Genomic DNA, 111,775 nt, shown 5'->3' with positions numbered 1-111,775 from the left:
GCACTCCTCCAGCAGCCACAGGCCCATGATGTTGCGCAGGTAGCGGACGGTGCCGTCGACGCCGCGCTCGTTGGTGAAGTTCGCCGCCCGGGACTCCTCGCTCAGCACCGGGGCGTCCAGTTCGAGACCGGCCAGCGACCAGGTGCCGCAGGAGATGTACGCGAAGTCGGGCTTCGTGGCGGGCACGGCGACGACGGCGGAGGCGGTGTCGTGCGAGGCGACCGTCGTCACCGGCGTACGGGGATCGAGCCCGGTATAGGCGGCGACGTGGGGGAGCAGGGTGCCGGCCGGGTCGCCGGGGGCGCGGAGCGGCGGGAACAGGGCGGGGTCGAGGGAGAGCCGGTTGAGCAGCTCCTGGGACCAGATGCCGGTGCGCGCGTCGAAGAGACCGGTGGTGGAGGCGTTGGTCTCCTCCGCGCCGATCGACCCGGTCAGCCAGTGGATCAGCAGGTCGGGGACGAGCAGCAGCGTGCGGGCGACGTCCCGCTGGACGGTTCCGGTGGTGGAGGCGAGCTGGAAGACCGTGTTGAAGGGGAGGTGCTGGAGGCCGGTGATGCCGTACAGCTCCTCGGGGGAGACCTCGGCCCAGACGCGTTCGGCGACGCCGTCGGTGCGCTCGTCGCGGTAGTGGTACGGGTGGCCGAGGAGGGTGCCGTCGGCGTCGAGGAGCCCGTAGTCCACCGCCCAGGTGTCCACGCCGATCGAGGCCACGACGCCGGCGCGGGCGGCCTCGCGGAGCCCGTCGAGGATGCCCTGGAAGAGGGCGAGGACGTCCCAGCGCAGCCCGTCGGGCAGGCGCACGGGTGTGTTGGGGAAGCGGTGGACCTCGGTGAGGTCGAGGTTGTCGGGGCCGACCCGGCCGAGGATCACGCGCCCGCTGGTGGCGCCGAGATCGACCGCGGCGAACGCGGACGCGAAGGCGGAGGACGGGGGAGTGGTGGTCACGTGGGCTTCCTCCGCGGGGGCGGCTGGCGCGTCGGGATGAGGGGGCTCGTGGGCGTGCACCCTGATGCCGGCCCCTCGGAGAGCCGGCGTCAGGGCGGATGGGGTGGGCCGTCAGCGCAGGAAGGCGGCGGCGACGCCCGCGTCGACGGGGACGTGGAGGCCGGTGGTGTGGGTGAGGTCGCCGCCGGTGAGGGCGAAGACCGCGTTGGCGACGTGTTCGGGCAGCACCTCGCGCTTGAGCAGCGTGCGCTGGGCGTAGAACTCGCCGAGCTTCTCCTCCTCGATGCCGTACGTGGCGGCGCGCTGGGCGCCCCAGCCGGCGGCGAAGATCCCGGAGCCGCGCACGACGCCGTCCGGGTTGACGCCGTTGACCCGGATGCCGTGCTGGCCGAGCTCGGCGGCGAGGAGGCGGACCTGGTGGGCCTGGTCGGCCTTGGTGGCCGAGTAGGCGATGTTGTTCGGGCCGGCGAAGACCGCGTTCTTGGACGCGATGTAGACGATGTCGCCGCCGAGACCCTGTTCGATCATGATCCGGGCGGCCTCGCGGGAGACGAGGAAGGAGCCGCGGGCCATGATGGCGTGCTGGAGGTCCCAGTCGCGGGCCGTGGTCTCCAGGAGCGGCTTGGAGACGGAGACGCCGGCGTTGTTGACGACCAGGTCGACACCGCCGAAGGCGAGGACGGCCTGGCGGAACGCGGCGGCGATCTGCTGCTCGGAGGTGACGTCCACGGTGACCGCCACGGCCTTGTCGGGACCGCCCAGCTCCTCGGCGACCGAGGCGGCGTTGTCCCCGTCCAGGTCGGCGACGACGACGCAGGCGCCCTCCGCGACCAGCCGGTGGGCGATGGCCTTGCCGATGCCCGAGCCGGCGCCGGTGACCAGGGCCACCCGGGTGGCGAGCGGCTTCGGCTTCGGCATCCGCCGCAGCTTCGCCTCCTCCAGCTCCCAGTACTCGATGCGGAACTTCTCCGACTCCTCGATGGGGGCGTACGTCGACACCGCCTCGGCGCCGCGCATCACGTTGACGGCGTTGACGTAGAACTCGCCGGCCACGCGGGCCGTCTGTTTATCTTTGCCGAAGGAGAACATGCCGACGCCGGGGACCAGCACGATCGCGGGGTCCGCGCCGCGCATCGCGGGGGAGTCGGCGGTGGCGTGACGGGCGTAGTACGCCGCGTACTCCTCGCGGTACCCGGCGTGCAGCTCCTTCAGCCGGGCCACGGCGTCGTCCAGCGGAGCGCCGGCCGGCAGGTCCAGGACCAGCGGGCGGACCTTGGTGCGCAGGAAGTGGTCGGGGCAGGACGTGCCCAGGGCCGCGAGCCGCGGGTGCTCGGCGCGGGAGACGAAGTCCAGGACCACGTCCGTGTCGGTGAAGTGGCCCACCTGCGGCCGGTCCTGGGACGCGATCGCCCGGACGTGCGGGGCCAGGGCGGCGGCCCGCTCCCGGCGCTCCTCCTCGGGCAGGGGCGCGTACCCCTCGACCACGGGGCCGAACGGCTCGGGACGGCCTCGCTCGGCGAGGAAGGTCTCGGCGGTGCGGATGATGTGCAGCGCGTTGCGCTCGCACTCCTCCGAGGTGTCGCCCCAGGCGGTGATCCCGTGCCCCCCGAGGATGCAGCCGACGGCCCGCGGGTTCGCCTCCTTGACGGCGGCGATGTCCAGGCCGAGCTGGAAGCCGGGGCGGCGCCACGGCACCCAGACGACGGTGTCGCCGAAGCACTCGGCGGTCAGCTTCTCGCCGTCGGCCGCGCAGGCGAGGGCGATGCCGGAGTCGGGGTGCAGGTGGTCGACGTGGGCCGCGTCCACCAGGCCGTGCATGGCGGTGTCGATCGACGGGGCGGCGCCGCCCTTGCCGTACAGGCAGTGGTCGAACGCGGCGACCATCTCGTCCTCGCGCTCCACCCCCGGGTAGCCGGCCTTGAGGGCGTGCAGGCGGTCGAGCCGCAGCACGGCGAGGCCGTCCTCGGTGAGGGTGCCGAGGTCGCCGCCCGAGCCCTTGACCCACAGCAGGTCCACGTCGCCGCCGGTGACCGGGTCGGTGGTGGAGCCCTTGGCGGAGGTGTTGCCGCCGGCGTAGTTGGTGTTGCGGGGGTCGGATCCGAGACGGTTCGAGCGCCCGATCAGCGCGTCGACGGCGGGGTGGGAGGTCATGGTGACGGTTCCTCTTGGTTGTCCGGGCGGAAGAGGGGGACTCGCGGGAGGCCCGGGGCGGTCAGGCGCCCCAGCCGGCCTGCTCGCCGCCGACGCGCTCGGCGGCGATCCGGTCCTGCCATCCGGAGGCGGCGTACGCGGCCACCGGGTCGGGGTGCAGGCCCTGCTCCTCGCGCACCTCGCGCAGCAGGGGTCGTACGTCGGTGTCGTAGGCGTCCATCAGGACCGCGTTGGCGGCGAGGACGTCACCGGCGGCCTGCGCGGCGGTGAGGGCGTCGAGGTCGACGAGGAGGGCCTTGGCGGTTGCCTCCTGGACGTTCATCACGGACCGGATGACGGCGGGGATCTTGGCCTCGATGTTGTGGCACTGGTCGAGCATGAAGGCCACGTTCGCGGCCCGGTCCAGACCGCCGTTCTTGGCGACCTCGTGCATGATCCGGAAGAGCTGGAAGGGATCGGCCGAGCCGACCATCAGGTCGTCGTCGGCGTAGAAGCGCGAGTTGAAGTCGAAGCCGCCGAGCTTCCCCTCCCGCAGCAGGAAGGCCACGATGAACTCGATGTTGGTGCCCGGCGCGTGGTGGCCGGTGTCCACGACGACCTGCGCCTTCGGGCCGAGCGTGAGGCAGTGGGCGTACGCGGTCCCCCAGTCCGGCACGTCGGTGGTGTAGAAGGCCGGCTCGAAGAACTTGTACTCGAGCAGCATCCGCTGGTCGTCGCCGAGCCGCTCGTACACCTCGGCCAGCGCCTCCGCCAGCCGGTCCTGCCGGGCCACGACGTCGTCCTGGCCGGGGTAGTTGGTGCCGTCGGCGAACCACAGCTTCAGGTCGGCCGAACCCGTTGCGTCCATGATGTCGACGCACTCCAGGAGGTGGTCGACGGCCTTGCGGCGCGCCTTCGGGTCCGGGTGGCAGACGCTGCCGAGCTTATAGGCGTCGTCCTGGAAGGTGTTGGAGTTGATCGCGCCCAGCTCCAGGCCGCGGTCCTTCGCGTACGTGCTCAGCACCGCGTAGTCGTCGACCCTGTCCCACGGGATGTGCAGCGACACCCTGGGCGCGACCCCGGTGAACTCGTGCACGCGGGCGGCGTCGTCCAGCTTCTCGTACGGATCCCGGGGCACGCCCGCCTGCGCGAACACCTTGAACCGGGTGCCGGAGTTTCCGTAACCCCAGGAGGGTGTCTCGATCCGCTGGCCGGCGAGTGCGGCCTTCACGGCGGCGGTGTCAGGCATGGGTCACCTCGGGATTGACGGGGAGGGCGGGGCCCGTGGGCGGGGCGGTGAGCGCGGAGACGATCGAGTGAGTGAATCGATTCATTCCGAGGAGGAAGCTAACCCCAGGCACGTGCCCCGTCAAGGCGCCGGACAGGATGACGGCGGCGCCCGCGGCCGCCTTGCCGAACCGTCTCATGCGGCTGTGAACAGCCCTGGGCGACCGCACCTTCACGCACTTCAATCGCCGTCGCCTCGCCGCAGGGGTGCCTTAGGGGTGCGATATGGCGAACACAGGCCCTAGGCCGGGCGGGGTAGGCGGGGTCTGCTTCCTGGCGGGCTTAATGAAACATTTCAGGCCAGGTGACTTCTCCGGCGCCGGCGAGCCCGAGACGAACGGCTCCCCGTCCCGCTCCCGTACGCCGGGATCGGCCGCCCGGCGCGCAGTCGTATTCTTGCCCGCGTGGAGGACGACGCCGGGCGGGAGACGTCGGAGGGGCCGCAGCAGCGGCCCCAGTCGGTCATGCTCGCCTTCTTCGGCAACCACGTGCTGGAGGAGGGCGAAGTGGGCGTCTCCTCGGGCAGCGTCATCGACGTCCTCGGCCGGGTGGGGATCGGTGAGCCGGCCGTACGCTCCACCCTCACGCGCATGGTCAGCCGCGGCCTCCTGCTCCGCCGGCGCGAGGGCCGCAAGATGTTCTTCGGCCTGACCCCGCAAGCGCGGCGCGTCCTGGACGACGGACGGACCCGCATCTGGCAGCAGAGCGCCGTCAACGACGACTGGGACGGCACCTGGACCCTGCTCGGCTTCTCCCTCCCCGACTCCTGGCGACGCGAGCGCCACGACCTGCGCTCACGCCTCGCCTGGTCCGGCTTCGGCGCGCTGTACAGCGGACTGTGGATCGCCCCCGGGCGGGTCGACGTCGCCGCGACGGTCGAGGACCTCGGTCTCTCGGCGCACGTCAAGGTCTTCCACGCCGAGGCGGCCGAGTTCACCGACGTCGAGCAGATGATCCGCGACACCTGGGACCTGCCGTCCATCGCCGGCCGCTACGCCGCCTTCGACGCCCGCTGGACCGCCCACCCCGGCACCGGCCCCGGCGACGACCCCCTCGCCACCCGCCTGCGGCTCGTCAACGAATGGCTCTGGACCATCCGCACGGACCCCCGCCTCCCCGCCCGCCACCTCCCACCCGGCTGGCCCGCCCGAGCGGCCGAGGAGACCTTCCGCCGCGTCGCCGAACAGACGGAGGGACCCGCCCGGACGATGGCACGCGAGCTCCTGGAGACCACCCGGCTTCACTGAGGGACGGCCGTGAGGGGCGGGCGACGTGATGCCGCGCACACCTGGCGGAGCCCCCGCGCCGGCCGTGTTAGCTTCCGGCGGTGATGTTCAGGGCGGCGGACGGCCGCGAAAACGGCGCGGCACCGTCCGCTCACGGCCCGGTGGCCGAGCCCGCGGGGGCCGGCACCGCAGACCCGCTGGGGCTCCCGCTGGAGCTGCTCGACCTGTTCGGTGACTCCTTCGTACGCGACCCCCACCCGTGGCTGGACCGGCTGCGGTCCGAGGCGCCCGTGCACCACGACCCCGCCACCGGGCTGTGGCTCGTCAGCCGCCACCAGGACATCCGGCACGTCCTGCTCGACACGGACACGTACCTCCCGGACAACGCCCAGAGCGCGGTCACCCCGCTGCCCGTCGCCGTGATGCGGATCCTCGTCCGGGCCGGCTTCCGGCTGCCGCCCGCGCTCGCCAACAACGGGACCCCGAGCCACCCGGGACTGCGCCGGGTGGTGGCGCGGTTCTTCGACCCGCGGAGCGTCGCCGCCGCCGTACCGGCGATCGAGCGCATCGCCCGGGAACTGCTCGACGAACTCACCGCAGGCGCCACGGACTCCGCCGACCCCGACCCCGACCTCGACCTCTTCGGCTCCTTCGCGCAGATCCTGCCCTGCCGGGTGCTGATGGAGCTCCTCGGCATCCACGGCGTCGACCCCGCCACCCTGATCGCCTGGAGCGACGCCTCCCTGGAGCTGTTCTGGGGCAGGCCCACGCCCGCACGGCAGCTGGAGCTGGCCGAGCTCGTCGCCGAGTTCCACCAGTGGCTCGCCGCCACCGTCCGCGGCGACACCGCGCCGCCCGGCTCGTTCGTCGCGGCGCTCGCCGCCCACCGGCTGCCCGACGGCACGCCCCTGGACGTCGACACGGCGGTGGCCGCCTGCTTCTTCGTGTTCGTCGCCGGCCAGTCCACCACCGGCCAGCTCCTCGCGACCGTGCTCCGCAGTGCACTCGCCGAGCCCGGCGTCTGGCCGCGCGCGGCGGCCGAACCGGGCCTGGCCGAGGCGTGGGTGGAGGAGGTGCTGCGCCGTGAGCCGCCCGTGACCACCTGGCGCAGGGTGACCGCCCGACCGACCCGCCTGGGCGGCATGGAGCTGCCGGCGGGCGCGCACGTGCTGCTGATGCTCATGGGCAGCGGCTCCGACCCGGAGCTCTTCCCGGACCCGGCGCGCATGTGCCCGGGACGCGGGAACGCCCGCAGGCACCTGGCGTTCGGCGCCGGCCGGCACCTCTGCCCCGGTGCCACACTGGCCCGTACGGAGGCGGCGGTCGCCCTGCGGGCGGCGGCGCGCCGCCTGCCCGGCGTCCGGCCGGCGGACGCGTCGGCGCAGCCGCCCATGCTCGGCCTGCTGTCGTTCCGCGCGCCCCTGCAGGTGAGGGTCGAACGGTAGGAGCCGGCGACGTCACCGGCCGGTCCGCCGATCACCACAGGATGCGGGTCTGCACCTTCCGCTTCTATGGCAAGGCGCGCCACACCTGCGTCCGCGGATGTGGTGGGACGACATGTGGGCGCGGATCCCCGCCGTTCATCAGGATGTCCGCATCTCACCCCCATCTGGAGATGCGAAATGAAGATCAGGAAGATCCTTGTCGCCGCTCTGGCGGCCGTCGGCATCGCCGCGTCGACGGCCGGCGGAGCGACGGCGGCCGTGCCGGCACCGACCGCGGGCTCGCTGCAGCGGTACGACATCAGCTCCACGTACGTGAGCGGGCTCTCGTCCGGCGGGTTCATGGCCAACCAGATGCACGTCGCCTACTCCGACGTGATCCAGGGCGCCGGCATCTTCTCGGCGGGCCCGTACGACTGCGCCCAGAACAACCTCAACACGGCCCTGTACGCGTGCATGGACACCTTCCAGGCACGCAAGACCCCCGCCCAGCTTGAGCAGGTGACCCGGGACCGGGCGGCCGCCGGCAAGGTGGACCCGGTCGCCAACCTCTCCGGGGACAAGGTCTGGCTGTTCCACGGCACCAACGACAGCACCGTCAAGGCGCCCGTGAACGACGACCTCGCCACCTACTACCGCGACTTCGGGGCGAACGTCGTGTACGACGACACGTCCGTCTCGGGCCACGCCTGGGTCAGCCCCATCGGCCCCAACTCCTGCACCTCCACCAGCTCGCCGTACGTCAACAACTGCGGCGGCGACCCGGTGAAGGACATGCTGTCCCACCTCTTCGGCAGCGTGAAGCCCGCCAGCACCTCCGCCCTGACCGGAAAGCTGGTCCGGTTCGACCAGAGCACGTACACGCCCGGCGGCAGCCCCGGCGCGATCAGCATGGGGAACGAGGGCTTCGCCTACGTCCCGCAGTCCTGCCAGAGCGGCGCCTCCTGCAGGCTGATGGTCACCCTCCACGGCTGCTACCAGTACTTCGGCCTGGTCGGCAACGCGCTCATGGACAAGGCGTACCTCAACGAGTACGCCGACACCAACGACATGATCGTCCTGTACCCGCAGGCGACCACCATGTCCGGCAACCCCCGCGGCTGCTGGGACTGGTGGGGATACAAGTCCGCCGACTACGCCCAGAAGAGCGGCCCGCAGATGACGGCCGTGATGAACATGGCCAAGGCCCTCGGCGCCGCCGGCACCACCAGCCCCCCGAGCCCGCTCCCCGCCCCCACCGGCCTGAGCGTCACGGCCACCACGGACACCACCGCCTCCCTGTCCTGGAGCGCGGTCCCCGGCGCGGCCTCGTACCACGTGTACCGCGACGGCACGAAGGTGACCAGCGCCCCCGTCACCGCCACCGCCTTCACGGACTCCGGCCTGACCGCCGGCAGGACGTACGGCTACACGGTCGCCGCCGTGGACTCCGCCGGCGCGGTCGGCGCCCGCTCCGGCGCGGTGAACGCCACCACCACGGGCACCACGGCGGTGTGCGTGACCGCCACCAACTACGCCCACACCCAGGCCGGCCGCGCCCACCAGTCCGGTGGCTACGCCTACGCCAACGGCTCCGGCCAGAGCCTCGGCCTGTGGAGCCTCGGAGTCTCCAGCACCGTCAAGGAGACCTCCCCGGGCTACTGGGTGAAGTGCTGACGCCCTGCCCCCGGCACGACGCCGTGCCCGTGGATCCCACGGGCACGGCGTCACCGCACGCCTTCCCAGAGGAGCCGCTCCTCCGCCCGCGGGTCGTCGACCGGAGCGGGGGTGGCCGCGGCGCCGAAGGTCATCGTCGTACGGCTCCACTCCGGGTCGTACGACGGCCAGCCCGGGTCGCCCGTCCTCGCGAAGGAGACCCAGGCTCCGTGGACGGCGTCCGCGAGGGCCTGGGGCGGGTCCGCGCCGAGCAGCGGCGCGGAGGACGGATCGTGGAGGCGGTCGAAGACGAAGGGCAGTTCGAGCGAGTGGCAGGCGCCGAGCGCCCCGTCGAACCGCGGGGAGCGCCAGGCGAACTCGTAGAGGTACGAGCCCGGGACGGCTTCGGCGAGACGGATGGCGGGGACCCGGTAGAACCAGTCGGTCGCCACCGCGTCGAGCAGTTCGCCCGGCGTGGCGGCGGGGCGGGACGCCCGGTAGACCGGCAGGGCTTCGGCCGGGTCGAGACCGTAGGCCGCGGTCATGGCGTGCAGAGCGGACAGCGGCACGGAGCCGAGACGCCCGGTGGGGACGAGGAAGAGGCGGTACTCCTCGCGGTTGCTGCCCACGAGGAGGTCGACACCGCAGTCCGGCCGGGGAAGGGCGAGTCCCGGGAGCACCGGTTCGAAGGGCATCAGGTTGAGCGCCACCTCGCCCCACCGCGCCGGGTCCGCGGTCACCTCCGCGCGCAGCTCCGCCTGGGCGGGGAGGAGCTCCCGCAGCGGGACGCCCGCGAACGCCTCCCAGGTGGGCTCGATGCCGAGCCTCTCCGCCAGGCGGGCCGTCACCAGCCCGGCGGTGGCCGGACGCAGGAAGTGATGGCAGGCCCCGCTCTGGAGGATCGCCCGGTGGAACAGGCCCCGCGCCGCGTCCATGGCCAGGAGCGCGCCGATGCTCATCGCGCCCGCGGACTCGCCGAAGACGGTGACCTGCCGCGGATCGCCGCCGAAGGAGGCGATGTTGTCCTGGACCCAGCGGAGGGCGGCGATCTGGTCGAGCAGGCCGCGGTTGTCGGGCCGGCCGGGCAGCCGCAGGAAACCGTCCGTCCCCAGGCGGTAGTTGAGTGTGACGCAGACGACGCCGTCGCGCGCGAAGGCGCTGCCGTCGTACGCGGACACCGAGCCCGACCCGTTGCCGAACGCGCCACCGTGCAGCCACACCAGCACCGGCAGCCCGGCGCCCGCCTCCGGAGCCGGGGTCCAGACGTTGAGGTTCAGGCAGTCCTCGCCGGGGATCACGTCGTCCGGGACGAGGGCGTCGAACGGTGGTGCGTAGGGGGCGTGCGGCGCCGTCGGGCCGTGGACCCTGGCGTCACGGACACCGGTCCACGGCTCGGGCGGCGCCGGCGCGAGGAACCGCAGGGCGCCGAAGGGCGGAGCGGCGTACGGGACGCCGAGGAACGAGGTCACGCCGGAGGGGGAGGTCCGGCCGCGGACCTCCCCCTGGCGCGTGCGGCACACGGTCATGCCGACAGGACCTCCAGCAGCGCCGTGCCGAACTCCTCGGGCCGTTCGAGGTGGACGGCGTGACCGGCGCCGGAGCGGGGCTGCGGCTCACTCGTCGTTCGGCTCACTCGACGTTCGGCTTGCTCGGCGTTCCCGTCACTCGACGTTCCAGAGGAAGCGGTGGGTGTGGATCGCGAAGTAGGGGAAGCTCTCGACCGCCGCGACGCCCTCGACCGCGCGGACGACGTCGTTGACGAAGTCGAGCAGGTCACGGGGGTGGGCGCACACCACCTCGGCGAAGAGGTCGAAGCTCCCCGCGGTGAGCACCGTGTACACGACCTCGTCGTGCCGGGACAGCTCGTCGGCGACCGCCCGGGGGTCGCCGTCGACGCGCAGGCCCAGGAGGGCCATGGTCTGCCGCCCCATGGTCATCGGGTCGGTCACGCCGACGACCTGGACCGCCTTGCTGTCGATCAGCCGCTGCAGCCGGAGCCGCGCCGCCGAGGGCGACAGTCCCACCTTCGGCCCGAGCTCGGCGTACGGGATGCGGCCGTCGACCTGCAGCTCCCGCAGGATCGCCTGGTCGATGTCGTCCATGAGGCACCTCTCTCTTCGAATCGACGGCGGCGTCAGCCGGCGTGGCGGTGGCCGTGACCGAGCTGGGTGAGGGCCAGGTCGAGCATGTCGGCGAAGAAGTCCGCGGCGGCGGTGTCGAGGCACAGCGGCGGCTTGATCTTCAGGATGTTGAGGTGGTCGCCGGTGGGCTGGACGACCACGCCGAGGTCGAGCATGCGCTCGCAGAGTTCGGCGGTCTCCTCGGTGGCGGGGGCCAGGCCGGTGCGGTCCCGGACGAGTTCCAGGCCGAGGTAGAGGCCGGAGCCGTGGACGGCGCCGACGAGGTCGTAGCGGGCGGCCAGCGCCTCGAGCCGGTGCTTCAGGTGGCCGCCGACGCGCACCGCGTTGCCCTGGAGGTCCTCGTCGCGGAGGGCGTCCAGGACGGTGAGGCCGACGACGCTGGAGACCGGGCTGCCGCCGGTGGAGGAGAAGAAGTACCCCTGCTCGCGGTAGCGGTCGGCGACCTCCTTCGAGGTGATGACGGCGCCGAGCGGGTGTCCGTTGCCCATGGCCTTGGCGACGCACACGATGTCGGGGACGACGCCCTGCTGCTCGAAGCCCCAGAACCAGTGCCCCAGACGGCCGTAGCCGACCTGCACCTCGTCCGCGACGGCCAGTCCGCCGTGCCGCCGCACCGCCGCGTACACCTCGGCCAGATAGCCGTCGGGCAGGGCGACCCCGCCGGCGTTGCCGTAGAAGGTCTCGCCGATGAAGGCCCCCGCCGGGCGGCCGGACGTGGCCAGTCCGTCGATGAACGCGGCGGCCTCGGGGCCGTAGCGCCGCGCCTCCGTCCCGCGGTGCAGGCCGCGGTAGGAGTTGGGCGAGTCCACCGTGTGCACCCAACTCGGGCGGGTGCTCAGCGCGTTCGGGTTGTCCTGGAGCGAGGTGGAGACCGCGTCGGAGGCGTACGTCCAGCCGTGGTACGCCTCGCGCAGCGCGACGACGTCGGGCCGGCCCGAGGCGCCGATGGCCAGCCGGAGGCCGAGATCCACCGCCTCGGAACCGGAGTTGACCAGGAAGACGGTGTCCAGCGGGTCGGGCAGCAGCGCGGCGAGGCGTTCGGTGAACTCCACCACCGAGGCGTAGTGGAAACGTGAGTTGGTGTTGAGGCGCCGCAACTGGCGGGCGACCGCGGCCTCGACGCGCGGGTGGGCGTGGCCCAGCGGGGTGACGTTGTTGACGATGTCGAGGTACGAGCGGCCCTCGGTGGAGAGCAGGTGGTGGCGCCAGCCGCGTTCGATACGGGGCGGGCGGGCGTAGTAGTGCTCCTGGACGGTCGCGAAGACGGCGCCGCGCCGGTCGAGCAGGTCGTCGCGTCGGTCGTACGCCACCGGGGAGGAGGCCGGCAGGCCGAGGAGCGGGGCGGGGTCGGCGGTGAGCGCCAGCCAGCCGGCGGCGTACTCGGGACGGACCAGCGGCGGGACGGCGGGTGCCCCGACGCGGCGCAGGGTGAGGTGGACCGGGGATCCGGCGGGGAGGTGGGCGAGGACCTCGCCCGCCTCGAAGGACGCGCCCGCGGCGAGTGCCGGGTGCGCGGTGGAAGGGAAGGACAGCGTCAGGGCGGCGCTCGGTCCGTACGTGACCTCCAGCCGGCCCGGCGCCGCCGCGAGGACCGTTCCGGGGGCGGGGGCCTGCGCCACGCCGCTCCGCCCCAGCCGGACGTCGACGCCGGTGGGCACGGTGGCGGCGGAGACGGCCGACAGCGCCGGCGTCCGGGTGAGGCGTGCCTGGGCGTGCCGGGTGACGGCGGCCGCCGCCCCGCCGGCGAGGACGGCGGCCGCGAGCCGGTCCTCGGCGCCGGCGTCGAGCCAGGCCCCGTGGTCCATGGCGTCGGCGCCGGTCGAGAGGTCGACGACGGTGAAGTCGGCGGCGGTGAGGCCGCGCAGCAGGGGGCGTACGGGCGCCTCGGCCCGCACGGGCGCGTCGGCCAGGCCGACCGCGTTCTTGACGAGCCCGGTCATGACCGGGAGGGGAAGCCGGGTCGCCTGCTCGAACATGCGCCACTCGCGGTCGAGCGCCGCCTTCGCGTACGCGTTGTCCGAGTCGACGGCGGCCTGCTGCCGCCCGCTGACGACGAGGCAGGCCGCGCGCAGGACGACGAGCGGCCACAGCACCTCCGCCTCCTCGGACGACAGCGGCCGAACGGCGTGGAACGCGCGGACGGCGGGCAGCACGTGGTGCGGCTCGATCCCGTCGTGGTGGAGCATCGACGTGAGCGGCACCGCGAGTTCCCCCACCGCCCAGCTCGAGGTCACGTCGCCGAAGTCGATGACGCCGTCCGGGACGGGCGGGCAGACGGCGCCGGGTGTGCGGATCAGATTGTCGTCGGTGAGGTCGAGGTGCACGGCCTGCGACGGCAGCGCGTCGGCGAACCTCCGTACGCACGACCAGGCTTCGGCGGCCGCCGCCAGGACCGCGGTACGCCGGTCGGGCTCGGCGACGTGCGCGGCGAGCCGGGCGACGACGCGGTCGGCGTGCCGGGGGTCCCACTGGAGCACCCGGTCGAGACCCGGATGCGTGAAGCCGCGCAGGGCCGCGCTCACCTTCCCGGCGATCGTGCCCATGGCCGTGAGCGTGCCGGGGGAGAGGTGCCGGGGGCCCGACAGCGTACCGCCGGGCAGGTGGCGCAGCAGGCGCGCGACGGCCGGTCCGCCGTCCGTCTCCACCGTCGCCCGCCGGGCGGTGCCGTCGGGGTGCCGCAGGACGGTGGCCACGCGCAGCTCCGGACAGGCCGAGGCGACCAGGTCGGCGGCGGCGTCCTGGGCCGCGACCTCCAGGGGCCCGAAGGCCGGGTTGGCGATCTTCAGAACCGCGAGCGGGGTCCCGTCGGCCGCACGCAGCAGGAAGTTGGCGTCCTGCTGGCTGCCCAGCTCCTCGGCCCGCCCCGGGAGGCCGAGGAGCTCGGCGGCGATGCGCTCGGCCTCCGTCCACGACACCGTCGGAGCGGGAAGCGCGTCCTCGGCGAAGAAGTCGATCGTGCGGTGCTCGTCGTGCGACATGAGGGGGTCCTCGGCTGGTGAGGGGCGGGCTGCGGGCGGCGGACGCTCGTCGGCCCGTCCCCGGGGACAGCGAGCCCTGATGCTGTTTCCAGCACGATGGCGCACCTGTACGCTCGAATCAAGAGGTGCGACGCTCGATTCGAGCGTGACATGCTCGGGGCTGTCAGCGGCCGACGGGGTCGCCGTCCGCGCCGTCGGTGCGGCCGACCAGCGTCATGTGGCCGCCGTGACGCAGCGGTGTGCCCAGTCGCACGCGCGTCGTCTCCTGGCCCGTCCTCGCGTCCACGAGGTGGATCTCGCCGTGGCCGCCACGGGTGACGGCCACGAGGTCGGAGCCCGGTGAGGCGGCGACCGCGCGGCGTTCGACGCCTTCCCAGGGGGTGCCGCCCGCCTTCGGCGCGCCGTCCATCGCGGGCAGGGGGACGCGCCGGAGGGTGTGGTCGGCGTCCAGGAGGACGAGTTCGTCGCCGTCGGGGTGGATCCGGGTGAAGGCGGTGTGGCCGCGGGCCAGGGCCAGCCGGAAGACGAGCCCGGGGCCGAGGTCGGTGAGCGACGTGCGGCCCGTCGTCAGGTCGTGGCGCCACGCCTGGTTCGTCCACTCCTGCCAGTTCAGCGGATCGGGCGAGCCGCCGCGCAGCGTGGTCCACAGGGCCGGCCGGCGGGTGTCGAGGCGGAGGTACCAGCCCCGGGCGGGGGAGTCCCACGGGATCACCGCGCCGGCCCGCAGGGTGTCGCCGTCCCGCCGGGCCGTGTGCACCCCGGCGGCCGTGGCCGCGAACACCCGTCCGGTGCCCGGGTCGTGGGCGTCGCCGTGCCCGTCGTCGGGCAGCGGCAGCAGCGCGTGGGGCGGGGCGACGGGACACCCGGGCGGGGCCGCGAGGAGGTCCGCGAACCGGTGGGCGGCCAGCCCGCCCGGCGTCCTGTGCCGTAGGACGGCGAGCGGTTCGCCGCCGCCCAGGACCGTCACGCCCGGCTCGTCGGCGCGGGTGCGGACGCGGGCGCTCTCACCGGTGGTCAGGTCGACGACCGTCAGCAGGTCCGACCACGGCACGGTGTTCTTGCCCAGGCCGGTCGTCACGGCCAGCCGGCGACCGGTGGGATCGCAGGCCAGGTGCTCCGCCGGCACGCCGACGGGGACCGCGCGTTCCACCAGCTCCTCGCCGAACGGATCCAGTACCAGGAGCTCGCCCCGCCGGTCGTCGACACAGGCCACGCGGCCGCCCGGCAGGGCCAGGAACCCGGCGTGCTCGGAGAGATGGCGACCGGTGAGGCGGGCCGTGACGCTGCCGTCGGGGACGGCCAGCACGTAGACGGATCCGGCCACATGGTCGGAGACGAGGAGCGCGGTATCGGGCAAGGGGTCCTCCAGAGCGGTCTGGTGAAAATGATTATCATGTATGTTCTGTGCGTTCCAGGTTCCCGAGAAGAAATGAAGGCACCCATGCTGAGCGCACCGTCGAGAGCCGTACGCAGCCGGCTCACCGCAGTCGTGCTGGGATCCGTCCTGGTCGGCTGCGGCGCGCCCTCGGAGGCGCCCGCGCAGGGCAAGGCCCGTCCGGTCGCCAAGGCCGAGGTCACCGTCGAACCCATCAAGGCGGCAACGGAGTTGACCGACGTCAACGGCGTCCGGATCGCCCTGGAGAAGAAGCCGGAGCGGATCGTCTGCCTCTTCGCGCTCTGCGACGACATCCTGACCGAGCTCGGCATCGTCCCGGCCGCCACCAACAACGCCCTGCTCTCCCGCCCCCGCTTCCTCGGCGAGGCCGGGGCGAAGAAGGTTCCCGTGGTCCCCGGCGGGTTCATCGCCCCGGAGGTGGAGGCGATCCTCTCCCACAAGCCGGACCTCGTCATCGGCCTGGGGGACACCCACGGCAAGCTCGCCCCGGCGCTGAAGGGCGCCACCACGTTCTGGGCCATGCAGCCCGAGACGTGGGAGGACAGCGTGGGCTACCTGCGCGACACGGCCGCCCTCACCGGCCGTACGGCGGCGGGGGAGAAGGCCGAGAAGGCGTTCCGCGCCAAGCTCGCGGCGGCCGAGAAGACTCCGAGCGACAAGACCGCGCTGATCATCTACGGCAGTGACGAGAACTTCGGCGTGGCCACCCCGGACGGCGACGTGACCGCCAGCCTGTTCCCCCGGTTCGCGGAGTACCCGTGGAAGTCGCGTGGCGTCGAAGGCAGTTACAGCCTGGAGGAGATCCTCGCCCAGGACGTCGACGTCCTGTTCGTCGAGACGATGAGCTTCGGCGGCGCCGACGGCAAGCTGTCGGAGAAGCTGGCGAAGAACCCGCTGTGGGGCAAGATCCCGGCGGTGCGCGACGGCGCGGTCCACGAGGTGGACTCCGAGGTCTGGGCCAAGGGGCGCGGCACCCGCTCGATGGGCATCGTCCTCGACGAGGCCACGGCCGCGCTGCGGTGACCGCCACCCCCTCCACGGGGACCGGCCGCTCCCCGGCGGCCGGCCCCGCCCCGGCGGACGTCACGTCCCAGGAGCCGGCCGGTGCGGCCGGCCGGCTCCCGCGCCCGGGCCGGGGCCGGGCCTGGCAGCCGGTCCTCGTGATCGCGATGCTGAGCGCCGCGTCGGTGTGCGCGCTGTGTCTCGGCACCCCCTTCGTCCCGCCGCACCGGCTGCTCGCTGCGGTCCTGGACGGAGAGTCCACGCTCGCCGGCATCGTCGTCACCGAACTCCGCATCCCACGGCTGGTGTTGGCGATCGCGGCCGGGGCCTGTCTGGGGGCGGCGGGGCTCGTGCTCCAGGAAGCGCTCCGCAACCCCCTGGCGGTCCCCGAGATGCTGGGCGTCTCGTCCGGCGCGGCCCTGGGCGTCGCGGCGCCGCTGGTCCTCGCGGTGTCCCTGCCCGCCGCGGTCCAGCCCCTGACGGCCCTCGGCGGGGCGGTGCTCGGCGGCGGGCTCACCCTGCTCGCCGCCGGGCTGGGGCGCAGCCCCTCCGCCGTGCTCCTCACCGGCGCCGCCGTCGCCGCAGCGCTCCAGGCGGCCCTGCTCGTCCTGATGGTGATGGCCGACCAGCTCGACCTCCAGCTCATCTACCGCTACCTGCTGGGCTCCCTCTCCGCCAGGACCTGGGAGGACGTCGCCGGACTCTGGCCGTGGCTGCTCGTCGCGGCCCCCGCCCTCGTGCTGTGCGCGCCGGTGCTCTCCGTCATGCGGCTGGGCGACGCCGACGCCGAGGCGCTGGGTGTGCGCGCCCAGCGGGCCCGGCTGGCGGCCCTCGCCATCGCCGTCGTGCTGATCGCGCCCGTCACGGCGGTGTGCGGGCCGGTGGCCTGGGTGGGCTTCCTCGCCCCCCACCTGGCCCGGTGGTTCAGCCCCGAGGCCGGGGCGGTGCGGTGGCTCGTGTGGTCCGCCGCGTGGGGAGCCGTGGTCGTGGCCGTCGCCGACGTCCCCGCCCGGCTGGCACTGGCCCCGGTGGAGACACCGGCCGGCGCCTGGACGGCCCTGCTGGGCGTGCCGGCCGGCGTGGCGCTGATGCGGACCCGGCGCCGGAGCCGTACGACGGGGCGCGCTTCCACGGGCGGCGGCGCCGTACGCGTACCGCCGGGTGGACCGCGTACGCCGGATTCCGCCGCGGCGACGGACGGGGCGCCCGAGGGCACGCCCCCACCGAATCCGCCCCCACCCGCCCCGCGCCCGCCGTCCTCCGTGGACACGACCGGATCGGAGGGCCCGCGATGAGCCGGCGCTTCGCGTTGCTCGTGGCCCTGGCCGTCGTGTGCGCCGGGGCGGAACTGGTGGCCGGACGCGGCATGTCCCCGGCCACCGCGTGGGAGGTGCTCGGAGGCGGCGGGGACACGACGGAGCGGCACATCGTCTTCCAGCTGCGGATCCCGCGGATGCTGGTGGCCCTGGGGGCCGGAGCCAGTCTGGCCGTCGCCGGCCTGGTCCTGCAGTCCGCGCTGCGCAACCCCCTCGCCGGTCCCGAGGTGACCGGCGTGACACCGGGCGCGGTCCTCGGCGCGGTCACCGCGACCGCCCTGGGCTTCGCCGGCTGGGACTCGCCCCTGGCCGTGGTCGTCGCCGCCTGCGTGGGCGGATGCGCCGGAGCGCTCCTGCTCTGGCTGCTCGCCGGCCGGACCGGGGGAGACCCCGCCCGCACCGCCGTGCACGGGGTCCTGGTGTCGGCGGTGCTCGGCGGGTTCACCGCCATGGTGCTGCTCGTCGAGCCGGGTGAACTCGGCAGCGTCGTCCAGTGGTTGGTGGGCACCACGGAGGGCCGGGTGTGGGAGCACTGGCGTCTGCTCTGGCCCTGGGCGCTGCTCTGGGGCGCGGCGGCCTGGCTGCTCACGGGGCCGCTGACCCTGCTGCGCTGCGGCGACGACACCGCCCGGGCGGCCGGGCTCTCCGTCCACCGGGCCCGCGCGCTCGCCCTGCTCTGCGCCGTGGCGCTGACGGCGGGCGCCGTGGCCGCCGTCGGGGCGCTCGGCTTCGTGGGCCTCCTCGTGCCGCACCTCGCCGTGGCCGTCTTCGGCGCGGACCTGCGGGCCGGCCTGCCCGGCGCGGCGGTGCTGGGCGCGGCCGTGGTGTGCGGGGCGGACGCCGCGGCGCAGCTGTCCTCGCGGCTGCTGGCCGACACGCTCGGCGCCGGGCGGCTCACGCTCCCGGTCGGCGCGCTCACCGCCTGCCTCGGCGCCGCGCTGCTGCTCGTCGTCGTGCGGCGCGCGCCGGACCGTACGTACTGAAGCCCACGGAGGACAGAACAACATGACCCAGTCCATGGGGATCCACGTCGAAGGCGTCCACTTCGGCTACCCCGCGCGCCCCGTGCTGCGGGGCGTCGACATGACCGTGCGGCCGGGCGAGCTGACCGCGCTCATCGGCCTCAACGGCTGCGGGAAGTCCACGCTGTTGCGGCTGGCGGCCGGCCTGCTGAAGCCGGACCGGGGACGGGTGCGGCTCGGCGATGAGGACCTCGCCGGGCTCTCCCGGCGGGCCACGGCCGCCCGGGTGGCGATCCTGCACCAATCCGCTCCCTCCGTACCCGGCATGACGGTCCGTCATCTCGTGCGGCAGGGGAGGTACGCGGCCCGCGGCCCGCTCGGCATGCTGCGCGAGGGGGACGACCCGGTCGTACGGCGCGCGCTGCGCGACGTCGGCGTGGAGGAATGGGCCGACCGGGACGTCGACGCGCTGTCCGGGGGTGAGCGGCAGCGGGTGCGGCTCGCGATGGCGCTCGCTCAGGACACCCGCGTCCTGCTGCTCGACGAGCCGACGACGTACCTCGATCTGCACCACCAGCTCGACGTGCTGCGGACGGTGGTCCGGCTGCGGGAGGAGCGCGGGCTCACGGTGGTGATGGTGCTGCACGACCTGGCCCACGCGGCCCGGTTCGCCGAGCGGATCGTCGCCCTGCGCGACGGGCGCGTGGTGGCCGACGGAAGCCCGAAGGAGGTCGTCACACCGGGGCTGCTCGCGGACGTGCTGAACGTGGCGGGGCGGGTCGGGAGCGACCCCGAGGGCGGCTGGCCGGTGTGTTACCCAGATCACCCTCTTCCCGGCCCGGAAAGATCTAGAAAATGAAAACCACTTCCATTAGTGTCGTCCACGGCGCTCGACCGAACGCCTCAACTGCCTTACAGAAAAGGTGAGTTCATGAACAACGAGCAGGTCTTCTCCCCGATCGTCGACCCGGGTCAGCTCGCGCACGACTCGGCCTCCCACTCCAACGCCCTCGTCGAGAACCCCTTCGAGGACACCGAGGAGTAAGAGCGGGGGACCTCGTCCCTCGACCGTGGGCCCGCCCGTTGCCGTTCGGGCGGGCCCACGCCCGTTCCACCCCCACACACGCCCCTTCCCCGCCCCCGTCGTCAGGAGATCGCCGTGACCCGCAGCCGGCTCGTCCCCGGAGTCGACGTCGTCGCCGTGCCCAGCCGCGGTCTCGCCGTCCGCACCCCCGCAGGAGAGTTCCTCAGCGTCAGGACCCGCGACGCCGACGAGAGCGCCCTGCTCGCCCGGCTCGCCGGCGCCGCCGCCCCTCCCGAGGACGACGAACTGCGGCGCGTCGTCCAAGCCTTCGAGGACGCCGGCTACCTCGCCGACGACCCGCCGTCCCCCCGGTGGCCCGCGGCCCGGCGCGACATCCTTCTGCTCGGCGCCCCGGCGCTGACCGGCCCGCTCGCCGCACACCTGACCGCCCTCGGCGCCGAACCCCGCACCGCCCCCGCACCGGACGCCGCGGAGATACCGCCCCCGGACCTCGACGCCCTGCTCGACGGGAACCCCGCCGCCGTCGTCTGGTGCCTCGACGGCCCCGTCCCCGACGGACTCTGGGACGCCGCCGACCGGCTCCCCGGCCACGGGATCGCCTGGCTGCGCTGCCACCGCGAGGGCTGGCAGGCGTACGTCGAACCGCTCGCCGCCGGCCCCGGAGACGTCACCGCCGCCCACGTCCGCTCCCGCCGCCTCGCCGCCACCCCCGCCCACCGCGAACTGGCCGCCTACTGGACCGGGCCCCGGACCTCCGGCGCCCCCGTCCGCCTCACCCTCCCCGCCGCCGCCCTGCTCGCCGCCCTCCTCGCCGACGACCTCAGGCGCTGGGCCACCGACGCCCCCGGCACCGCGGGCCTCCCCGCCCGCCGCCGCCTCCGCGCGGTCGACCTGCGCACGCTGACCGTCACCGAGCACCCCGTCCTGCCGGTGCCCCCGGTCGCCCCCGCACCGCGGAGGGACAGGTGACCACCGGAGCCGCCGGGGGCCCGCCCGCCGCGGCCCACACGGTCCGCGTCGACGGCCTCGTCACCGACGTACGCCTCCCTGAAGGCCCCGGCCCCTTCCCGACCGTCCTCATCCGCACCCCCTACGACCGCACCCGCCACTCCGCCGAGGCGCGCGCCTGGGCCCGTCACGGCTTCGCCGCCGTCGTCCAGGACGTCCGGGGCCGGCACGCCTCCCCGGGCCGGTGGCGGCCGTACGCGTGCGAGACCGACGACGGAGCCGCGACCGCCCGATGGATCCGCCGCCGGCCGTGGAGCGACGGGCGGCTCGTCGCCGCCGGAGCCTCCTACGCCGCCCACTGCGCCGTCACCCTCGCCCTCGACGCCCCCGAGGACGCCCGCCCCGACGCCGTCATCGCCGCCGTGCCCGCGCTCGGCGCCGCCGAGACCGCGCGCGAACCCAGCGGCCCGGAACGGCTCCTGGCCCGCGCCGGCTGGTGGGCCGCCCACGGCGACCGGCCGGCCTCCGACGAGTCCGCGCTCACCCGGGCCCTCGCCGAGGACCCCGCCCTCCTCACCCACCTGCCGCTGACCACCCTGCCCCGGCGACTCGGCCGCCCCCTGCCCTCCTGGCCGGGGCTGTGGCAGCGGCACGACCGCGGCCGGCTCACGGCCCGGGCCGCCCACGCCGACGTGCCGCTCCTCGCCGTCGGAGGCCACCACGACCACTTCACCGAGGACATCGTCGCCCTCTGGCGCACCTGGGGCGGCCCCGCCGCGCGACTCCTGCTCGGCCCCTGGGGACACGGGCTCGTCACCGCACCCGGCCCCGACGCCCGCCCCGCCCACCGGCTGAACCTCGGCGACCTGTACGTCCGCTGGGCCCGCCACGCCCTGAGCGGTGCCCTCGCCCCGGGCCGGCACGGCGCCCTCGCCCTCGGCGGCAGCGACCACTGGCTGCCCGCCGACGCGGCCGCGGAGCCCCACGCGCCACGGCTGAGACCCCTGCGCGGCGCCGCCTTCACCGCCGACCCCGACCACCCCGTCCGCTCCGACGACCTCACCGTCCCCACCGGGGGAGTACCCGACCGCCTCCTCCTCGCCACACCCCCGCTGCCGCGCCCCCTCGACGCCGTCGGACCCGTCCGCGTACGCCTGCGCGCCACCGCCGACACCCCCTCCGCCGACTGGGCCGCCCGCCTGGTCGCCCTCACCCCGCACGGGACCGCCGAAAGACTCGCCGTCGGCGTCCTGCGCCGTGAGCAACCCCCGGGCTGTCACGCCGAGTTCACCGTCGAACTCGGCCGGATCGCACGCCGGCTGCCGGCGGGCACACGGCTGCGGCTCGAGATCGCCGGACACCACTTCCCCGCCCACGCCCGCAACCCCCACACCCGGGACGACCCCGTCACCGCCACCCGGCTCCTCGCCTCCCGCCGCGACGTGGACGCCGAGAGCGTGACGCTCACGCTCCCCACCCTGTCCGCCCGTCCCCCCGCCACCACCGATCCCGCCAAGGAGATCCTGCGATGACGACGCTGCCGCTCGAAGCACTCGTCGACCCCGTCTGCGGCCTCGTCCGCAAGGTCAAGCCCGTCGAACACCCCCCGGGCACACCACCCCGCTACACCGCGCTCACCGCCGAGATATCCGACGCCCGCCGCCACGGACTGTGGCCCGCCGACCGGGTCTCCCTCGGCACCACCTTCGGCGACCCCGACCAGGCCCGCGTCGCCGCCATCGCCGAAGGGGTCGAGCGGTACTGCGGCAACCGCGTCCCGCCGCCCGGCCACCCCGACGCCCCGCTGCGCGCCACCGCCGCCGAACTCGCCGACAAGGGACTACGGCTCTACGGCCCCGCAGACCTGCCCGCCTACGCGCCGTGGCAGTACGCCCAGGACACGTTCCCCTACCGGCCCCTCACCCCCGACACCCCCTCCCTCTGGACGCGCGGCACCGAGCACCTGCCCGACGGCGCGACCACCGAGGTCTGGGCGCCCGTCGCCCTCACCCACCTCAACTGGCGCCAGGGCGACCTGCGGGACCTGCCCCGCACCCACCACCTCAACTACGCGGGCATCGCCACCGGCCAGGGACTCGACGACGCCTTCGAGCGCGGCCTCCTGGAGATCGTCGAACGCGACGCCCTGGAACTCTGGTGGCACCTCGACGGCCCGACCCGCGGCATCGACCCCGCCAGCGTGCCCGGCCTCCTGGACGACCTCGCCGGCTCCGCCCTCGACGTCCACCTCGTCGAGATGCCCTCGGAGTTCGCGCCCTGCGTCGGCGCACTCGTCCACGACCCCGCCCTCGGCCTGTACGCCGCCGGCTTCGCCTGCAAGTACGACCCGGCCGAGGCCGCCCGCAAGGCGGTCCTCGAAGCGGTCCACACCTGGGTCTTCACCCAGGGCCTCACCGGCCCCGACGGCTGGGTCTTCCAGGCCGTCGACGTCGGCCTGCTCGCCCGCGGGCTCTATCTGGAACACCGCGCCGACGCCCGCTATCTCGACGCGTGCGGCGACCGGTTCGAGCACGTACGCGACCTGGGCGCCCACGTCCAGGTGTGGCTCGACCCCCGGATGGCGGCCGAGGCCCGGCGGTTCACCGACCCCGCCCTCGGCACCGTACCCGTCGACGCGATCGGCACCGGCAGCCGCGCACGGCTCACACACGCCCTCCACTCCGCCGGCCACCGCGTCATGACCTTCGACCTGACCACCGAGGACGTTGCCGAGACCTCGCTGCGCGTCGCCCGGGTCCTCGTCTCCGGACTGCTCCCCAACGCCCCCGCCGCCTTCGGCTACTTCGGCTGCCCCCGGCTCGCCGAGACGGCCGTCCGGCGCGGCTGGCGCACCACCGCGCCGAGCGCCCCGGAGGACTTCACCCTCGCGCCCCCGCCGCACATGTGAGGACCGCCGTGAACCACCCCGACCCGGACGACCTCCCCACCGCGCTCGCCCTCGCCCGCTCCGCCGGCCGCCCCGGCCCCGACACCCCGGCGGGCACCCCCGTCCCGGCCTGGCCGGGACGGCCGCTCGCCCTCCCGGAAGCCGGCCCCGCCGCACTCGACCTGGACGCCCTCCTGAAACTGTCCCTGGCCGCCGCGGACGGCTCCGGACGCCTGCGGCCCGCCTCCTCGGCCGGAGCGCTCCACCCGGTGGACACCGTGCTGGTCGCGGGAGACGGCTGCTCCCTGCCGCCCGGGCGGTACGGCTACGACCCGCTGCGCCACCGCGTCCACCGCCTCGGCGGGCCGCCCGGCGGCACGCCGCCGGGCGCGACCGCCGAACTCTCCGTCACCGCACAGCGCACCGCCTCCCACTACGCCCACCGCGCCTGGCCGCTCCTGCTCCTCGACACCGGGCACGCCGCCGCCGCGCTGTACCTCGCGGCCCGGGCACTGGGCGCCGAGCCGACGCCGAGCCTGGACCGACCCGGCGCCCAAGGGACCCCACTGGCCGCCGTCCACGTGCCCCCACCGGCCGGCCCCGCAGCCCCGCCGTCGTCGGCGCCCGCCCCCGCCGAACTCCTGGCCCGCCGCAGCGACCCGCCGCCCCTGCCCGGCACCCCGCCCGCCGACGCGCTCCTGGCGGTCCTCTCGACCGCCGCACGGGCGGGCGGCGACGAACTGCGCTGGTGTGCGGCCGTGGGCGGCCCCCGGCCCGGCCTCCTCGAACCCGCCCCCGACGGCACCGGCCTGCGCCTGGCCGCCGCCGGAGAGGCCCGCCCCACCCTCGCGGCCTGGGCGGCGGGCCAGGCATGGATCGCCGGCGCGGGCGCCGTGCTGCTCGCCCACGGCTGCCCCACCGACGCCGACGCGCCGCACATCCGCCGTACCCACCTGCGCGCCGGCTTCGCCGTCCACCTGGCCCACCTCACCGCCAGGCGACACGGCCTGGCCGCCCGGCCCGTCGGTTCCTGGCAGCAGGCGGACCTCGGCGCCGCGCTCGGCGCACCGCCCGGCCGGGACTGGATCGTCCACGCACTGGCCCTCGGCACCCGCCACGCCGACGAGGAGAACACCCCATGACCGTCGTCCACCCCGAGCTGCGCCGCGCTGCCCGCACCGCCCGCCGCCCCCTGCTCGCCGCCACCCTGCTGCAGGGCGCCGTCACCCTCACCCACCTGGCGCAGGCCGTCCTGCTGGCCCTCGCCCTCGCCGACCTCGCGCGCGGACGGACCGAACGGCTGCCGTGGCTCCTCGCCGCCGTCCTCGCCGTCGTGGCCGCGCGCGCCGCCGTCGCCACCCGCCAGCGGCGCACCGCGACCCGCGCCGGGGCCGAGGTCAGGGTGGCGCTGCGCGACCAGCTCCTCGCCCGACTCGGCAGGCTGGGGCCCGCGTACCTCACGACCGCCCGCGCCGGAGCCGTCCGCACCACCCTCGTCGACGGCGTGGAGGGAGTCGACGCGTACGTCTCCCGCTATCTGCCCCAGCTCCTGATCACCCTCACCGTCCCGCCGCTCCTCCTCGCCGTCACGGCCGCCGTGGAACCGACGGCCCTGCTCGGCCTCGTCCCCGCCCTGCTCCTCGCCCTCCTCGCCCCCCGGGCGTGGGACCGCCTCCTCGCCGCCCGCGGCAAGGAGCACTGGGACACGTACGAACGGCTGGGCGCCGACTACCTGGAGGCCCTGCAGGGCATGCCCGCCCTGCGTGCCGCCGGCGCCGTCGGCCGGACCCGCGCCCGCCTGGAGGAGCGCTCGGCGGCCCTCCACCGCTCCACCGTCGCCCAGCTCCGCGTCTCCCTGGTCACCACCGGCATCACCGACCTCGCCGTCCAGGGCGGCACGGCAGCCGCCGCCCTCCTCGCCTGCTGGTCCGCCGCCGGCGGCTCCACCACGCCGACCGGCACGTACCTCGTGCTGCTCCTGGCCTCCGAATGCTTCCGGCCGGTCCGCGACCTCGCCCGCGAATGGCACGCCGGATACCTGGGGGCGTCCGCCGCCGACGGGATCGCGGCCCTGCGCACCGCCGAACCCGCCGTCCACGACACCGGAACCGCCCCCGCCGACTGGCCCGAGGCCCCCGAACTCCGCTTCGATCACGTCGGGTTCACCTACGACGGCGCCTCGGCGCCCGCCGTGGACGGCGTCACCTTCACCGCACCGGCAGGGCGCACCACCGCGATCGTCGGCCCCTCCGGCGCCGGCAAGTCCACCCTCCTCGCCCTGCTCCTGCGCCACCACGACCCGCAGGCGGGCCGCATCACCCTCGACGGGCTCCCCACCACCGCGTACACCCTGGACGCCCTGCGGAAGGGCGTCGCGGTGGTGTCCCAGACCACCTACCTCTTCCACGCCACCATCGCCGACAACCTGCGCCTGGCCCGGCCGGACGCCACGGACGACGACCTCACGGCGGCGGCCCGCGCCGCCGGCGTCCACGACGAGATCACCGCCCTCCCCGACGGTTACGCCACCGTCCTCGGCGAACGCGGCGCCACCCTGTCGGGCGGCCAGCGCCAGCGCCTCGCCCTCGCCCGGGCCCTCCTCGCCGACGCCAGGGTCCTCGTCCTCGACGAGGCCACCAGCGCGGTCGACGAACGCCGCGAGGCCGACATCGTCCACGAGCTGACGAAGGCCGCGGGCGACCGCACCGTCCTGGTCATCGCCCACCGGCTCGCCGCCGTCCGCCACGCCGACCACATCGTCGTCCTCGACGCCGGACGCGTCGACGCCACCGGCGACCACACCCACCTGGTCGAGGCCGGCGGCGTCTACGCCCGACTCGTCGCCGCCGGCCACACCCACCCGGAAGACCTCGCCGCATGAACACCACGACCCACCCCGCCGCCCCGAGCGCACCCGACCGGGGCGCCCTGCGCGCCCTGCTCCCCGCCCTCGCCGAACACCGCGCCATGACGGCCCGCACCTGCGCCACCGCCCTCCTCGAACAGGGCTCGCTCGTCGCCCTCCTGACCCTCGCGGCCCACACGGTCGGCACGGCCGTCATCGAGGACGTCGCCCCCTCGGCCGGCACCGTCGCCGCCCTCGCCGCGCTCGTCCTCCTCCGCACCCTCATGACCTGGCGCGAGATGGACCTCTCCCACGACCTCGCCTACCGGGTCCTCGCCGCCCTCCGCGTCCGCGTCTTCGACGGCCTCGCCCGCAGCGCGCCCGCCCGGGTCGCCGGCCGGCGCAGCGGCGACCTCGCCGCCACCGCGATGGCCGACGTGGAGGCGCTGGAGTTCTTCTACGCCCACACCACCGCCCAACTCCTCGCGGCCGGCACGGTCCTCACCGGCGGCGCGGCGGTCCTCGCCACCGTGGAACCCTGGCTGCTCGCCGCCGTCCTCCCGGCCGCGGCCCTGCTCACCGCGGCACCCTTCGCCCAGGCGCGCGGCCGCGCGGCACACGGCGCCCGCACCCGCGCCGCCCTCGCCACGCTCTCGGCCGACACCGTGGAGACCGTCGACGGACTCCGCGAACTGCTCGCCTTCGGCACCCTCCCCGCCAGGCGCCGCCGACTGGCCGCCCACGGGCGGACGTTGGGCGACACCCAGCGTGCGGAGGCGGCCTCGGAAGCCGTCGCCGCCGCGATCCGCGACCTCCTCATCGTGACGGCCGTCCTCGGCGTCGTGGCCACGGCCGGCCACTCCGTGACCTCCGGGCGGCTGCACGGCGCCTGGGCCCCGGCCGCGATGGCCCTCGCCCTGGCCGTCCTGGGCCCGGTCGCGGAAGCGGCCCGCTCCCTGAGCCAGGCCGTGTCCCTGCGCGCCGCCGCCGCCCGCGTCGGCGCCGCCGTCAGGGCCCCCGCCCTCGCCCCGCCGCCCGCCGCCCCCCGCGCGCTGCCCCCGGGCCCGCTCGGCATCCGGCTGCACGGGGTGCGCTTCGACTACGGAGGCGCCGCCGTCCTCGACGGCGTCGACCTCACCGTCCCCGCCGGGCAGACCCTCGCCCTGGTCGGAGCCTCCGGCGCCGGCAAGTCCACCTGCGCCCACCTCCTGGCCCGCTTCTGGGACCCGTCCGAAGGACAGGCCCAGCTCCTCCCCGCGACAGGCGACCCCGTCGACCTGCGCGAGGTGGACGACACCGAACTCCGCCGCGCGGTCGCCCTGGTGGGCCAGGAGACACCCCTCTTCCACGGCACCCTCGCCGAGAACCTGCGGCTCACCGCCCCCGACGCCGACGACGACCTCCTCGCCGAGACCGCCCGCCGCTGCGGCGTCGACCGCATCGCCCCGATGGACACCGTCATCGGCGAACGCGGCGCCACCCTCTCCGGCGGCCAGCGGGCCCGCATCGCCCTCGCCCGCGCCCTCCTGGCCCAGCCGCGCGTCCTGATCCTGGACGAGTCCACCGCCCACCTCGACAACACGAGCGACGCCGAGCTCGCCACCGCGCTCCACCACCCCGACCGCACCACCGTCGTCATCGCCCACCGCCGCACCACCATCCGCCGCGCCGACCGCATCGCCGTCCTCGAAGCCGGCCGCGTCACGGAGGAAGGCACCTGGGAGGAGCTCACCGCCCGCCCCGACAGCGCCCTCAACCGCAGCCTCGCCCCACGCTGACCTCGCGCAGGGACGGACCTACGGCCCGCCGCGGTTCGCGGCGCGGCGGGCGAGGACGTCGTCCAGGCCCGCGCGTTCGGCCCGCAGGCCCTGGAGGAAGGCGGCGAGCGAAGGCCCGCGCCGGGCCCAGCCGGACATCGCCGTGATCGCCTCGTCGAGCGCGGTCGCCGACTCCTCGATCCGGTCCGAGACGCACAGCAGCCGGCTCACCAGTTGCAGCGCGCGGGCGAACTCCACCACCTCGGTCGGCCCCTCGTCCGCGTGCCGGCGGAGCGTCTCGGCGGCCCGCCTGCCGACGACGATCGCCTGCGTCGTCTCGAGGGCGACCAGGGGCCACTGCCCCGCGATCCGCGCCGCGGCGTAGACGTCGGCCGCGCTCGCGAGCGGGAAGACGTCGAGCCGGGCCCGGGCCTGCTCGGTACGCGGCCCGCCGCTGCGCGCCACCGCGGACTCCCCGGCCGCCAGCAGCCGCGGCACGTCGCCGGGCCGCCCGTACGCGGAGCAGGCGGCGGTGAGCACCCCCAGATAGCCCACCACCTCACCCGTCAGTTCGTCGGCCTGAGCCGCGTCACCCAGGCCCCGCATGGCCAGCAGCATGGTGCACGTCTCCCAGCAGCGGCGGGCCGGGCCCTCCGCCTCGTCCCCCCGTCCCGAGAGCAGCAGCGCGGACGTCTCGCGCCACAGCGCCCGGGCGAGCCGCCGCCGGTTCGCCAGGTCGTCGACGGCCCGCACGAGCTCGGCGGCCGCCGCGGCGGCGTCCCGGGCGGCCGCCAGGGCCTCGGGCGACTCGGGCCGGGTGAGTGCCAGGTGGTCGGCGCGGCTTCGCAGGCCGTCGGAGACCGCGTACGGATCGGGAGTGCTGCGTTTCCACCAGCGCATGGCACGCTCCTGTCGGCAAGGGCTCGACACCTCGTATGCTGCGAGGATTGTTGAACGATTCTCGGATGTGCGCAAGGTTGCGGTGAGATCGAAGTCGTTAGCCAACCGCTGTGCCCCGCAACGGACTTGAACACCGAAGCGCCCACAGGAACCACTCGCCCCGTCCACCCGTCATCCCCAGGGGGAGCGGGACCCGCCTCTCCCCTCCGCTCGTCACCACCGACCGACGCCCGAGGAGATCCATGGCCGACACCGTCCCCTCACTGATCACCCGTGCGCACGACGTGCTGGTCGAGCTGCTGACCCAGGGCCCCACCCCGTCGGTCACCACGGGCCTCCACGACCTCGTCGCGCGCGCCGCGACGCTCGGCCCCGACGGCGCCTGGCTCGCCATCCCGGGCCACACGAACCTCAGCGCGGTGGCCCTCGCGTACGGGCGGACGGACCAGGCCCTCCACCACCTCGACGCCGCCGTGTCCGCCGGTTTCAGCGACTGCGTCGGGCTCCACGCCGCCCCCATGCGGCCGCTGCACCACGAACCCCGCTTCCACGCCCTCTACCAGCGGATACGGGTCACCCAGGCCGACCTCGACGAGTTCTTCTGGCTGCACCAGGAGATGCACACCATGGCGAGAGAGGCCCAGGATGCGAGCGTCGACAACATCGGCCGCCTCGACACCGGGGTGTCGCTCCTCCCGCAGGCCCCCCTGCCGACCCGCGAACCGGACACCCCCGGCGTCCTCGGCACCCGTATCGAACTCGCCGCGCTCCAGACCGCCCTCCGACAGGCCGCCGTGAAGGCGGAGTTCGAGCGCAGCGCCGGCAACACCAGCCTCAGCCTCATCGACGACACATGGGACTACACCCGCGCCCGGCAGGACGCCTGGTACGCGGACGGCCTGGACTCCCGCCGGCAGAGGGCCGCCGAGGCACGGGCCTTCGTCGAACGCCCCGGCGCCGGCACCACCCTCCTGCCCTGCCCGCCCCTGGGCTCGCTCGTCTACCCGGCCTGAGCGGAGCCGTCACCGACAGCCCCGGCGACGACCGAACCTCCCGCCTGCGGAGGGAGGTTCGGCACGCACACCGTCAGACCCGGGCCAGCGCGTCCTCGTCGAGCCCGTGGAGAACGAACCCGTTGTCGAACCGCACCTGGTAGCCGATCCGCGCGCCGGCCCCTCCGGAGTCGACCGCTCCCTGCCGGATGATCTGGTCACGGAGGTTCCCCAACAGCCCGGCCGCGTGGCCGTCGAACCGCTGGCCGCCGACGCGCCGGTCGAACTCGGCGAGCGCGTCCTGGGCCATCCCGCGCGGTTCCACCCGCGCCGAGCCCGTGACGACGCCCCGCAGCCCCTCGGCGAGGAACAGCGGACCGGGGGAGCCGACCCTCCCCGCCGTGTCGTTCCCGCCGACCTGGACATCCCTGACGAGCCTCACCTGCGCACCGACCTCGTACGGCATGGGCGCACCCCCCTCGTTCGATCGTGGTCGCCGCCAGCGTAATCGGAATGCCGGGAAAGGAGCGGCAGTTCTGCGAGCGGGGAGCCCCGGCCGGCGGAACCCTCGCCACAGCCGGGACCACCGGCGCCGTTCGGCGGTGGGACGTCGCCCCCCGCCGTACCGCCGGGCTTCTGCTGCGTCCGCCCTCCGTCACACCCCTCGGCCGTCCTCTCCGTCCCCACCGAGCAGCTCCCAGGGCGACGCCTCCCGGACCTCCCCGTCACCTTCCCGGGCAAGGACCCCCTTCCCTCGACTGGTAACACTCGTTACCATCGCGGGCATGGGAAAGACACAGCTGGGCGCCCGCGTCGACGACGACATCGCGGAGCTGGCCAGGGCCCGCGCAAAGGACCGTGGCCTGAGCCTCGGCGACTACATCGCCTCCCTCGTGCGGGACGACGCCGACGGCATGCGCCGGCGCGGTCTGGACGCGGCGCGCCGCTTCCTGGACGAGCACCAGGCCGTCTTCGACGAGGCGGAGGACGAGGCGCGGCGCTCCACGGGGCCGCAGGCCGCTTGATGGAACTCCACATCGACGTCCCCTGGATCCTCCAGGTCGCCGAACTCGCCGGCGCCGACGATCCGGCGCCCGAGGACTACGGAGTGCCGGTCGCGGCCGTCGCCTGCCACCGCGCCGAACTCCTGGACCATCCGGTCTACGACGGCGCCTACGCCCGCGCCGCCGCCCTCGTGCACATCCTCGGCCGCTGCCGCTGGCTGGACCGCTCCAACCTGGCGGTCGCGGCGGCGACCGGCGTCATGTACCTGGAAGCCTCCGGCATCAGACTGCGCCCCACCCGCGAGGACGCGATCGCCCTGCGCGACCTGCTGCGCGACCCCACCTGCGGCGCGGCGGCGATCGCCGCTCTCCTGCGCACCTGGTCACTGCGCGACTGAGGCGACCGCGGTCCGGAGAGGGACGAGGCCGGCCCGGTCCCCCCGCCTCGCCGGAGGCCCCGCAAGCGGCCGGCCCGGGCGCCGCTCGCCTGCTCCGCCTGTGCGACGCCTGGATCGACTACCTCCCACACGAGGGGACCGCCGGCGGCGGCTGCTTCCTCACCGCCGCGGCCCTGGAGTTCGACAACCGTCCCGGACCGGTCCGCGACGCCATCGCGGACACCGCCGACCGCTGGCTCGCCCAGATCGGACGCCTCGCCGCGGACGCCGTCGAGGCCGGGGACCTGCCCTCCGACACCGACCCGGCGCAGATCGCCTTCGAGCTCAACGGCATCGCCATGGCCGCCAGCCAGGCCATCCAACTCCAGCGCGACCCCGCCGCACCCCAGCGCGCCCGACGCGCCATGCGCCGGACCATCGGAGCCCCCTGACCCGACGACCAGGAAGCCGCCGGGCCCCGGGACGGGCGCGGCCCCCGGGTGACGAGTGGTCAGGCACCGGCGGCCGCACCCGGTCCGTCAGGAACGCGTGAAGGCCAGGAGGAGCGCGGCGGTCTGCTGCGGTTCCTCCAGGATCGGCGTGTGTCCGGCGCCGGGCAGCGACTCGATCTGCGCGCCAGGTACGACCTGGTAGTCGCCCGCGGACGAGGGGCGCCACCTGCGGTCCTGGTCGCCGAAGATCACCTGGAGCGGTTTGCCCACGGCCTTCAGACGGTCCGGGAGCGGCTGCCGGCTCACGTAGGCCATGGACGCCTGCATCGAGGCGGAGAGCGCGTGGAAGCTCATGCTCCGCAGCTCGTCGACGAGCCCCTGCGGGACCTCGTACCCCGCGCGGAAACCGGTGCTCGCGAACGCCCGGACCTGTTCGTCGGTGGGCGGCCACTGGGCGGGGTCCATCGGGGCGCCGCCCTTGTCGATGAAGGCGTCCATGCCGGGACCGGTGTTGATGAGCACCAACGCGTCCACCAGGTCGGGCCGTTGCTCGGCGAGAGCGGTGGCGGTGTACCCGCCGCTGGAATGGGCGACGGTCGTGACACGGGAGACGCCGAGCCGGTCCATCGCCGCGCTCACCGTGCGCGCCTGGGCGGACGTCTCGTAGCGGCGGTCCGCCGGTTCGGAGGAACGGCCGTGCCCCGGAAGATCGACCCGGATGACGCGGTGGGACGCGGTCAGCAGTGGCACGAGTGCGTCCCACGACCGGCTGGAGGTGGCGGATCCGTGGATGAGCAGGAGGGCGGGGGCGTCGTCAGGGCCGTCCTGGCGTACGTAGAGGTCGCCGTGGTCCAGAGGGAGGACCGCTTCCTGGGTGTCGATGTCGATGTCGAGATCGCTGTCCGGCTGCGGGTGCCTGTCGGGCGGGGTCATAAGGGGGGTCCTAACAAAGGGGTCGGATGGGTCGGTGGGCGTTGAAGCAGGTGGCGAGGCCGAGGAAGGCTTCGTGGCCGGAGCCACGGTCGGCCAGGAGCGTGTCCGGTCGCCGTGTGGGCCTTCCGGTCAGGCCGGCGACGGACGCGATCGCCGCGGGCAGGGGCCCCAGCCGGCTGACGAGCGGGATGCCCGGCCCGTCGACGAGGGCAGGGCGCGTGCTGCCCGGACGCGCGCGGTCGACCGGGCGGGGTCCGCTTCTGGGCCGCGTCGGGCGGCCCGGAGGTGATCACCTTCGCCACGAACGGACCAACGAGAGACCAAGCCGACAGTCACACCGTCAATGGCATGAATCGGGACGATACGTGAGCTGCTTGGCCGGTTCCCGTCCACGGCCTCGCCCGGGTCGACGTCCTGGCGGCGGGAATCGGCTGGAGTGTCAAGGCCGGCATCGGCCTGGCGTGCCCTGCCGGGGGCGGCGTCGTTGAGCCCGGCATGACGATCTCCACCTGCCGAGTCCTCGCCGCCGCCGCGGTCGCCGCCACCGCCGTCCTCGCCGCCGCCGGGGCGGCCGCGGCCGACAGTGTCGGCAACAACCTCCCCGGGGTCGGGCTCCTGTCCCAGACCTTCGGAAACGGCGACCAGCAGGACAAGGCCGCCGACGCCCTGCCCACCCACGACGCCCTGAACAACATCCGCGTTCCCTGACCGAAGTCACCACCACACCCCCAGCGGCGCATCCCGGCTCCGGCCTGTTGCCGACCCGAGCCGGGAGAGCCCCACGGCGCTGTGCGTTCGCGCTGAGGCGGTGGAGACTGTGGGGGCCCGCAGAGGTTCTGCGACGCGGCTGCGAAAGCGGCCTCCCCCTCGAAGGAGGAAGCGGAAGGATGCAGACGCCCCTCCATGTTCCTCGCATCCACGTGAACGACGGCCTTCTGTTGAGGCCCTGGCACATCGGCGACCTGCCGCTGGTGCGGGAGGCGGCCGGGGACGCCTACATTCCCCTCATCACCACCGTGCCCAGCTCCTACACGCACGACGAGGGCGTCGCGTTCATCTCCCGCCAGGAGGAACGGGCGCGCAGCCGCACGGGCTACCCGTTCGTCATGGCGGAGGTCGCGGGAGACCGGGGCCTCGGAACGATCGGCCTGTGGCCGAACGCCACCGACGAGGGCCGGGCAGCCGTGGGGTACTGGGTGGCGGGCTCCGCCCGCGGACGCGGCATCGCCGCCGCGGCCTTGCGCACCGTCAGCTCCTGGGCCTTGCGCGACCTCGGCTTCGAGCGACTGGAGCTGTACGTCGAGCCCTGGAACACCGCCTCGCGCAAGACCGCGGCGCAGGCCGGCTTCTCGTACGAAGGACTCCACCGCGGCTGGCAGTCGGTGGGCGGGGAGCGCCGGGACATGATGTCCTACGCCCGGCTCGCGACGGACCCGGCCGACACCGCCGACTGACCCTGCTGACGCGCCGTTCCGGGCAGGCACCGCCGCCTTGACCTCGACCAAACTCGAGGTTCTACGGTGATCGTGTTCCGTCGATCGCGAGGGGGAGAGGTGCATGAGCGTGACGCTCAGGGAGTACGCGGAGAAGGAAGTGGCTGCTCAGCCCATCGGGGCCTGGAGCGGCTTGGCGTATCGGCTGGTGGTCGGGGCCATCCGTGAGCAGTTGGCGGTGGAGGGCCTCACGCAGCCGCACTGGTGGACACTCAACCACGTCGCAGGGGAGCCGGGGAGGTGGAGCCGAGCGGCGCTGATCGAGCGGCTGGCGCGGTGGGACGACCTCGGGATCGACTTCGACGGTGTCTTCGACGACCTGGTCGGGCGCGGCTGGCTCAGCGAGGACGCCGGGCGCATGACGTTGACCGAGGCGGGGGAGGAGGGGCGGCTGCGGGCGCGGGAGCGCAACGCGCGTGTCCACCGGCAGGTGCACGAAGGCGTCGACACGGCCGACTTCGTGACCACGATCAACGTCCTGCGTCGCATGGTCGGCAACCTGGGCGGTGACGCCGACCTGCCCGCCTGACGTTGACACCGTGAGGCACGCCGTCCAGGGCGCGTCTTCGGCCCGCCGCCTCGGTCAGGTGGCGGGCTTCGTCAGGAAGACCCGTTCCAGCAGGACGCGCAGCTGGTCGCGGTCCCGGGCGTCGAGGCTTTCCAGGCCCGCCTGGGTGGTGCGCATCTTGGCGCGGATCGCGTCGGCGACGCGCTCCCCCTCGGGGGTGAGGATGACGTTCTTGACGCGGCGGTCGGAGGTGCCGGCCTCGCGGCGCGCCAGACCGCGCTTCTCCAGGCGGTCGACGATGCCGGTGATGTTGGAGGCGTCGCAGGTCATGGTCTCGGCCAGGGCGCGCATCGGGGCGGGTCCGCGGCGCAGCACGGCGAGGGCCTTGCCCTGGCTCGCCGTGAGGTTCTCGCTCGCCGCGGCGACCGTGAACTCGCCGTAGTACACCCCGAGGGAGACGGAGAGCAGCTCCATGAGCTGGGCCGTGTCGACGCGGGGAGCTTCGGTCATGAGGTCCACCCTACGCGGAGATACTTGACGACTTCAAATATCGACCTCTACCGTCCTCGCTATTGCATGAAGATCTCAACCATCAAGCTTGCCAAGCAGTAGCCATGAGGAGCGTTTCCGTGACCGTCACCGCGTCCCCCGCCTCCCGCGCGGCGGAGATCCTTTCCCGGCCTGTCGCGCTGAACGGGCTGACCGTCCCGAACCGCATCGCGATGGCGCCGATGACCCGCATGTTCTCCCCGGGCGGCGTCGCCGGCGAGGACGTGCGCTCGTACTACGCCCGCCGGGCCGCCGCCGGCGTCGGGCTGATCGTCACCGAGGGCACGTACGTCGGCCACGAGTCGGCCGGGCAGAGCGACCGCGTGCCCCGGTTCCACGGCGAGGAGCAGCTGGCCGGCTGGGCCAAGGTCGCCGAGGCCGTCCACGCGGAGGGCGGCACGATCGTGCCGCAGCTCTGGCACATCGGCATGGTGCGCAAGCAGGGCCAGGCGCCCTACCCCGAGGCCCCCGCCGTCGGGCCCTCCGGCATCCGCACCGACGGCACCGAGGGCACGGGCAAGGCCATGACCCAGCGCGACCTCGACGACGTCATCGGCGCCTTCGCCGAGGCCGCCGCGGCCGCCGAGCGCATCGGCTTCGACGGCGTCGAACTGCACGGAGCCCACGGCTACCTCCTCGACCAGTTCCTGTGGGCGGGCACGAACCGCCGCACCGACGCCTACGGCGGCGACCCCGTGGCCCGTACGAAGTTCGCCGCCGAGATCGTGGCCGCGGTGCGCGCGGCCGTCTCGCCCGAGTTCCCGGTCATCTTCCGCTACTCGCAGTGGAAGCAGGACGCCTACGACGCGCGGCTCGCCGAGACCCCGGAGGAGCTGGAGGCGATCCTGTCCCCGCTGGCCGCCGCCGGCGTCGACGTCTTCCACGCCTCCACCCGCCGCTACTGGATCCCCGAGTTCGAGGGCTCCGACCTGAACCTGGCCGGCTGGACCAAGAAGCTCACCGGCAGGCCCACGATCACCGTCGGCTCGGTCGGCCTCGACGGCGACTTCATCGGCGCCTTCATGGGAGAGGGCTCCCCGGTCAAGGGCATCGACGAACTCCTGGACCGCCTGGAGCGCGACGAGTTCGACATGGTCGCCGTCGGCCGCGCCCTGCTCCAGGACCCGGAGTGGGCGGCGAAGGTCCTGGCGGGCCGGTTCGACGAGCTGAAGCCGTACGACGCGGCCGCGGTGAAGACGCTGAGCTGAGCCCTTCGCGGCTTCAGGGGGTGGGCCGAACCTCCAGGGACCAGTCGCCTTCGGCGTCCGAGAGCCTCACCAGGACCGGACCCGCCGGCAGCGAAACCCGGTACTCCGTGCGCTTGTGGGTCTCGCTGACGAGCAGATCGGCGTCCCAGACACCGCGGGCGCGCGGCGTGTAGCAGCCGACCTCGAAGTAGGGGTGCTCGACCTCCGGGCGCAGCCTGGCGGACAGTTCGGCGGCGGGCCCCGTGTGGAGCAGTACGTCCCGCCCCCGGCCCGTCGCCCCGAGGCCGAGCTCCTCGACCACGCTCACCGGCCGGAACGTGAGCTTCCACGCACTGTCCCCGCCGTGCACACGCAGGCGCAACGGGCGGCTGTCGTTGTGCCGCACCAGGGTCCGCGTCCGGGAGTCCTCGAGGCGGGTGTGGGCGATCAGGTCGAGGCCCGGCTTGGTGTCGTCGACGGCCTCCACCATGAAGGAGCCGTCGCCCGACCGCTCCGTGTCGACCACGAAGAAGCCGGTCGGCAGCGGCTCGTCGACGATGAACTCGAGCGTGCCGCTGCCCTCCCGGACGAACTCCGGAAAGTCCTCACCGAAGAGCGCGGCGGCGGGGGACGGCTCCCTGTCCGCCCGGACCGGGGGCCGCGCCTTGGCCAGGTGGCGCGCAGAACCGCGTGCGGGCGACCGGGCCGGCGCCTTGGGTGTCCGGGGCTTGGACGCCTGGGCCGGCGGCTCGGGCGCCTGGGTCTCCGATGCCGGTGCGGGAGGCTCGGCTGCCTGGGTCTCCGATGCCGGAGCGGGCGGCTCGGGCGCCTCGGTCTCGGCGGGCGGGGCCGGAAGCCGTGCCGGGACGGCCGGCGGCTGGACGGGCCGTTCGGACACCGGGGCAGGGGCCTCGGACGCGGGGACCTTGGCCACGCCCGCGAGGAGCACGGGCCCGGGCCCGGAAACCGCCGCCGGGGGCCCGCCCGCGACACCGAAGTCCTTCGCCAGCCCGGCGAGCCCGGAGGCGTACCCCTGCCCCACCGCCCGGAACCGCCACCCGCCGTCGCGCCGGTAGAACTCGCCGAGGACGAACGCCGTCTCCGTCGTCGCGCCCTCGATCTCGTACAGCGCGAACTGCTCCCCGGTACCGGCGCCGACGGCCTGCACGGACAGCCCGGGCACCTGCCCGAACGTCCCCTCGTCGACGGCGGCGGCGATCACGATCCGCTGGACGCCGGGATCCATGCGCGCGGTGTCGATCTCCAGCCAGTCGGCGACGCGCCGCCTTCCTTCGCTCCGTACCTGCCCGATGAGCCGCACCGCCCCGGAGGCGTGCGCGCGCCGGTCGCGGAAGAGGAGGTCGCCGTCGTCCGTGACGCGGCCCGCCGCGTCCAGGAGCAGCGCGGCGGCCTCGACCTCCGGTACCCCGCTGCCGGAGGCCCCGCGGACGACCGTGACCTTCCACCCCTGCCCGGGGGCCGGCAGGTTTCCCCCCTTGATGATCTGTGTCACCGCGTCATGTTGACACGCGCCTCTCGGGGAAGTCGACCGTCAGGTCGCGGCCGCTACAGGGGCGCTGGTGTCAGGGTTCGAGGTCGACCACGCCCCTGCCGCCCAGGATGTCCAGCGGGACGGAGACCTGGTCGTGCGTGATCAGCCACGCGCCGTCGGTCTTCCGGAAGCAGAAGGTGACCCGGACCCAGAATCCGTCCACCGCGGTTCCGTCGGCCAGCGTGCCGCGGAGGCGGCCGAAGCCGTGCGTGAACGCCAGGTCCTCGCCGACCGTGGGAACCAGGTCGCGCACCTCGTAGGTCACGTCCTGGAAGTGCGTGAAGACGTTCGCCCAGTTCTTGAGTTTCGCGTCGATCCCGACGTGCTGGAGCGGCGGATCGATGTCGAAGGAGACGACGTCCGTCGAGTAGACCCGCCTCAGCCTGTCGAGGTCCTTGGCCTGGATCGCGTCGACGATTCCGTCGATGTGGCGGCGGATCGCGGCTTCGTCCGTCTCGCGGTCCTCGGCGCCGTCCGTCTCGAGGTCCGCCTCGCGCCGCACGGGCGCCGCGGTCGCACGGCCCTCCGCGCACCGGGCGACGACGTGGTCCAGCAGCGTGTCGAGGGCGTCGGAGTGGTGGGCGCCCGGCTTGAGCACCGCCTGGTCCTCGAAGTCGGTGTGCAGGGACAGCGAGACCTGCGGAGTCACCGTACCCATCTGGAGGAGTTCGCACAGGGTCCGCAGCTGCCGGGCCGCGAGGACGCCGCCGCGGGCTCCGTAGGACACGAACCCGACGGCCTTGTGGGTCCACTCCGCGTACAGGTAGTCGATGGCGTTCTTGAGCACGGCGGGGGCGGACGCGTTGTACTCGGGGGTGATCATGACGAATCCGTCGAAGCGGGCGACGGTGGCGGCCCACGCGCGGGTGTGCTCGTGCTGGTACCGCCCGGTGAGCGCGGGCAGCGGTTCGTCCAGGTGCGGCAGCGGGTGGTCGAGCAGGTCGATCACCTCGAACACGGCGTCGCCGCGGCCGGCCGCCCGGTCGTGGACCCAGCGGGCGACCTGCTCGCCCTTGCGGCCGGGACGGGTGCTGCCGACGAGTATGCCGATCCTGGTCATCACGGTCTCCTGAGGTGTGCCACCCGGTCTCTCCCGGGCCGGTGGTGTCTGTGGCCGGTATGACGACACGACCCCGCGGAACGTCAGGGACAGCCGGGAACCTGACAATCGGACGTGCTGTCTCGTCGGACCGGCGAGGGACGATCCGACACCAGGGAGCCACCGGACCATGACCGACCACACGACGCCACGGCACGACGAGTCCGACGCGGGCCTGGACGCCGTCATCAGCGAGCGACGGCGGCTGATCGGCCTCGCGTACCGGCTCCTCGGTTCCCTCGCCGAGGCCGAGGACGCCGTCCAGGAGACGTACACCCGCTGGTACGCCATGTCCCGGCGGCAGCAGGACGCCATCGCGTCCCCCGGCGCCTGGCTGACGACCGTCGCCACCCGTGTCTGCCTGGACCTGCTCGGCTCGGCGCGGGTGCGGCGGGAGCGCTACGTGGGCGAATGGATCCCCGAGCCGCTGCCCGGGCGAACCGACTGGATCGGCGGGCGCCCGGGAACCACCGTGACCGGCTCCGCGGACCCGGCCGACCGGGTCACGCTCGACGAGTCGGTCACCATGGCGTTCCTCGTCGTGCTCGAATCCATGACCCCGGCCCAGCGCGTCGCGCTCGTCCTGCACGACGTCTTCGGCTACCCGTTCGCCGAGATCGCCGACATGACCGGCCGCACCCCGGCGGCCTGCCGCGAACTGGCCTCCTCCGCCCGGCGCCGCGCCCGCGCCGCCCTTCCCCCCGAGACCCCCGCGGCCCACCAGGCGCGGCTCGTCCGGGAGTTCAAGCAGGCATGGGAGGCCCGGAACATCACCGCCCTCGTTGGCCTCCTGGCCCCCGGCGCCACCCTGACGGCGGACGGCGGCGGCATGGTCCCCGCCGTGCTCCACCCGATCGCGGGCGGCGAAGGGATCGCCCACTACCTCACCGATCTCGCCGTCAGGGCGGACGGCAGCCTCAGGCTCCTGGAGCGCCCGGTCAACGGCAGGCCGGGGCTGGTGATCGAGCACGCGGGCGTCACCGTCGCGGTGTACGCGTTCGACGTCGCGGACGACCGGATCACGCAGATCTGGGTGATGCGCAACCCGGACAAACTCCGGCCGTGGACGGCCGACTCGCACCGGTGATCACTCACCGGACGGACGACCCCGATCGCGTGAGCCGTCACCAACCCCGTCCCTATCCCCGTGACGCGTCTCAGGCCGGGTTGTCCCCGTGGGTGAGGGTCTCCCAGGCGACGAAGAGGTTGTTGGTGCCGGCCGGGCGGTTGCGCCTGGTCAGCGTCTCGGTGTTGGTCATGGCGAAGCCGAGACGGTTGTGCATGGCGTTGTAGCCGACCTCCGTCACGGGGCCGAGACCCAGGTGGAGGGAGCCGCCGCACAACCAGCTCGGCACGGCCGTGCCCAGTTCGTACTTCGACTGGAACCCGAGCGCCTGGCGCAGCCGTTCGCCGACGTCCGTGCCGTACAGGTCCTGGCCCTGGATCCGGCTGGTCTCGGCGACGTGGGCCATGGCGGAGATGCCGTAGCCGGTGTGGGTGAAGTCGCGGCAGGTCTCCTGGGTCAGGCCGGTGACGAAGGTCGACTGGCCCTGCCAGTAGGCGACGATCTTCGCGCGGGTGTCGAGGTTCTGGCTCGGCACCGTCTTCGGCAGCTCGCCGTCGGAGGCCAGGTAGACGTAGGCGGCGGCGCGCGTACGGAACTTCGCCATGGCCTTGTCGTACGACGCCCTGTCCTCCAGGAAGACGGAGATGCCGACGGCCGCCTCCATCATCGACAGCTCCCAGTTGCCGTTGGAATGCGAGCCGTTGATGATCTCCGGGAGGTAGACGTCGCGGAGCATCGTCGCGAACCGGCCCGAGTTCGACCAGCCGCCCGTGTACGTGTGCTTGATGATCTCGGCGGCCTTGGGCCAGGAGGAGCCGGCCCAGCCGGTCTGGAGCGGTGCGTTGCTGTTGGTGTGGTCGGTGATGACCGCGGACCAGGCGTCCATCAGCTGGATCGACTTCTGCGCGTAGCGCGCGTCCCTGGTGACGTACCAGGCGAGGGCGTTGGTGTACGCGGCGATCGCGTCCTCGCGCTCGTCGGTGCAGCCGTAGTTGGGCTGGGAGTACGAGCCGCACTCCACGACGGCACGCGGCTTCGGCACGCGGTTCGGGTCGGCGTACCGGCTCGCCATCATCTGGTCGTACGCGCCCTTCCAGGGCTGGGCGCCGGCGAGGACCTTGGAGCGAGCGAAGTCCAACTGGCCCTGGGAGACGGTGACTCCGGGGTGGGTGAAGACGGCGGGGGCGGCTTCGGCGTGGGGTGCGGACGGCCAGGCGAGGGTACCGGCGACGAGGGCGGCGACGGCCGCGAGAAGTGCGGTTCTGCGCATGGGTGGGGGGCCTTCCGTTCTCGGCTGAACGTGAAACGCCTTGAGGGGCAGGCGTGTTGAGCTGAGACCGTAGGTCTGGACCACTCTTCCGTCAAGGTGTGAAGGAAGGGCGGGCGGGGTGCCGCCACGGTCGGCGACCGGTGCCCCCTCACACTCTGTGCCGGTCCAGCAGCCCTGCGAGCTGCGCGTCGATCGCCCGGTCGGCTGCGCCCGCCAGGGCCGCCTGCGGCGTGAGGTCGGCCGACGGGCGGCCGTTGCCGTGATCGGGGACGGAGACGCCGACGGCGGGGGCCGCCCATGGCGCGGCTCCCCACCTCTCGAAGCGTCGCTCGCGGCCTCCAGGGGCGAGCACCCTGCACCGCACCGCCGCGCACCCCTGCCGACCGGTCGCGCTCGCGCCCCTCGTACCGGCGCAGCGCCTCGACACCGCGTCGCGGCTCACCGCTTCGGGCGACCGCCAGGACGGCCATCGCCTGCGGCGTACGACCCGGCGGCCTTCCGCGCTCAGACGAATCGTTCACCTGCACCATGTTGCCGCGGCCGTCGCGCAGGCCGAAGGCCACGCCTTCAGGCGGGGTGGCAGATGAGGGTGCAGGCGATGGCGGTGAAGGCCAGGAGTTGTTCGGCCCCTGTGCTAGGGCAGGCAATCGGATGCTGTACACCGACGTCTACGACATCATGGCGCGGGCAGGCGAGGGCCAGGCGAGACATCGACGGGAGGATGAGTGTGCTCGTCCGGGGCGCCCGCGAGATGCCGAGGTCCGAGGACGACGTAGCCCCGTCGAGCCCGCAGCGGCATCGCTGGGGGCGGCTTAACTCCGCCGCGGGGCAAGCCGATTCGGCATGATGTGCAGGTGACCGCGTTCAGACAGTACTTCGAGGACAACCCCGATGTCTTCGCCGCCTTGGTCGCCGCCGTCGCCATCCTCGGCGGCCTCCTGGGCAGCGTCATCGGCGCCAGGATCCAGGCGAACGGCGGCCGGGACCAGGCGGCGGCGGCCCGGGAGGCCGCCCGGATCGCGGCCGAGGCGCAGCGGGTGGCTGCCTTGTGGAACGTACGGCAGGCGCAGATTGCCGAGTTCGTCCGGAGCGCCCGCGAATTGACGGCGGTTTGTGAGGGGATGTATCGGAGCGACGATGACGCCGAGAGCCGGCGCGCTCGCGTGGATGCCGCCTCCAGAGAGATGGTCTTGCGGGAAGCGGAGATCCGACTGGTCGCCCCCGCGAAGGTTGCGGATGCGGCGTCCGAGGTGACCAGGGCGACAAAGAAGGCCTGCCTGGGCGCGATGCGTTGGGGCCCGCTCGCCGGTGGCCGGGTCGCGCTGAAGCGCCTCTGCAACAGTGAAGACGATGCGGTCCGACACGAAGCCCGGGCAGCCATGAGAGTGCTCGACGACGAGAGTTCGAGCCGGACGGCACGGAGGCAGGCGCTGTCGGCTGTGGAAGGTCTCTCCGGAGAGCACGTTCGTCGGCTGAGCGAGCCGCCCACGAAGCCCACACAGCGCATCGTCGAAGGCATGCGTGCGCATCAGCGCGAGGTCGACAGCAAGATGACCAAGCTCTTCAACGCTGCCCGCGAGATGCTGCGGTCCGAGGACGACGTCGCCCCGGCGGCGCCGGAGCAGCGCCGCCGATGATGGCGGGCGGCGTGAGGATCCGAGGCCAGAGCGTCACGAGACGATGAAACCGCTGTGGCTCACCGTTCGGCGGGCTGTATGCATCTTCACCGCAGGATCCGCCCGGAGTGCCGGCGGCGCCGCCGAATCCGGCCGCGACGCCGCCGGCACCATGCCGGTGCAAGATCACTCAGGGGACGGCCGTGAGGCACCCTCCCCGCGGCCCGGGGGAAACTCGTTGCCGTCGAGGTCGGAGACGGTCGCGAACCAGGACGTGGCCCAGACGGTGAGGCAGTCGGTCTCGCGGATCGTCTCGAACGGGTGATCGTTCCATGTCCCGTACGAGGTGACGTAGACGGATTCCCCGGGCTCCAGCCAGTAGTCCTGGCCGAACGGTTCGAGCCATAGCTGCAGGTGGTCCTTGCCGCCGTTCTGCACGAGGAGCGGGACCGGGTTGCCCAGCTGCTTGATCGCCTCGAAGCCGAGGTCCCCGGCCTCGGGCATGTTCGCCTTCAACGGCTCGATGATCCGGTCGATGTCCGCCCGCCGAACCGATTCCTGTCCATCCACGTGGTCATTGTGCCTTCGGCCCGCAGCCGAGAACAGGCCCGTCACCTTCACCAGAACGTGAGGAAGTTGCCCGCACAGCGGACTCGACGAGGAGACACGACTGGCCGGTCGACCACGACACCCCCCGGCTCACTCCAGCACCAACAACACCGCCAGCGCGACGAGGAGCGAGTCGATGCGGTCGAGGAGGCCGCCGGAGCCGGGTAGCCACCGGGCGGCGTCCTTGGCGCGGGCGCCGCGCTTGACCATCGACTCCAGCAGGTCGCCGAGCGGACCGCCGACCGCCACGGCGACGGCGGTCTGCCAGGTCAGGGAGGACAGGACGGCCAGTGTGACGAGACCGGCCGCCGCCCCGGCCAGCGTGCCGCTCCAGCGCTTGGCGGGCGACAGCGGCGAGAGCCGGGGGCCGCCGAGACGGCGGCCCGCCGCGTACGCGACGATGTCGGCGATCGACACGGCCACGAACAGCACGAGGCCGAGGGCGCCGGACGGTACGAGACCGGCCAGGACGCCCAGCCACACGAGCCCCAGCAGGCCCGCCCCCAGGCGGCGGAGCCCATGCTCCGCGTCCCCCGAGAGCAACGGCACCGCGGCGATCGCGAGCGCCCCGACCGCGGCCACCCGGAGCACTTCCCCGGGCTCGAGCCACGCGGTCAGGACCAGCCCGACGACCGCCGCGCCCAGCACTGCCCGGTCCAGCGGGCCCAGCCGGAGCAGCCCTCCGAACTCCGCCACCGAGACCACACCGACCACCGCCGCGAGTACCGCGATCCCCGGCGGCCCGAACCAGAACGCCGCCGTCACCAGGGGCACTCCGAGCGCCCACACGCACCAGCGGACCACCAGCTCACGGCGCCGGCTCGCCGCCACCGCGACGCCACCGACCGCCAGTGCCCCGCCGAGGTACGGCACGAGAGCGGCGACCGTCGTCACCGGGAGGCCCGACCCGGCGCGCCCGACACCATCGCGGCGGGCGCGCGCAGAGCTTCCAGGGCGCTCCGGCACGCGGCCACGATCCTCGCGTTCTCCCTCGTGTCGCGGACGGCGATCCGGACGGTCCGCCCCTCGTACGCCGGGGACATCGGCGACAGGTCACGCAGGAACACGTCGTGCTCCCGGCACGCGCGCACCAGCTCCGCCGCGCTCGGCCCGACCGGCGGCAGCGTCACCGTGAGGAAGTTCGCCGCCCCCTCGTCGACCGAGGAGAAACCGTCCAGGTTCCGGAGGACGTCGGCCAGTTCGCGGCGCAGCTCGTGCGTGCGGGCCCAGCACTCGGCGTAGTACGCGGGATCGCGCAGCGCCGCGACGGCAGCCAGCTGGGCCGGCAGGCTCACCGGCCACGGGGGCGTCCAACGCCGCAGCTCCCTCGCCGTCTCCGGACCGGTCACCAGGTACGCGGCCCGCATCCCCGACAGCGCGTACATCTTGGACAGCGACGTGCAGACCACGACCCGCGCGTCCACCGACGCGAGCTGCGCGAGCGAGTCCGCCGGATCGACGTAGCCCAGGTACGCCTCGTCGATCCACCACCGCGTGCGCTGGGGCGAGGCGTCGATCACGGCGCGCAGCGCGTCGGCCGGGGCGTGACGGCCGGTCGGGTTGTTCGGGTTGACCACCACCACGAGGTCGTACCGTCCGTCACCCGTCGCGGCGGCGAGCCGGGCCGGGTCGAGCAGCCAGCCGTCCTCCCGGCTCAGCTGGAGCCGGTCGACCCGGCAGCCGACCACCCGCTCGGTGACGTGCGCGTACTCCCCATAGCTGGGATCGAGCAGCAGCACCCGGCTTCCCGGCGTCAGCCACCGGCCGAACGCCCGGAAGATCAGATCGGACGAGCCCGCCCCGACGACCAGCGACTCCACCGGCAGCCCGCGGACCCGAGCGATCTCCGCGAGCAGTCCCTCCGCGCCCGTCGGCGGCGAGGTCCGGGCGGCCCACCCCGGATCCTCCGCGAGGACCGCGCGGACCTCGGGGGACGGCGGGAACCAGGCGTCCAGCACGTCCGCCGCCACCACCTCGTGACGTCGGGTCAGCGTCCGGAAGTCGGTGCCGATCGCGGAGAAGAACGCCCCGCCGTGCTCACAGCCGTCCGCACGCGGAGCGAAGGGCACGTCGAGCCGCCAGTCGAGGCCCGTCCGCAACCGCTCCAGGGTCCGGCCGTGGCGCTCCGCGACCGTCCTCGTCAGCTCGGCCACGGAACCGCTGAGTACCTCGAACGACACCGCGCCCGCGCGGATCGTGCGCCCCACCGGCCGCAGCCCGGCGGCGAGGTACATGTCCAGCAGCTCCGTCCGCCCCATCGCCACCACCCGGCGGCCGCCCCGCGCCGCGGCCCAGCGCAGCGCCGCGTACATGAGGAGCGGCGCCGCCGCCGTGGACCGCCACCTCTCCTCGACGGTCAGGACGCGGATCTCGAACGGCGCCTCCTCGGCCAGGACCGGCAACTCCTCGCGCGTCAGGTACTTGTCGAGGGAGTAGCGGCCCACCCACGGAGGCGTGAGGCTGACGAAACCGATCCGCGTCTCGCCACGCGCGGCCACCAGATACACGTTGTCACCGTCGAGCCCGTCCCTCAGCCGGCCCGAGGGATCCACCGGGTGCTGACCGAGCTCCTCCGCGTACACCCGGTGACGCAGTTCGTGGATCCAGTCGAGATCCCCAGGCGTGGCAGTGCGCAGCTGCAGGGCATGGTCCATACGTGTGTCCCCCTGAGACGGTCCGGCGTTCGCGCCCCAGCATGGAGGAGCAGGGCAGGCGGCACCTGAGTACGCGTACTCAGCCGGACGCCGGGGGAGTTGCGCGCGGTCGACCCCCAGGCCGGGGCCGGGGGCGAACCCCCGGCCGGCGCCGGTCGGCTGCCCGTCGGCGGGCGCGGAGGCAGCCCTCGTCGTCAACGGCGGAAGTCCGCCCGGTGCTCCTGCAGGAAGGCGTGCAGCGTACGGGGCGGGCGGCCCAGGAGGTCCGCGACCGTGCCGGTGGGACGTTCGGGGCGGGCCTTGGCCAGTTGCTGGATCTCGGTGACGTGGTCGGCGAGCCAGTCGGGCATCCCGGCGTGGCGGACCAGGCTCTCTCGCAGCTCCTGCGTGGCCAGGTCGACGTACCGGACCCGAGTACCCGTCAGCGCGGTCAGCCGGACGGAGAGTTCGGGGTGGCGATTCCGACGGGGGCAAGATCTGCTGTGGCATGACGCCATCCTGCCCCACGCTCTCGAACCGGCAGCTTCGACCGGCTCCGTCAGGAGGACGTCGTCAAGGCCAGCGTGGCGGCCGCGGTGGCGAGGAAGAATGAGGGGAACGCGAGGTTGTGGAGCACACGGGCGCGTACGTGGAAGCCGACGGCGCCCAGATAGAGCAGCGTGAGGCCGAGGGCCGCGGCGGCGCCGACCGGGCGCAGTGCGGTGTCGCAGAGGCCGAGGAGGAGGCCCGCTGCGCCGGCCAGCTTGAGGGCGGCCAGCCGGGGCAGCCAGGATCGGGGGACACCCACCTCCGCCGAGTTGGCCAGCACGAAGCGTGCCCCCGCGAGGTCGGCGGTGGCGATGCCGACGTTGACGGCGGCGGTGAACAGGGTGACGACGAGCGGCGTGAGCTGGGTGGCGGTCATGCCTTCAGGGTCCGCGGGCGCCTCGGCATCGTCCAATACCTGCTTCTATAACCTGGCGGCATGGATGTCGACATGCGCATGCTCCGGTACTTCGTCGCCGTGGCGGAGGAGGGCAGCCTGACCGGGGCCGCGGCGAGGCTGTTCGTCTCGCAGCCCGCGCTGACCAAGCGGATCCGGCGGCTGGAGGAGGATCTCGGTGTACGGCTCTTCACGCGTTCGCGGACGGGGATGGCGCTGACCGAGGCCGGCCGGGAGCTCGCCGCTCGGGTTCCTACGCTGCTGGATGCCTGGGACGAGGCCGTTCGGGCGACCGGCCGGGCGGCACGGGTGTTGCGCCTGGGCTTCCTGGACGCGGGCGCGGTGGGTGCCGTCCCCGAGGCCATCGCCGAGTTCCGCCGGACCCGGCCGGGGTGGCGGGTGGAACTGCGGCAGTGCGACTGGTCGGACCCGAGCGGCGGGCTGGCCCGGGACGAGGTGGACGCGGCAGTGGTGCGCCTGCCGTTCCCGGGCCAGAAGCGGTGGGCGGTGCGGGAGTTGTTCACGGAGGAACGCGGCGTGTTGCTGCCGGCCTCGCATCCGCTGGCGGAGAGCCGGACGGTGGATTTCAAGGACTTGGTGAACGAGCCGTTCGTCGCGGCCGACGGGGAGACCGGAGCCTGGCGGGAACACTGGCTGGCCGTCGAGGAACGGGACGGACACCCCGTCCGGGTCGGCGCCGTCACCAGCCGACCCGACGAGTGGCTCGGAGCGGTCGCAGGCGGCTGCGTCGCCCTGGCGCCGGCGTCGGCGGCGCGCTTCTACTCCCACCCGGGCGTCGTGTTCCGCCCTGTCCGCGGGATCCTACCGAGCCGGGTGGTACTGGCCTGGCCTCGCCGCCAGACGCCGACGCCGGCCCTGGACGAGCTGCTGGCGGCCGTCGTGCGGCGCGTGAGCGGCAGTTGACGCCCGACGCGGTGGTGCAGCACGCGGCCCCGGAGGGCAGATGCGTGGTCAGGCCGAGCCCGGCGCCTCCGACGCCGCCAGCAGTTCGGAGGCCAGGGGGGTACGCCGGTGGAGGACCCAGCGTCCCGAGCGGCGGGAGGTGACCAGGCGGGTGCGGCGCAGCACCGCCAGATGCTGGCTGACGGCGGCCGCGCTCACCCCGAGGTACGCGGCCAGCTGGCTCGTCGACACCGGCAGGTCCAGGTGCGCGAGGAGCGCCGCCCGGTTGCGGCCGAGCAGTTCGCCCAGGGGCTCGCGGTCGGACTGCGGCGTGCCCTCCCACAGGGTGCCGATGCCACGGGGCGAGTACGTGAGGGTGGGCTGGTACGGCTCGTTGTGCAGCACCAGCAGTTTCGGCCAGGCGAAGGAGCACGGCACCAGCACCAGCCCCGTCCCGCACGCGTCGCGGGTCGCCGTGTGCAGGGGCTTGTCGATGCGCAGCAGTCCGTTGGCGAACTCCGCCTCCTGGTGCAGGTCCGCGAAGACGGCGGCCAGGCCGCCCTTCGTCAGCTGCTGTGACCGGTGCTCCAGATCGGCGTCGTGCAGGGCGCGCAGCCGGGGCCAGACGGGCTCGACGGCGGCCGCCCAGTACGCCCGCATGGTCGCCGTCAGCCGCCCGAGTTCGCGTGCGGGACGCTCGTACAGCGGCCGGAGCTCCGGGGGCAGCAGGCCGCCGCGGTCGGCCCGCAGCTCGTCGAGCGAGCGTACGACCTCCTCCGGCGCCGTCGCCTCGATCGCGTCGAGTTCGTCGGTGAGCGCCCCGGTGAGCCGGTCCGGCGGCGGGGCGAGGAAGTCGGGCAGGAAGCGCGGCCCGCGGGCGAGCGCGAGCAGCACGTCCAGGTCCAGCCCGGCCACCCGGGGCAGCGCCATGGACACCCACGGCCGGTGCACGACCGAGCTGCGGGTTCCCGCCAACACGGGGACGCTGTGGATCAGCTCCTCGAGCGGCGACCGGGCGAAGCGGATGCGGGCAAGGTCGTCGGCGCCCAGCCGTATCTCGATCACCGCCGGAGCATAGCGCCGCCGGACCGGTGGGTTAAGCGGTGACGAAAGCGTGGAACGGCGCCCCGGCCCCGGGCCAGTCTCTGCCCGACGGCCCGGCCCCAGCGGCCCGGCTTCAAGGTGCCGGCACCCAGCAGGCCGGCCCCAGCAGCCCGGCCGCACGCAGCTCCCTCGGGGGAGGGCTGTGCGCGGCCGGGCCGGCCTCACCGGCTGGGCGGCCGTCTGCCGACGGGCCTGAAACCTTCCTCAGTCCTCCGCGCGGGAGGTCTGCCCGGTGCGGGCCAGGTGCTCGCGCAGCGCCGCGTTCTCGGCTTCCAGGAGGGCGATGCGCTTGCGGGCGAAGTACAGCTCCATGACGGCGTCCTGGAACTCCGACACGAGCTGCTCAGGGGTGAGTTCCATGGTCAGGCCGATCCGATCTCGGTCACGGTGCCCGACGGGCCGCGCCACTTGAGGGCGCCGCCCTCGGCGTAGAGGACGCCGCCGTTCGTCGGATCGGCTGTCGGGACGGTGGTGGCGTTGCGGATGCCGATGACGCCGTCACCTCCGCCGTACGACTCTCCGCTCGTGACGCCGAACATGGCGTTGTGGGCGGCGAGCGCACCGCTGTTGAGGACCCGCAGCTTCGCCGTGCCGGTCCGGTCCCGGATCTCGATCAGCCGGCTGTTGGCGTCCTCGTTGGCCTGCATCAGCAGACCGATCAGGGAGGTCCGCTGGGCGATCTCCACCCGGCCGCGCGGCGTCGCGCCGATCGCGAGGCCGATGCCCACCGCGCCGGACCCCTTCACCACGAAGTCGTCCACGCCGTTGTTCCGCAGCGTGATCAGGTTGCCCTTGGTGGGTCCGGTGGACTGGGTGACGTAGATGCCCTGGGCTGCGGTGCCGCCCGAGGCGTCGGTGACGCCGTCCGTGTCCAGGTAGACGGAGATCGCGGCGGCTCCCGCGTCCGAGGCGTCCGCGTGGCCCCGGTGCAGGATCTTGAGCGTGCCTCGGCTCCTCTCCGTCCCGGAGAGGTACATCGCCGAGTCCTCTGGATTGTCGGAGACGACGTTCAGCGCGACTCCGTTGCCGCCCGTGCCCGCCTGATGGACGGTCAGGGCGTGGAGCTTCGCCGTCGTCGCCGTGGACACGGTCCTGAACGACGAGGTGGTCCCGCCGTCGGTGCGGAAGTTACGGGCGTACACCTCACCGGGGTACGTCACGTCCCCCTCGGCCGGCCCGGCTTCCGCGGCCTGCCCGGCTTGCTCAGCCTGCCCGCCTTGCCCGGTCTTCTCGGCCTGCCCGGCCGCCGAAGCGGTCCCCGATCCGGCGGCGACCGTCACGGCCCCCGCGGTGAACGCCCCCAGGAACAGCCTTCGCGTACTGGTCACTCTCAACTCCTCTTCCCACCCTGGTCGGCCGCCAGCCTGGCACGCGGCACGGGGCCGGCGCCACGCGCCGACCCCGTCATTCTCCTGCCCCGCCGACCCGTCAGAGCCGGTCGGTCGGTACGGGGCTTCGCCGCACGCCGACCACGGCCAGCAGAGCACCGAGGACGCACAGCGTTCCGGCGACCAGCAGGGAGGTGTGCACGCCGTTCATGAAGGCGTGGTGGCTTCCCTCGACGACGGCGGCCTTGAGCGGGGCGGGCATCTCGGCGGCGACCGGTGCGACGCCCATCGCCACCGCGTCCCTGGCCTCGTGCAGGGCCTGGGCCGCCTGTGCGGGAACACCGGCCGCGGTCAGTTCGCCGGTGAGCGTGGCACCTACCTTGCCGCCGATGAGCGACACCAGGACGGAGGTGCCCAGCGCGCCGCCCACCTGGAGCGCGGTGGCCTGGAGGCCGCCCGCGACGCCGCCGTCCCTCACCGGGGCGTTGCCGACGATGGCGTCGGAGGAGGACGCCATCACCATGCCGACGCCCAGGCCGAGCGCGATGAACGGCGGCCACATCAGGGCGTACGACGCGTCCGCGCCCCAGCCGAGCATCCCGAAGCAGGCGATCGCCTGGAGCACCATGCCGAGCGGCATGGTGAGCCGCGGCCCGAACCGGTCGGTGAGCGCGGCGCCGAGCGGCGAGGCCACGACCGAGGCGAGGCTCAGCGGGAGGGTGCGCACGCCGGCCTCGACGGGGGTGAAGCCGCGGACGTTCTGCAGGTAGAGCATGACGAAGAAGATCACGCCGAGCAGGATGAAGAAGTTCAGCGCGGTGATGATCGTGCCGATGGTCAGCGCGGGGCTGCGGAACAGGCGCATGGGCAGCAGAGGGGAGGCGGCCCGGGTCTCGTACCGGCCGAAGAGGACGAGAACCACCAGCCCGCCGGCGATGGCCCCCAGGGTGCCGCCGGAAGTCCAGCCCCAGGTCTCGCCCTTGACGACGCCGAACACGACGGCGAGGAGGCCCAGCGCCAGCAGGACGACACCGGCGATGTCGAACTTCTCGCCCGCCGCGGCGGTGTTGCGGCTCTCCGGCAGGACGAGCGCGCTGAAGACGAGTGCGATGACGCCGATCGGCGCGTTGAGGTAGAAGACGGACTCCCAGTTGACGTGCTCGATGAGCAGCCCGCCGACGATGGGGCCGAGGGCGGTGGAGACCGAGGAGACCATCGCCCAGATGCCGACCGCCATGCCGAACCTCCTCGGCGGGAAGACGGCGCGCAGGATGCCGAGGGTGTTCGGCATCAACAGCGCGCCGAAGAGGCCCTGGAGGGCGCGGAAGGCGATGACGCCCTCGACGGATCCGGCGAGGCCGATGGCGACGGAGGCGGCGGTGAACCCGGCGACGCCGATCAGGTAGAAGGTCCGCCGCCCGAAGCGGTCGCCGAGCTTTCCGCCGAGGATCAGCGCGGCCGCGAGGGCCAGCAGGTAGGAGTTGGTGACCCATTGCAGGTCGGCGGTGGAGGCGTTGAGGTCGCGGCCGATCTCGGGGTTGGCGATCGAGACGACCGAGCCGTCGAGGCCGACCATGAAGAGGCCGAAGGCGACGGCGACCAGCGCGAGCCAGGGGCTGGCGCGCAGCCCGCGGGGCGGCTGCTCGTCGGGTGCGGAGTGGATCGGCGGGGACACGGTACCGAGGGTGTCGGTGGGCATGAAGGTGCCTGTCCTTCGTACGTCAGGGGGAGTTCGGAAAGAGCTCAGGGGGAGAGTGCGGAGCGCGCTCAGAGACAGCGCAGAGCGAGCTCGGAGAGAGGCAGACGGAGTCCGCGAGCGCGTGGACGGACGCGACCTTTCCGCGGGAACGATGCGGACCGGCGGCCGGACGCGGAAGCAGCAGGAGGAGGGGACGCCCGGCAGGGGGCCGGGCGGCCATCGCCCGCACCGCACACGACCGGGATCCTCGGGATTCCGGTCGTGTGTGATCAGCGGGCGGTGTGGTGGAGCTGCCGCTCCAGGGACGTGAGCGCCCCGACGGCGGAGCCGAGGGCGTCCCGTTCGCCGTCGGTCAGAGCGCGCAGCGCGTGGGCGATGTGGGCGCCCATGAGCCGCGTGACGTCGGCGACGCGCTGCCGGGCGGTCGACGTCAGGTGCAGGTGCGCGACCCGCTTGTCGGTGGCGTCCTGCCGGCGCTCCAGCAGCCCCTGCTCGGTGAGCTGCCGGACGAGGGCGCTCACGTTGTTCGGCTTCATCAGCAGCGCCTCGGCCGCCGAGCGGACGGTCACCCCGTCATGGGTCTCGACGTGCCGCAGCAGCGCCAGCTGCGCCTCGGAGGGCTTGTCGTGCGGGAAGTCCCGGTCGACCTGACGCTCCATGGCGCGGACCAGCGCGGGCAGGCACGCCGCGAGGCCGCCGGCCACGTGGTCGAGGTCCCGGGGGGACGCGCTGGACTGGGCGGGCATGCCGGCAAGAATAGGTATGTCGAGATACCTATGTCAAAGGAGCTGATGCCGGTCGAACGAGCTCGTCCCGAGCAGGCCGATCCCGGTGTTACAGTGTGTTCGAATCGATCTCGATCGCAGGATTGTTACTTCCCGAGGACGCCGTCTTCGTCGCCCGCGCGACGCCATGACGGCGTACCGCTTGAGGGAAGGCAAGGCCTGGGTAGCGCCGTGTGCGCGACCCGGGCCTTTTTTGTTGCCCGGATCCGGGTGGGAGAGATCGCGGACAGAACCAGGACGGCACCAGCCCGAGGATGCAAGGACGCATCATGAACACACCCGCAACCGGTCACGGCACGCTCGCGGAGCGGATCCTCCGCGGCGTCGGCGGAGCCGAGAACGTCGAGAGCCTCACGCACTGCGCCACGAGGCTCCGCTTCCAGCTCCACGACGGGGCGAAGGCCGACCCGGCCGCGCTCGACGCCCTCGACGGCGTCATGGCCACGGTGCCGCAGTCCGGCGACCGCCTCCAGATCGTGATCGGCGGAGCCGTCGCACGGGTCTACTCCGAGATCATGAACCTGCCGTCGATGACCAGCGGCGGCACGGCGCCGCGCAAGTCGGACGCCGACGTCAAGGCCGAGATGCGGGCCAAGAGCCGCGGCCGCTTCGCCTGGCTCGACAACTTCTTCGAGTACCTCTCGGACTCGTTCCGCCCGCTCATGGGCGTCCTGCTCGGCTCCTCGCTGATCATCGCGATCGCCTCCGTCCTCGACGCCCTCGGCGTGGTGGACTTCCGCGCCGCGGACAAGTCCGCGACCTGGGTGTTCGTCGACGCCATGTGGCGCTCGGTGCTCTACTTCCTGCCGATCTTCGTCGCCTACAACGCGGCCAAGAAGCTGAAGGTCGACCCGTGGGTGGGCGCCGCCGTGATGGCCGCGGTGATGACCCCGAACTTCACGGGGCTGATCAACTCCAAGATCCCCGGCGTCACCACCACCACCAACGAGACGCTGGGCACCACGGAGTCCGTCGCGCACGTCTTCGGCCTGCCGATGCAGCTCAACGACTACGGCGGCCAGGTCTTCGTGCCGCTGCTGATGGTCGCCCTGCTCGCCCTGGTCTACAAGGGCCTGCAGCGCATCTTCCCCGAGAGCGTGCACATGGTCTTCGTGCCGTTCTTCAGCATGCTGATCATGATCCCGGTGACCGCCTTCCTCATCGGCCCCCTCGGCATCTGGGCCGGCAACGGTCTCGGCGAGGGCCTGTCCTGGCTGAACAACAACGCCCCGATCGTCTTCGCCATCATGATCCCGCTGCTGTACCCGTTCCTGGTGCCGCTGGGCCTGCACTGGCCGCTGAACGCGCTCATGCTGCAGAACATCAACACCCTCGGCTACGACTTCATCCAGGGCCCCATGGGCGCGTGGAACTTCGCCTGCTTCGGCGCCACCGCCGGCGTGCTGCTGCTCTCGGTGCGCCACCGTGAGAAGGAGATGCGCCAGACCGCGACCGGTGCCCTCGCCGCCGGCCTCTTCGGCGGCATCTCCGAGCCCTCGCTGTACGGCATCCACCTGCGTTTCAAGCGGATCTACCCGCGCATGCTGGTCGGCTGCCTCGTCGGCGGTGTCATCGTGGGCGTCCTGGGCGGCGTGGACACCAACGCCTTCGCCTTCACCTCGCTGCTGACCATCCCGGTCTTCGACCCGATGCTGGTCTACGTCATCGCGATCACGGCCTCCTTCTTCACCGCCATGGCCCTCGTGTACTTCTCCGACTTCCGCACCCCGCAGGACCGGGCCCGCGCCAACGCCGAGCGCGACGCCGCCGAGGCGGCCTCCCCGGAGACCGGGACCGCGGCGGACGACCGCGAGCTCGTCACCGTCGGTGCCCCCGCGGCCTCCCAGGCCGGCTCGGCCGCCGCGGCCACCCCGACCGCGGAATCCGCCACCCCCACCGCGACCACCCCCACCGCGAGCCCGACCACCCCGGCCGCCCCCACCGCGACCGCTCCCGCCGCCGTCGCCCCCGCTCCGGTCGCCACCGCCACCGCCGCGAAGGGCATCGAGCTCGCCGCGCCGGTCGCGGGCCGCGTGGTCGATCTCGACGAGGTCGGGGACCCCGTCTTCGCCTCCCGGGCGCTCGGCGAGGGCGTGGGCATCGAGCCGGCCGACGGCCGCGTCGTCGCCCCGGTCGACGGCGAGCTGATGGTCGTCGCCGACACCGGCCACGCCTTCGGCATCCGTACCGCCGACGGTGTCGAGGTGCTCATCCACGTCGGCATCGACACCGTGCAGATGCAGGGTGAGGGCTTCGACGTCCGCGCCGAAGCCGGCCGGCAGGTCCGCGCCGGCGACCTCCTCGTCGAGGTCGACCTCGACGCAGTGCGCGCGGCGGAGCACCCGACCGTCACCCTCATGACCGTGACGAACACCGCGGAGCTCGCGTCCGTCGAGCCCCACACCGGACAGGACGTCGCCGTCGGCGCACCCGTGGTGACCGTACGCCGGTGACCAGCGGTCACCGGTCCGACACGGGTACGCGCCCGACCCCGAGGAGCGCGTACCCGCGTGGGACCGGCCCGCAGGGGCCCGGCGCGGTTACGGCGGACCATGCGGGATCATTGGGGGAGAAACGGACCGCGGACGAGAAGGAGAGCAGGCGTTGAAGGCGCTGCGTGTCCTCAACAACAATGTGGTCCTCGCGCGCGACGACAAGGGCCAGGAGGTCATCCTCACCGGGCGCGGCATCGGCTTCAGCTCCCGTCAGGGCAAGCCGGTCGACCCGGCGCTGATCGTCCGCGTCTTCGTCCCGGCGGACGGCCGCGACCCGGACCATCTGAGCGAGGCCCTCGCCCTCATCGACGAGGAGGTCCTGCGGGCCGTCGTGATCGCGCTCGACGAGACCGGCATCGAGGGACGCGAGTCCACCCGGCCGACCCTCGCCATCGCCGTCGCCGACCACGTCGCCGGCGCGCTGGACAGGGCCGCGCGAGGCATCGTCGTCGAGTACCCGCTGCGTGCCGAGGTCCAGGCCCTGTACGCCACCGAGTACGCCCAGGCCCAGCGCCTCCTCGCGGCCATCAACGAGCGCGTGGACCCGCGACTGGAGCCCCCCGAGGCGATCGCGCTCGCGCTGCACCTGGTGAACGCGGGCTTCGCCAAGGGCGACCTGTCCTTCACGTACACGATGACCGGCGTCATCCAGCAGATGCTCGCCGTCGTCAGGGAACGGCACGGGCTGTCCGTCTCCCAGGAGTCCATGAGCGCGGCGCGGTTCATCACCCACGTGCGCTACCTCTTCGTGCGGATCCAGCAGCACCGGCAGCTGAAGGGACACGAGTCCACGATCGGCCGGGGCATCCGCCGCCACTACCCGGAGGCGACCCGCACCGCACAGCAGCTGGCGACGATCGTCGAGCTGCGCCTGGGCACGCACCTGAGCGAGGACGAGGTCTCCTACCTGGCGCTCCACGTCGCCCGCATGACCATGGAGACGGAGCCGGACGGCACCCCCGTGTGACCGACGCCTCGCGCCTGTGCCCGGGGGCCGAGGGGACGAGCTCGTCCCCTCGGCCCCCGGGGCGCACGAGTCGGCCGCCAGGCCGGCGTGGAACCGCGGCGTCTCCGGTCAGCCGAGGGCGCCGATGAGCTCGTCGCACGCCATCTCGCAGGAGCGGCAGGCTTCGGCGCACACGCGGCAGTGTTCGTGCATGTCGGCGTGGGAGGCGCATTCGTCGCCGCACGCCTTGCAGGCCACGGCGCACGCCTGGACGATCGCGCGGGTGATGTCGGCGTCGTAGCCGGTGTGGCGCGAGAGGACGGACGCGGTGGCGTTGCAGATGTCGGCGCAGTCCATGTCGGTACGGATGCACTTGGTCAGGTCACCGACCATGCCCTCGGACAGGCAGGCGTCCGCGCACGCCGTACACGCCTGCGCACAGGCGATGCACTGCTCGATGCAGTGGGTGAGCTTCTCGCGGTCGATCTCGCCGAGGTCGGCGGGGTAGGTGGCGAGCATGTCCTTGACGGTGCTGGACATCACGACCTCCTTCGCCCGGCGCCGGCGGACCGGGGCGGGCCGCCGCGCGAGTCCGGGTCCACCTCCCAGCCAACACCTTCCGGTGCCGTCGCGCCCCACCTCGGTGTGGAAGGCCGACGGGCTCAGGTCGTGGTGCGCTTCCCACCCGCATCGCAGGGCAGTGTGCTTGTGGGGTGGTCCGTGGCGAAGTCCTCGGCGACGTCGTCGGCGGTCTGCCGCATCGCGTCGGCCAATGGCGGGGCTGGCCTCCGAGATCCCGGTCTGCCGGGCCTTGGCGCGCTCGTCATCGGCTTCGACGAGGAGCGGGAAGGTGGCGTCGTCCTTGTGGGCGAGCTCCTTGAAGTGGGTGCGGAACTCGGTGGACCACGTCGATACGACCGGGGACTTCGCGCCGCCCTCGGCCATCAGGGGCCACTCCGCGGCCTCGATGCCCCGTGAGTAGCAGACGGCCGACGTCTGGAGCCGCTCGCGCTGCGACGCCGGGGCGTAGTCGGCCACCTCGTAGAGCTGGTATCGACCCGGCTGGCCTCGACCTCGACGGCCGCGGAGGCGGAACCGTACGACTCGACGGCGACGAAGGTGGTTGGTCACGGGGATCGAGGACGGCGCGCTCGAGGGCGTGGAGCGGTCGCTCGTGTGGATGTGGGTGTGGAGGCGGTCGGCGACCGGATGGTGGCGGCCGAGGGGGGGCGAACACGCCGTGGCGGCAGGTCCCACGGGCATCCCGGCACAGTGAAGGTGTCGGACGGTGCGACACGCTGGGCGCGAGCGAGTGCTTCGCCCGCCGCGAGCGGGCCGTCGGAAGGCGCGCCACGGTCACCCCGGCGACGGGTACCGAATCCGCCGCCCCCGTGTGATCCTCGTGTCGCTCGTGTCGCTCGCGTCGCCTGCGGCAGCAGGGGGGCACGGCACGCCGCTGCGTCCTGACGCTCTTTGTGCGAGCCGGACGGAAGCGATCAGGAGGGCCTTGCGTGGCCGAGCGACCTTCCGGCACCTCCGCATCCGGCTCGTGGGGCGGTGCTCGATCATTCGACCATCCGGCGGAGGGTCAAGGGCGCAGCAGGATCGCGGCGGCTTCCCGCCGAACGCCCTCGGAGGGGTCTGATGCCAGCTCCAGGCAGAACCGTTCCAGCAGCGCCACGTCGTCGTCCGACCGGCGACACACGTGGGTGAGGGCGTCATCAAGGTGATCGGCGGTGTCGTCGTCGGCGACGGCCAGGGCGAGAAGCACCAGACGCAAGCCGAAGACGTCTCGGCGTTCGAGAAGCGCCTCCGCCGTCTCCTGCGTGACCGCCGTGTCCCATTCGTCCAGCAGCAGGCGATGCAGGACGTCCACTGCAGCCGGTGCGTCGGCTGAGGCTGCCAGGCTCCGCCCGGCAGCCGCTCGGACCGCCCACGACTCTGAAGCGGCGTCGCGCAGAGGACCGCTCACGTCCTCGCCACCCTCGGATTCGATCACCTCGTCATCCTGGCACGAAGGCGTGGGTACGCCCGCCACGGGAGCGGGGGAGGCCCCTCGGAAACGTGCGCTCCGTCGGCTGACGCTACGGCGGTACGGGCACCATCCCGGCCGGGCTCCAGCACGCGGACGTCGTGTCCGCCCTGGACAAGGCCGGTTGCCCGGGGGAGCCCGACCCGCCGTCGACCTTCGGCGACCAGCGCTCGCTCGGGGCGACTCCGTCCGTGGCGAACTGCACCTTCGAGGTCGGAGGACGCCCGGAACACGCGACATCGATGGCGTGACCGACGGTTCTGGCGGCGGTGGGGGAGGGGCCCGATGGATCGATCTGACACACTCCGAAATCGCTTGCTTTGCTGATCATTCCTGCGAGTACACTCCGCCTACACATCCGGGGGGGTGTCCGCCGTCCGTACGTGCCCGTCTCAGCGGCCGTACGGAGGTGCTGTGGACCCCTCGTTCCGGTTCCAGTCCACGTTCCCCAGGGGGGGGATCTTTTGGGTTCCGCTTTTTCCGGGCGTGCTCGCCGTGTCACCACATGCACCGCGCTCGCCCTCTCCGCCGGCATGCTGCTGGCGTCGCCCGCCGTCGCCGAGTCGGCTCCTTGGAGCGTTCTGAAGCGGCCGCTGACCGAGAGCCCGGCGGCGCCGACGCTCGACGCGCCGGAGCTCGACGGCACGGCCGGCACGGCCCGTACCGCCGCTGCGACGGCCGTCTCGAAGCCCCGCTTCGACGTGACCGGCGACGGCAAGACCGACCTCATCCACCGCACGCGCCACGGCTTCACCTTCGTCGCGCCGTCCTCGGGCGGGGCGCACGTCGAGTTCGCCACCGAGGGCACGTCCACCGACCTCGACCTCGTCCCGCTCGGCGACCAGAACGCCAACGGCGCGCCCGAGGTGCTGTCGGTCTCCACGACCGGCGCGCTCCGGCTGTACGCGGACGCGTCCACCACCTCGGGCACGCTCAGGTGGACGGGCTACGGCTGGAACACCTACAACAAGGTGTTCTCGCCCGGTGACGTCGACGGCGACGGCAGGGCCGACCTCATGGCCCGCCAGTACAACGGCGACCTGTACTTCTACCGTTCGACCGGGACGCTGACGTCGCCCTTCGCCGGGCGCGTGAAGGTGGGCCCGGGCTGGGGCGCGTACGACCAGCTCGTGGGTCTCGGCGACAACGACGGTGACGGAAAGGGCGATCTGCTCGCCCGTACCCCGGCCGGGCAGGTGTACTTCTACGGCAGCACCGGCAACAAGCTGGCGCCGTTCAAGCCGCGGAAGGCGCTCGCGACCGGCTGGCAGGTGTACAACCAGATCGTCGCCGTCGACGACCGCAACCTCGACGGCCGGGCCGACGTGTTCGCGCGTGACCTGAACGGCACGCTGTGGGCCTACTACGGCCGCGGCAACGGCACGTTCACGGCGCGGGCGCAGACCGGCACCGCCTGGACCAAGGTGGAGCAGTTCGGCGGGGCGGGCAACATCCCTTCCGTCGGCAAGACCCTCTTCATCGCCCGCGACAAGGCCGGAACGCTCTTCTGGCAGCGCGGTCTGAACAACGGCAAGCTCGCCGCGCGCGAGCAGATCAGCGACACCGGCGGCTGGGCGGGCGCGAACCTCTCGCTCGCCTACGCGCTGGACGGCAACACGCTCCCCGACCTCCTGCTGGTCCACCAGGGCCACCTCTGGAACACCTCCAACAAGCAGGACCTCGGCGGCGGCTGGCAGATCTACAACCGGCTCGTCGGCCCCGGCGACCTCTCCGGTGACGGCAAGTCGGACCTGCTCGCCCGTGACGCGTCCGGTGTCCTGTACCTCTACCGGGGCAACGGCGCCGGTACGGGCTTCGCCTCCCGCGTCCGGGTCGGTTCCGGCTGGGGCGCGTACAACCAGATCCTCGGCGCGGGTGACTACACCGGCGACGGTCGTGCGGACGTCCTCGCCCGCGACGGCCGCGGCGACCTCTTCCTGTACCGGGGTACGGGCTCCGCGACGGCCCCGTTCGCGGGCCGGCTGAGGATCGGCGGCGGCTGGGGCACGTACTCCAAGCTGGTGGCGCCCGGCGACATCAGCGGCGACGGCCGGGCCGACCTGCTCGCGGTGACCGCGGCGGGCGACCTGTACCGCTACCTGGGCACCGGCACCAACTCCGCGATCAGCCCGCGCGTGAAGATCGGCTACGGCTACCAGACGTACACCAACCTGTACTAGAAGCCCGACAGGCGCCCCGCACCGGACCCCCGGCGCGGGGCGCCTCGCCGTTTCCGCGGACATGCGCTCCGCGCTCCTCGCGGGCCCCGGTCCCTCATACGCGCCCGCGCGCGAGGCGGCGGGGTTCGTTCGCCGGTGCGGCCGTCGCAGGTGCGCGATGGCCGCAAGCGCGCGGCGCCGGCAGTCGGGGTCGCTGCACCTTGCCATGGGCGCTTCCGGCCGGTCCGACCCCCGCCAAGAGAATCTTGAGCGACTGCTCAAAACCGGCTACTGTCCGCGCTGGGGCCGTTTTGAGCGGTCGCTCAAAACGGGGGAGGGGGCGAGCCGTGGCGCTCTACGTCGAGGCGCGTATCCATGCCGACCTGGACACACTCTGGGAGCGGACGCAGGATCCGGCCGAGCATCAGCGGTGGGACCTCCGGTTCACCGAGATCGCGTATCTGCCGTCAGCTCCAGGCGAGCCCCGCCGGTTTCGGTACGCCGTACGCCTCCTGCCCTTCCTGACCGTCGCCGGCACGGGCGTCTCCGCAGGAGAGCGCCACCGGGCCGGCGGCGACCGGGTCTCCGCCCTCCGTTTCGCCTCCCCGGACCCGCTGTCCCTCCTCGCCGTGGGCAGCGGCTACTGGCGCTACGTGCAGGGGCAGGACGGCGTCCGCTTCCTCACGGCCTACGACTACCAGCCGCGCTGGGGTCGCCTCGGCCGGGTCGCCGACCGCGTCCTCTTCCGGCCCCTGATGGGCTGGGCCACGGCCTGGTCCTTCGACCGGCTGCGGCTGTGGTGCGAGAACGGCGTCCCGCCCGAACGCGCCCGCACCCGCTGGCTGCTCGAACTGGGCGCCCGGCTGCTCCTCGCGGGCGTCCCGTTCACCACGACCCTGCTACCGCTGGGTGCGCTCTCGCTCGCCGCAGTCCCGCTCACGGTCCTCGGCCTACTCGCCGCCCTCTGTCTGCCGCCGGCGCCAGGCACCCCCGCCGCCCGCCGCTGCCTGCGCACCGCGCCCGGACGGAGCCGGACTCCCCGCCTCCTCGCCACCCTGGAGCAGCCATGACCTCGATCTTCCGCACCGCCATGGGCGATGCCGCCTTCGGGCGGCTGCACCCGGAGCTGCGCCGACGCTTCTCCGTCGGACTCGACAACGGCGAGCTGTGCGTCGGACGCGGGGTGATGGACCACATCTGGCACGCCAGGGGACCCGTCGGACCACTCGTCCGGCCGTTCCTCGCACTCGGCGCCACCCGCAACATCCTGCTCCCGCGCACCGGCCGGAACACCCCCTTCACCATCGAGAACGTGCCCTACCGCGACTCCTACGGGCGCGAGACCGTCACCTTCGTACGCACCTTCCAACTGCCCAGCGGCCCACGCCGCTTCGACGCCACGATGGTGCACAGCCCCGCCCGCGGCTGCGTCCTCGACTACCTCGGCACCCACCAGCACCTGGCCAGCGACCTGCACCTGACCGCCGAGCCCGACGGGTCGCTGCTCATCCGCTCGGGCGAACACCGCTTCCGCGAGGGACCTGTCGACCTCCGGGTCCCCGGCCTGATCGGCGCCGACGCCGAGGTACGCGAGTCCTTCGACGAGGAGACCGGCCGCTTCCGCATCCGGGTCCGGGTCGTCAACCGTCACGTGGGACCACTGTTCGGCTACGAAGGCTCCTTCACCGCCTCCTACGCCTCCGTCCGGGAGCAGGGGGTCCGACCGGGGCTGCGCCCCGTGCGCGAGGAGGCACGGGCATAGGCGCCGATGACCCCCGACAAGGACTCCTGGACAGCGCCCCGCGCCCGCTCCTCGGGCACGCCATCGCCGAAGACCTCGGCCGCTCCACGCCCGACGGCCGCGGGTGCGAACCAGGAGAGCTGACCTTGCCACCACTGCGACTCGGCCGACGACCTCCTCGCGTCCACCCCGGCCGACCCGGCGCACCTGCGCGCGGGCGCCCGGCCTCGCCCGCGGCCGGCCGGCCCCGGCATGGCCACCGGCCTCGACCCGTCCGGTGCCGCAGCCGTCCCCGTTTCGGAGCAGAGGGAAGCGGGACGGGGCCGACCGGATTCGAACCGGTGTCCTCCTACATGCGGTGAAGGCGCGACGACCACTGCGCTACGCACCCCGTCCCGTCAGCGATCATACGAGCCCCCGCCACGACAGCTCCCGCGCCGGCGGCGTACGACAGGCGGGCGCCGGATGAGCGGGCGGGTCGGATGGTCGGCAGGCCCGGACCGCGGTTCCCCGGCCAGCGGCCGCGGCTGACCTGCGGCTCGACGCGACGAGAGGCCGACACCCCTGCATCCGTCGGCGGCCTGGGACCGGATTGCCGCGGATGCACATGGCGGACGCCCCGTTTAGGGAGTGGATGTGTAGATGAGGTGGTGCGGCTACCTCAAGTTCCGCTCAGATGTGATGACGATTCTTCGAATGTGTCTCTAGTGTCCTCTCATTCGAGGAAGACGGAGCAAGAGGCCGGTGAGCGGAGTGGCAGTGTCCGAGGAGCGCGGGGGTTCTTCCCGGGCCCAGGAAGATCTGGTCGTTGTGTCCGAGTCGCAGAAACGTTTCGGCATGCCACGCGTACTGAAGGACATCAGGCTCGCGATGGGCCGAGGCGAAGTCGTCTTCGCCCTCGTGAAACCCCGCGGCATGCGCTCGCTCGGGGCCGTCGGCGGCGCCGTCGTTCTTGCGCTGACCGCCACCGGGTGCGGTCTCGGGTCGGACCTCGGCGGCAACGGTGAGAAGATCGCCATCGGCATCAAGTTCGACCAGCCGGGCCTGGGCCTGAAGAACGCGGACGGCTCGTACACGGGCTTCGACGTCGACGTCGCCACGTACGTCGCCAAGAAGCTGGGTTACTCCGAGGACGACATCGTCTGGAAGGAGGCCCCGTCGGCCGAGCGCGAGAACCTCATCAAGAACGGCGACGTGAAGTTCGTCGTGGCGACCTACTCGATCAACGAGAAGCGCCTGGCGGAGGTCGACTTCGCGGGCCCGTACTTCCTGACCCACCAGGACCTGCTGGTCCGCGGCGACGAGGTCTCGATCACCAAGGTCGAGGACCTCAACTCCAGGAAGCTCTGCTCGGTCACCGGCTCCACCTCCGCGCAGAACGTCAAGGAGAAGCTGGCTCCGAAGGCCGCCCTCCAGCAGTTCGGCGGCTACTCCGAGTGCCTGAAGGGCCTGGAGGAGAAGAAGGTCGACGCTCTCACCACGGACGCCGCCATCCTGGCCGGCTACGCCTCGCAGCAGCAGCACTGGGGCAAGTTCAAGCTCGTGGGCCTCTCCCTGAGCGACGAGAACTACGGCATCGGCCTCAAGAAGGGCGACACCGCGCTCAAGGGCGACATCAACAAGGCCCTCGGGGAGATGGTGTCCGACGGCACCTGGCGCAAGCTCGTGAGGAAGCACTTCAGCCTGTCGAGCTACAAGAGCGAACCCCCGCCGACGATCCGGAACTGACCCCCACTCGCGAGCGACCGGAAGCCCCTGGCCCCGTCGCTCGCGAGCACGGCGCAACCCACCCCGCGGCCACGACCCGTCGCCCCACCGAGCCCCGGCTCCCTCCATGCTCGCGGGGATGGTCCTGGGCCTCGACGGTTCGATCCCTGCCAGCGGCTGAGGACTCGGAAGCGCTCCTCACCAGGGGCGCGATGACCGCCTGAGCCGCCTGAGCCGCCTGAGCCGCCTCAGCCGTCTGTGCCGTCGTCGGGTGTGACCCCGGTGATGGCCTGTGTCTCCCGGACGAGCATGTCCTGCAGCGGCACGCCGTCGATGTTGCCGAGGATGACGCCGACCCACCCGGTGGACGGGTAGATGGTCCAGTTGGCGGCGATCCCTGGGTTGGCGCCGGCGCGCTGGTACTGCCACTGGCCGTTGACGATGGAGACCGGAATTCCGTAGGCCCCGAACGACGCCGGTTCGTGGGGGAGCTTGGCTCCGGTGAGTACGTCGGCCCAGGGCCGGTCCAGGAGTGTGCCGTCGCCCAGCGCGCGTGCGAACCGGACCAGGTCAGGCGCGGTGGCGAACCCGCCGTCCCCCGGGCCGTCGACGAATGCACGGCCAGGGTTCCTGCCGGGCGTGTGGGGGTCCGGGCTGCCCCTGTCGAGATTGCGGACGGCGTCGACCTGGCTCCCGTCGGACAGCGTCATATAGGGGTGCGCGATGCGCTGGTCGGTGAGCCACTGCGGCCTGGTGCAGAACGCCGCGCCGGTCATGGCGCAGCGCTTGAAGACGTGTTCCTCGACGTGGTCCCAGTACGAAGTGCCGGTCACGGCCTCCACGATCAGAGCGGAGAGGGTGATCTCCGCCTCTGCGTGCGTGGTGTCGACGGTACCGGGGACGCCCACCAGTCTCGCCTGCCGGGCACGCTGTTCGTAGTACCGGTGCACCTCGTCCCGGCTCTGGAAGACGTGGTGCACGTCCTCCTCCGGGCTGGACAGCCTGGAGGTGCCGGAGAGCAGGTGGTGGATGGTCACCTGCTCGGCGATGTCCGTGGTGAAGCCGGTCAGGTGGGTGCCCACCGTGTCCGACAGCCGCAGCTTGCCCTGTTGCGCCAGCTGGAGGACGGCCACCGCTACGAAGGGCTTGCCCGCCGAGCTGAGGCTGAACGCGACGCCCTCGTGGTTGCGGATCCCCTTCTCCCTGTCGGCCATGCCGTAGCTGCGCGACAGCACCGTCCGGCCCCGATGCGACAGCAGCACCACGCCGGAGAACCTGCCCTCGGCGGCCAGCCTCGCCACGTACCGGTCGTACGTTCCGCCGGGACGGGTACCCGGTGGGATGCCGAGGCCGGTCGGTGCCGGGTGGTGCTGCCCCGCGGCCACGGCTTGGCCGGCTGCGGCACCCACCAGCGGCACTGCGCCTGCCGCAACGCCGACGGCCGCGGATCCGCCCCACCCGAGCAGGCCCCGCCGGTCAATACGGCGTAAGGGGTTCAAGTCCATGATCGCGATCCTCTCCCGATCGACAGCCCGACCGTTTCAGGTCTGTCGGTCCATGCCTCCACTGAAGACGGAGGACTGTTGCGGTGGCGTATGCGAATTCCGAGACGCTCGCGATACCGCGAAGCCCGGCACCGGGGAACCGGCGACTCGAGCCGGTCGGTATGCGTGTCGACGAGGGGCGGCCGTCGTGGCGTACGTCCACCAGAATTTCGCCGGACTCGACCGCAGGCATCGCAGCCGGACCTGTCCCGAGGCTTCGCTGAGTAGGCCGCGGCGACAATGAGGCTGGAGTCTCTGACAGGGGGAGACGTGACGGTAGGCGCACGAACGGCGAGACGCTCCCTTCGATCCGCATCACCGTCGACCACCGCCAAGAACGTCATGGTCGGGGTGTGTCAGACGCCCACAGCCATCACATGCGCTGACCAGCAACGTTCCGACGGTGGAGTGGGCTCGGGACGTGCTGTCGGTCGCTGCTTCTACTGTTGCCTCATGGGGAACTACTTTCAGACCGTCGTCGACCTCGACGCCACGCATGCGGACGCCCGCACCCTCGCAGCCAGCGGACTCGACTGGCTGGTCAGGGAGGGGATCGTTCGGGCCGAGCTCACCGACTGTGTTCTCGGGGCCCCGTCGGGGCATCCGCCCGGTCCCTCCTGGGCCAAGGCGGTCGGTCAGGAGGACTGGGTGCCGAGCGACGGACTCAGGATCGAGACCAGCCGCACCGTATTCAACTGCGGTCAAGGCGAACCCAGTTTCGCGGTGTGCCCCCACTGTGCCGGGCGCGCGGAGTTCTACACCGACCGGCTGGAGGAGATCGAGGGTGCGTGGGAACCCTTCGCTGAGGCCATCGACGACTGGAGCGACACAGGCAGCGCGGCAGTCGCCTGCCCGCACTGCCGGCGCGCTGGTGACCTGACCGCGTGGGCCTGGTCGGATGACTACTTCGCCTTCGGGTATCTCGGTTTCGAGTTCTGGGACTGGCCCGACTTCAGTCCCGCGTTCCTCGAAGGTCTCTCCCGCGCGCTCGGAGGGCACCGCACGGTTCTCGTGGCAGGCAAACTTTGAGGGAGCCGGCGTTCGTACGTCCTCCTCCGGTCAACCGTGGCTGCTCGGAGCATGACGAATAGGCCGCGTTGCGTTGGCGGGGTTACACCTGGGGGTGCCTGTTCGGCGCGGATGGAGGTCTTAAAGAGCGTTTTGTCCCGGCGGGGCTGTTTGAGAAGTGAGGGCATTCGCGGGCGGACAACACGGTTCAACGCTTGCGGCTGGGACTCCACTCGTAGGCCCCGGGAGCCGTCTTCACGACTTCAGTTGGCCAGGTTTCTCGAACGCGCTCAAGTCGCCGGTGATGCTTCGGGATCCATGCCGCTTCCTTCGGCTGGAGCCAGAGCAGTGCGGTGAGGCGGTCTGGGTCGTTGAGGGTCACGGACAAGGAGTGGTCCTCGTGCATGTGGAAGTCGAGGCTGAGTCCGCGGTCGCCGCCGATACTCACGTCCGCGCCCGGAGCGAGCCGGGCCAGGGCGCGCTGCCAGGCGTCGAGGTCCCCTTGGAGTAGGAAGAGTTCAAGCCGAGCATCGACGAAGTCGGCGGAGGCCAGGCGTAGGGGGTACCGCCGGATGAGGCGAGGGCCCGTCCGGTCTGCCCCATGCAATTCAGTGTCGTGGCCTGTCCCATGACGGCCGACAGCCGTGCAGGCTCGCCCGGTCGGCCTGCACAGTTGCATAGTGTGCTCATGGATCGATTCGTGGGTCAGGGCCGCCTCGAATGGTGGGCTAATCCGTCGATTTGCCTTGAGATGTACGACATCAACATCACTGCCACTGTCGACGCGGACGGCAAATGGCGGGCGACCGGTCGGCATGCCAACGCCCTTGACGCGACCCAACGCGAGGGTTGGGACTTCCTCATGGAGATGGATCCCCACTTCTCCTTAGCGTTTCCAGGTGAGGACTGCGACGGGATCACGGTGCGAGTCGTCGAGGCCGAGGACGGAACCCTCACGCTCGTGGAGGCACCGGACTGGGACGGCTCCGTGAGCGTCACCTTCGACCTCACCTGAGTTCAGCTCGCAAGGGCAGGAACCCGACTTCGCTACCCTGCCCCCAACTTCAATGCGTCGCCCCTTACTGATCTTTCAGATCGGCGGGGCGCTCGTAGCGGGTGCGGAGCCGTTTGAACTGGTTCAGCCAGGCGAAGGCTTGCTCGACCACCCAGCGCACCTGCCCAGTCCGGAGCCGTGAGCGACGCACTGAGCTGTTTCCAACCTCCGCTTGAGCAGGTCAGATGCAAGGTGAGGGCGGGCTGCAGGCGGTCGCGAGCCGGCAGGTCGGCACCGACATCAACGAAGGGTGGATCAGCGCGCTGGCTCAGACGTGCCTCGCGCCTGGTTGCGGCTAGCGACCACCAGGTATCCATCGCTCTCGGGGTCGAAGGTGGTGGACTGCACCGTGAGCCCGACGCTCCGCAACTGCGCCACGAGGTCCTCGTACCGGTAGGGCCAGATGGACAACCGCTCCGAGCAGGCTCGCACTGCCCCATCCGGCTCGATCTGGGCGACCACGATCTCGAGGAAGTGTTCCTGCTCCCAGTGCTTCTCGATCTGCCAGTAGTAGCTGACGACCGCATCGCGGTCGTTGCGGCGGATGAGTCGATCGCGGACGTCTACCCGTGAGCCGGCGGAGCGCACGAGCTCCCAGTTGCGTGAGTGGAGCACAAGGCGTCCGCCCGGATTCAGCAGCCGCGACATCGCTTCCAGTGCGGTCAGGCGCCCGGCTGCGCCCTTGGCGTGCCCGAGGGAATTGCCGACGCAGAACGCCAGATCGAACGCGGAGTCCTCCAGGTGGTCGGGCAGCTCGTCCCAGCTCGCGCGGAGGGCTTGAAGCGAGACACCATGCTCGTCGGCGGCCTTCTCGGTCCGGCGAACCATCCCGCTGCTGGCGTCTGCGGCGACCACGTCAAGGCCAAGACTCGCGAGACCGACGGCGAGCTGGCCGGTTCCACACGCGCAGTCGAGGACGCGCGCGTGGGGCGGCAGAGAGCCCACGACATCGCTGTAGTAAACCTCGGCTGCCTTGGCGGGGGTCAACTTGTCGTCCCCGATCAGCCACTCGTATACGTCGGAAAGTGCCCCATAACCAGCCACCGCGATAACCTCCATCACTCGACGACACACGGGCTAGACCGCGCCTGCGATTCGGACCTTGCGCCTCGCACTGTGCCGGGCCGTGTCAGCGAAGCATTGAGCAGGACCCAACCACTTCCGGCCGCTGAGACTCCACCAGATTTCGTGGAAACCGCGGCACGACGCACCGACGCAAGTCCCCACTCCATCGGCCCCCGTCGGCCACGATGGGAACCGAGGCCGGCAAGCGCGCGTTCACCGCGGAGCGCCTTAGGCACAGCCATCCATCTTCAGCTTGAGCTGGCCAGATGCAGGGTGAGTACGGCACGGACGAGGCTGGTGATGCGGGTGGTTGAGCAGCGGAGCTTGCGCAGGACTCGCCAGGACTTGAGCGTGGCGATCGCCTGCTCGACGAGGGCTCGGATTTTCGCGTGGGACCGGTTGACGGCCTGCTGATTTGTGGAGAGGTTCTCCCAGCGGCCCCAGTATGGGACGCGGAGCGTGCCTCCCGCCCCTCGGTAGCCCTTGTCCGCCCAACACGTGATGCCGGCATCGGTGAGGACATCGACGATGCCGTGCTGACGAGCGGCCCAGAAGTCATGGATCGCACCGGGCAGGGCCGGTGAGGCCCACAGCAGTCGGCCGGCCGGATCGGCAAGGATCTGCACGTTCATCCCGTGCTTCTTGTGCTTGCCGGAGTAAAAGGGTCGGTCCGCGGCGATGCGATCGGTCGGCAGCAGGGTCCCGTCCAGCAGGACGAACGCTTTCGCCGATGCCGTGCGTGCCGCCCCTGCAAGGCTCGGTGCGAGAGCTGCCAGGACCTCCACCGCCTCGGCAATGTACCGATAGGCGGTCGTGGTCCCGATACCGAACCCAGCCGCGAGCTGGGCATACGGGTGGCCGTTGCGGAGATGGGCGAGGGTAAGCAGGGCCTGTCGGCCCGGAGTCAGCCGCCGCCAGCGGGTGCCGATCTCCTCACGGCGTCGGCGGAGCTCGGTGGACAGGAAGCGCAGGGCAGAGCTGGACACCCGAGGGAATCTTGGTCGTGAACCCGTCTATCAGGGGCTTCACCACGTTGTCAGCCCAACTATCGGACACAGAAGCAGGTTGGAAAAGGCTCACTGGGTGGCGTCATGCCGGTTGTCGCCGGTGAGCGTGACGGCGAGCGGGGTTCCGTGGCGTTCGACGATCAGTTGGTGCTTCGAGCCATAGCGGGCCTGATCGACGGTCGAGGGTCCGACGTGTTCCCTCCTTGAGCGCCCGGACGTGCGATCGGTCCACGGAGCAGTCGTCCAGGTCCAGCAGGCTGGCGCGACGAAGCTCGGTCAACAGGGCGGTGTGCAGGCGTGGCCAGACGCCGGCCTCGGTCCAGTCCCGCAGTCGGCGCCAGGTGTCGGAGTACGGCCTCAGTTCCCCAGTTGCGTACGGATGAACGTCCCCAGTTGATGGCGCGAGTTAGAGGTCTGGACTGTGCGGAGGTCACAAGATCGTCTCTGGTGTAGGCCGTCTGACCTGGCCCTGGCAGGATGCGTGGATGCAGATCCGAAGAATGGTGGGCTGTGTTGGCCTGCTGGTTGCGCTCGTGGGATGTGGTGGTTCCGGTGACGGTGCTGCGGCCCCGAGTGAAGTAGAGCGTGTGGAGGCGACGGCTTCGATGGACCCGAATTCGATCACTGTCCTGGTGACCTTCGTCGGCGGGCCGGCTGACGGTCGGACGGAACATCGGCCGCTGGCCGAAGCGACGGGTGAGGTCACCATCGGTGGTGTGACGTATCGGGGTAACCCGGGGCCTCCGCCAGAGGTGAAGGACACCGCGGAGGGCCTGGCCCAGGTGATGCGACCCGTCTGATGACGGGATCTCTTCAGGCGACGTCGTTGTCTCGCTCGATGGCCATGAGGCGGTTCTTCAGCCGGTAGCTGGGGTCGTTGATGGAGATGACGTCGCAGTGGTGGAGGAGTCGGTCGAGGATGGCGGTGGCCAGGACCTCGTCGCCGAACACCTGGCCCCACTCGCTGAAGGTCTTGTTCGAGGTCAGGATGATGGAGCCCTTCTCGTAGCGCTTGGAGATGACCTGGAAGACCAGGTTCGCCTCGGCGCGTTCGAGGGGCTGGTAGCCGACTTCGTCGACCACGAGGACGCTGGGCCGCAAGTAGGTGCCGAGCTTGCTGGTCAGACGGCCGGTCTCCTCGGCGGTTTTGAGGTTGCGGACCATGTCGTCGAGGCTGGTGAAGTAGATCGAGTAGCCGGCCCGGCAGGCCGCGACGGCGAGGGCGACGGCGATGTGTGTCTTGCCGACCCCGGGCGGCCCGAGCAGGGCGGCGTTGGCCTTGGCCTCGACGAATGAGAGGGTGGCGAGGTCCTTGACCTTGCGCGGGTCGAGCTCGGGCTGGAAGGAGAAGTCGTATTCGTCCAGGGTCTTGTGGTGCGGCAGTTTCGACAGTCGCAGGCCCTGGCGGAAGCGGCGGTCGTCGCGGACGGCGAGTTCTTCGGACAGCACCAGGTCGAGGAAGTCGAGGTAGCCCATCTTCGCCTCGTCGGCCCGGCGGGTGTACTCGTTGATGGTTTCCGCGAGGTGGGGCAGGCCGAGCTTGCTGGCCGTGGTGCGGATGCGGTTGCCGGTCAGCTCGCTCACGACGTTTCCCCTGTGCTCGGGTGGGTGGTGAAGGGGCGGGTGCCGGTCAGCTCGTCATAGACCGACAGCGGTCGGCGACCGACCTCGATCCGTGTGACGGCGGCCCGGCTCAGCAAGGTTTCCAGCGGTCCGGTCTCCCGTCCTGGCGGCGGTTCGCGCCGGGGCTGGGCCGGGATGTCGCCGGTGGTGGTTCGGCGTCCCTTGCCCGTCGGCAGGCCGTCCCAGTGGGTCTCGTCGACGACGCGGACTCCGCGGCCCACCGCCCGCGGGTGGATCGCCAGCAGGCTCTCTCCATCTTTGTCGGGGGCTGTCGAATGGAGCATGACCTGGGACTTCGTGGCCCTGATCTCGACCAGCTGCCGGGAGCGGACCTTGCGGGCCGGCACCGAGTAGAAGTTGCCGCCGAAGGCGACCAGGCAGTCCTTACCGACCGGCCGCAGATGCCGCTCGGCCACCAGATACGGAGTCGGCGGCAGAGGCTTGAGGGCCGCGTGGTCACGGGCCGCACGCTCTCCGATGATCTGCTGGTGAGTCCTGTGAGCCTGGGCCCGCCGCTGCGGGACCCAGGTGGCGAAGGCGGCGTCCATCTCCTCGATGGACGAAAAGGACCGACCGGACAGAACGTGGTCGCGGACGATGAGGACCTGCCGCTCCACCCGGCCCTTGCCCGTGGGCCGGTAGGCCGCCAGGACGTCGATGTCGAAGTCGTAGTGGCCGGCGAAGCCCACCGCCTCCGGATGCAGCGGAACGGCCTCGCCCGGAGCAACGTGGCGTCGGACAACGGTCTTGGTCCGGTCGTAGACGATCGCCATCGGGACGCCGCCGAAGTGGGCGAAGGCCCGGCGGTGGCAGTCGAAGAAGCTCTGCAGGTCCTGGCTGGTGGTGAAGCAGCAGAACGGGTCGCGCGAGTACGACAGCGTCATGTGGAACGAGTAGACCTTCGGAATGCCCATGCCTGACAGCCTGGCGGGCCCAACGAAGGGGGAAGGGCCTGGACATCGGGCGGCCGCCCGAACACGATCTGCGCCGGATCATGGACGCCATCCTCTACGTCGACCGGACCGGGATCCCGTGGAGGTATCTGCCACACGACTTCGCTCCGTGGGAGACGGTTTACGGATACTTCGCCGCCTGGCAGAAGGATGCGGTCTTCGACCGGCTCAACGGTCTCCTGCGGCGCCTGGTCCGGGAAGCCGAAGGCCGCGACGCCGAGCCGAGCGCCTGTGTGCTGGACGCCCAGAGCGTCAAGACCTCTGCGAACGTCCCGGCCGCCGGCCAGGGCATCGACGTCACCGCCGCCAGCGTCTCCGACAACGTAGGCGGCATTCAGGTTCTCTCAAGCATCGCCGCAGACCACCCGCGTGTCACGAAGGCATGGGCCGACTCCGGCTACCGCACCAAGGTCATCGACCACGGCGCCCGCCTCGGCATCGACGTCGAAGTCACCCGCCGCGACCCCGCCCAGAAGGGCTTCAAGGTGATTCCGCGACGCTGGGTCGTCGAGCGGACCTTCGGCTGGCTCAAGCATCACCGCCGCCTCGCCCGCGACTACGAAACCCACCCCCACCGCTCCGAAGCCATGATCCGCCTTGCCATGATCGACCTGATGAGCCGCCGCCTCACCCGCGAAGCCACTCTGAACTGGCGCGGCACATAGCTCACCCGGATAGAGGGTCAGCCCTCGTCAAAGCCGCGGAAGGTCCCTGATCCGTCAGCAGCGTCGGCGAACTCCGCAAAGTCCATGTTGGCGATGCTGAGGTTGGCCGAGACATCAGGAAACCACCGCGTAGGGAGCCTGAACGTCCGCCCAGGCTCGTCCGAGAGATCCACGGCCAGGAGCGAGTGATCCGGATCCTTCATCGTGGCCGCGTCCGCCAGAAAGACATGGACGATCTGCGCTTCTTCATCCGCGGCAGCCTCTTCATCCACCAATGCCCGGACCTCCGCGTCGGCGAAGCGAAGCTCGCTGCCATATGTGGCGTGGGGGTACTCATCGGCCGCGTCGAGCGCAGCTCGAACCGCGTCCCAAGCTCCGTCGTCAGCGAAGTCGGTACGCAGTACCAGCGAGGTCAGATCATCAGGCTGAGGCAGAGGCATCCCGTGATCCTCTCACCCGACGCTGACATCGACCGTCACACCCACCGCACCTGCGGAACTCCTCAAACAACCCGGCGATACCAAACACCCCCGCTGGGACAAAACGCTCTTTTAGACGTCGCTTCTTTTGGCGTGAGCGTTCGTTGATCCGTGCAGCCGGATCTCGGTGAGCGGCTGGTGCCGGACGAGTTGTGGGTGTTGTCCAGGCGGGTGGTCCCGCCGACGGTGGTCACGCGTCCGCAGGGTGGTGGTCGGCGTCGGGCGGGTGACCGTGAGGCTCTGCCGGCGATCATCTTCGTGGCAACGTCAAGCTGCACGGGCAAGTTGGGATCGAAGATCCACCTGATCTGTGACCGTACCGGGCTGCCGCTGTCCCTGGCCATCTCTGGCGCGAACTTGCATGACAGGCTGGGCTTGGAACCGCTTGTGCGAGGTCACCAGCGGTACAAGCGCAAGGCTGAACACTTCCTTGCCTTCGTCGGCATAGCCGCAGTCCTCATCGGCTACCCCCGGTGGATCCGGTGAGCCGGTCGGTCGGGAGACAGACGGCCGGCCCCGGTGGTGTCAGTGACAGCTCGTAGGGTGCGCTGGGATTCGACGAGGAGGTTCCATGGGCTTTTCCGGTCATCTGGTCTTTGCGCGTAGCGAGCGCCCACTGCTGGAAGCACCCCTGTTCGGCAGCACCGGTCTAGGGCTGGGGGGCGATGTGCACGAGTGGCAGCCGCGACCGGGCGGCTGGCAGACCCTGCAGTTGGAACAAGGCATCTGGGAGGACGAGCACCTGCCCACCTTGGTCGAATGGACCGGAGCACCGGCTTGCGTCGCCGACGTCTCCGACAGCAGCATCGCCCTGGTGACCGGCCTGGACACCAACGGGCAGCGCTGGCAGACATGGCTCAACCTGGACCACGCCGCTGCTCTCCTCGTCGAGGAACCCGGGGACGTGGACGACGTCAGCGTATGGATGGCCACCCCGGAGTTCGAAGAGGCCATCGGACACAAGCGTGCAGAGCTCGATGCGGAGGTGCCGACCGATGCCGAAGGCGCTCTCATGTGGGCCTCAGCAGCTGGTGTCCAAACCGCGGCGCAGCAGCCTCGGATCGAGGAACTGCTGCGGACACAGGAGACCTTCGTGGAGGAGCTGTTCGACGCGCTGCTGGACGAGCTGGGCTTCCCTGAAACTGTCCACCCCGCACCTCAGCCATAAGAAGCGACGGCTTAAGCGGCCTCGTGGCGGGGCAGGCGGCGGTAAGGAAGCTCGTCACCGTCACCGTCGCAGAAGGTGACCAGCAGGACGCAGCGGTTCTGACGGCGAGGCCGGGTATGGGTGTCGGGGCCGGGTCGTCCGCCGGCAGTGCCGTCCCGGTCCGGTACCGCTCCCCGACGCGTTTCGGCGCCGCTCCGGTCGGCGCAGGCCAGCAACCGGAGGCCCCAGCCCAGGCGGCGTAGCGAGTGCAGCGCCGCCTGCGGTCCGAGGTGGCACGGGCACCGTGGATCAAAGGTCGCGATCGGCCCGGCGATTCCTATCCGGCCGGCTGCAATGCCCAGTAGTGCGGTTCGATGGGGGCCTGCCTGACCACGATCCGGCCGGTCACGCCGGGATCGTCGACGATCTTCCCGTAGGAGGGGGAGAAATCGCCGGGTGTGTGCTCGATGTCGGCCCACACCACGCTGTCGGGTCCGGCGGAGCCGTAGGAGACGGTCCACTCGGCGTGCCTGTCACCGCAGCTGGAGACCGACACGCTGTGCTGCGATGTCACCATCAGGCAAGTGCGTGGGTTGGAGCCCGGCGGGGAGACTTCCATCATTCCGTCGGGGCGGCGCAGCACCTGCCAGTTCGCCGAGGTGGACGCGGTCTCCGCGCACTCGCCCAGCGACACCACGCCCATACTCGCGTGCGTCTTGGGCCAGACCAGACACTTGCCGTCCGTGAGAGCTGCGAACCGGTACACCCCGTCGACTAGCGGGGCTGAGTGGGCGGGTTGCGCGAGTGCCGCGGTGGCAGCGAGCGCGGCGGCCGTGACGGCGATGACGCGTGAACGCATGGGGTGAGACTCCTCGAACAGCCGTGGTCGATCCGATCACACGGCACAGACGCGGTGGCGGGCCGTTGCCGTCGGAGACGGCGGCGGCACTGATCTTGGAGCACCGGCTCATCCAGCAGCGGCTTGCGGCGCCCGCTGTCACTCGTCCGGCCGAGCCGTGTCATCCGATGGCGTGGCGACTCGGGATGCGGCCTCGCCGCCTGGAACCCCGTGATCACAAGCAGAGGGCAGGACGCCGCCCCTGTACGTCACGGGGGCTGGGTGCTGCTTCGGCGGCGAGATCGGCGGGCCCCGGCGATGTCGCGGTCGGCGAGCTCGGCGAGGTCCGATTCGAGGCAGCGGTCAGTGGCGCCGTCCCCGGCATCGAGCAGGCCGCTGCCCATGCCGCCGTGCCAGCGGGAGCGGGATTGCGGGGGAGGGGGGGCGACGCGTCGCCGGCCGCGGTTCGGTTGCGTTGCCGGCGGCATCTCGCCATAGGTCGTGTCCGCTGGGGAAGGAGAAGCAGAGCGCCTCGCTGTAGAAGGACGCGAATGCGGCTGTTGGTCAGCTCGGCCCCAGGCCGGACAGTCGTCGTTCTGGCCGACGATCGCCGTCTCGGCCTCCCCCTCGGCCTCGGCCTGGGCGACGGCGTCGAGACGTCCTCTGACGCCAGCGGCAGACGCCACGCCAGCGCCAGACACCGACACCAAATGCCGCCCCCCGAGAATCCCCGCCGACGACTACCCGGCTGGCGCGGTGGTGCTGTCCGTGCCTGCTGCATGTGTCGCGAAGGGGCCGTGCAGGGCGGCCCATTGCAGCAGCAGGATGGTCTTGCCGTCGGTGATGCGGCCGTCGCCAGTCATGGCGAGGGCTTCGGCGAAGGGCATTTCGATGACCTCGATGTCCTCGCCGTCCTCCTCGATTCCGCCGCCGGTTCCGGTCCGGTCGCCGGGGGTGTAGGCGGCGGCGAAGAAGTGGAGGCGTTCCGTGACGGAGCCGGGGCTCATGTAGGCGTCGAGGACGTGGGTGAGCCGGCCGAGTTCGACGCCGAGCTCTTCGGCCGCCTCGCGACGGATGGCGGTGGCCGGGTCGTCCGCGTCGAGCAGCCCGGCGGCGGCTTCGATGAGCATGCCGTCGGGGTGGTCGTTGACGTAGGCGGGGTAGCGGAACTGGCGGGTCAGGAGGACGCGACCGCGTGCGGTGTCGTAGGGCAGGACGACGGCGCCGTTGCCGCGGTCGTAGGTCTCGCGCTGCTGTGTCTCCCAACGCCCGTCGCGGCGGCGGTAGTCGAAGGTGGTGCGCCGCAGGACGTGCCAGCCCGTGGAGGTGAGTTCGACGTCGCGCACGACGACGTCGGGATTGCGGTCGAGGTCGCGTCCTGCCTGGTCGAGACCGGTGCGGCCGCGGTGGTCGGGGGTGTCGATACCGGGTCGGCGCTTCACGCGTCCCCCCGCTGGTCGAGGGGCGGCCTCTGCGCGAGGTCATCGGTGAGGGCGGTCCGTTCCGCGATGACGGGAAGGGGGCCGGCGAAAACGGGCCACGCGGCGACTCCCGGGCGGGGGAGGCCGGCGGCCTTGGCCCACGGGTCGTCGGCGCCGGAGAGGTACGGCCCGGCGTCGGTGCCGGAGAGGTGCGGCTCGGCGTCGGTGCCGGAGCGATCCGGCCCGGCGTCGAGGGTGAGCATGGGTGTGGCGGTCATGAGCGCTACGCTACACGCAGAAACGTGCAAGAACAGGAGAGAACGTGAATGCTGGCTGCTGAACGGCGTGACCACCTGTTGGGCCTGCTCGCCCGCGAGGGGAAGATCGTGGCCAAGGACGTCGCTGCCGAGCTGGGGCTCTCGGAGGACACCGTGCGGCGCGACCTTCGCGACCTCGCGAGCGAAGGGTTGTGTCAGCGCGTCTATGGCGGCGCCCTTCCGGTGTCGCCGGCGGTGGCAGACTACGGCGCCCGGCACGCCGTGGCCCCGGACGGCAAACGCAAGGTCGCCGCGGTGGCCGCCGGACTGGTGCGGCCCGGCGGCGTGGTGATCCTCGACGGAGGCACCACCGCCCTGGCCGTCGTCCACGCGCTCCGGAAAGACCTCGCTTGTACGGTGATCACCCATAGCCCGACGATCGCCGCCGCGCTGCTCGAGCATCCGCGGGCGGAGGTCTTCATGCTCGGCGGCCGCCTGTTCAAGCACTCGGCGGTCGCCTGCGGCGCGGCCGCGGTCGAGGCTGCGCAGAACGTCTCCGCCGATCTCTTCCTCCTGGGCGTCACCGGCGTGCACCCCGAGGCGGGGCTCACCACCGGAGACGCGGAGGACGCGGCGATGAAACGCGCCCTCGCGGCTCGCGCCGCGGACACCTACGTCCTCGCGTCCTCCGAGAAGATCGGCACCGCTTCCCGGTACCGGGTCCTGCCCTGGGAGGACGTCAGCGGGCTGATCACGGACAGGCCCCCGCAGGACCCGGTGGTTGGGCAGCTCATGGCGAACGGCGTCGAGGTGCTGCCGGCGGGTTGACCGACGGCGGTGGCACCGACCTCGCAGCGGCCGCGGGAAGACGCCCGCCCGCACGCAGGAGGACGCCCGCCCGCAGTCAGGCACCCGGGGCCCGCCCTTCGGGGGCGGGCCTCGCTTCCGCGCCGTCGACGCGCCCACCGCCGGGCCGAAGCCCGACGGTTCGACGGCGCCGTGACCGCGCGCAGTTTCCGGTCGGCGTGAACTGTCCCGCCCAGAGGCGGCGTGTCAGGGCCCTTGGGTGCCCGAGCGGCGCTGGTCGCTCTCGCTGCGGAGGTCCGCGGTGCGGCGGGCGAGGGTGTCGACTCGTTCCGCGAGGCCGGCGGGCAGCGGGGGTCGGGCGGTGCGCGCGCGGGCGAGGGGGGACAGGAGGTTGGCCGGGTCGTCGTCCGCGAGGGCCTGGCTGAGGTCGCGTCGCAGGGCGGCGGGGAGAGCGTCGAGTGCGGTGATCTGCCCGGCGAGCTGACGCAGGTCGGCGGCGTTGTCCCGGGCCCAGTTGGTGACGGTGCGATCGGCCGCGCGGCGGTCTCGGGTGGCCTGGACGCGCTCTTCGCGGGTGGCGCCAGGGGTGCCGGGGCGTACGCGCAGGTAACGGCGTTCTGCGGCCTGCCGGCTGGTGACGCCGAGGGGGGTGGCGAGGTCGGCCCAGCTGGCGCCCGCGTCGCGGGCGGCTTCGATCAGGCCGGGCTCCCAGCCTGCGAGCTGCTCGCGGAGCTCGCGCAGGAGCAGGAGTGCCGTGAGCGCCTCTTCGGAGGAGGCGCTCGGGTGGGTGGTCGGCGTGCCGCCGGATCGCGCCGCGCGGACGGCCTCGTCGATCGCGGCGAGCGCGACCAGCGCCGCCTGGCAGCTCACGGGCTCGTCGCCTCCGGTCATGGGCATCACGCTCTTCCTGCGGCCGGCTGTCGTCCATGCGATGACACTGAAGTTGTCATCCATCCGTTGACATGTTACAACGGAGTCAGGTGAAGCGCATTGGCAGCCACTGCCTGAACCGATGGAGGTGTTCCCATGTTGATGCGCACCGATCCGTTCCGGGAGCTCGACCGCCTCACCCAGCAGATGCTGGGTACGACCGGCACCTGGTCCCGTCCCTCCGCCGTCCCGATGGACGCCTATCGCGACGGGGACGCGTATGTGATCATGCTGGATCTCCCCGGTGTCGCGCCCGACGCGATCGACATCGACGTCGAACGGAACATGCTGACCGTGAAGGCGGAGCGCCGACCGGTCCAGAAGTCCGACGAGGTCCAGATGGAACTGTCCGAGCGGCCCCTCGGCGTCTTCTCCCGCCAGCTGATGCTGGCCGACACCCTCGACACCGAGAAGATCACCGCGGACTACACCGCGGGCGTGCTCACTCTGCGCATCCCGATCGCCGAGCGGGCCAAGCCCCGGAAGATCTCGATCGGCAGCGGCGACGACCGCAAGCAGATCAGCGGCTGAGCCGCGCCCGTAGGCAGGGAGCGGAGGGCGACGGTTCTCGCCTCCGCCGCTCCGCTCCCGCTCATCCCCGCGTACACAAGGGGTCGCGATGAGACTGCCATGGCAGACGTTCCTCGACCGGGTGCAGGAGCGCGGCGCCTACGACACGCCGCACGAGGCCGAACGCGCCGCCCGTGTCGTACTGGCCCTCCTCGGCGCCCATCTGGTCGGTGACGTGCGGGCCGCGCTCGCCGCCCGCCTCCCCGAGACCTTCGCCGTCATCCTGCTCAACCCGCTCCAGGCCACCGAACCACTCTCTCCGGAACGCTTCGTACGGGCGACCGCCGCCTGGATCGAGGGGGCCAGCGAACGGACGGCGGCGTGGGACGTCGGCGCCGTGCTCAGCGTCACCGCCGACGCCGCCGGCGAGGACCTCACCGCCCGGATGCTCCTCCAGCTCCCACCCGGCTACGACCTGCTCTTCGGTCGGCCACACCTTCCCAGGTGAACCCGACTCGCCCTGCCGACACCTGTTCGCTCCGCCCGGCCGCGACGACCGGGCCTGAAGAGAACGGCGACCTGCACCCCCATGACTCTCCAGACCGAAACCACCATCCAGGACCGCACCGACACCACGTACCCGACCGACAGGTCCGCGGCGATCCGGCAAGGAGCCTCCTACGCCGCCCTCCTCGAACGCGTCCGCTACGAGGGCGCCTACCCGACCCGTGAGCGCGCCGAGGACGCGGTCCGCTCCGTGCTGTCGGCGCTGGGACGGCAACTCGTCGGTGACGAACGCGTCGACCTCGCCGGCCGGCTGCCCGTCGAAGCCGCTCTGACCCTCACCGCGCAGATCCCCGTCACCACGCCCCTCACCGGCTGGGAGTTCGTCAAGGACCTCGCCCAGCAGACCGGCGGCAGCCTGGCCACCACCAGATGGGACGTCGGTGCGGTCCTCACCCCGATCGCCCGGCTGGCCGGTCCCGACCTCACCGACCGCATGATCCAGCAGCTGCCTCCCGGCTACGCCCTCCTCTTCGGCAAGGCGGAACTCCTGACCACGCCCGGAGGCGGCAGGGACGCGAGGACACGGAGCGGCCGTTGACCGAGGCGCCGACAGTCTCGGTGCGGTGCGGTGCGGTGCGGTGCGGTGCAGACGGCGTACGGCGTACGGCGTGACCGAGGCCGGCCCGACGGCCGTGCCCGCGGGTACGGCCGTCGGGTCGGGACGACGCGAGGAAGCCTCGAACATCCGGTGGACCGCATCCCGCCGGTGGCCGAACCCGCTGGGGTGGTGGCTGCATCCCGGGGCGTGCGGCCCTGCCGGCATGTGCGGCAGGGCCCCCGGCCGGCCTCAGCGCAGGACATCGGCCCGTACCCGCTCGCCCGGTGTCGCGATGTCAGAAGCGCGCTTTCCGCGGCGCGCGCGGCCATCACCTGCCAGTCGTCCCCGATGTCCTGTTCCGGCACCCGGATGCGGGGAAGCGGATCCCCGAGCCTGCCCGCGCCTGCGGGGTGGAACGGCGGGCGGGCGGTGCCATCGAGCTGGTCGGCCTCGTCGGCCCGCCGCCCCGTCGCCCCGCCGCCCGCGCCACCTCGCCGAGGTCCGCGGGCGAGGGCCCTCCGTGGCTGTCAGCAGGGGATGTTGAGCGTCATGCTGGAACCCTGATAGGAGGTCTCGTACGCGTTCTGCACGCTGCCGTTGACCATCCCGGAGTACCGGTACATGGTCACCCCCTCGTCCGAGACCCACTCGCCCTCGTACGTGAAGGTGACCTCGTGCGAACGGATCTCGCTGTCCCACACGTCGCCGCACCCGACGTCGGCGGCAGCGGTGCTCGCGCCCCCCAACACCAGGCTCAGCCCGAGCAGGGCGGACGCAGCGATGCCGAGTGGTTTGGCCTTGAACGTCATGGTTCCCCCTTGGTCGGCGTCCCGCGCCGGCTGCGCAGGGCGCGTGTGGAACGTACCTCGGAGGAATCGGCTCCGGGATGGGCCATTTACGCCACAGAAGGGAGAGAATCCGACATTCCATCTCATGGTCCCGGCCCGGAGCAGTCGACACGAGTCTCCCTGCAGGTCAGGGACCTCAGGCACTCCGGTACGACGGCGCCGTGGGGTCCCCGTGGGGCCGGGGCCGCGGCTGTCTCGGTTCCGGGTGTCAGGCGCGCCACACCTCGGCCGCGGCGAGGAACGCCGACGACGACGGGCGGTCCGGTGTTCCTCCCAGACGGATCTCGCCCGGCTGGATGCGGCCGTCGACGCGTGCCCGGGCTCGTCCGCACGGGCCGAACACCAGGCTCAGGCTGTGTTCCACGCCGGCGGCCAGTGGGAACCGGTCGGTGGCGAAGGCGCGCCGGTCGAGCACGTCGGCCATGCGGACGTCGATGCCTCCGCCCCGGACCTGCAGCCCGGACGCGAGGTCGAGCCGCACCAGGACCTCGGACTGGTGGAACCGGGGGGCGGACCAGGGCAGGCCGTCGAGTTCGGGGAAATGGCGGACGAAGTGATTGGCCAGCCAGAGGGCGAGCTGCGGGTCTTCCCCGACGGCCCGCATTCCGTCCGGCCGCCAGAGCACGACAGTGTTCCCCGCCCCATGGGTGGACCACTCCACCTGCCAGATGGAGATGTAGGCCGTGCACGAGCCTGACGTGTCGAAGAGCTGGAGGCCGGGGTTGGCGCCGACCAGGATCGGCTTGCGCAGTGCGGGATCGTTGCCCGCAGCGGCGCCGTCGGTCGACGCCGACGCCGACGCCGACGCCGACGCCGACGCCGACGCCGACGCCGACGCCGACGACGCCGACGACGGGGTGGCGGTGGCCAGAAGCCCCGTCGCGCCGAGGGCGGCACCCATGCGCACGATGCCGCGTCGGCCGACGGCGGCGAGAGGCCGGCTGGGACTGGCGTTCGTAGGTGTTCGGTCGGAGCTCAAGGCGCCTCCTCGGTCGTGGTCGTACGGTCGCGGTTCACCATCCGGCGGGATCGGCGGTGGCTGCCATGCATTCGAAGCCCTTCGAATCCATCGGCCCGTCCCGGCGGCGATGGGACACTCTCGGGATGGCGATGAGGGTGCAGCTGGACGCACGGGCTTGGAGCAGGTCACGCTTTGCCACGTCTGCGGCCATGGAGGTTCTCGGTGTGCTGCGCCACCGCGGCCGGCATCCGGCTGCTCACGCACGGCAGTGGTATGCCCGTGCCCGGCAGGTACTGCCGCCGGGGCAGCGGGCGCTGCTGGAGGCCCTGGTGCCCGCCGATCACAGCTACACCCCGGACTTCCTGACACCCGTGCCGCGCCCCGGCGAGTCGATGTCGCAGGTGGCCGCCCGTATCGCGGCGACCCCGGGGGAGGAGGTCGACTACCAGCTCGACATCGCGATCCGCGGTCGGCGTGTGTGGCCCCACGTTCTCGCGCAGCATCGCAGCGAGGCGTCCTACGAGCGGTGGCGGCGCCCGATGCCCCAGGCGCTGGCGACGGTGGCACGCGACGGCGGTGCCGCTGTGGCGACTGCTGCCGCCGCGGCGATGGCGACCCTGTTCGAGTCCGTACTCGCGCCGGACTGGCCACGGGTCCGAGCGGTTCTGGACGCCGACATCGGCAACCGTGCCGACCGGATGGCCGCGCACGGCGCCGCGGCGGTGCTCGACGACCTTGGCGAGCGAATGCGGTGGTCCGGCACCGAACTCGTCCTGGAGCGCCCCTACTCCGGCGTCGTCGACTGGGCTGACGAAGGAGTGCTCTTCGTGCCGGCCACCACACATGTCGGTCCGGTGCTGTTCGCTGCGGAACGTCCCCACCCGCCAGTGCTGATCTATCGGGCGCGCGGCATCGGCGCTCTCGGGGAACGTCCGGCCGGCGCGGCGGAATCGGCCCTGGCGGGACTGGTGGGCGTGACCAGGGCCGCGCTGCTGACCACGCTCGACGTGCCGGCGTCCACGGTCGAGTTGAGCCGGAGGACCGGCTGGAGCAGCGCGACCGTGTCGTACCACCTCGGCATTCTGCTGCGGGCGGGGCTGGTCGATCGATACCGCCGAGGTCGCGTCGTCCGATACGCAAGGACCGGCCTCGGGACGGCGCTCGCGGCCACATCGGCGGAGGAGTAGGCGTTCCGTGCCGTGTGCGGCCACCGCCTACGGTCCACACGGACGGCCCGACGCTCGTGCCGCAGCAGGCAGGATCTGTCCCGATCGACGAGCCCCGTCCGGTCGGGCTTCGTCGCCCGCGATGAGTTTTCCCACCTGCGTCCGTCTTACCTGGTGAACACCACCGGAAGCGGAGGCACGGGATGAGCAGGACCACCCGCATCACACAAGTGGCCACGGTCGGGATCCGCGTCACCGACCAGCAGAAGGCCGTCGACTTCTACGTCGGTGAGCTCGGCTTCGAGCTACGCCGGGACGTGCCCTTCGGCGACGGGCGCTGGATCGAGGTGGCACCGCCCGGGGCGACGACGACGGTCGCGCTCGTTCCCGAAGGCGTCCCGTCCGGCATCCGCCTTGCGACACAGGACGCCGACGCCGCCCACGCGGACCTGCGCGCACGCGGCGTCGATACGGATGCACAGGTCGTGCGGATGGGGCCCGCAGCGCCGCCCATGTTCGCTGTGCGCGACCCGGACGGCAACAACCTCATCCTCGTCGAAAGCTCGTGAACAGGAGGCATCAGTGATGGACAAGCAGTTCACCGCGACCTTGCAGAAGAGCCCGAACAAGGGCGGCTGGACCTACGTCGTGTGGCCCGAGTCGGCGGAGTTCTTCGGTACCCGCGGCCTGGTGAAGGTCCGCGGCACGGTCGACGGCCATCCGTTCGAAAGCTCGTTCATGGCCTTGGGGGACGGCACGCACAAACTGCCGGTGAAGGCGGAAGTGCGCAAGGCGATCGGCAAGGAGGAAGGGGACACCGTGACCGTCCGCCTGGAGGAGCGGTTGGACGCCTGACACCCGGAACGACGCTCCCCGCGCGATGCTGCGCGCGATCTGGACGGTTCTCCCCGCCGGCGCACCCCGGCGTGATCGGGCCGTAGCAGAGCGGGTACGCCGGCGGCTGACCTGCAAGATCGCGATTTCCGCTCAGCCTTACCGCTCAGACACCGACGTCTGTGTCCGCCGGTCCGTCCCTTCAGGTAGGAGAGAGGAGGGGAAGGCGGATGGCGGGACGGGAGGACGGACGACGGTCCGGAGCGGGTACGGGAGGAGAACCAGCCGCGGGTCGGAGGCGCGGGCGAAGTACCGGCTGTTCCCCGCGGCCGCGGGCGGCCCCGCAACAGCATCACCGTCGCGTGCGGGAGGGTCTGCGACCTGTCCCTGCGGGCATGGTGCCGACGGTCCGAGATTGCCGAGTGTCGTGTACTGGGGCGACTGCGTCTACCGCTGTTCCCACGCGGTCCGCGTGAGTTCGTATTCGACTTCACCGTGTTCGGAGCCTTCGATCGCCTCCGGCCAGTCCCCGGTGAAGTTCCGGACGAAGGACAGGCCCGACTTCTCCATGACGCGGCGGGAGCGGGTGTTGACGGCCATCGTGTTCGCCGTGACCCGCTCGACTTCCAGGTCAGTGAACCCCTTGCGGATCAGGGCCTGGGATCCCTCAGTGGCGTAGCCGTGCCCCCATGCCGCCTGGTTCAAGCGGTAGCCGAGTTCGACCACGGCGGGGCTGTGCTCGTCCAACGGTCGGAACTCGAACCAGCCCAGGAAGGTGCTGGTGGTCTTCTCCTGGGCGGCCCAGTATCCGCGGGTCTCCCAGCACGGGTAGTCCTGGAGGAGTCGCGGCAGGACGCGCGTCTCGATTGCCTGACGGCTTGTGGTGCGACCTCCGTTGATGAAGCGCATGACCTCGGGGTCGTTGTCCAGGGCGAGCAGGTGGTCGGTGTCGGCCGTCGTGAACGCGCGCAGAACGAGCCGGCTGGTCTCCAGGAAGTCGGACATGCCGCGATCTTCACCACAGGCTGGCCGGGCCCGCCACCGGTTTTCCGGCGAACGGCCGTCGTTGGTGTACAAGCCACGCGGACCGCCGATCGCTCGATGAGGGTGCCACGCGCGAAGCGGGCCGCGGCCCGGACCAGTGCGACGAGGCGCTGCGGCTTCACAGCTTGTCCCTGCTGCTGGACGGACTCCACCGGTTTGAAGACCATCGCCAAGGCGGCGGACGAGCTGTCGGCGCCGTTCAACTGACGCACCGGCGACAGGACTGCTCCCCGCGCCCGTTCTCGCTTAGAACCGGGACGGACTCCCTTCTGGGACCTGCATTCTGCGAACAGCCCGGCGCATGACGGCCCCTCAGCAGCCTTCTTCCGGTTCCCGTACCACGGGCGCGGCCAGCCGCAGGCGCTCACCTCTGGTGCCTTGCATCTGGCGGTCCAGGAATTCGATCACTCGCGTCTCCGAACGCAGAAGCCGTTCTCGCTGCTCAGGAGGAAGAGATGCGAGGAGGTCGACCAGGACGCGCCGCCGTGGGATGTGCACCATGTTGCCGGAGTAGATCCGGCACGTGGGACACCAGGCGAGTCCGATGCACCGCTCGAACATCGGGGACTCGCGAGGATGGAAGCGATACTGGTACGAACGGCTGGCGCTCCGCAGGCGGCGCAGACGCGTCGATCGCCGTCGGGAACCGTGTCCCAGCTCCCGACCTTTCGCCGATACTGTCGCCCGGCCGATGCTCTTCAAGTCGTCATGCCGAGCATTCTCGCGCACGGAGAGCCGCGCAGCACAGCCTTCGAGCGAGTCTTCGACCGACTACAGAACGTAATCGACTCTTGGTTGCGTTGAGGGAATCCGTGTCTGAATTCGTTCACCCCGATAGAGATAGAGCGTCCATGGGTGCCCCATCGCCGCGCTCGCCCCTGGCTGTTCCTCGTTCTGGTCGAGGCGGGTTTAGATAGGACTTGTCCGGCCGATCATGACGTGAGGGTGAGCAACGAGACCAACACATCGTCTGCCTGCGGGCGACGGCAGGCGCGGGGCGCCGTCGCCCGCGCCAGGCTCCATCAGTTGGAGGACGTGGCGTCCTCAGCCGCCCGGACCTTCTTGACGCAGGCATCATCGTAGGCGTTCAGACTGAGCGTTCGGTTGTCGGAGAACAGGCGGTACTCCATGACTACGGTCCAGCCGCGCTTCTTGAACACCGCCCCCACCACATCGACTGTGCCGTCCGGTGCCCTTCGCTCATTGCGCTTCTTGACCTCTGTCCACCCACGGCCAGTCAACGCGGCCGCCAGGGCATTGGTCCGGTCCACGTCCAGCGTGGAGGCGGCTGTGTCGAACCCCTTGTAAGTGACGAAACACGCAGCCAGCGAGTACTTGGACGACTCCGGCATCGAGGCCGCTTCCGGATCGCTCGGCGGCGCCCCGACATCCCTGGTGATGCCGTCGAGCACCAGGCGCATCTTGGCCTTGGTGATCGGACCGGAGTCCTCCGGCCTCGCTGAAACCGGAGCGGAGGTAGCCGCAGACGTCCCGTTCACATTCCGATCGATGGCATCGCCCCCGCAACCGGCCACTCCGATCGTCACCGCCGCCGTATAGACGACAGCCCACCCCACCCTGTTCACACGCATCCCCTTCAGCGCACGGGAGACGAATACTCCCGTGATCAGGGAAGGAGTGTGACACGAGGCGCCGACGGTCGAGGATGCAGGTTTGCCTCGCCTGTCCACTGCGCTCGCGGACGCCGGGCACGCCAGGTTGAGTGACGTCGCCGCCTCGTGGACCCGGTTGTATGCGGAGGACGGCGAGGTCATCGACACGGAGATTGCCGACGTGAATGTGGGAGATCTGGCTGCTCTCCTCAGCAGCGCCCGCCGCCAGAAGCAGAGCGTCTACTGCTGGGTCGCGTAGGAGCTCATGTCCGAAGCCAGATCGTGACGGCCGCGGCGGTGGCAGTGCCGAGGAAGACGTAGCCGCGCTTGTCGTAGCGGGTGGCGACTGCCCGAGACTGTTTCAGGCGGTTGATCGCCCGATCGACGGTGTTGCGTTTCTCGTAGCGGTCCTCGTCGAAGCCGGGCGGCCGTCCGCCACGGGCGCCTTTACGCAGGCGAGCCGCCTGGCTGTTGGTCTTCTCTCCGGGATGGTGTGGCGGATGCCCCGCCGTCGCAGGTACTCGCGGATCGGTCCGTTGCTGTAGGCCCTGTCGGCCGCGAGGCTGTCGGGCTTCTTGCGCGGCCTGCCCAGGCCAGATCTGGGCACCCGGATTTTCTCCAGGACCGGCGTGAACTGGGTGCAGTCCGCCCGCTGACCGGGTGTGACGACCAGGGACAGCGGGCGGCAACGCCCGTCCGCGCTCAGGTGGAGCTTGCTGGTGAACCCGCCCCGCGAGCGGCCCAGGCCCTCACCTCCCGCACCACCTCCACCAGACGGGCGACGAGACTCTGCCACGGCGTCTCGTCCTGGTGTTCCACCCCTGCGGCCCCCTTTTGTCCTGGGGCCGGCGGCGGGTCGGTGCGGGCGCCGGCTGCATGCTGATGCGCGCGGACAATGGTGGAGTCGACCGAGATGTCCCAGTCGATCTCGCCTGCGGCGTCGGCCGCGGCCTGGACCTGCTGGAGCAGACGCTTCCAGGTGCCGTCGGCCGACCACAGGCGATGGCGTTCGTAGACGGTCTTCCACGGCCCGAACCGTTCGGGCAGTCACGCCACTGCACCCCGGTCCGCACCCGGTGCAGGATCCCGTCGATCACCTGCCGGTGATCCCGCCACCTGCCACAACGCCCGTTGTTCACCGGCAGGAACGGCCGCAGCCGTTCCCACTCAGCATCGATCAGATCACCCCGCCCCATGCCCACAGCAACGACACGGGCACGGAGTAGTCACATGATCGGCCGGACAAGTCCTAGCGGCCGGCCCGCGCGTGGCATCCCGGCATGACCACGGCTTCGAAGGAGGACATCACGCACATGAGGCCGAAGCAGCGCAACAAGTACCACCGCCTCGGCTTCACATGGCCAGAGATCAAGAAGATCAACCGTGCCATCGGCCGCGGCGAGACAACCCTCACGCTCAAAACCACGGCCGGCGAAGTCACACTAGATCTCCCGCCCAGATGGCGCTGACCGCGAACCCGCCCGCAGCGACAGCCGGCACCGGCCCTGCATACGACTGCTCCAGCACCGCTAGCCGACGAGGTCGGGGCGGTGGCGCAGGTCCGCATACGCCCGCGACCTGACCCTCGCCTCGCCAGGGGTGCGCCGTACCGGAGTCATCCCGGATGTGGCCCACTGCCGCTGGAGGGCATCCATCACCGCGGCAGCGATGACTTCGTCTGCGGCAGCGATGTCCAGGACCACTAGCCCCGGTTCTGCGACGTGCTCATCGTTCTCCATGCCCCCAGCGACGTGCTCCGCTAGCGTCCGGTTCGCCAGCACAGTGAGAAGCCCCGTACGGGGGAGTCTGCTCACCGACTCGCCCCTCGGTAGCCGCGTCGGCCACATCTCGGCCGCAGAAATGAAACGCAGCCGCATCCGCTGACAGGAACGGACGGCTGAGCGTCCCATGCCAGGGAGCCGTGCCAACCCCCGAGCGGCACGAATCCCTCTCCGCCGTAGCCTCTGTCAGCTCCCCCCGACCAGTCACGCAAGGGCCAACGAACCAGTGGGCGGCATGGGTACGGTCAGCACCTGCGATGCCACCACGCCAACTCCGGGTCTTTCGTCGGCTCGTGATGCGTGCGCTTGAGGAGCACCGCGTCCAGGCGCTCGACCTGTACCCGAAGCTCGCCGGCGGCCCTCGGCGGAAGCATGAACAGAGCATCCTGCAGCTTGTCCCGGGCCCAACCCTCGCCGCAGCAGAAGCACGTGAACTCCTCCTCCCACGGCCTCCACCGGCGCCTCGTGCCGTGGACGCGCACGGACCACACGCTCAGCGCCGCCGCCACGATGCCCGGAGACGATCGATCCCGTTCGAACACACGGACAGCCGCATTCGCCGCTCCCGACAGACCCGGGACATCGCGATACCGCAACCAGGGGCTACGCCAGCCGCGCCCCCGAGGCCGAAGCAAAGCTGGTGGCCTACGAGGCACGGCCCCTTCGAATACAAGTCATGGGCAACATTCTCCCACAACCCAAGATCGGCCGGACAGAACCTACTGTAGGTCGTGTATCAAAAGTGGATCTTGGGCTGTGCATGATCGCGGTTCATGGGGCGGGGGATCTCACAGCCGAGCAGTGGGCAACGCTGGAGCTGTTGCTGCCGAGAGGGGCGAAGCCGGGGCGGCCACCGGTCTGGTCTCGGCGGCAGTTGATCGACGGCATACGGTTCCGGGTCCGGACCGGTGTTCCCTAGGAGGATGCTGTGTCGGAGAAGGTCGAGTCCGGCGCGTCCGTGCATCTGGCTCATGGCCCTCTTGGTGCGGGTGTTGACGCCCTCGGTGCAGCCGTTGGGGTAGGGCAGGGTCAGGCCGGCGTCGACGGCGGCGCCTGGTCGAATTCCGGGCCGTTGGCCCATCAGAGGACCGGGAACCACGGAGGCAGCCTCGACTGCCTCCGTCACCCCCGCCCCACCGAACCGCGGATGGCGGCACCCGGCGAGCCACCGCACATTCGCCACCCGCACCCGATTGATTCTCCGACGAGCCGGTAGTCCCACCCCACCGCCTCGTACGCAACCTGCGTACCGGCACGACGGGGTGGGGTGGAGCCTGTCCCGTAAGGCCAGAAGACGAGGAGCCACTGCGAACGGCCCGCCCGCAGCGCCGGGGACAGTGTCACCCGCTCCGGGGCTCGTGCGGGTGAGCGGGTGACCTGCGGCATGTGAGGCGGATGCCTGGGGACGCGGGGCGGGCTACGTCCCCGCACGATCAGGGAGGAGCCCATGGTGGTGTCGGCGTGCCATCCGGGGCCAGGTCGTAGGGCCACAACCTGATCGGTCGACCTTCTACGGCGTAGGGGCGCCGTGGTTGGCGGCTTCCCTGTAGAGGGCTTCGGCCTCCCTTCGGCCCTCCTTCGGCACCCCTTCGTTCCCCGGCCCCCACCGCCTCCGGGCCCACCCGGTCAGGGCGGAAGGGGCGCGGTCAGGTGGGTCAGGCGAGGGCGACCAGGTCGCGGTAGTCCTCGCTCCACAGGTCCTCGTCCGCGTCCGGCAGGAGCAGGACGCGGTCGGGGCGGAGGGCGTCGATGGCGCCCTCGTCGTGGGTGACCATGACGATCGCTCCGGGGTAGGAGTCGACGGCCGCAAGGACCTCGGTGCGGGAGACGGGGTCGAGGTTGTTGGTCGGCTCGTCCATCAGCAGCACGTTCGCACCGGAGTGGACCAGGCCGGCCAGTGCCAGGCGGGTCTTCTCGCCGCCGGAGAGCACCCCGGCGCTCTTGTCCGCGTCGTCCCCGCTGAACAGGAACGACCCGAGCACCCGGCGTGCCTCGCCGTCCGTCAGGTGCGGTGCGGCATCCAGCAGGTTCTCCAGGACGGTGCGCCCGGGAGCGAGCGTGTCGTGCTCCTGGGCGAAGTAGCCCAGCCGCAGCCCGTGCCCATGCACGACCCTCCCGGAATCAGGCCGCTCTGCACCGGCGAGCAGCCGCAGCAACGTGGTCTTACCCGCGCCGTTGAGGCCCAGGACCACGAGACGGCTGCCCCGGTCCACCGCCAGGTCCACACCGTCGAGCACGCGGTGGCCGTTGTAGGACTTGGAAAGGCTGACGGCGCCCAGCGGCATCCGGCCGCACGGCAGCGGCTCGGGCAGCCGGATCCTGGCAGTCTTCTCCGTACGGCGGACCGGCTCCAGGTCGGCCAGCATGCGCTGCGCGCGCCGGGCCATGCTGCGGGCGGTGACCGCGGTGGCCGAGCGGGCCTTGATCTTCTCCGCCTGCGCGTGCAGGGCGGCGGCCTTGCGCTCGGCGTTGGCACGCTCCCGCTCCCGCCGGCGCTGGTCCGCTTCCCGCTGGGCCAGATAGTCCGTCCAGCCGGTGTTGTGAACATCGATCGCCGCCCGGGTGGCATCCAGGTGGAAGACCCGGTTCACGACATCGGCGAGCAGGGCAGTGTCATGGCTGATCACCACCAGGCCGCCCCGGTACTCCCGCAGGAAGGTGCGCAGCCAGGTGAGCGAGTCGGCGTCCAGATGGTTGGTCGGCTCGTCCAGCAGCAGCACTCCGTCGTCCCCGGCGAACAGGATCCGAGCCAGTTCCACGCGGCGCTTCTGCCCGCCCGAGAGGTTGCCGACCAGCTCGGCCATCACCCGTTCGGGCAGGCCCAGACCGGCCGCGACACGGGCGGCCTCGGCTTCGGCCGCGTATCCGCCTCCGGCCTGGAAGGCCGCCTCCGCCCGGGCATAGGCACCCATCGCCCGCTCCAGGGCGCCGGGGACACCAGCCTCGGCCATCGCGGTCTCAGCCGCCCGCAGACGACGCAGCGCCGCATCCAGGGCGCGAGCGGACAGGATACGGTCGCGCACCGTGACCGCGGGGTCGGCGCCGCGGGAGTCCTGCGCGAGGAACCCGACCGGGCCGGTATGAACGATCGTCCCTGCAGCGGGCTTGGACCGTCCGGCCAGGGCGGTCATCAAGGTGGTCTTCCCCGCACCGTTAGGGCCGACCAGGCCGATACGGTCGCCGGCGGAGACGGTAAAGGAAAGGTCCGAGAGCAGCAGGCGGGCACCTGCACGCACATGGACATCACGAACAGTGATCATTGGGTTACGCTCCGAAAAAGCAAAAGGACACACTTCTGGCGTGGAAGCGGGTCCTCAGCTAGGAAACTCGGGGCGTAGACATGGCACTACCGTAAACGACATCCCGGGCAGGCCACATCCGCGCGGGGAAAGCGAGCACCCGGACCGCCCAGTCGGCGAGTCGGCGTACGGCCGTGACGGCTTGACAGCGGTGCGCGGAAGCCGCCCGCCATCACGTCGTCCGGAGTGGGCGGCTGTCCCTCGGGCGTGGCGGACCGAAGCGGATCACCGCGTAGACCTGCCGCCTGGCTTCTCCTCGACGCGCCCGCCGCGTTCAAGGCCGCGCACGGACACGTTTGGCCCCCGCAGAGGCACGCTCAGGACGGCGTCCGGCTGGGCGCGGGCCGACCCGCTGCCCCAAGCCAAGGGCCGGACCCTGCAGGAGTACGGAATGGTCTGGCGCGTGGACCTGCCCCCCTCCAGGAACGACAGCCGGCCGCCGCCTCCCAGCGTCGCGAACACGACCACCTCCGCGTTCCCCCACGGCACGTCCGCGACGGAGTACGGCTCGACGCCGGGCTCTACCGACAGCCGCACCGCCCGCACGAGCGAACCCTTCCGGCCAAGTGCGTGCATGCCAGATCTGGATCCGGCCGAACGGCGCAGTACAGCGGCTCGGCCCCTCGATCGACCCTGGCCCGAACCAGAAGAACTACTTTCAGAGGTACGGTCCTGACGGGAGGTCACGCAGGAGCACTCCACGGGAGAGATGGTGGTCCGATGAGTTCATTCCAGACGTTCCTCGACGTCGCCCCCCGCTGCCAGGGGTACTTCCTGGACCGCTTCTCGCTGGAGCGCATCGACGACGTCGCCGCGCTGGAGATGGGGCTCCGCTGGGGGCTCGGGAAGCCGGACATGACGTTCGCCTTTCGGGACGTCTACTTCTGCGCGATCGAGGTGCATTCCGGGGCCGGGTGACGCCCCGCTGGACCAGGTGACGGCAGCACTCCTGGAACCGAGCGACGCACCCTGACTCGAACTCGTCTGACCGACCGCAAACGTGAAGCCCCGCCCACCGATCGGCGGGGCTTCACCGCGCGGTCAGCGATGGAGCAGGCAGTGCGCCCGGAGTCGGCGCCAGCCTGTGATCGCCACGGTAACCGGGCGCGGCGGCCCAGCAGATGACGGCCCATCTGCGGCTTGTCGGAGGGCAGCGAGACAGCCCATAGCCACTCCGCCCCACCTGAGCAGCCGCCGGCGATCGACACCACATGAGGAGTCCACGTTCACGATCACGCTCCTTTCCCGACGAGGCCACGAGGCCCGCCTGTTTCAGGCTTGTCGGTCCATGGCGCGGGCGAGCTGGTCGGCGGGCTCACCGCATGGACGTGCGGCGGTCTGTGTCGTGTGATCTCGATGCCGTGGGTCCGGGAGGATGCCGAAAGGACGGATGGGGCAGCAAGATCCTGCCGGCGGTCGAGATGGAAGCGCGGACACGCGGTTGCAACCGCGTCGCGGTCTCCTCCTTCCCGTTTCAGGTACCTGGCTTCTACGAGCGCCACGGCCGTGCCCGTAAGGGCCGGACCCTGGGCATCCCCGGCGGTCACGGACGTGCACATGCTCGAGTCGCCGACCGAGCGCGGTCCTCGCACCTGACCTGACCGTGTTGGAAGCGGCCCCTCGTCGATGGCCGCCGCCGGGGGCGATGTCCAGGAGGCGGAGCTCGTAGCAGTACAGGGGGGACCATCATGTGCCCGCCGCGCCGGACGTGATCGTCGCCGACCTCGCGGCGCTGCGCGAGGCGGTCGAGGGCGTCGCTGCGATCGGAACGCAATCGGCAGACCCGGGGGCGACGGTCACTGTTGTGCGATGCGGTGGGGTGCGGGGTCTGCTCGAGCGGTCGTGGAGGCTCGCGTCGCCCTCGGCTCGCCGGCGGCAGACCCACGTGTGGGCGGTGGGCCGGGATATCCCCGTCGAAGCCACGGCCGAACCGCGTGACGGTCCACTCGGCGGTCGGCGGTCGGCGGGGACACGTACGGAGTTTCTGAAGGTGGGGGCGTGCGCGCGACGTGCGTGCCGACTGCACCGGGCACGGATCCTGAGACCGTGCTCCCCGCGCTTGACATGCCGGTTCCGCAGCCTGGAGGATCGCAGGGTGAACCTGTCAGACAGCCAGACAGGTGGGAGTCTGCGGCGTGTGAGCGCCATGGAAGCGGTACTCACCCACCTTCGCGGCGCCATCGAGCGCGGCGAGTACGCCATCGGCGACAAGCTCCCCTCCGAGGCGGAGCTCTGCCGCACCCTCGAGGTGTCCCGTCCGGTCCTGCGGGAGGCCCTGCGCGCCCTGCAGACCATGGGACTGACGGCCTCGAAGACCGGCAAGGGCACCTTTGTGGTCGCGAGCACCGTCGAGGACCCCACCTTCGGCGACTACGCAGCCAGTGACCTGCTGGAGGTCCGCCGTCACGTCGAGATCCCGGTCGCCGGGTACGCGGCGCTGCGCCGCACCCCGGAGAACCTCGACCACCTGGCCCATCTGCTCGACCGCATGGAACGGGAGACGGACACCACCGCATGGGTCGCGATGGACACCCTCTTCCACCTGGCCGTGGCCGAAGCCGCCCAGAACCCGGCGTTTCGCCGGGTGATCGAGGAGATCCGGGACGCCCTGGCGCGTCAGTCGACCTTCCTCAGCCAGCTGGGCGACCGGCGTGAACAGTCCAACCGTGAGCACCGGTCGATCGTCGAGGCGCTGATCGACGGCTCCGAGCACGACGCGGTCGAGGCGATGAGCCACCACCTCGACCGCGTCGAGACCTCGCTCACCGACATCGTGCGCTCTCCTCGCGCGAGCAGCCCCACGGAAGGCGGGCCAGAGGCGTGAGAGACCAAGACCTCGGGGACGAGTCGCGTACCTCGCGCCCTCATGTCGATGGGGGAGGCACCGGCCGCAGCACGTCGCTCAGGCCCCGGCACGCCAGCATGATCTCCGTCGGCGGAGCCATCGTCACGGGCTGTGTCCTCGGTGCCGACGGCCCGCTCGCCCCCACCGCACCCAAGACCGACGCGTAACCGGCGTGACGTCCCGCCGCCCGGCACGTTCGTTCGACCAAGAGGCACCCATGCACAGCGACACCCTCACGGACGCACCCGTCGTCCGTGAACCCCTGCATGCTCCCGTCGCCCACCTCGTCCGCGGTGGCGTCGTCGAGGGAATCCACTACGGCTCGGTCGTCGTCCTCGACGCCGAGGGCCGGGTCCGGCTCCAGCTCGGCGACATCGAGGCCGCGTTCTACCCGCGCTCGGCACTCAAGCCCGTCCAGGCCGTCGCCATGGTGCGCGCGGGCCTCCCGCTCGACGACGGCCTTCTCTCCCTCGCCGCCTCCAGCCATTCCGGCGAGGAACGCCATCTCGACGGCGCCCGGAGCATCCTCGCACTCGCCGGCCTCTCCGAGGACGACCTTCGAAACGCCATAGACATGCCCTACGGCCCAGCCGCCCGGGACGCCTGGGTACGTGCGGGCCGCGAGCCCGACCGCCTGGCCCACAACTGCTCCGCCAAGCACGCGGCCATGCTCTCCACCTGCCGGATCAACGGCTGGAGCCTGCACGACTACCTCGACCCCGCCCACCCCCTCCAGCAGGCGATCGCCGCCACCGTCGAGGATCTCACCGGACAGCGCATCGCCCGGACGACCGTCGACGGCTGCGGTGCCCCCCTCTTCTCCGTCTCCCTGCACGGCCTCGCCCGCGCCACCGCCCGGATCACCGCCGCCGCCCCCGGCACGCCCGAGGCCCGCGTCGCGAACTCCATGCGCGCGTACCCCGAGATGGCATCCGGTTCCGGCCGCGACGTCGCCGCTCTGATGGAGGCCGTGCCCGGGCTGGTGGCCAAGGACGGCGCCGAGGGCGTCGAAGTCGCAGCCCTCCCGGACGGCCGCGCCATCGCCGTGAAGATCGCCGACGGAGCCGACCGGGCCCGCGTACCTGTCGCAGCGGCCGCCCTCGCCCGGGCCGGCGTCGATCCCTGTCGGCTCACCGGGTTCCAGGGGGAGCCGCTGCTGGGCGGCGGCCGGCCGGTCGGCCACATCCGGCCCGTACCCGCCCTGACCCCGGTCACAACGCCGGCCGGAGCCTGACCCGGTACGGCCCCCGACCACCCGCCCACACCTCCGAAGGAAGAACCGCACCGTCATGACCGCAGAGGCCACCCGCAGCGAACACGATCTCCTCGGCCACCGGAACGTCCCGGCCGACGCGTACTGGGGTATCCACACCCTGCGCGCCCTGGAGAACTTCCCCGTCACCGGCACCCCGATCTCCGTCTACCCGCACCTCGTCGACGCCCTCGCCGCCGTCAAGGAAGCCGCCGCCCTCGCCAACCGGGAACTCGGCCTCCTGCCCGCCGACAAGGCCGAGGCGATCGTGGTCGCCTGCCGCGAGATCCGCGACGGCAGACTGCACGAGGAGTTCGTCGTCGACGTCATCCAGGGCGGCGCCGGCACCTCCACCAACATGAACGCCAACGAGGTCGTCGCCAACCGCGCCCTCGAACTGCTCGGCCACGCCAAGGGCGACTACCAGCACCTGCACCCCAATGAGGACGTCAACCTCGGCCAGTCGACCAACGACGTCTACCCGACCGCCGTCAAGATAGCCACCGTCTTCGCCGCCCGTGGCCTCCTCACGGCGATGACCGTCCTCCAGGACGCCTTCGCCGAGAAGGCCGTCGAGTTCCGAGACGTACTGAAGATGGGCCGCACCCAGCTCCAGGACGCCGTGCCGATGACGCTCGGCCAGGAGTTCTCCACCTACGCGGTCATGCTGGAGGAGGACCGCGGACGGCTCGCCGAAGCCGTCGAGCTGATCCACGAGATCAACCTCGGTGCCACCGCCATCGGCACCGGCCTCAACGCCCCCGCAGGCTACACCGAAGCCGCCCGCCGCCACCTCGCCGACATCACCGGACTGCCCCTGGTCACCGCGGCGAACCTCGTCGAGGCCACCCAGGACTGCGGCGCCTTCGTCCAGCTCTCCGGCGTCCTCAAGCGGATCGCCGTCAAGCTGTCGAAGACCTGCAACGATCTGCGACTGCTGTCCTCCGGCCCGCGCGCCGGCCTCGGCGAGATCAACCTCCCACCCGTCCAGGCCGGATCGAGCATCATGCCCGGCAAGGTCAACCCGGTCGTCCCCGAGGTCGTCAATCAGGTCGCCTTCGAGGTCATCGGCAACGACGTCACCATCACCATGGCCGCCGAAGCAGGCCAGCTCCAGCTCAACGCCTTCGAACCGATCATCCTGCATTCCCTGGCGAAGTCCATCACCCACCTGCAGGCCGCCTGCCGCACCCTCGCCGAGCGCTGCGTAGAGGGCATCACAGCCAACACAGATGCCCTGCGCAAGACCGTCGAGAACTCCATCGGCCTGGTCACCGCCCTCAACCCGCACCTCGGCTACGAGGCCGCCACCACCATTGCCAAGGAGGCCCTCGCCACCGGTCGCGGAGTGGCCGAACTCGTCCTGGAGAAGGGCCTGCTGCCCGCCGATATCCTCTCGGACCTGCTGAAGCCCGAGATCCTCGCCGGCAGCACAGCGCCCACCGCTTGACCGACGCGGGCGCGGTCCGTCCAGGTCGACCTGGAAGTCAGGGCAGAGCAGGAACCCACTGACCAGCAGCGGGGATGGTCTCTCCTTGCATCCATGCAGTGAGCGCGCGGCGGTGCCGGCAGGCGAGGGCGGGAGGGGCGTCGGTGCCGGCATCGGGGGCGCGGGAGCAGGCATTCTCGGCGTGCAGACCTGCAGCCGGAAGGGCTGTCGGACGGGGTGCGCGGCGATACCGGCAGGTGTTTCTGGAAGGCGTGGTGAGTGGGGCTCGTCTTGGTGAGCAGGGCGCTGGGGCCTGAGAGGTGGCACTTGCGATGCGTGCCGGGCCGAGCTGGCCGCCGGTCCGCAGCCGACAGACCCGGTCCTCGACCACCGGCGGCGTGCGGTGCGGCGTCGTGCGGGGCCGACGGGAACGGTCGTGGGAACCGCGTCGCCCTCGCCCTGCCGGCGGCGAACCCATGCGTGGGCGGTGGATCTCGATATGCCCGTCTCTGCGGCCACATGCGCGACCGGCTGGCCCGCCAGGACTCGTCCGACCAGGATCCGCCTGCCGTGAACGGTCAGCCGGGCGTTCCGGTGGGACACGAAGACCTCCGTGTGCGGTGTGGTGGAGCCCAGACACCTCCACCACACCGGAGGTCTTCGCCATGATCAGGCCCCGGCACCGTTGACAACGCTCGTGATCAATACAGTTAGGTCGTCCCCTACACCCCCGCCCCGTAGGTTCTGCTCTCGCCGTATGGGGCCTGGCCCTGCGGCCTTCGATCCCGCCGGACCGGCGTGGCTTGACAGCGTGGTGGCCCGGGGGAGTGGTCGCCGAGGCGGTCCGCTCTGAGGACTTGGTCGTCAGCGTGCCGTCGATGGTGTGGCAGGGTGGTGGGCATGTGGGCCTTCGGGCCCGTGAACGTGAGAGAGGTATGCCGTGAACGAGGCTGAGCTCAAGGCGCTGTTCGACGAGATCGACACGGATGGCGACGGGCGGATCAATATCGTCGAGTTGGCAGAGGGCTTCAAGGCAGAGGGAGCCCACGGGCACCTCGCGGAAGAGGTCAAGAAGGCCATGGCGGCCGACGCGAACCACGACGGCGTCCTCGACTTCGACGAGTTCCGCACCCTGCTGAAGTAGCGTCAGGCCTGACCGCGCGGGGGCGCCTGGGGTCCGCTCCAGGCGCCCCCGCGCGCCGGGTTCAGTGGGCCCCAGGCCCCGATGTCGTCGAGTGCTCCTTCTCCGCGGTGAGGAACACCGCAAGGTCCACGTGCTGCGCGACGAGGACGGCTGCATCAACCCCGCCGCACCAGGCACCGGCGTCGAGGACCAAGCCGACGATGCCGGCGACGAGGACGAGGCCGGCGAGACCGCGCAGGCCGTCGTCGAGTCCGCGCTGCTCCGCTTCGCCACGCCTCGCGACCCGGCCGCCATCGCGGCGTTTCTGCGCACCCGCGTCTACCGCCCGAAGTCCCTGGTGTGGCTGGAGGGCTACCAAGCCCTGCGCGGCTGGCGCGCCGAGAACAGCATCGAGGGCGGTGCGGCTCCGCAAGGACCAGCTGTACGCCGAGGGCATCGTGTGGGAGCCCGGCGACGAGGTGGGGGAGACCAGGCTCGCTGTCCTGCGCTCCCACCACCGTGCCCCCGGCCACCTCGCCCCCCGCCAGGACGCGGTGTGAGGCGGCAACGACGGCGAACCCCTCGCGATCGGCCGGCTGCTCGCCAACCTCCGCCGTCCCGGCGCTCTGGGCAAGGACCCCGAGCGGGCCGCCACCCGCGCGACGCAGCTCGCCGAGATCGACCGCGAATGGAACGCCCCTGGCCCCGGGACTGGCAGCGCCACCACCCGGTCCTCGCCCGCCTCGCCGCCGTCGAACCCGACGGCCGCCTTCCCGGGGTCGTCCACGACGGCGTCGTCCACGACGGAGACGACCTCGGCGCCTGGATCACCCGCCAGGACCGGGCCACGCCGCAGACGAGATCGTCCTGCCCCGCGAAGAACGCCGCGCGGAAACACGGGTCTGGCTCGCGTTCGTCGCCCGGGCCGCTGTCAGCGAGACACTCGTCGGCCCGCTGAGAAACAGCTACTCGGCTTGCGCGTGCAGTGGCCACCCGTGATGCATGCTCACATCTGGTCACGGGACCGGAGGGTGGGCGTCAGTCCTCCGGGTGTCCGTCGTAGACGCGGATCTTGTACTCGGTGATCTCCAGCGCCAGACCGAGTTCACGGATCTGCCGTCTGATGCGGTCCTGCTGGTCGTGCATGATGCGGCGGCGTTCCGGGATGGTGCCCGGGCCCTCCTCGACGAGCAGGATGTAGCGCTTCAGGTCGGTCATGGTCATGCCCGACAGGCGCATCCGGGTGAGGAAGACGAGTCGGCGCAGGTCGAGCGCGGAGTACTCCCGGTACCCGGATGTGTTACGAGCGGGCCGCACGAGTCCCTCCTGCTCGTAGTACCGGAGGGTGTGCGTCGACAGGCCGACCAGCCGGGCGGCCTCGGCGACGCTCTTGGGCATCGCCGAGGCCTCGATCGTGGCGTCGTCGAGGAGCTCGTGCAGAGCATCGATCGCGGACGAGGACGGCCCGTCGCCGGCAGCGAGGATGCGTTCGATCAGCGCTTCAGTGGCCATGGCCTGCAGCCTACGGCGATCAGAACGCGCGCACTGCGGGCGGCAGCCCCGGGAAGTCCGCCGACTCGCTCACCGACGCCCATTTCTCGACGTCGTCGAGCCCGCTCCGGTAGACGCGGGTGAGGTTGCGAACGGCCTCGGCACCGAGGGGGATGCGGAGCGGCGCGTCGGGGGTGTCGAGCATGTCGCGGATCACCCGGGCGGCACGTGCCGGGTCGCCCTCCTGAACGCCGTCGGCCTCGGCCATGTTCGCACGCACGGCGCTGACGGAATCGTCGTAGGTGGAGCTCTGCCGCGCTGTGTTGAGTACGTCGGGGGCGTTGAACGCGGTGCGGAAGCGGCTGGGTTCGGCGATCAGGACACGGATGCCGAACGGGGCGATCTCACCCGCGAGCGCCTCCGACCATCCCTCGAGTGCGAACTTTCCGGCCGAGTAGCTGCCGACGGCGGGGAACGACATCCGCCCTCCCTGGCTGCTCATCTGCACGATCGCGCCCGAGCGGCGCTCCCGCAGATGGGGCAGCACGGCGCGCACATAGGCGGCCGGGCCGAACAGATGCTGCTCGAGCATGGCCCGCAGTTCGGCATCCGTGATCTCTTCGGCGGTACCGACCTGGCCGGCACCGGCATTGTTGACGAGCACGTCGACACGCCCGAACACCTCCAGCGCCCGCTGCACGACCGAGGACGCTCCCGCCGTGTCACGCACGTCGTGCTCGACGGCGAGAAGCCGGTCCCCGTACCGGGCCTTGAGCCCGTCGAACCGGTCGGCCCGCCGCGCGGTCCCGACCACCTGCTCGCCGGCCACGAGAGCCGCCTCGGCGAGCGCCAGGCCGAGGCCCGAACTCGCACCCGTGATGATCCACGTCTTCGTCTCGTTCGTCTTCGTCATGCCCCCGACGCTAAAGCTTCAAGTGCACTTGAAAGCAAGCCCGTCCCGGCGCGGCACAGTGGTGACCACCTCGACGCCATCGCAGCCGAACTGAACGCCGCCCGCGCGGTACGCCCGGCTGGCGTACCCCAGGCCGTGCATCGGCAGACGGCGGGCACCGCAAGCACCGGCACGCTGTGGACCAGCTCCTCCAGCGGCGACCGGGCGAATCGGATCCGCGTCAGATCGTCGGGGTCGAACAAAGGCTCGATCACCGGGGAAGCGCAGCGCCGTCACGAGCGTCCGGACGGGCCTCGCCCTGCCGCCGATTAAGCGGTGACGAAATCGTGGCGGGCCATGGCCTCCCGGGCGGAAGGTCTTCCCAGCGCAGGACGCCGCACCTCCGGGTGGCGCAGCCGGCGCCTCCGAAGCAGACCTTCTCCAGGGGGATTTCCATGAAGATGATGAGCAAGCGCGTACGCGCCTTGGTCCTCGCGGCCGCCGTGGCCGCGCCCATGCTGGGCGTGACCGGCACCACCACGGCGGCCCATGCCGCCACGTCGGGCGCCACCAGCATCGTGGGCCGACCCGACCTCACCGGCGACGGCAGGGCCGAACTGATCTCCAAGGGGGACCAGTTCTACGCCTTCAGGAACGCGAGCGGCCACACCTGGGGCTGGCCCTGGGACGGCAGCACGAGCTTCGGGGCCGGCGAGGGCTGGGGCGGTGTCGACGGCCGCGGCGTCTACTTCGCCGACATGGACGCCGACGGCTTCAAGGAACGTATCCAGAAGTACGGTGACGGCTTCAGGGGCTGGCACAACGCCGAGCGGGGCTGGACCAGCAATCCGTTCCCGGCGACCTTCACCACCGGGACCTCCGGGTGGAGCGGCGTGAACGCGGCCGACGTCTGGTTCGCCGACATCAACGGCGACAACCAGGCCGACCTGATCCAGAAGGTCGGCTCGTACCTGCGGTACTTCCCCAACCGCGGGGGCGGCAACTCCTGGGGCGGCGCGATCTCCCTCGGTGTCGCCAACGTCAGCGACCCGAACCGCATCCACTTCGCCGACCTCGACGGCGACGGGGACGCCGAGCTGATCGAGCACACCGGCACCAGCTTCTACGTCTCGCCCAACACGCACGCCGCCGGCGGCGGTTTCCCCTGGCCCGGCGAGTACGACCACACCACCGGCTCCGGCTGGGAGGGCGTGGACCCGAACAACGTCTGGTTCGCCGACATCACCGGCGACGGTCAGGCCGACATCGTCCAGCGGAACGGTGACGCGCTGCAGTACTACCCGAACACGGGCAAGGGCAAGGGCTGGGCCGGGGCCAGGGGCTGCGGCACCGGCTGGCAGTACACCGACCCGAACAACATCTACTTCGTCTGACGCTCGTCCCGGGGGAACGGGGGAACGGGGGAACGGGGGAACGGGAACCCGGGATCAGGGCGGACGGGGGAAGGGGGGAAACAACCCGGGGGCTCGCGCGACACCACCGCGCGGGCCCCCGGGCGCTTCCGTGTCGGTGGGGCCGCTCGTCGCGGTTGACCTTCGTGTTGGTCGAAGTCCGATGCGGCGCGGTGCCGAACGAGGATCTGATGCCGATCGGGGTCTTCGCCCAGCGCACCCGCCTGACCTTCAGCGTTCCGCGCTTCTACGGCGACTTCGGGCTCCTGCCCCCCCCCCGGCCGAGGTCACCCGGTCTCGGGCTACCGCTACAGCGCCGATCAGGTGGCCGGGCGACCGTGCTGCGTCGGCTCCGTGAGATCGCCATGCCCCTGGGCTCCGGGGCCGACGCGGCGGCCCGGCTGTTGGACGAGCACGTCGCGAAGGTGGACCCGAGCCCGACCACGCGGTCGGCGACAAGGGCTAGTCGGCCCGCACTTTCCGGGCCCGGGACGCAGAAGACGTCGCGAACGGCCCTGCGGGTTCGACAAGGCCGCCTACCAGCGCCGCAACGTCGTCGAACGCTGCTTCCACCGACTCAAGCGATGGCGCGGCATCGCCACCCGCTACGACAAGCCTCCCGACCGATACCTCGCCGCCATCACCCTCGCCGGCACCCTCATCCTCCGCCCATTGCCGCTGGAGGCTGTCCATCACCGCTCGCGCTGTATCTTCGTCCGCCGCTGTGACGTCGAGGACGACGAGTCCCGGCTCGGAGATGTGTTGATCGTCGTTCTTCATGCCCTGCCAACGGGTGCACCAACCCACCGGTTCACTGACGGGCCGGAGGAGCATCCGTGCGAGGGAGCCGTTGACGCCCCAGCGGAGGATGCCAAGCCCTGCGTCCAGCCGACAGATCTCGCAGGCGCGGATGGCGCGCCAAGGATGGGCCGCGGTTCGTGAGACCGATAGCGGTCGCGGTGCCCTGGACGAAGGTGACGCCAGTTCACGTCGGTCCGGCGCGTGCGGTGGGCCACCCGGATTGCGCTGAACATACCCGTGTAGCCGGCGCCGAGAACGACGAAGTGGTGGCCGTTGCTCATCTCAATCTCCCAGTGTCGGGCACCGGCTTCGGTACCGGTGACGCCCTTGGGACAAGCGACCACGGCTGGACGTGACAGCCCTCAGGTGCGACTCACGTCTCGCTGTGCGTCGTCGTGGGTCGGGCGCGATGAAACGGGGAGACACCCGGCCACTCCGCGAGGCCCCACCCCGGAGGGGCGTTCCGCTGGCGTCCTCACACTGGCAGGCAACGGCTCCTGCCCCAGATGGCGGAGGTGGCGGTCGAGAGCGGGGACGCTGCGGCCGGTCCCCGCTGGAGTGCGGCGGCCGCCAACATCCTGGGTGCTCTGGCTGACGCGGTCACACAGACCATCCTTGGAGGGACGCGAGGTCCTGGCCCTGTCTCCGGCCCATGGTGCAGGTGATGGTCAGCTGCCCTGTGGCTGGTGGTCCCAGAGGTTCACGGTCTGTCCGACCTTGAGCGGCCTGTCGGAGGGGCCTTTGATGTGGGCGGGCACGATGCGGTCCTCGTGTTCGCATCCGCTGTCGCCGTGGGCGCGGGGGTTGAGGCAGGTGTTGCGCCGGTATGGGCGTACGGGCCAGCGGCAGGACCACTGTGGGGCACGGCGGCCGGTGGAGGCGAGGGCGTCCTGTTCGGCGGCGTCCTGGCTGGGACGGTGGGCCGTGTGGACGTTGACGAGGCGGACGCCGGAGGGCCCGGTGATGCCGTCGCGGCGGTCACGCTTGCGGCCGGCGCGGTCACGCGGGATCTCCTCGACCTCGGTGAGCTGGGTCTTTCCGGTCTGGCTCATCAGCTGCCAGGCGGTGTAGACGACCTGGGCCCATTCCTTCGTGGGGTCGGGCTCCAGCTCCCCGAACGGCACCCCGAAGGCAAGAGCGGTTTCGTTTTCCCAGGTCAGAGGGGTGCGGTGGGGGTGTGCCTGGATGACGCCCGCGGTGATCGCGGTGCCGTCCGGCGCGGTGGCGATGACGGTGTCCGGTGCCAGGGCTTCGAAGGCGCTGCCGGGCTGGGAGTAGAAGGTGAGCCACACGCCGTCGAAGTTGTGCGGGATCGGCTCCACTGTGCCGTGCGTGCGCAGGTTGAACCACCTCACGGCGGGGTCGCCGCTCAGGCCGGCGTCGTCAGGGGCCCACACACCCCAGCTGACGGCGACGATCGGCGTGGTCACGGTAGTGTGCGCCCCCTCGAGGGTCATGGGGCTGTCGGCGAGGACCTCGGCGAGGTCCTGGGTGTGGCCGCCGATCGGCTCGGCGAACACCATGAGGCCGTAGGGGGAGGGCAGCCGTGTCTCTTTGACCGGCTCTGCGGGCGGGGTGGAAGCGGCGGCCAGCGCGAGCGAGGTCATGTCGGCGGTGGCGTAGTACAGGTGGGCTTCGCGCAGGCGGCGTTCCTCGGCGCGGGCGAGCAGCGAGTAGGCGACCGCATCCGGCGAGCCGTCCATGCCGGGAACGGTCGGAAACATCGCGGTGTTCCCGGTGTTGGTGGCCTGGGCGAGCGACTGAATGGACTCGTCGCTGGTGATGTAGTCACACATCCGCGCCCTCCACTCCGGCAGTTCGCGGGGCTCGGGCGCCTTCCAGGGCGCGGCAGCGAGCTCGGTCAGGGTGGTCACTAGTGGCCTCCAGCTGGCAGGGGAAGGTTCCGGTGCGTAGGTCGGGGACGGGGTGGTAGAGGGTGCTGGGGGGAGTCGCCGAGGGGCTGGCGATCGAGGCCCGGAGCAGTCCCGGGCCGGGCAGCAGGTGGCGGGGCGGCTTTGACGGCTTGCTCGGCGGCGGTGGTGGGGCGTTCCCAGGTGCGTCCACTGGGGGCCGGGGCCGCCGTGGTCATCGGGGAGCCACATTCGCTTCCACAGGGGCAATCGGGTCGCCGCATCACCCTCGTCAACGGGCCGGGTCACCGGTGGCGCGGAGCTGTAGCTCGTCCGCGTGACCGGCGCTGGGAAACGCCCCGGGCGACCGCCGGCCGCCGGTTACGGCGAGCATGCAGGAGGGGGAACGGGTTGACTGGTCGTTAGTCTCGCCCCTTTGTGCCCACACCCTCGGCTGCGGCGCCCATTGCGTTCTCGGGGCGCCTACGGCGCCGGGGTGTAGTGCATACCGTGTTCTCACACGCCTCCGCGTACACCGTCAGCGCGTCGAGCTCGGCCTAGTCCGCGGTCGATCCCCAGCGCAGCTTCGTGGCGGTCCACTCGCCGACGTCGCGGCAGCGCGCGTCCGGGAGCGGCGGCGTCCACTCGGCCGAAACCTGGTCCGCCTTGGCCGTGTTCGACCGTGCGGTGACCGCGACCAACGAGGTAGCGGCGTCCTGGCCGTTCGCGTACGCCTCTCGCCGCCGGGCCCCAGTCACCGGCGCCGGAGCCCCATGCCTCGGCGAGCGGCACCATGTGGTCGATGTCGAGCGTGGCCGGGTCGGTGACCTCCTGGCCGTCGTAGTACGGACACCCATTCGCCACCGCTGAGCTCGCAGCCGGCGGCGACCGTCGGGGCCTCGGTTGCCTGGGCAAGGAGCACCTCGTTTGCGGGTGTTGCAGCCATCGCCCTTGTCCAGCCTGGTGTTCCAGTGCCGGAACTCGTCCCGGGTGTAGCCCTCTCTGGACTCACCGGCGAGTCTGCTCAACCGCGTGGAGCAGGGCGAGGACAGTCGCGGCATGGCCTGCGGCAGGCGCGGCGCAACTGCGGGTGAGGTGGGAAGAGCGAGCGGGGACGGGAGCAGGGAAGACGCGGCGGCGCGCACCAGGTTCTTGATCACGGAGGTAAGAGATAGCGAATCCGGCGTCATTGACGTACTGGGATGCGGCGGCTGCTGGTCCCTGTGGGGGATGAAGTTCACCGGGGAAACGGCCCTTCGACGTACGTACGTCCGAACCCGGCTGTGCGTGCCGCTGGTGCAGGTGCTCTGGGTGTGGTCGGAGCGTGTCGGGACGGGGGTGAGGGGCGTGGTCGCCGGAGGTTCACCGGCGAGCACCTGCCGTCGGTGACGAGGCGCCGCTTCGCGGTGGTTGCGAAACGCTACCGTCCGGCCATGACGACGAACGCCTCAGCCCTCGCGGCGGCTTCGGCCGCCGCTGTCCTGCTGGCTGTTCCGGCCCCGGTGCACGCGGCTCCAGGCGCGGCGCAGCCCTACAGATGCCTGGGAGGGGAAGTCGACTCACGAGGCCGGTCGTCTGTGGACGGCAGGAGTCGGCCTGGGACGAGGTCTCGAAGTTCGAAGACGCTCAGACAGGTGAAGATCAAGCCGGACGATGCGACGTCCTGCGCCGACCCGGAGTGGAAGGACACCAGCAGCACCGGCAAGGGCTGGAACCTCGTGTACGGCAGGTGGGACCCGAGCACGGGCACCGACTACCTGTGGTTCAACCGGGCGTATCTGGATGACGGAAGGTCGCACGGGTCAAACGAGGGCCGCAGGCGGGTCGCAGTGCACGCGCTGGGCCACGCGCTGGGGTTCTGCCACAAGAAGACCGACAAGCTGTCGGTGAGGTGGGAGACCTACAGCGACATCGCGGCTGACGGTGGGCGGCTGGTTCGGCTACCAGCATCTGGAGGCGCAGGTCGGGACGGGTTCGGTGATCCGCGGTTACGACGCCCGGACGCCGGCGGGTACGGTGCCGCACTCCGAGGACGTGTTCACGGGCCGAGTGGAGGCGTTCGAGGGGCAGTGGGAGATCGACTCGTGGTCGACGGACATCTACCTGGTGCACGTGGTCTCGGTGCTGCGTGGTGACGTGACGGGCATCGTGCGGGTGGGGCGCCCGACGAGGAGCCAGGGCAGAGACTGCCAGCCGGTGAGACGTACGTGTTCGCGACCCAGGCGTGGCGGGACGACGCGACGGTGAAGGGCGGTCAGGTGATGTTGTTCCACAGCCCGATGAAGCCCGTGGACGCGACACAGCTGGCCGCGTCGAAGAGCGCGCCGGGACTGCCGCTGCGGGCTGCGGGCTGGAACAGTAAACGGCCGGCGCCCCGTTCCCGAAGACCTGTCGCGGACCGTCGGGGCGGGCCCCCCGCCCATCCTTTGACGGCGGCCACCGGAGATCTCTTCACGCGGCCGTGCCGGGACTGCGTGAGCCCCTCTCGAAGAGATCAGTCCAGGAGCGGGGTCGCCTCGACCTTGACGAGGACGTCCGGCTCGAAGTGGTACTCGACGCCGATGAGGGGGGCCGGGGGATGGGAAGCCGGAGGGCGAGTTCCTCGGCGACGGCCTCCACGCCGGCCATGAATTCGCCGATCCACCAGGTCCGGTGGAGGGTCAGGCGCACCACGTCCGCGAACGTCGCGCCCGCGCCCTCCAAACCGTGTTGCAGATGGCTTTGGTTCGGGCATTTTCCCTGCTTGCGTAGGGTGTTGAGGGCTGAGCCGTTGTGGGTGGAGACGGTCACGGGGCTGCGGATGCGGCAGTTCGAGCGGCTGCTGAAAGTCGTGCGGGAACGGGGCGGAAAACGGTGCAGGCGGCGGCCGTCCGTGGTGCCTGCCGCCGGCGGACCGGGTGCTGCTGGTAGCGGTGTACTACCGCACGAACCTCACGATGGGGCAGCTCGCGCACTGTTCGATGTCTCGTCTGCGACGGTCTGCTCTGCCGGGTCGTCCAGCGGCTGCGGCCGTTGGACGCGATCGAGCCGGCAGCACGTCCGGCCGACGCGGTCGACCGGCTGTGGATCGTGGACGGCACCCTCGTCCCGGTCCGCGACCGGAAGACCGGGGCGTCCTCACGCAACTACCGGTTCTCGGCGAACGTACAGGTCATCATCGACGCCGACACCAAGCTGGTCATCGCCGCGGCCTGGCCGACACCCGGCAACACGACGGGAAGGTCTGGGGGGAGTCCGGCTTGACCCCCGTCTGTGAGGGCGTGACGGTGCCGGCCGAGGGCGCCCACATCAACACCGGGCTCGTGGCCCCGCACCGCAAACGGCCGGGCAGTGCCCTGCTGCCGGGCGAGGAGGAGGACAAGGCCGAGCACCGTAAGGTCCGAGCCCGGGTCGAGCACGCCTTCGCCCGCATGAAGCACTGCAAGATCCTCCGAGACTGCCGACAGCGTGGGAACGGTCTCCACTACGCGGTCCACGCCGTCGCCCCCATGCACAACCTCGCCCTCGCCGCATGACGAGACCGGCCGCAAACCCGGCTCTGGCCTGCCCGGACGCGACCTTCTGCAACACGCTTCATAGGCAGTGGCTTCAAATGATCATCGCCGATCGCGGTGTCGTGGTACTTCGTCATGAGCTGCCCGATAGCCGGAGGCGCGCGTCCGGGTCGGGCAGGTGGCGCCCTATGATGATCGCCGCTGAGGGACACGGGAATTTACGTGGACCGTCGACAGCGAAGCGCTCCGCCCCGCCTCCAGGACTCCTCCGTGTCCGCCGGCGGCGGCGTCGCCGTGCTCCTCCAGCAAGACCAGCTGCGCGCCGTGCACGTCCGTACCGGGAAGCCCCGCTGGAAGGCGGCCCTACCGAAGGACTGCGTCCCGGGCCGGACCGCAGCGGCCGAGCACCAGATTGCCGCCGTCCTCGCCTGCGGCGGCGAGGACAACCTGTGGGACGAGAAGGTCGCGGAGGACGCCGAACTGCACACCGCCGCCTTCGACCCGGCCACCGGCGCGCTCAGGTGGTCCACCCCGCTCGGAGGCCGGCGCCCCATCGAGCATGACGCCTCCACGGACTTCGTGTCGGCCGATCCGGTAGTGGTGGCCGCCTCCGAGGATGGCGAGCACGGTGCGTACTTCTCCTTCGGTGCGGACGGCCGCCCGAACCCTCCGATCGACTTCAGCGGCCCGTACGGAAGGATCCACTACGTCCACAGCCTGACTCTGGCGGTGGCGGACGACCGCAGGCTCTATGCCCTGCCCACGCCCCCGACACTGAGGTCTCGTGACAGCCGAAACCACCTGATCGCCTTCGACCTGGCCACCGGGACCCCCGTCTGGGGCGGCCCCGACGACGACCGCCTCGACGGCGACAGCGGGTACCGCCTTCTCGTCCAGGACGGGAAGCTCACCGTCCTCACCTCGCACCTCGAGGTCCTACCGCGTCCGTGTCCTCGACCCGGCCACGGGTGAGCAGCGCGAGATCAGCGATCTCCCGGACAGCATGGACTCCGCCGACCGGATCTTCACGTACCGGGACCGGCTCATCGTCGCGCGCTATGACGCCGACTCGACCGGGCGCCGGCCCTTCACCGCCTACGAACGTCGCTGAGGCACCACCGCACAGCCGTCACCCACGCGTCAATCCTGATGCAGGCGTGCCCTGCTCGGCGACCCAGGCCCGCATCGTCCGGCTCCAGTGAGCCGACAGCCCTTCCCAGACCAGCACCACCCGCTCATCGCGACCCGGGATCAGGGCGGATGCGGGAACGGGGGAAACAGCCCGGGGGCTCGCGCGACACCACCGCGCGGGCCCTCGGGCGCTTCCGTGTCGGCGGGGCCGCTCGTGGCGGTTGACCTTCGTGTTGGTTGCAGCCTGATGATGGCGCGGTGCCGAACGATGATCTGATGCCGATTGCCGCGCGAGCTTCGGGGACGAAGTAGGGGGACGCGGTGAGCGCGCCGGTGGTGAGGTCCGCCGTGCTGAGACGCCCGCGACTACACCTGGTGGCACAAACGGCTCGACGTGATCGGCGCGCCCTCGCATCGCCGATCTCCTCACCGACCCCAGGCCCGGGCCCGCGGTCTCTTCCATGAGCCACCCACGAGCCCTCGGCCACCACACAGGCACGCTTCCCCGTCATGTTCGGCGCGGGCGCGGCACCTTCCGCCGGGCCGCTCCAGCTCTCGGCGAGCAGACTCAGGAGCTGCTCGCGGAGCTCGGCCCGACCTGGGGTAGGCGGTCCGGGGAGTAGGTCCAGGGCCGGAGCTGCTCCAGGGCCTTGCCGATCCGGAAGACGGTCGGGTCGTCGTAGGTGTGACCGACGATCTGGACTCCTGTCGGGAGGCCCCAACTGGATCGGCCGCTAGGCACGTTGAGGACCGGGCAGCGGTTGTTGATGTTGAAGGGGGCGGTCATGGCCGCCCACAGGGGTTCGCCGTGGTCCTCGCCGTTCACCACCAGGCGGCCCAGGAGGTCGTCTCCGGCGGGCAGACCGGGAACGGCCGTCGTCGGGCAGATCAGGGCGTCGAACGGTTCCATCGCCTCGGCCAGTTCGCGCTGCAGTCGTGTCTCGACACGCAGGCCGTCGAGGTACGAGACCCGCTCGCGGGCCTCCGCCATGGTGTCCGCGAAGGCCACCGCGTAGCCCGACATCCGGTCGCGGTGCTTCGCCTCGACCTCGGAGACGAGAGCCCCGAAGATCGTGGAGAAGTGGGCGGCGAGGCTGAGGAGGAGGTCGTCCTTGGTCCAGGGGAGCTCGATCTCCTCGACGACCGCGCCCGCGTCGGCGAGGGCACGGGCGACCGCGCGGGTGTTGTCCTCGATCTCCTGATGGACGTCGTATGCGCCCAGGCGGAGGCACAGGGCGATGCGCATCCCCTCGACCGTGTCGTACTCGGCCGGCAGGACGAGCTTGGGGCGCAAGGACACGTGGTCGCGCGGGTCGGGTCCGGCCAGGACGTTGGCGAAGGTGACGCAGTCGTCCACGGTCCGGGCCATGGGGCCGTCGCCCCGGTAGTGGTCGGCGGAGAGCGGCGCGACGCCAGGGATCCGGCCGTAGGGGGCCTTGAAGCCGACGGTGCCGGTGAAGGCGGCGGGGATGCGGGTGGAGCCGCCGATGTCGGAGGCGGAGGCCAGGAGGGTGGAGCCTGCCGCGAGCGAGGCCCCTGCGCCCCCGGATGAGCCGCCGGGGGTGAGGTCGGGGTTCCACGGGTTGCGGGTGACGCCCCACAGGCGGCTGTGGGTGAAGGTGGCGATGGAGAACTCGGGGGTGGTGGTGCGGGCGTGGATGATGCCGCCGGCCTCCAGGATGCGGTCGATCACCGGCGCGTTCTCGGTCGCGGTGACGCCGGCGCGGACCAGCGAGCCCTCGGTGAGGGAGCGCCCGGCGATGGCGTGCTTCTCTTTGGTGGCGATCGGGATGCCCTCCAGCGGGCGCGGCGTCAGGCCGCCTTTGCCGAGGAAACGGTCCTCGGCGTGCCGGGCCTGTTCGAGCGCCTGGTCGAAGAGTCGCTCGGCGAAGGCGTTGACGACCGGTTCGGTCTGTTCGGCGCGGTCGATCACCGCACGCATCAGCTCCACGGGGGAGAGCTCGCGGGCCGCGAAGAGCCGTCGGGCGTCGGTGGCGCTGAGATAGGCGAGACCGGAGCCGGGGTTCTGCTTGCTCATGGGGAAGCCTTTCCGGAGGGCGGAGGGCGGAGGG

Annotated in this window: 100 protein-coding genes, 1 tRNA gene and 14 pseudogenes (1 of these 115 cut by a window edge); 57 read left to right on the top strand and 58 right to left on the bottom strand. The window is 71.8% G+C overall.

Annotation, left to right across the window (positions count from 1 at the left end; translation table 11 throughout):
• The 3 genes from IF73_RS0100585 to rhaI form a co-directional block, all read right to left on the bottom strand.
• Positions 1-945: the 5' portion of a rhamnulokinase gene (locus tag IF73_RS0100585; RefSeq protein WP_031002242.1), read on the bottom strand. The gene continues 555 nt to the left of window position 1, outside the view; only the first 945 of its 1,500 coding nucleotides appear in the window; its start codon is at positions 943-945; the stop codon falls past the left edge of the window.
• Between the two features lie 111 nt (positions 946-1,056).
• Entirely contained in the window at positions 1,057-3,096 is a 2,040-nt protein-coding gene (locus IF73_RS0100580) for a bifunctional rhamnulose-1-phosphate aldolase/short-chain dehydrogenase (protein WP_031002241.1), read from the bottom strand.
• 61 nt (positions 3,097-3,157) lie between these two features.
• The gene (rhaI, locus tag IF73_RS0100575; RefSeq protein WP_031002239.1) at positions 3,158-4,324 is read right to left on the bottom strand and encodes an L-rhamnose isomerase; all 1,167 of its coding nucleotides are present in this window, start codon (positions 4,322-4,324) and stop codon (positions 3,158-3,160) included.
• A gap of 442 nt (positions 4,325-4,766) precedes the next feature.
• Between rhaI and IF73_RS0100565 the strand changes: the two genes are divergently transcribed.
• The 3 genes from IF73_RS0100565 to IF73_RS0100555 all read left to right on the top strand — a co-directional run bounded on the left by IF73_RS0100565 (position 4,767) and on the right by IF73_RS0100555 (position 8,686).
• Positions 4,767-5,609: a PaaX family transcriptional regulator C-terminal domain-containing protein gene (locus IF73_RS0100565; RefSeq protein ID WP_031002235.1), complete on the top strand. Its 843-nt coding sequence runs from the start codon at positions 4,767-4,769 to the stop codon at positions 5,607-5,609.
• Between the two features lie 140 nt (positions 5,610-5,749).
• A complete protein-coding gene (locus IF73_RS0100560) occupies positions 5,750-7,033 on the top strand; it encodes a cytochrome P450 (protein ID WP_234338117.1) in 1,284 nt (427 codons plus the stop codon).
• 177 nt (positions 7,034-7,210) lie between these two features.
• On the top strand, positions 7,211-8,686 hold the full coding sequence (locus IF73_RS0100555) for a fibronectin type III domain-containing protein (protein WP_031002231.1): 1,476 nt from the start codon (positions 7,211-7,213) through the stop codon (positions 8,684-8,686).
• A 50-nt stretch (positions 8,687-8,736) separates the two neighbouring features.
• Here the strand turns inward: IF73_RS0100555 and IF73_RS0100550 are convergent, their stop codons facing one another.
• The 4 genes from IF73_RS0100550 to IF73_RS0100535 form a co-directional block, all read right to left on the bottom strand.
• On the bottom strand, positions 8,737-10,191 hold the full coding sequence (locus IF73_RS0100550) for a carboxylesterase/lipase family protein (protein WP_031002229.1): 1,455 nt from the start codon (positions 10,189-10,191) through the stop codon (positions 8,737-8,739).
• Between the two features lie 135 nt (positions 10,192-10,326).
• Positions 10,327-10,767 carry an Lrp/AsnC family transcriptional regulator gene (locus tag IF73_RS0100545; protein ID WP_031002226.1) on the bottom strand — a complete coding sequence of 147 codons (441 nt, stop codon included), beginning with the start codon at positions 10,765-10,767 and terminating at the stop codon, positions 10,327-10,329.
• 32 nt (positions 10,768-10,799) lie between these two features.
• Entirely contained in the window at positions 10,800-13,784 is a 2,985-nt protein-coding gene (locus IF73_RS0100540) for an aminotransferase (RefSeq protein ID WP_031002224.1), read from the bottom strand.
• A 163-nt stretch (positions 13,785-13,947) separates the two neighbouring features.
• On the bottom strand, positions 13,948-15,141 hold the full coding sequence (locus tag IF73_RS0100535; RefSeq protein WP_031002222.1) for a hypothetical protein: 1,194 nt from the start codon (positions 15,139-15,141) through the stop codon (positions 13,948-13,950).
• 84 nt (positions 15,142-15,225) lie between these two features.
• Between IF73_RS0100535 and IF73_RS0100530 the strand changes: the two genes are divergently transcribed.
• The 11 genes and pseudogenes from IF73_RS0100530 to IF73_RS0100480 all read left to right on the top strand — a co-directional run bounded on the left by IF73_RS0100530 (position 15,226) and on the right by IF73_RS0100480 (position 27,963).
• On the top strand, positions 15,226-16,203 hold the full coding sequence (locus tag IF73_RS0100530; RefSeq protein WP_031002221.1) for an ABC transporter substrate-binding protein: 978 nt from the start codon (positions 15,226-15,228) through the stop codon (positions 16,201-16,203).
• A 146-nt stretch (positions 16,204-16,349) separates the two neighbouring features.
• Complete coding sequence (locus tag IF73_RS0100525) at positions 16,350-17,477, top strand: iron chelate uptake ABC transporter family permease subunit (protein WP_078867896.1); 1,128 nt, start codon at positions 16,350-16,352, stop codon at positions 17,475-17,477.
• Positions 17,474-18,481: a FecCD family ABC transporter permease gene (locus IF73_RS0100520; RefSeq protein WP_031002218.1), complete on the top strand. Its 1,008-nt coding sequence runs from the start codon at positions 17,474-17,476 to the stop codon at positions 18,479-18,481. Before IF73_RS0100525 ends, IF73_RS0100520 begins: the two co-directional genes overlap by 4 nt.
• 22 nt (positions 18,482-18,503) lie before the next feature.
• Positions 18,504-19,335: pseudogene (locus IF73_RS0100515) on the top strand (ABC transporter ATP-binding protein).
• 56 nt (positions 19,336-19,391) lie between these two features.
• On the top strand, positions 19,392-19,505 hold the full coding sequence (amiA, locus tag IF73_RS42495; protein WP_267883556.1) for a streptamidine family RiPP: 114 nt from the start codon (positions 19,392-19,394) through the stop codon (positions 19,503-19,505).
• Between the two features lie 114 nt (positions 19,506-19,619).
• Complete coding sequence (locus IF73_RS0100505) at positions 19,620-20,474, top strand: hypothetical protein (protein WP_031002214.1); 855 nt, start codon at positions 19,620-19,622, stop codon at positions 20,472-20,474.
• Positions 20,471-21,985, top strand: coding sequence for a CocE/NonD family hydrolase (locus IF73_RS0100500; RefSeq protein ID WP_051716444.1), 1,515 nt, complete (start codon positions 20,471-20,473; stop codon positions 21,983-21,985). The genes IF73_RS0100505 and IF73_RS0100500 overlap by 4 nt, the downstream gene beginning before the upstream one ends.
• Positions 21,982-23,361, top strand: coding sequence for a YcaO-like family protein (locus IF73_RS0100495; RefSeq protein WP_031002210.1), 1,380 nt, complete (start codon positions 21,982-21,984; stop codon positions 23,359-23,361). The genes IF73_RS0100500 and IF73_RS0100495 overlap by 4 nt, the downstream gene beginning before the upstream one ends.
• A gap of 8 nt (positions 23,362-23,369) precedes the next feature.
• Positions 23,370-24,482, top strand: a complete 1,113-nt coding sequence (locus IF73_RS0100490) for a nitroreductase family protein (protein WP_037877965.1) — start codon at positions 23,370-23,372, stop codon at positions 24,480-24,482.
• On the top strand, positions 24,479-26,221 hold the full coding sequence (locus IF73_RS0100485; protein ID WP_031002205.1) for an ABC transporter ATP-binding protein/permease: 1,743 nt from the start codon (positions 24,479-24,481) through the stop codon (positions 26,219-26,221). The genes IF73_RS0100490 and IF73_RS0100485 overlap by 4 nt, the downstream gene beginning before the upstream one ends.
• Positions 26,218-27,963 (top strand): ABC transporter ATP-binding protein, encoded by a 1,746-nt coding sequence (locus IF73_RS0100480; RefSeq protein ID WP_031002204.1) that lies wholly within the window; start codon positions 26,218-26,220, stop codon positions 27,961-27,963. The genes IF73_RS0100485 and IF73_RS0100480 overlap by 4 nt, the downstream gene beginning before the upstream one ends.
• 18 nt (positions 27,964-27,981) lie before the next feature.
• Here the strand turns inward: IF73_RS0100480 and IF73_RS0100475 are convergent, their stop codons facing one another.
• Entirely contained in the window at positions 27,982-28,842 is an 861-nt protein-coding gene (locus tag IF73_RS0100475) for a hypothetical protein (RefSeq protein ID WP_031002202.1), read from the bottom strand.
• Positions 28,843-29,084: 242 nt separating this feature from the next.
• On the opposite strand from IF73_RS0100475, the gene IF73_RS0100470 reads away from it, so the two are divergent.
• Positions 29,085-29,855 carry a hypothetical protein gene (locus IF73_RS0100470; RefSeq protein ID WP_031002200.1) on the top strand — a complete coding sequence of 257 codons (771 nt, stop codon included), beginning with the start codon at positions 29,085-29,087 and terminating at the stop codon, positions 29,853-29,855.
• A gap of 73 nt (positions 29,856-29,928) precedes the next feature.
• Here IF73_RS0100470 and IF73_RS0100465 read toward each other — a convergent pair whose 3' ends face one another.
• On the bottom strand, positions 29,929-30,300 hold the full coding sequence (locus IF73_RS0100465; protein WP_031002198.1) for a hypothetical protein: 372 nt from the start codon (positions 30,298-30,300) through the stop codon (positions 29,929-29,931).
• Positions 30,301-30,619: 319 nt separating this feature from the next.
• Between IF73_RS0100465 and IF73_RS0100460 the strand changes: the two genes are divergently transcribed.
• From IF73_RS0100460 to IF73_RS42815, 3 genes are read left to right on the top strand one after another with little or no spacing between them, the layout of a single operon-like run.
• Positions 30,620-30,859, top strand: coding sequence for a hypothetical protein (locus IF73_RS0100460; protein WP_031002197.1), 240 nt, complete (start codon positions 30,620-30,622; stop codon positions 30,857-30,859).
• A complete protein-coding gene (locus IF73_RS0100455) occupies positions 30,859-31,236 on the top strand; it encodes a hypothetical protein (protein WP_031002195.1) in 378 nt (125 codons plus the stop codon). The genes IF73_RS0100460 and IF73_RS0100455 overlap by 1 nt, the downstream gene beginning before the upstream one ends.
• Positions 31,182-31,667, top strand: a complete 486-nt coding sequence (locus tag IF73_RS42815) for a TetR family transcriptional regulator C-terminal domain-containing protein (protein ID WP_420706529.1) — start codon at positions 31,182-31,184, stop codon at positions 31,665-31,667. Before IF73_RS0100455 ends, IF73_RS42815 begins: the two co-directional genes overlap by 55 nt.
• Before the next feature lie 87 nt (positions 31,668-31,754).
• Here the strand turns inward: IF73_RS42815 and IF73_RS0100445 are convergent, their stop codons facing one another.
• The gene (locus tag IF73_RS0100445; protein WP_031002191.1) at positions 31,755-32,600 is read right to left on the bottom strand and encodes an alpha/beta fold hydrolase; all 846 of its coding nucleotides are present in this window, start codon (positions 32,598-32,600) and stop codon (positions 31,755-31,757) included.
• 495 nt (positions 32,601-33,095) lie between these two features.
• Here IF73_RS0100445 and IF73_RS0100440 point away from each other — a divergent pair, with 495 nt between their 5' ends.
• The 3 genes from IF73_RS0100440 (at position 33,096) to IF73_RS0100430 (ending at position 34,622) form a co-directional block, all read left to right on the top strand.
• A complete protein-coding gene (locus IF73_RS0100440) occupies positions 33,096-33,308 on the top strand; it encodes a hypothetical protein (RefSeq protein ID WP_031002189.1) in 213 nt (70 codons plus the stop codon).
• 179 nt (positions 33,309-33,487) lie between these two features.
• Positions 33,488-34,054, top strand: a complete 567-nt coding sequence (locus IF73_RS0100435) for a GNAT family N-acetyltransferase (protein ID WP_031002187.1) — start codon at positions 33,488-33,490, stop codon at positions 34,052-34,054.
• 103 nt (positions 34,055-34,157) lie between these two features.
• Positions 34,158-34,622, top strand: a complete 465-nt coding sequence (locus IF73_RS0100430; RefSeq protein ID WP_031002185.1) for a hypothetical protein — start codon at positions 34,158-34,160, stop codon at positions 34,620-34,622.
• 54 nt (positions 34,623-34,676) lie between these two features.
• Here IF73_RS0100430 and IF73_RS0100425 read toward each other — a convergent pair whose 3' ends face one another.
• The gene (locus tag IF73_RS0100425; RefSeq protein WP_031002183.1) at positions 34,677-35,111 is read right to left on the bottom strand and encodes a MarR family winged helix-turn-helix transcriptional regulator; all 435 of its coding nucleotides are present in this window, start codon (positions 35,109-35,111) and stop codon (positions 34,677-34,679) included.
• 119 nt (positions 35,112-35,230) lie between these two features.
• Between IF73_RS0100425 and IF73_RS0100420 the strand changes: the two genes are divergently transcribed.
• Positions 35,231-36,358: an NADH:flavin oxidoreductase gene (locus IF73_RS0100420; protein WP_031002181.1), complete on the top strand. Its 1,128-nt coding sequence runs from the start codon at positions 35,231-35,233 to the stop codon at positions 36,356-36,358.
• 13 nt (positions 36,359-36,371) lie between these two features.
• Here IF73_RS0100420 and IF73_RS38480 read toward each other — a convergent pair whose 3' ends face one another.
• Together IF73_RS38480 and IF73_RS0100410 are read right to left on the bottom strand one after the other, a co-directional pair.
• Entirely contained in the window at positions 36,372-37,850 is a 1,479-nt protein-coding gene (locus tag IF73_RS38480) for a TerD family protein (protein ID WP_051716443.1), read from the bottom strand.
• Positions 37,851-37,920: 70 nt separating this feature from the next.
• Entirely contained in the window at positions 37,921-38,949 is a 1,029-nt protein-coding gene (locus tag IF73_RS0100410; RefSeq protein ID WP_031002176.1) for an NAD(P)H-dependent oxidoreductase, read from the bottom strand.
• Between the two features lie 169 nt (positions 38,950-39,118).
• On the opposite strand from IF73_RS0100410, the gene sigJ reads away from it, so the two are divergent.
• A complete protein-coding gene (gene sigJ, locus IF73_RS0100405) occupies positions 39,119-40,075 on the top strand; it encodes an RNA polymerase sigma factor SigJ (protein ID WP_031002175.1) in 957 nt (318 codons plus the stop codon).
• 70 nt (positions 40,076-40,145) lie between these two features.
• Here sigJ and IF73_RS0100400 read toward each other — a convergent pair whose 3' ends face one another.
• Positions 40,146-41,324 carry an alginate lyase family protein gene (locus IF73_RS0100400; RefSeq protein WP_031002173.1) on the bottom strand — a complete coding sequence of 393 codons (1,179 nt, stop codon included), beginning with the start codon at positions 41,322-41,324 and terminating at the stop codon, positions 40,146-40,148.
• Positions 41,325-41,472: 148 nt separating this feature from the next.
• Positions 41,473-41,676 carry a hypothetical protein gene (locus tag IF73_RS0100395; RefSeq protein ID WP_158821886.1) on the bottom strand — a complete coding sequence of 68 codons (204 nt, stop codon included), beginning with the start codon at positions 41,674-41,676 and terminating at the stop codon, positions 41,473-41,475.
• 502 nt (positions 41,677-42,178) lie between these two features.
• On the opposite strand from IF73_RS0100395, the gene IF73_RS0100390 reads away from it, so the two are divergent.
• Positions 42,179-42,961: a hypothetical protein gene (locus IF73_RS0100390; protein ID WP_031002169.1), complete on the top strand. Its 783-nt coding sequence runs from the start codon at positions 42,179-42,181 to the stop codon at positions 42,959-42,961.
• 165 nt (positions 42,962-43,126) lie between these two features.
• Here the strand turns inward: IF73_RS0100390 and IF73_RS37320 are convergent, their stop codons facing one another.
• From IF73_RS37320 to IF73_RS0100365, 5 genes are all read right to left on the bottom strand, one after another.
• Positions 43,127-43,510 carry a hypothetical protein gene (locus IF73_RS37320; RefSeq protein ID WP_158821884.1) on the bottom strand — a complete coding sequence of 128 codons (384 nt, stop codon included), beginning with the start codon at positions 43,508-43,510 and terminating at the stop codon, positions 43,127-43,129.
• A gap of 129 nt (positions 43,511-43,639) precedes the next feature.
• A complete protein-coding gene (locus IF73_RS0100380; RefSeq protein WP_031002165.1) occupies positions 43,640-44,443 on the bottom strand; it encodes a phosphatidate cytidylyltransferase in 804 nt (267 codons plus the stop codon).
• Complete coding sequence (locus tag IF73_RS0100375) at positions 44,440-46,203, bottom strand: histidinol-phosphate aminotransferase family protein (protein ID WP_031002163.1); 1,764 nt, start codon at positions 46,201-46,203, stop codon at positions 44,440-44,442. The genes IF73_RS0100380 and IF73_RS0100375 overlap by 4 nt, the downstream gene beginning before the upstream one ends.
• Positions 46,204-46,397: 194 nt before the next feature.
• Complete coding sequence (locus tag IF73_RS40865) at positions 46,398-46,700, bottom strand: hypothetical protein (RefSeq protein ID WP_158821882.1); 303 nt, start codon at positions 46,698-46,700, stop codon at positions 46,398-46,400.
• Positions 46,701-46,741: 41 nt separating this feature from the next.
• Positions 46,742-47,107, bottom strand: a complete 366-nt coding sequence (locus IF73_RS0100365; protein WP_031002162.1) for a DoxX family protein — start codon at positions 47,105-47,107, stop codon at positions 46,742-46,744.
• Between the two features lie 60 nt (positions 47,108-47,167).
• Here IF73_RS0100365 and IF73_RS0100360 point away from each other — a divergent pair, with 60 nt between their 5' ends.
• Positions 47,168-48,049 (top strand): LysR family transcriptional regulator, encoded by an 882-nt coding sequence (locus IF73_RS0100360; protein ID WP_031002160.1) that lies wholly within the window; start codon positions 47,168-47,170, stop codon positions 48,047-48,049.
• Positions 48,050-48,097: 48 nt separating this feature from the next.
• Here IF73_RS0100360 and IF73_RS0100355 read toward each other — a convergent pair whose 3' ends face one another.
• The 5 genes from IF73_RS0100355 to IF73_RS0100335 all read right to left on the bottom strand — a co-directional run bounded on the left by IF73_RS0100355 (position 48,098) and on the right by IF73_RS0100335 (position 52,905).
• A complete protein-coding gene (locus tag IF73_RS0100355; protein WP_031002158.1) occupies positions 48,098-49,093 on the bottom strand; it encodes an ArsR/SmtB family transcription factor in 996 nt (331 codons plus the stop codon).
• Between the two features lie 243 nt (positions 49,094-49,336).
• Positions 49,337-49,492, bottom strand: a complete 156-nt coding sequence (locus tag IF73_RS41350) for a hypothetical protein (protein WP_199806597.1) — start codon at positions 49,490-49,492, stop codon at positions 49,337-49,339.
• Between the two features lie 2 nt (positions 49,493-49,494).
• Complete coding sequence (locus IF73_RS37315; protein WP_037877909.1) at positions 49,495-50,460, bottom strand: hypothetical protein; 966 nt, start codon at positions 50,458-50,460, stop codon at positions 49,495-49,497.
• A gap of 100 nt (positions 50,461-50,560) precedes the next feature.
• Positions 50,561-52,159, bottom strand: a complete 1,599-nt coding sequence (locus IF73_RS0100340; protein ID WP_031002154.1) for an MFS transporter — start codon at positions 52,157-52,159, stop codon at positions 50,561-50,563.
• Positions 52,160-52,428: 269 nt separating this feature from the next.
• The gene (locus IF73_RS0100335) at positions 52,429-52,905 is read right to left on the bottom strand and encodes a MarR family winged helix-turn-helix transcriptional regulator (protein WP_031002152.1); all 477 of its coding nucleotides are present in this window, start codon (positions 52,903-52,905) and stop codon (positions 52,429-52,431) included.
• A 308-nt stretch (positions 52,906-53,213) separates the two neighbouring features.
• On the opposite strand from IF73_RS0100335, the gene IF73_RS42490 reads away from it, so the two are divergent.
• Together IF73_RS42490 and IF73_RS0100325 are read left to right on the top strand one after the other, a co-directional pair.
• Complete coding sequence (locus IF73_RS42490; RefSeq protein WP_031002149.1) at positions 53,214-55,397, top strand: glucose PTS transporter subunit IIA; 2,184 nt, start codon at positions 53,214-53,216, stop codon at positions 55,395-55,397.
• Between the two features lie 151 nt (positions 55,398-55,548).
• Positions 55,549-56,406 carry a PRD domain-containing protein gene (locus IF73_RS0100325; RefSeq protein ID WP_031002148.1) on the top strand — a complete coding sequence of 286 codons (858 nt, stop codon included), beginning with the start codon at positions 55,549-55,551 and terminating at the stop codon, positions 56,404-56,406.
• A 108-nt stretch (positions 56,407-56,514) separates the two neighbouring features.
• Here the strand turns inward: IF73_RS0100325 and IF73_RS0100320 are convergent, their stop codons facing one another.
• Positions 56,515-56,925, bottom strand: coding sequence for a four-helix bundle copper-binding protein (locus tag IF73_RS0100320; protein ID WP_031002146.1), 411 nt, complete (start codon positions 56,923-56,925; stop codon positions 56,515-56,517).
• 1,048 nt (positions 56,926-57,973) lie between these two features.
• Positions 57,974-58,384, bottom strand: coding sequence for a hypothetical protein (locus tag IF73_RS0100300; protein ID WP_234338116.1), 411 nt, complete (start codon positions 58,382-58,384; stop codon positions 57,974-57,976).
• A gap of 566 nt (positions 58,385-58,950) precedes the next feature.
• Here IF73_RS0100300 and IF73_RS0100295 point away from each other — a divergent pair.
• The 3 genes from IF73_RS0100295 (at position 58,951) to IF73_RS0100285 (ending at position 62,338) form a co-directional block, all read left to right on the top strand.
• The gene (locus IF73_RS0100295) at positions 58,951-60,597 is read left to right on the top strand and encodes an FG-GAP repeat domain-containing protein (RefSeq protein WP_051716441.1); all 1,647 of its coding nucleotides are present in this window, start codon (positions 58,951-58,953) and stop codon (positions 60,595-60,597) included.
• A gap of 326 nt (positions 60,598-60,923) precedes the next feature.
• The gene (locus IF73_RS0100290; protein WP_031002140.1) at positions 60,924-61,646 is read left to right on the top strand and encodes a hypothetical protein; all 723 of its coding nucleotides are present in this window, start codon (positions 60,924-60,926) and stop codon (positions 61,644-61,646) included.
• A complete protein-coding gene (locus IF73_RS0100285; RefSeq protein ID WP_031002138.1) occupies positions 61,643-62,338 on the top strand; it encodes a DUF4166 domain-containing protein in 696 nt (231 codons plus the stop codon). Before IF73_RS0100290 ends, IF73_RS0100285 begins: the two co-directional genes overlap by 4 nt.
• Before the next feature lie 297 nt (positions 62,339-62,635).
• Here IF73_RS0100285 and IF73_RS0100280 read toward each other — a convergent pair.
• Positions 62,636-62,709 (bottom strand) — tRNA-Ala (locus IF73_RS0100280).
• Positions 62,710-63,232: 523 nt separating this feature from the next.
• On the opposite strand from IF73_RS0100280, the gene IF73_RS0100275 reads away from it, so the two are divergent.
• Positions 63,233-64,045, top strand: a complete 813-nt coding sequence (locus IF73_RS0100275; protein WP_031002136.1) for a glutamate ABC transporter substrate-binding protein — start codon at positions 63,233-63,235, stop codon at positions 64,043-64,045.
• A gap of 227 nt (positions 64,046-64,272) precedes the next feature.
• Here IF73_RS0100275 and IF73_RS0100270 read toward each other — a convergent pair whose 3' ends face one another.
• Positions 64,273-65,325: a serine hydrolase domain-containing protein gene (locus tag IF73_RS0100270; RefSeq protein ID WP_234338115.1), complete on the bottom strand. Its 1,053-nt coding sequence runs from the start codon at positions 65,323-65,325 to the stop codon at positions 64,273-64,275.
• A 696-nt stretch (positions 65,326-66,021) separates the two neighbouring features.
• Between IF73_RS0100270 and IF73_RS0100265 the strand changes: the two genes are divergently transcribed.
• On the top strand, positions 66,022-66,597 hold the full coding sequence (locus tag IF73_RS0100265; protein WP_031002132.1) for a hypothetical protein: 576 nt from the start codon (positions 66,022-66,024) through the stop codon (positions 66,595-66,597).
• 187 nt (positions 66,598-66,784) lie between these two features.
• Here the strand turns inward: IF73_RS0100265 and IF73_RS42810 are convergent, their stop codons facing one another.
• On the bottom strand, positions 66,785-67,255 hold the full coding sequence (locus IF73_RS42810; protein ID WP_420706527.1) for a DUF5959 family protein: 471 nt from the start codon (positions 67,253-67,255) through the stop codon (positions 66,785-66,787).
• Between the two features lie 9 nt (positions 67,256-67,264).
• Between IF73_RS42810 and IF73_RS0100255 the strand changes: the two genes are divergently transcribed.
• Entirely contained in the window at positions 67,265-67,591 is a 327-nt protein-coding gene (locus IF73_RS0100255; protein ID WP_031002128.1) for a hypothetical protein, read from the top strand.
• Between the two features lie 64 nt (positions 67,592-67,655).
• On the opposite strand, the pseudogene IF73_RS39245 reads toward IF73_RS0100255, so the two are convergent.
• The 4 genes and pseudogenes from IF73_RS39245 to IF73_RS41345 form a co-directional block, all read right to left on the bottom strand.
• Positions 67,656-67,810: pseudogene (locus IF73_RS39245) on the bottom strand (transposase); the annotation flags it as partial.
• A 75-nt stretch (positions 67,811-67,885) separates the two neighbouring features.
• Positions 67,886-68,689 carry a class I SAM-dependent methyltransferase gene (locus IF73_RS0100245; RefSeq protein ID WP_199806596.1) on the bottom strand — a complete coding sequence of 268 codons (804 nt, stop codon included), beginning with the start codon at positions 68,687-68,689 and terminating at the stop codon, positions 67,886-67,888.
• Positions 68,690-68,943: 254 nt separating this feature from the next.
• Positions 68,944-69,681 (bottom strand): IS5 family transposase, encoded by a 738-nt coding sequence (locus IF73_RS0100240; RefSeq protein ID WP_031002124.1) that lies wholly within the window; start codon positions 69,679-69,681, stop codon positions 68,944-68,946.
• A gap of 93 nt (positions 69,682-69,774) precedes the next feature.
• Positions 69,775-70,042: pseudogene (locus IF73_RS41345) on the bottom strand (IS5/IS1182 family transposase); the annotation flags it as partial.
• Positions 70,043-70,187: 145 nt separating this feature from the next.
• Between IF73_RS41345 and IF73_RS41755 the strand changes: the two are divergent.
• Positions 70,188-70,502: a hypothetical protein gene (locus tag IF73_RS41755; protein ID WP_234338114.1), complete on the top strand. Its 315-nt coding sequence runs from the start codon at positions 70,188-70,190 to the stop codon at positions 70,500-70,502.
• 13 nt (positions 70,503-70,515) lie between these two features.
• Here IF73_RS41755 and istB read toward each other — a convergent pair whose 3' ends face one another.
• Both istB and IF73_RS0100230 read right to left on the bottom strand, forming a co-directional pair.
• Positions 70,516-71,286: an IS21-like element helper ATPase IstB gene (gene istB / locus IF73_RS0100235; protein WP_031002123.1), complete on the bottom strand. Its 771-nt coding sequence runs from the start codon at positions 71,284-71,286 to the stop codon at positions 70,516-70,518.
• Positions 71,283-72,248: pseudogene (locus tag IF73_RS0100230) on the bottom strand (Mu transposase domain-containing protein); the annotation flags it as partial. The pseudogene IF73_RS0100230 and the gene istB, both read right to left, overlap by 4 nt.
• Here IF73_RS0100230 and IF73_RS0100225 point away from each other — a divergent pair.
• Positions 72,236-72,943: pseudogene (locus IF73_RS0100225) on the top strand (transposase); the annotation flags it as partial. The pseudogenes IF73_RS0100230 and IF73_RS0100225 overlap by 13 nt on opposite strands.
• 17 nt (positions 72,944-72,960) lie before the next feature.
• Here IF73_RS0100225 and IF73_RS0100220 read toward each other — a convergent pair.
• The gene (locus tag IF73_RS0100220) at positions 72,961-73,383 is read right to left on the bottom strand and encodes a DUF6924 domain-containing protein (RefSeq protein WP_051716440.1); all 423 of its coding nucleotides are present in this window, start codon (positions 73,381-73,383) and stop codon (positions 72,961-72,963) included.
• A gap of 150 nt (positions 73,384-73,533) precedes the next feature.
• Between IF73_RS0100220 and IF73_RS39230 the strand changes: the two genes are divergently transcribed.
• Positions 73,534-73,908, top strand: coding sequence for a hypothetical protein (locus IF73_RS39230; RefSeq protein WP_078867871.1), 375 nt, complete (start codon positions 73,534-73,536; stop codon positions 73,906-73,908).
• A gap of 85 nt (positions 73,909-73,993) precedes the next feature.
• Complete coding sequence (locus IF73_RS0100210; protein WP_031002113.1) at positions 73,994-74,590, top strand: hypothetical protein; 597 nt, start codon at positions 73,994-73,996, stop codon at positions 74,588-74,590.
• A 316-nt stretch (positions 74,591-74,906) separates the two neighbouring features.
• On the opposite strand, the gene IF73_RS0100205 is transcribed toward IF73_RS0100210, so the two are convergent.
• From IF73_RS0100205 to IF73_RS0100195, 3 genes are all read right to left on the bottom strand, one after another.
• Complete coding sequence (locus IF73_RS0100205; protein WP_031002111.1) at positions 74,907-75,428, bottom strand: hypothetical protein; 522 nt, start codon at positions 75,426-75,428, stop codon at positions 74,907-74,909.
• Positions 75,429-76,147: 719 nt separating this feature from the next.
• The gene (locus IF73_RS0100200) at positions 76,148-76,849 is read right to left on the bottom strand and encodes an NUDIX domain-containing protein (protein ID WP_031002108.1); all 702 of its coding nucleotides are present in this window, start codon (positions 76,847-76,849) and stop codon (positions 76,148-76,150) included.
• Positions 76,846-77,106 (bottom strand): hypothetical protein, encoded by a 261-nt coding sequence (locus tag IF73_RS0100195; protein ID WP_031002106.1) that lies wholly within the window; start codon positions 77,104-77,106, stop codon positions 76,846-76,848. The genes IF73_RS0100200 and IF73_RS0100195 overlap by 4 nt, the downstream gene beginning before the upstream one ends.
• Positions 77,107-77,154: 48 nt before the next feature.
• Here IF73_RS0100195 and IF73_RS0100190 point away from each other — a divergent pair, with 48 nt between their 5' ends.
• Positions 77,155-77,913, top strand: coding sequence for a DeoR/GlpR family DNA-binding transcription regulator (locus IF73_RS0100190; protein ID WP_031002103.1), 759 nt, complete (start codon positions 77,155-77,157; stop codon positions 77,911-77,913).
• 225 nt (positions 77,914-78,138) lie between these two features.
• Here IF73_RS0100190 and IF73_RS0100185 read toward each other — a convergent pair whose 3' ends face one another.
• On the bottom strand, positions 78,139-78,789 hold the full coding sequence (locus IF73_RS0100185; protein WP_037877906.1) for a hypothetical protein: 651 nt from the start codon (positions 78,787-78,789) through the stop codon (positions 78,139-78,141).
• 129 nt (positions 78,790-78,918) lie between these two features.
• Here IF73_RS0100185 and IF73_RS0100180 point away from each other — a divergent pair, with 129 nt between their 5' ends.
• The 3 genes from IF73_RS0100180 to IF73_RS0100170 all read left to right on the top strand — a co-directional run bounded on the left by IF73_RS0100180 (position 78,919) and on the right by IF73_RS0100170 (position 80,437).
• On the top strand, positions 78,919-79,353 hold the full coding sequence (locus IF73_RS0100180) for an Hsp20/alpha crystallin family protein (protein ID WP_031002100.1): 435 nt from the start codon (positions 78,919-78,921) through the stop codon (positions 79,351-79,353).
• Between the two features lie 88 nt (positions 79,354-79,441).
• The gene (locus tag IF73_RS0100175; RefSeq protein WP_031002098.1) at positions 79,442-79,840 is read left to right on the top strand and encodes a DUF2267 domain-containing protein; all 399 of its coding nucleotides are present in this window, start codon (positions 79,442-79,444) and stop codon (positions 79,838-79,840) included.
• Positions 79,841-79,921: 81 nt separating this feature from the next.
• Positions 79,922-80,437 (top strand): DUF2267 domain-containing protein, encoded by a 516-nt coding sequence (locus tag IF73_RS0100170; RefSeq protein WP_051716438.1) that lies wholly within the window; start codon positions 79,922-79,924, stop codon positions 80,435-80,437.
• Positions 80,438-80,964: 527 nt separating this feature from the next.
• On the opposite strand, the gene IF73_RS0100165 is transcribed toward IF73_RS0100170, so the two are convergent.
• Complete coding sequence (locus IF73_RS0100165; RefSeq protein WP_031002094.1) at positions 80,965-81,246, bottom strand: hypothetical protein; 282 nt, start codon at positions 81,244-81,246, stop codon at positions 80,965-80,967.
• A 247-nt stretch (positions 81,247-81,493) separates the two neighbouring features.
• Positions 81,494-82,186, bottom strand: coding sequence for a hypothetical protein (locus tag IF73_RS0100160; RefSeq protein WP_199806595.1), 693 nt, complete (start codon positions 82,184-82,186; stop codon positions 81,494-81,496).
• 269 nt (positions 82,187-82,455) lie between these two features.
• Here IF73_RS0100160 and IF73_RS0100155 point away from each other — a divergent pair, with 269 nt between their 5' ends.
• The 3 genes from IF73_RS0100155 to IF73_RS0100145 all read left to right on the top strand — a co-directional run bounded on the left by IF73_RS0100155 (position 82,456) and on the right by IF73_RS0100145 (position 84,267).
• Positions 82,456-83,433 (top strand): winged helix-turn-helix domain-containing protein, encoded by a 978-nt coding sequence (locus IF73_RS0100155; RefSeq protein WP_158821878.1) that lies wholly within the window; start codon positions 82,456-82,458, stop codon positions 83,431-83,433.
• Positions 83,434-83,615: 182 nt separating this feature from the next.
• Positions 83,616-83,981 (top strand): VOC family protein, encoded by a 366-nt coding sequence (locus IF73_RS0100150; RefSeq protein ID WP_031002089.1) that lies wholly within the window; start codon positions 83,616-83,618, stop codon positions 83,979-83,981.
• Between the two features lie 16 nt (positions 83,982-83,997).
• The gene (locus IF73_RS0100145) at positions 83,998-84,267 is read left to right on the top strand and encodes a DUF1905 domain-containing protein (RefSeq protein WP_031002087.1); all 270 of its coding nucleotides are present in this window, start codon (positions 83,998-84,000) and stop codon (positions 84,265-84,267) included.
• Between the two features lie 426 nt (positions 84,268-84,693).
• On the opposite strand, the gene IF73_RS0100140 is transcribed toward IF73_RS0100145, so the two are convergent.
• The 3 genes and pseudogenes from IF73_RS0100140 to IF73_RS40215 all read right to left on the bottom strand — a co-directional run bounded on the left by IF73_RS0100140 (position 84,694) and on the right by IF73_RS40215 (position 88,099).
• Complete coding sequence (locus IF73_RS0100140) at positions 84,694-85,251, bottom strand: GNAT family N-acetyltransferase (RefSeq protein WP_031002085.1); 558 nt, start codon at positions 85,249-85,251, stop codon at positions 84,694-84,696.
• A gap of 1,061 nt (positions 85,252-86,312) precedes the next feature.
• Positions 86,313-86,876, bottom strand: coding sequence for a hypothetical protein (locus tag IF73_RS0100135; protein ID WP_158821876.1), 564 nt, complete (start codon positions 86,874-86,876; stop codon positions 86,313-86,315).
• A gap of 290 nt (positions 86,877-87,166) precedes the next feature.
• Positions 87,167-88,099, bottom strand: a pseudogene (locus tag IF73_RS40215) (IS5 family transposase).
• An 84-nt stretch (positions 88,100-88,183) separates the two neighbouring features.
• On the opposite strand from IF73_RS40215, the gene IF73_RS40855 reads away from it, so the two are divergent.
• Entirely contained in the window at positions 88,184-88,372 is a 189-nt protein-coding gene (locus IF73_RS40855) for a hypothetical protein (protein WP_158821874.1), read from the top strand.
• A gap of 60 nt (positions 88,373-88,432) precedes the next feature.
• On the opposite strand, the gene IF73_RS41750 is transcribed toward IF73_RS40855, so the two are convergent.
• Complete coding sequence (locus tag IF73_RS41750) at positions 88,433-88,642, bottom strand: DUF6207 family protein (RefSeq protein ID WP_031002076.1); 210 nt, start codon at positions 88,640-88,642, stop codon at positions 88,433-88,435.
• A gap of 718 nt (positions 88,643-89,360) precedes the next feature.
• On the opposite strand from IF73_RS41750, the gene IF73_RS39210 reads away from it, so the two are divergent.
• Positions 89,361-89,603 carry a transposase gene (locus IF73_RS39210; RefSeq protein ID WP_324616062.1) on the top strand — a complete coding sequence of 81 codons (243 nt, stop codon included), beginning with the start codon at positions 89,361-89,363 and terminating at the stop codon, positions 89,601-89,603.
• 736 nt (positions 89,604-90,339) lie between these two features.
• Here IF73_RS39210 and IF73_RS0100110 read toward each other — a convergent pair.
• Positions 90,340-91,944 carry an ABC-F family ATP-binding cassette domain-containing protein gene (locus IF73_RS0100110; RefSeq protein ID WP_031002071.1) on the bottom strand — a complete coding sequence of 535 codons (1,605 nt, stop codon included), beginning with the start codon at positions 91,942-91,944 and terminating at the stop codon, positions 90,340-90,342.
• 759 nt (positions 91,945-92,703) lie between these two features.
• On the opposite strand from IF73_RS0100110, the gene IF73_RS0100100 reads away from it, so the two are divergent.
• Entirely contained in the window at positions 92,704-92,901 is a 198-nt protein-coding gene (locus IF73_RS0100100) for a hypothetical protein (RefSeq protein ID WP_031002067.1), read from the top strand.
• A gap of 894 nt (positions 92,902-93,795) precedes the next feature.
• Here the strand turns inward: IF73_RS0100100 and IF73_RS39200 are convergent.
• A pseudogene (locus tag IF73_RS39200) lies at positions 93,796-93,903 on the bottom strand (helix-turn-helix domain-containing protein); the annotation flags it as partial.
• Between the two features lie 226 nt (positions 93,904-94,129).
• Between IF73_RS39200 and IF73_RS0100095 the strand changes: the two are divergent.
• The 3 genes from IF73_RS0100095 (at position 94,130) to aspA (ending at position 97,530) form a co-directional block, all read left to right on the top strand.
• Positions 94,130-94,807: a FadR/GntR family transcriptional regulator gene (locus IF73_RS0100095; protein WP_031002065.1), complete on the top strand. Its 678-nt coding sequence runs from the start codon at positions 94,130-94,132 to the stop codon at positions 94,805-94,807.
• A gap of 238 nt (positions 94,808-95,045) precedes the next feature.
• Entirely contained in the window at positions 95,046-96,062 is a 1,017-nt protein-coding gene (locus IF73_RS0100085) for an asparaginase (RefSeq protein ID WP_031002063.1), read from the top strand.
• A gap of 55 nt (positions 96,063-96,117) precedes the next feature.
• Complete coding sequence (aspA, locus tag IF73_RS0100080) at positions 96,118-97,530, top strand: aspartate ammonia-lyase (RefSeq protein WP_031002061.1); 1,413 nt, start codon at positions 96,118-96,120, stop codon at positions 97,528-97,530.
• A 306-nt stretch (positions 97,531-97,836) separates the two neighbouring features.
• Here the strand turns inward: aspA and IF73_RS39195 are convergent.
• Positions 97,837-98,112 (bottom strand): annotated as a pseudogene (locus IF73_RS39195) (helix-turn-helix domain-containing protein); the annotation flags it as partial.
• A 337-nt stretch (positions 98,113-98,449) separates the two neighbouring features.
• Here IF73_RS39195 and IF73_RS0100075 point away from each other — a divergent pair.
• A complete protein-coding gene (locus IF73_RS0100075; RefSeq protein WP_031002059.1) occupies positions 98,450-98,653 on the top strand; it encodes an EF-hand domain-containing protein in 204 nt (67 codons plus the stop codon).
• Between the two features lie 61 nt (positions 98,654-98,714).
• On the opposite strand, the gene IF73_RS42805 is transcribed toward IF73_RS0100075, so the two are convergent.
• Positions 98,715-99,065 (bottom strand): hypothetical protein, encoded by a 351-nt coding sequence (locus IF73_RS42805; protein WP_158821872.1) that lies wholly within the window; start codon positions 99,063-99,065, stop codon positions 98,715-98,717.
• Between IF73_RS42805 and IF73_RS42800 the strand changes: the two genes are divergently transcribed.
• Positions 99,052-99,192 carry a hypothetical protein gene (locus IF73_RS42800; RefSeq protein ID WP_158821870.1) on the top strand — a complete coding sequence of 47 codons (141 nt, stop codon included), beginning with the start codon at positions 99,052-99,054 and terminating at the stop codon, positions 99,190-99,192. The genes IF73_RS42805 and IF73_RS42800 overlap by 14 nt on opposite strands.
• 283 nt (positions 99,193-99,475) lie before the next feature.
• Positions 99,476-99,607, top strand: a pseudogene (locus tag IF73_RS41740) (TetR family transcriptional regulator); the annotation flags it as partial.
• Between the two features lie 63 nt (positions 99,608-99,670).
• On the opposite strand, the gene IF73_RS0100065 reads toward IF73_RS41740, so the two are convergent.
• Together IF73_RS0100065 and IF73_RS0100060 are read right to left on the bottom strand one after the other, a co-directional pair.
• A complete protein-coding gene (locus IF73_RS0100065) occupies positions 99,671-100,144 on the bottom strand; it encodes a MerR family transcriptional regulator (protein WP_031002055.1) in 474 nt (157 codons plus the stop codon).
• Positions 100,145-100,163: 19 nt separating this feature from the next.
• A complete protein-coding gene (locus IF73_RS0100060) occupies positions 100,164-101,036 on the bottom strand; it encodes an SDR family NAD(P)-dependent oxidoreductase (RefSeq protein WP_031002053.1) in 873 nt (290 codons plus the stop codon).
• A 434-nt stretch (positions 101,037-101,470) separates the two neighbouring features.
• Here IF73_RS0100060 and IF73_RS0100055 point away from each other — a divergent pair, with 434 nt between their 5' ends.
• Together IF73_RS0100055 and IF73_RS40195 are read left to right on the top strand one after the other, a co-directional pair.
• Positions 101,471-102,409: an FG-GAP repeat domain-containing protein gene (locus IF73_RS0100055; protein WP_031002051.1), complete on the top strand. Its 939-nt coding sequence runs from the start codon at positions 101,471-101,473 to the stop codon at positions 102,407-102,409.
• Between the two features lie 528 nt (positions 102,410-102,937).
• Positions 102,938-103,090: pseudogene (locus IF73_RS40195) on the top strand (transposase); the annotation flags it as partial.
• Positions 103,091-103,105: 15 nt separating this feature from the next.
• Here IF73_RS40195 and IF73_RS42485 read toward each other — a convergent pair.
• The 4 genes and pseudogenes from IF73_RS42485 to IF73_RS41725 all read right to left on the bottom strand — a co-directional run.
• A pseudogene (locus IF73_RS42485) lies at positions 103,106-103,207 on the bottom strand (DUF6207 family protein); the annotation flags it as partial.
• A gap of 689 nt (positions 103,208-103,896) precedes the next feature.
• Complete coding sequence (locus IF73_RS0100045; RefSeq protein ID WP_031002049.1) at positions 103,897-105,102, bottom strand: hypothetical protein; 1,206 nt, start codon at positions 105,100-105,102, stop codon at positions 103,897-103,899.
• Between the two features lie 459 nt (positions 105,103-105,561).
• Positions 105,562-106,268 (bottom strand): annotated as a pseudogene (locus IF73_RS41730) (GmrSD restriction endonuclease domain-containing protein).
• A gap of 1,304 nt (positions 106,269-107,572) precedes the next feature.
• Positions 107,573-107,784, bottom strand: a pseudogene (locus IF73_RS41725) (RidA family protein); the annotation flags it as partial.
• A gap of 94 nt (positions 107,785-107,878) precedes the next feature.
• Here IF73_RS41725 and IF73_RS37290 point away from each other — a divergent pair.
• Both IF73_RS37290 and IF73_RS0100015 read left to right on the top strand, forming a co-directional pair.
• Positions 107,879-108,593 (top strand): annotated as a pseudogene (locus IF73_RS37290) (transposase family protein).
• Positions 108,594-108,842: 249 nt separating this feature from the next.
• Positions 108,843-109,544: a PQQ-binding-like beta-propeller repeat protein gene (locus tag IF73_RS0100015; RefSeq protein ID WP_031002042.1), complete on the top strand. Its 702-nt coding sequence runs from the start codon at positions 108,843-108,845 to the stop codon at positions 109,542-109,544.
• A 727-nt stretch (positions 109,545-110,271) separates the two neighbouring features.
• Here the strand turns inward: IF73_RS0100015 and IF73_RS0100005 are convergent.
• On the bottom strand, positions 110,272-111,741 hold the full coding sequence (locus IF73_RS0100005) for an amidase (RefSeq protein WP_031002040.1): 1,470 nt from the start codon (positions 111,739-111,741) through the stop codon (positions 110,272-110,274).
• Positions 111,742-111,775 lie beyond the last annotated feature (34 nt).

The sequence above is a fragment of the Streptomyces sp. NRRL F-5727 genome (assembly GCF_000719555.1).
Lineage (GTDB): Bacteria > Actinomycetota > Actinomycetes > Streptomycetales > Streptomycetaceae > Streptomyces.
This window is presented reverse-complemented; position numbering and strand designations above follow the sequence as displayed.

What these genes read in the sequence shown, in the direction of transcription:
- IF73_RS0100580 (WP_031002241.1), bottom strand. Translation starts at nt 3,096, where the DNA reads ATGACCTCCCACCCCGCCGTCGACGCGCTGATCGGGCGCTCGAACCGT.
- rhaI (WP_031002239.1), bottom strand. Translation starts at nt 4,324, where the DNA reads ATGCCTGACACCGCCGCCGTGAAGGCCGCACTCGCCGGCCAGCGGATC.
- IF73_RS0100555 (WP_031002231.1), top strand. Translation starts at nt 7,211, where the DNA reads ATGAAGATCAGGAAGATCCTTGTCGCCGCTCTGGCGGCCGTCGGCATC.
- IF73_RS0100550 (WP_031002229.1), bottom strand. Translation starts at nt 10,191, where the DNA reads ATGACCGTGTGCCGCACGCGCCAGGGGGAGGTCCGCGGCCGGACCTCC.
- IF73_RS0100545 (WP_031002226.1), bottom strand. Translation starts at nt 10,767, where the DNA reads ATGGACGACATCGACCAGGCGATCCTGCGGGAGCTGCAGGTCGACGGC.
- IF73_RS0100540 (WP_031002224.1), bottom strand. Translation starts at nt 13,784, where the DNA reads ATGTCGCACGACGAGCACCGCACGATCGACTTCTTCGCCGAGGACGCG.
- IF73_RS0100530 (WP_031002221.1), top strand. Translation starts at nt 15,226, where the DNA reads ATGCTGAGCGCACCGTCGAGAGCCGTACGCAGCCGGCTCACCGCAGTC.
- IF73_RS0100525 (WP_078867896.1), top strand. Translation starts at nt 16,350, where the DNA reads ATGCTGAGCGCCGCGTCGGTGTGCGCGCTGTGTCTCGGCACCCCCTTC.
- IF73_RS0100520 (WP_031002218.1), top strand. Translation starts at nt 17,474, where the DNA reads ATGAGCCGGCGCTTCGCGTTGCTCGTGGCCCTGGCCGTCGTGTGCGCC.
- amiA (WP_267883556.1), top strand. Translation starts at nt 19,392, where the DNA reads ATGAACAACGAGCAGGTCTTCTCCCCGATCGTCGACCCGGGTCAGCTC.
- IF73_RS0100495 (WP_031002210.1), top strand. Translation starts at nt 21,982, where the DNA reads ATGACGACGCTGCCGCTCGAAGCACTCGTCGACCCCGTCTGCGGCCTC.
- IF73_RS0100485 (WP_031002205.1), top strand. Translation starts at nt 24,479, where the DNA reads ATGACCGTCGTCCACCCCGAGCTGCGCCGCGCTGCCCGCACCGCCCGC.
- IF73_RS0100480 (WP_031002204.1), top strand. Translation starts at nt 26,218, where the DNA reads ATGAACACCACGACCCACCCCGCCGCCCCGAGCGCACCCGACCGGGGC.
- IF73_RS0100475 (WP_031002202.1), bottom strand. Translation starts at nt 28,842, where the DNA reads ATGCGCTGGTGGAAACGCAGCACTCCCGATCCGTACGCGGTCTCCGAC.
- IF73_RS0100470 (WP_031002200.1), top strand. Translation starts at nt 29,085, where the DNA reads ATGGCCGACACCGTCCCCTCACTGATCACCCGTGCGCACGACGTGCTG.
- IF73_RS0100465 (WP_031002198.1), bottom strand. Translation starts at nt 30,300, where the DNA reads ATGCCGTACGAGGTCGGTGCGCAGGTGAGGCTCGTCAGGGATGTCCAG.
- IF73_RS0100460 (WP_031002197.1), top strand. Translation starts at nt 30,620, where the DNA reads ATGGGAAAGACACAGCTGGGCGCCCGCGTCGACGACGACATCGCGGAG.
- IF73_RS0100455 (WP_031002195.1), top strand. Translation starts at nt 30,859, where the DNA reads ATGGAACTCCACATCGACGTCCCCTGGATCCTCCAGGTCGCCGAACTC.
- IF73_RS0100445 (WP_031002191.1), bottom strand. Translation starts at nt 32,600, where the DNA reads ATGACCCCGCCCGACAGGCACCCGCAGCCGGACAGCGATCTCGACATC.
- IF73_RS0100440 (WP_031002189.1), top strand. Translation starts at nt 33,096, where the DNA reads ATGACGATCTCCACCTGCCGAGTCCTCGCCGCCGCCGCGGTCGCCGCC.
- IF73_RS0100435 (WP_031002187.1), top strand. Translation starts at nt 33,488, where the DNA reads ATGCAGACGCCCCTCCATGTTCCTCGCATCCACGTGAACGACGGCCTT.
- IF73_RS0100430 (WP_031002185.1), top strand. Translation starts at nt 34,158, where the DNA reads ATGAGCGTGACGCTCAGGGAGTACGCGGAGAAGGAAGTGGCTGCTCAG.
- IF73_RS0100425 (WP_031002183.1), bottom strand. Translation starts at nt 35,111, where the DNA reads ATGACCGAAGCTCCCCGCGTCGACACGGCCCAGCTCATGGAGCTGCTC.
- IF73_RS0100410 (WP_031002176.1), bottom strand. Translation starts at nt 38,949, where the DNA reads ATGACCAGGATCGGCATACTCGTCGGCAGCACCCGTCCCGGCCGCAAG.
- sigJ (WP_031002175.1), top strand. Translation starts at nt 39,119, where the DNA reads ATGACCGACCACACGACGCCACGGCACGACGAGTCCGACGCGGGCCTG.
- IF73_RS0100400 (WP_031002173.1), bottom strand. Translation starts at nt 41,324, where the DNA reads ATGCGCAGAACCGCACTTCTCGCGGCCGTCGCCGCCCTCGTCGCCGGT.
- IF73_RS0100375 (WP_031002163.1), bottom strand. Translation starts at nt 46,203, where the DNA reads ATGGACCATGCCCTGCAGCTGCGCACTGCCACGCCTGGGGATCTCGAC.
- IF73_RS40865 (WP_158821882.1), bottom strand. Translation starts at nt 46,700, where the DNA reads ATGGCGTCATGCCACAGCAGATCTTGCCCCCGTCGGAATCGCCACCCC.
- IF73_RS0100365 (WP_031002162.1), bottom strand. Translation starts at nt 47,107, where the DNA reads ATGACCGCCACCCAGCTCACGCCGCTCGTCGTCACCCTGTTCACCGCC.
- IF73_RS0100360 (WP_031002160.1), top strand. Translation starts at nt 47,168, where the DNA reads ATGGATGTCGACATGCGCATGCTCCGGTACTTCGTCGCCGTGGCGGAG.
- IF73_RS41350 (WP_199806597.1), bottom strand. Translation starts at nt 49,492, where the DNA reads ATGGAACTCACCCCTGAGCAGCTCGTGTCGGAGTTCCAGGACGCCGTC.
- IF73_RS0100340 (WP_031002154.1), bottom strand. Translation starts at nt 52,159, where the DNA reads ATGCCCACCGACACCCTCGGTACCGTGTCCCCGCCGATCCACTCCGCA.
- IF73_RS0100335 (WP_031002152.1), bottom strand. Translation starts at nt 52,905, where the DNA reads ATGCCCGCCCAGTCCAGCGCGTCCCCCCGGGACCTCGACCACGTGGCC.
- IF73_RS42490 (WP_031002149.1), top strand. Translation starts at nt 53,214, where the DNA reads ATGAACACACCCGCAACCGGTCACGGCACGCTCGCGGAGCGGATCCTC.
- IF73_RS0100320 (WP_031002146.1), bottom strand. Translation starts at nt 56,925, where the DNA reads ATGTCCAGCACCGTCAAGGACATGCTCGCCACCTACCCCGCCGACCTC.
- IF73_RS0100295 (WP_051716441.1), top strand. Translation starts at nt 58,951, where the DNA reads ATGCTGCTGGCGTCGCCCGCCGTCGCCGAGTCGGCTCCTTGGAGCGTT.
- IF73_RS0100285 (WP_031002138.1), top strand. Translation starts at nt 61,643, where the DNA reads ATGACCTCGATCTTCCGCACCGCCATGGGCGATGCCGCCTTCGGGCGG.
- IF73_RS0100275 (WP_031002136.1), top strand. Translation starts at nt 63,233, where the DNA reads ATGCGCTCGCTCGGGGCCGTCGGCGGCGCCGTCGTTCTTGCGCTGACC.
- IF73_RS0100265 (WP_031002132.1), top strand. Translation starts at nt 66,022, where the DNA reads ATGGGGAACTACTTTCAGACCGTCGTCGACCTCGACGCCACGCATGCG.
- IF73_RS42810 (WP_420706527.1), bottom strand. Translation starts at nt 67,255, where the DNA reads ATGCAACTGTGCAGGCCGACCGGGCGAGCCTGCACGGCTGTCGGCCGT.
- IF73_RS0100255 (WP_031002128.1), top strand. Translation starts at nt 67,265, where the DNA reads ATGGATCGATTCGTGGGTCAGGGCCGCCTCGAATGGTGGGCTAATCCG.
- IF73_RS0100245 (WP_199806596.1), bottom strand. Translation starts at nt 68,689, where the DNA reads ATGGAGGTTATCGCGGTGGCTGGTTATGGGGCACTTTCCGACGTATAC.
- IF73_RS41755 (WP_234338114.1), top strand. Translation starts at nt 70,188, where the DNA reads ATGCAGATCCGAAGAATGGTGGGCTGTGTTGGCCTGCTGGTTGCGCTC.
- IF73_RS0100220 (WP_051716440.1), bottom strand. Translation starts at nt 73,383, where the DNA reads ATGCCTCTGCCTCAGCCTGATGATCTGACCTCGCTGGTACTGCGTACC.
- IF73_RS0100210 (WP_031002113.1), top strand. Translation starts at nt 73,994, where the DNA reads ATGGGCTTTTCCGGTCATCTGGTCTTTGCGCGTAGCGAGCGCCCACTG.
- IF73_RS0100205 (WP_031002111.1), bottom strand. Translation starts at nt 75,428, where the DNA reads ATGCGTTCACGCGTCATCGCCGTCACGGCCGCCGCGCTCGCTGCCACC.
- IF73_RS0100195 (WP_031002106.1), bottom strand. Translation starts at nt 77,106, where the DNA reads ATGACCGCCACACCCATGCTCACCCTCGACGCCGGGCCGGATCGCTCC.
- IF73_RS0100190 (WP_031002103.1), top strand. Translation starts at nt 77,155, where the DNA reads ATGCTGGCTGCTGAACGGCGTGACCACCTGTTGGGCCTGCTCGCCCGC.
- IF73_RS0100185 (WP_037877906.1), bottom strand. Translation starts at nt 78,789, where the DNA reads ATGCCCATGACCGGAGGCGACGAGCCCGTGAGCTGCCAGGCGGCGCTG.
- IF73_RS0100180 (WP_031002100.1), top strand. Translation starts at nt 78,919, where the DNA reads ATGTTGATGCGCACCGATCCGTTCCGGGAGCTCGACCGCCTCACCCAG.
- IF73_RS0100175 (WP_031002098.1), top strand. Translation starts at nt 79,442, where the DNA reads ATGAGACTGCCATGGCAGACGTTCCTCGACCGGGTGCAGGAGCGCGGC.
- IF73_RS0100170 (WP_051716438.1), top strand. Translation starts at nt 79,922, where the DNA reads ATGACTCTCCAGACCGAAACCACCATCCAGGACCGCACCGACACCACG.
- IF73_RS0100165 (WP_031002094.1), bottom strand. Translation starts at nt 81,246, where the DNA reads ATGACGTTCAAGGCCAAACCACTCGGCATCGCTGCGTCCGCCCTGCTC.
- IF73_RS0100160 (WP_199806595.1), bottom strand. Translation starts at nt 82,186, where the DNA reads ATGGGTGCCGCCCTCGGCGCGACGGGGCTTCTGGCCACCGCCACCCCG.
- IF73_RS0100155 (WP_158821878.1), top strand. Translation starts at nt 82,456, where the DNA reads ATGGAGGTTCTCGGTGTGCTGCGCCACCGCGGCCGGCATCCGGCTGCT.
- IF73_RS0100150 (WP_031002089.1), top strand. Translation starts at nt 83,616, where the DNA reads ATGAGCAGGACCACCCGCATCACACAAGTGGCCACGGTCGGGATCCGC.
- IF73_RS0100145 (WP_031002087.1), top strand. Translation starts at nt 83,998, where the DNA reads ATGGACAAGCAGTTCACCGCGACCTTGCAGAAGAGCCCGAACAAGGGC.
- IF73_RS0100140 (WP_031002085.1), bottom strand. Translation starts at nt 85,251, where the DNA reads ATGTCCGACTTCCTGGAGACCAGCCGGCTCGTTCTGCGCGCGTTCACG.
- IF73_RS40855 (WP_158821874.1), top strand. Translation starts at nt 88,184, where the DNA reads ATGACCACGGCTTCGAAGGAGGACATCACGCACATGAGGCCGAAGCAG.
- IF73_RS41750 (WP_031002076.1), bottom strand. Translation starts at nt 88,642, where the DNA reads ATGGAGAACGATGAGCACGTCGCAGAACCGGGGCTAGTGGTCCTGGAC.
- IF73_RS39210 (WP_324616062.1), top strand. Translation starts at nt 89,361, where the DNA reads ATGGGCAACATTCTCCCACAACCCAAGATCGGCCGGACAGAACCTACT.
- IF73_RS0100110 (WP_031002071.1), bottom strand. Translation starts at nt 91,944, where the DNA reads ATGATCACTGTTCGTGATGTCCATGTGCGTGCAGGTGCCCGCCTGCTG.
- IF73_RS0100100 (WP_031002067.1), top strand. Translation starts at nt 92,704, where the DNA reads ATGAGTTCATTCCAGACGTTCCTCGACGTCGCCCCCCGCTGCCAGGGG.
- IF73_RS0100095 (WP_031002065.1), top strand. Translation starts at nt 94,130, where the DNA reads ATGGAAGCGGTACTCACCCACCTTCGCGGCGCCATCGAGCGCGGCGAG.
- IF73_RS0100085 (WP_031002063.1), top strand. Translation starts at nt 95,046, where the DNA reads ATGCACAGCGACACCCTCACGGACGCACCCGTCGTCCGTGAACCCCTG.
- aspA (WP_031002061.1), top strand. Translation starts at nt 96,118, where the DNA reads ATGACCGCAGAGGCCACCCGCAGCGAACACGATCTCCTCGGCCACCGG.
- IF73_RS0100065 (WP_031002055.1), bottom strand. Translation starts at nt 100,144, where the DNA reads ATGGCCACTGAAGCGCTGATCGAACGCATCCTCGCTGCCGGCGACGGG.
- IF73_RS0100060 (WP_031002053.1), bottom strand. Translation starts at nt 101,036, where the DNA reads ATGACGAAGACGAACGAGACGAAGACGTGGATCATCACGGGTGCGAGT.
- IF73_RS0100055 (WP_031002051.1), top strand. Translation starts at nt 101,471, where the DNA reads ATGAAGATGATGAGCAAGCGCGTACGCGCCTTGGTCCTCGCGGCCGCC.
- IF73_RS0100005 (WP_031002040.1), bottom strand. Translation starts at nt 111,741, where the DNA reads ATGAGCAAGCAGAACCCCGGCTCCGGTCTCGCCTATCTCAGCGCCACC.